116 protein-coding genes, 1 tRNA gene and 5 CRISPR repeat arrays (2 of these 122 cut by a window edge) are annotated in these 115,343 nt (G+C 36.0%); of the genes, 64 read left to right on the forward strand and 53 right to left on the reverse strand.

The annotated features are described in order from the left end of the window. The 4 genes in view from SMAR_RS01360 to SMAR_RS01375 are tightly spaced (at most 5 nt apart) and all read right to left on the reverse strand, a layout consistent with a single transcriptional unit that may run on beyond the window. Positions 1 to 522, reverse strand: partial view of an ABC transporter ATP-binding protein gene (locus SMAR_RS01360; protein ID WP_011838575.1) — the 5' portion only. The gene continues 450 nt to the left of window position 1, outside the view; 522 of the gene's 972 nt are visible here — the first part of the coding sequence; the start codon lies at positions 520 to 522; its stop codon lies off the left edge, out of view. Next, on the reverse strand, positions 513 to 1,421 hold the full coding sequence (locus tag SMAR_RS01365; protein WP_011838576.1) for an ABC transporter permease: 909 nt from the start codon (positions 1,419 to 1,421) through the stop codon (positions 513 to 515). Before SMAR_RS01365 ends, SMAR_RS01360 begins: the two co-directional genes overlap by 10 nt. Beyond that, complete coding sequence (locus SMAR_RS01370) at positions 1,418 to 2,446, reverse strand: ABC transporter permease (protein ID WP_011838577.1); 1,029 nt, start codon at positions 2,444 to 2,446, stop codon at positions 1,418 to 1,420. The genes SMAR_RS01365 and SMAR_RS01370 overlap by 4 nt, the downstream gene beginning before the upstream one ends. Positions 2,447 to 2,451: 5 nt before the next feature. Next, positions 2,452 to 4,089: an ABC transporter substrate-binding protein gene (locus tag SMAR_RS01375; protein ID WP_011838578.1), complete on the reverse strand. Its 1,638-nt coding sequence runs from the start codon at positions 4,087 to 4,089 to the stop codon at positions 2,452 to 2,454. 143 nt (positions 4,090 to 4,232) lie between these two features. Here SMAR_RS01375 and SMAR_RS01380 point away from each other — a divergent pair, with 143 nt between their 5' ends. Beyond that, positions 4,233 to 5,129 carry a damage-control phosphatase ARMT1 family protein gene (locus tag SMAR_RS01380; RefSeq protein ID WP_011838579.1) on the forward strand — a complete coding sequence of 299 codons (897 nt, stop codon included), beginning with the start codon at positions 4,233 to 4,235 and terminating at the stop codon, positions 5,127 to 5,129. A gap of 79 nt (positions 5,130 to 5,208) precedes the next feature. Here the strand turns inward: SMAR_RS01380 and SMAR_RS01385 are convergent, their stop codons facing one another. Next, positions 5,209 to 6,438 carry a pyridoxal phosphate-dependent aminotransferase gene (locus SMAR_RS01385; protein WP_011838580.1) on the reverse strand — a complete coding sequence of 410 codons (1,230 nt, stop codon included), beginning with the start codon at positions 6,436 to 6,438 and terminating at the stop codon, positions 5,209 to 5,211. A 295-nt stretch (positions 6,439 to 6,733) separates the two neighbouring features. On the opposite strand from SMAR_RS01385, the gene SMAR_RS01390 reads away from it, so the two are divergent. From SMAR_RS01390 to SMAR_RS01415, 6 genes are all read left to right on the forward strand, one after another. Further along, the gene (locus SMAR_RS01390; RefSeq protein ID WP_011838581.1) at positions 6,734 to 6,937 is read left to right on the forward strand and encodes a hypothetical protein; all 204 of its coding nucleotides are present in this window, start codon (positions 6,734 to 6,736) and stop codon (positions 6,935 to 6,937) included. A 217-nt stretch (positions 6,938 to 7,154) separates the two neighbouring features. Beyond that, a complete protein-coding gene (locus tag SMAR_RS01395; protein WP_052833777.1) occupies positions 7,155 to 8,216 on the forward strand; it encodes an ornithine carbamoyltransferase in 1,062 nt (353 codons plus the stop codon). Positions 8,217 to 8,368: 152 nt separating this feature from the next. Then, on the forward strand, positions 8,369 to 9,427 hold the full coding sequence (locus tag SMAR_RS01400) for a substrate-binding domain-containing protein (protein WP_011838583.1): 1,059 nt from the start codon (positions 8,369 to 8,371) through the stop codon (positions 9,425 to 9,427). Between the two features lie 71 nt (positions 9,428 to 9,498). Then, positions 9,499 to 10,545, forward strand: coding sequence for a tungstate ABC transporter substrate-binding protein WtpA (wtpA, locus tag SMAR_RS01405; protein WP_244372453.1), 1,047 nt, complete (start codon positions 9,499 to 9,501; stop codon positions 10,543 to 10,545). Next, positions 10,526 to 11,326, forward strand: a complete 801-nt coding sequence (locus SMAR_RS01410) for an ABC transporter permease (protein ID WP_011838585.1) — start codon at positions 10,526 to 10,528, stop codon at positions 11,324 to 11,326. The genes wtpA and SMAR_RS01410 overlap by 20 nt, the downstream gene beginning before the upstream one ends. Beyond that, a complete protein-coding gene (locus tag SMAR_RS01415; protein ID WP_011838586.1) occupies positions 11,323 to 12,039 on the forward strand; it encodes an ATP-binding cassette domain-containing protein in 717 nt (238 codons plus the stop codon). Before SMAR_RS01410 ends, SMAR_RS01415 begins: the two co-directional genes overlap by 4 nt. A 14-nt stretch (positions 12,040 to 12,053) precedes the next feature. Here the strand turns inward: SMAR_RS01415 and SMAR_RS01420 are convergent, their stop codons facing one another. The 5 genes from SMAR_RS01420 to SMAR_RS01440 all read right to left on the reverse strand — a co-directional run bounded on the left by SMAR_RS01420 (position 12,054) and on the right by SMAR_RS01440 (position 16,543). Then, complete coding sequence (locus SMAR_RS01420) at positions 12,054 to 12,704, reverse strand: hypothetical protein (RefSeq protein ID WP_011838587.1); 651 nt, start codon at positions 12,702 to 12,704, stop codon at positions 12,054 to 12,056. 41 nt (positions 12,705 to 12,745) lie between these two features. Continuing rightward, the gene (locus tag SMAR_RS01425) at positions 12,746 to 13,465 is read right to left on the reverse strand and encodes a hypothetical protein (RefSeq protein ID WP_011838588.1); all 720 of its coding nucleotides are present in this window, start codon (positions 13,463 to 13,465) and stop codon (positions 12,746 to 12,748) included. Between the two features lie 113 nt (positions 13,466 to 13,578). After that, on the reverse strand, positions 13,579 to 15,162 hold the full coding sequence (locus SMAR_RS01430) for a sodium-dependent transporter (RefSeq protein ID WP_011838589.1): 1,584 nt from the start codon (positions 15,160 to 15,162) through the stop codon (positions 13,579 to 13,581). A 284-nt stretch (positions 15,163 to 15,446) separates the two neighbouring features. Next, positions 15,447 to 15,818 carry a hypothetical protein gene (locus tag SMAR_RS01435; RefSeq protein WP_011838590.1) on the reverse strand — a complete coding sequence of 124 codons (372 nt, stop codon included), beginning with the start codon at positions 15,816 to 15,818 and terminating at the stop codon, positions 15,447 to 15,449. A gap of 134 nt (positions 15,819 to 15,952) precedes the next feature. Then, on the reverse strand, positions 15,953 to 16,543 hold the full coding sequence (locus tag SMAR_RS01440; protein ID WP_011838591.1) for a MarC family protein: 591 nt from the start codon (positions 16,541 to 16,543) through the stop codon (positions 15,953 to 15,955). Positions 16,544 to 16,700: 157 nt separating this feature from the next. On the opposite strand from SMAR_RS01440, the gene SMAR_RS01445 reads away from it, so the two are divergent. From SMAR_RS01445 to SMAR_RS01455, 4 genes are all read left to right on the forward strand, one after another. Then, complete coding sequence (locus SMAR_RS01445; RefSeq protein WP_052833778.1) at positions 16,701 to 16,937, forward strand: NifB/NifX family molybdenum-iron cluster-binding protein; 237 nt, start codon at positions 16,701 to 16,703, stop codon at positions 16,935 to 16,937. A gap of 92 nt (positions 16,938 to 17,029) precedes the next feature. After that, positions 17,030 to 17,158, forward strand: coding sequence for a NifB/NifX family molybdenum-iron cluster-binding protein (locus SMAR_RS08710; RefSeq protein ID WP_148676827.1), 129 nt, complete (start codon positions 17,030 to 17,032; stop codon positions 17,156 to 17,158). A gap of 77 nt (positions 17,159 to 17,235) precedes the next feature. Continuing rightward, complete coding sequence (locus SMAR_RS01450) at positions 17,236 to 17,514, forward strand: hypothetical protein (protein WP_011838592.1); 279 nt, start codon at positions 17,236 to 17,238, stop codon at positions 17,512 to 17,514. A 130-nt stretch (positions 17,515 to 17,644) separates the two neighbouring features. Further along, positions 17,645 to 18,013: a DUF5320 domain-containing protein gene (locus SMAR_RS01455; protein ID WP_011838593.1), complete on the forward strand. Its 369-nt coding sequence runs from the start codon at positions 17,645 to 17,647 to the stop codon at positions 18,011 to 18,013. A 137-nt stretch (positions 18,014 to 18,150) separates the two neighbouring features. Here SMAR_RS01455 and SMAR_RS01460 read toward each other — a convergent pair whose 3' ends face one another. The 3 genes from SMAR_RS01460 to iorA form a co-directional block, all read right to left on the reverse strand. Further along, on the reverse strand, positions 18,151 to 19,113 hold the full coding sequence (locus SMAR_RS01460; protein WP_011838594.1) for an NAD-dependent epimerase/dehydratase family protein: 963 nt from the start codon (positions 19,111 to 19,113) through the stop codon (positions 18,151 to 18,153). A 95-nt stretch (positions 19,114 to 19,208) separates the two neighbouring features. Then, positions 19,209 to 19,811 carry an indolepyruvate oxidoreductase subunit beta gene (locus SMAR_RS01465; RefSeq protein ID WP_011838595.1) on the reverse strand — a complete coding sequence of 201 codons (603 nt, stop codon included), beginning with the start codon at positions 19,809 to 19,811 and terminating at the stop codon, positions 19,209 to 19,211. Positions 19,812 to 19,828: 17 nt separating this feature from the next. Further along, complete coding sequence (iorA, locus tag SMAR_RS01470) at positions 19,829 to 21,703, reverse strand: indolepyruvate ferredoxin oxidoreductase subunit alpha (protein ID WP_011838596.1); 1,875 nt, start codon at positions 21,701 to 21,703, stop codon at positions 19,829 to 19,831. 264 nt (positions 21,704 to 21,967) lie between these two features. On the opposite strand from iorA, the gene SMAR_RS01475 reads away from it, so the two are divergent. Then, a complete protein-coding gene (locus SMAR_RS01475) occupies positions 21,968 to 22,324 on the forward strand; it encodes a hypothetical protein (RefSeq protein ID WP_011838597.1) in 357 nt (118 codons plus the stop codon). A gap of 57 nt (positions 22,325 to 22,381) precedes the next feature. Here SMAR_RS01475 and SMAR_RS01480 read toward each other — a convergent pair whose 3' ends face one another. Both SMAR_RS01480 and SMAR_RS01485 read right to left on the reverse strand, forming a co-directional pair. Further along, the gene (locus SMAR_RS01480; RefSeq protein ID WP_011838598.1) at positions 22,382 to 23,203 is read right to left on the reverse strand and encodes a hypothetical protein; all 822 of its coding nucleotides are present in this window, start codon (positions 23,201 to 23,203) and stop codon (positions 22,382 to 22,384) included. Between the two features lie 108 nt (positions 23,204 to 23,311). After that, positions 23,312 to 23,584, reverse strand: a complete 273-nt coding sequence (locus SMAR_RS01485) for a 50S ribosomal protein L35ae (RefSeq protein WP_011838599.1) — start codon at positions 23,582 to 23,584, stop codon at positions 23,312 to 23,314. A 487-nt stretch (positions 23,585 to 24,071) separates the two neighbouring features. Here SMAR_RS01485 and aspS point away from each other — a divergent pair, with 487 nt between their 5' ends. The 8 genes from aspS (at position 24,072) to SMAR_RS01525 (ending at position 32,686) form a co-directional block, all read left to right on the forward strand. Further along, complete coding sequence (aspS, locus tag SMAR_RS01490) at positions 24,072 to 25,328, forward strand: aspartate--tRNA(Asn) ligase (RefSeq protein ID WP_011838600.1); 1,257 nt, start codon at positions 24,072 to 24,074, stop codon at positions 25,326 to 25,328. 69 nt (positions 25,329 to 25,397) lie between these two features. After that, positions 25,398 to 25,769 (forward strand): PadR family transcriptional regulator, encoded by a 372-nt coding sequence (locus tag SMAR_RS01495; protein ID WP_011838601.1) that lies wholly within the window; start codon positions 25,398 to 25,400, stop codon positions 25,767 to 25,769. Between the two features lie 54 nt (positions 25,770 to 25,823). After that, positions 25,824 to 26,960, forward strand: a complete 1,137-nt coding sequence (locus SMAR_RS01500; protein WP_011838602.1) for an inositol-3-phosphate synthase — start codon at positions 25,824 to 25,826, stop codon at positions 26,958 to 26,960. A gap of 256 nt (positions 26,961 to 27,216) precedes the next feature. Beyond that, a complete protein-coding gene (locus SMAR_RS01505; RefSeq protein WP_011838603.1) occupies positions 27,217 to 28,548 on the forward strand; it encodes an ABC transporter substrate-binding protein in 1,332 nt (443 codons plus the stop codon). 142 nt (positions 28,549 to 28,690) lie between these two features. Continuing rightward, a complete protein-coding gene (locus SMAR_RS01510) occupies positions 28,691 to 29,569 on the forward strand; it encodes a carbohydrate ABC transporter permease (protein ID WP_011838604.1) in 879 nt (292 codons plus the stop codon). Positions 29,570 to 29,574: 5 nt separating this feature from the next. After that, positions 29,575 to 30,417, forward strand: coding sequence for a carbohydrate ABC transporter permease (locus SMAR_RS01515; RefSeq protein ID WP_011838605.1), 843 nt, complete (start codon positions 29,575 to 29,577; stop codon positions 30,415 to 30,417). A 14-nt stretch (positions 30,418 to 30,431) separates the two neighbouring features. Next, positions 30,432 to 31,532, forward strand: coding sequence for an ABC transporter ATP-binding protein (locus SMAR_RS01520; RefSeq protein WP_011838606.1), 1,101 nt, complete (start codon positions 30,432 to 30,434; stop codon positions 31,530 to 31,532). 668 nt (positions 31,533 to 32,200) lie between these two features. Continuing rightward, on the forward strand, positions 32,201 to 32,686 hold the full coding sequence (locus SMAR_RS01525) for a MogA/MoaB family molybdenum cofactor biosynthesis protein (protein WP_011838607.1): 486 nt from the start codon (positions 32,201 to 32,203) through the stop codon (positions 32,684 to 32,686). A 3-nt stretch (positions 32,687 to 32,689) separates the two neighbouring features. Here SMAR_RS01525 and SMAR_RS01530 read toward each other — a convergent pair whose 3' ends face one another. Further along, complete coding sequence (locus tag SMAR_RS01530) at positions 32,690 to 33,226, reverse strand: hypothetical protein (RefSeq protein ID WP_011838608.1); 537 nt, start codon at positions 33,224 to 33,226, stop codon at positions 32,690 to 32,692. 125 nt (positions 33,227 to 33,351) lie between these two features. On the opposite strand from SMAR_RS01530, the gene SMAR_RS01535 reads away from it, so the two are divergent. After that, a complete protein-coding gene (locus SMAR_RS01535) occupies positions 33,352 to 33,684 on the forward strand; it encodes a hypothetical protein (protein WP_011838609.1) in 333 nt (110 codons plus the stop codon). Positions 33,685 to 33,804: 120 nt separating this feature from the next. On the opposite strand, the gene SMAR_RS01540 is transcribed toward SMAR_RS01535, so the two are convergent. Further along, positions 33,805 to 34,449 carry a hypothetical protein gene (locus SMAR_RS01540; RefSeq protein ID WP_011838610.1) on the reverse strand — a complete coding sequence of 215 codons (645 nt, stop codon included), beginning with the start codon at positions 34,447 to 34,449 and terminating at the stop codon, positions 33,805 to 33,807. A gap of 216 nt (positions 34,450 to 34,665) precedes the next feature. Here SMAR_RS01540 and SMAR_RS01545 point away from each other — a divergent pair, with 216 nt between their 5' ends. The 7 genes from SMAR_RS01545 to SMAR_RS08715 all read left to right on the forward strand — a co-directional run bounded on the left by SMAR_RS01545 (position 34,666) and on the right by SMAR_RS08715 (position 41,915). After that, the gene (locus SMAR_RS01545) at positions 34,666 to 35,088 is read left to right on the forward strand and encodes a hypothetical protein (protein ID WP_011838611.1); all 423 of its coding nucleotides are present in this window, start codon (positions 34,666 to 34,668) and stop codon (positions 35,086 to 35,088) included. Between the two features lie 18 nt (positions 35,089 to 35,106). Then, positions 35,107 to 36,057 (forward strand): type III-A CRISPR-associated RAMP protein Csm3, encoded by a 951-nt coding sequence (csm3, locus tag SMAR_RS01550; protein ID WP_011838612.1) that lies wholly within the window; start codon positions 35,107 to 35,109, stop codon positions 36,055 to 36,057. Positions 36,058 to 36,079: 22 nt separating this feature from the next. After that, the gene (csm4, locus tag SMAR_RS01555; protein ID WP_425277383.1) at positions 36,080 to 37,132 is read left to right on the forward strand and encodes a type III-A CRISPR-associated RAMP protein Csm4; all 1,053 of its coding nucleotides are present in this window, start codon (positions 36,080 to 36,082) and stop codon (positions 37,130 to 37,132) included. 17 nt (positions 37,133 to 37,149) lie between these two features. Continuing rightward, positions 37,150 to 38,340: a type III-A CRISPR-associated RAMP protein Csm5 gene (gene csm5, locus SMAR_RS01560; RefSeq protein WP_011838614.1), complete on the forward strand. Its 1,191-nt coding sequence runs from the start codon at positions 37,150 to 37,152 to the stop codon at positions 38,338 to 38,340. A 17-nt stretch (positions 38,341 to 38,357) separates the two neighbouring features. Further along, the gene (cas10, locus tag SMAR_RS01565; RefSeq protein WP_011838615.1) at positions 38,358 to 41,180 is read left to right on the forward strand and encodes a type III-A CRISPR-associated protein Cas10/Csm1; all 2,823 of its coding nucleotides are present in this window, start codon (positions 38,358 to 38,360) and stop codon (positions 41,178 to 41,180) included. Between the two features lie 263 nt (positions 41,181 to 41,443). Continuing rightward, the gene (locus SMAR_RS01570; protein ID WP_052833780.1) at positions 41,444 to 41,686 is read left to right on the forward strand and encodes a hypothetical protein; all 243 of its coding nucleotides are present in this window, start codon (positions 41,444 to 41,446) and stop codon (positions 41,684 to 41,686) included. A 109-nt stretch (positions 41,687 to 41,795) separates the two neighbouring features. Continuing rightward, entirely contained in the window at positions 41,796 to 41,915 is a 120-nt protein-coding gene (locus tag SMAR_RS08715) for a hypothetical protein (protein WP_425277390.1), read from the forward strand. A gap of 276 nt (positions 41,916 to 42,191) precedes the next feature. Next, positions 42,192 to 42,807: a CRISPR direct-repeat array (repeat unit 25 nt; unit sequence CTTTCAATTCTTTCTATGTTGTTAC). 173 nt (positions 42,808 to 42,980) lie between these two features. Here the strand turns inward: SMAR_RS08715 and SMAR_RS01575 are convergent. Then, positions 42,981 to 43,943, reverse strand: coding sequence for a DUF2797 domain-containing protein (locus SMAR_RS01575; RefSeq protein WP_011838617.1), 963 nt, complete (start codon positions 43,941 to 43,943; stop codon positions 42,981 to 42,983). Positions 43,944 to 44,189: 246 nt separating this feature from the next. After that, positions 44,190 to 45,127: direct repeats of the CRISPR family, unit length 25 nt; unit sequence CTTTCAATTCTTTCTATGTTGTTAC. Between the two features lie 231 nt (positions 45,128 to 45,358). Between SMAR_RS01575 and cas1 the strand changes: the two genes are divergently transcribed. The 4 genes from cas1 to cas4 are packed head-to-tail and all read left to right on the forward strand — an operon-like array spanning position 45,359 to position 48,145. Then, positions 45,359 to 46,381 (forward strand): CRISPR-associated endonuclease Cas1, encoded by a 1,023-nt coding sequence (gene cas1 / locus SMAR_RS01580; protein ID WP_244372492.1) that lies wholly within the window; start codon positions 45,359 to 45,361, stop codon positions 46,379 to 46,381. 8 nt (positions 46,382 to 46,389) lie between these two features. Then, positions 46,390 to 47,322: a type I-A CRISPR-associated protein Cas4/Csa1 gene (gene cas4a, locus SMAR_RS01585; RefSeq protein ID WP_011838619.1), complete on the forward strand. Its 933-nt coding sequence runs from the start codon at positions 46,390 to 46,392 to the stop codon at positions 47,320 to 47,322. 6 nt (positions 47,323 to 47,328) lie between these two features. Next, on the forward strand, positions 47,329 to 47,595 hold the full coding sequence (gene cas2, locus SMAR_RS01590; protein ID WP_011838620.1) for a CRISPR-associated endonuclease Cas2: 267 nt from the start codon (positions 47,329 to 47,331) through the stop codon (positions 47,593 to 47,595). Beyond that, on the forward strand, positions 47,582 to 48,145 hold the full coding sequence (gene cas4, locus SMAR_RS01595; protein ID WP_011838621.1) for a CRISPR-associated protein Cas4: 564 nt from the start codon (positions 47,582 to 47,584) through the stop codon (positions 48,143 to 48,145). The genes cas2 and cas4 overlap by 14 nt, the downstream gene beginning before the upstream one ends. Before the next feature lie 165 nt (positions 48,146 to 48,310). Further along, a CRISPR array of direct repeats spans positions 48,311 to 49,241; the repeat unit is 25 nt; unit sequence GTAGCAACATAGAAAGAATTGAAAG. 15 nt (positions 49,242 to 49,256) lie between these two features. Here cas4 and SMAR_RS01600 read toward each other — a convergent pair. After that, entirely contained in the window at positions 49,257 to 50,147 is an 891-nt protein-coding gene (locus SMAR_RS01600; RefSeq protein WP_011838622.1) for a CRISPR system precrRNA processing endoribonuclease RAMP protein Cas6, read from the reverse strand. Positions 50,148 to 50,175: 28 nt separating this feature from the next. After that, positions 50,176 to 50,841 (reverse strand): CRISPR-associated CARF protein Csa3, encoded by a 666-nt coding sequence (csa3, locus tag SMAR_RS01605; protein WP_011838623.1) that lies wholly within the window; start codon positions 50,839 to 50,841, stop codon positions 50,176 to 50,178. A 169-nt stretch (positions 50,842 to 51,010) separates the two neighbouring features. Here csa3 and SMAR_RS01610 point away from each other — a divergent pair, with 169 nt between their 5' ends. From SMAR_RS01610 to SMAR_RS01650, 9 genes are all read left to right on the forward strand, one after another. Continuing rightward, positions 51,011 to 51,391, forward strand: coding sequence for a CRISPR-associated RAMP Csa5 family protein (locus tag SMAR_RS01610; protein ID WP_011838624.1), 381 nt, complete (start codon positions 51,011 to 51,013; stop codon positions 51,389 to 51,391). After that, a complete protein-coding gene (gene cas7a / locus SMAR_RS01615; RefSeq protein WP_011838625.1) occupies positions 51,391 to 52,386 on the forward strand; it encodes a type I-A CRISPR-associated protein Cas7/Csa2 in 996 nt (331 codons plus the stop codon). Before SMAR_RS01610 ends, cas7a begins: the two co-directional genes overlap by 1 nt. 20 nt (positions 52,387 to 52,406) lie before the next feature. Next, positions 52,407 to 53,285, forward strand: a complete 879-nt coding sequence (locus tag SMAR_RS01620; RefSeq protein ID WP_011838626.1) for a type I-E CRISPR-associated protein Cas5/CasD — start codon at positions 52,407 to 52,409, stop codon at positions 53,283 to 53,285. Then, positions 53,273 to 54,526, forward strand: coding sequence for a hypothetical protein (locus SMAR_RS01625; protein ID WP_011838627.1), 1,254 nt, complete (start codon positions 53,273 to 53,275; stop codon positions 54,524 to 54,526). The genes SMAR_RS01620 and SMAR_RS01625 overlap by 13 nt, the downstream gene beginning before the upstream one ends. Positions 54,527 to 54,552: 26 nt before the next feature. Then, complete coding sequence (gene cas3 / locus SMAR_RS01630; RefSeq protein ID WP_011838628.1) at positions 54,553 to 56,286, forward strand: CRISPR-associated helicase Cas3'; 1,734 nt, start codon at positions 54,553 to 54,555, stop codon at positions 56,284 to 56,286. A gap of 6 nt (positions 56,287 to 56,292) precedes the next feature. Then, complete coding sequence (locus tag SMAR_RS01635; RefSeq protein ID WP_011838629.1) at positions 56,293 to 57,153, forward strand: HD domain-containing protein; 861 nt, start codon at positions 56,293 to 56,295, stop codon at positions 57,151 to 57,153. A 585-nt stretch (positions 57,154 to 57,738) separates the two neighbouring features. Continuing rightward, positions 57,739 to 57,990: an AbrB/MazE/SpoVT family DNA-binding domain-containing protein gene (locus tag SMAR_RS01640; protein ID WP_011838630.1), complete on the forward strand. Its 252-nt coding sequence runs from the start codon at positions 57,739 to 57,741 to the stop codon at positions 57,988 to 57,990. Then, positions 57,959 to 58,261, forward strand: a complete 303-nt coding sequence (locus SMAR_RS01645) for a PIN domain-containing protein (RefSeq protein ID WP_212576999.1) — start codon at positions 57,959 to 57,961, stop codon at positions 58,259 to 58,261. The genes SMAR_RS01640 and SMAR_RS01645 overlap by 32 nt, the downstream gene beginning before the upstream one ends. 173 nt (positions 58,262 to 58,434) lie before the next feature. Further along, positions 58,435 to 58,644, forward strand: a complete 210-nt coding sequence (locus SMAR_RS01650) for a PIN domain-containing protein (RefSeq protein WP_011838631.1) — start codon at positions 58,435 to 58,437, stop codon at positions 58,642 to 58,644. 323 nt (positions 58,645 to 58,967) lie between these two features. Here SMAR_RS01650 and SMAR_RS01655 read toward each other — a convergent pair whose 3' ends face one another. The 5 genes from SMAR_RS01655 to apgM form a co-directional block, all read right to left on the reverse strand. Beyond that, entirely contained in the window at positions 58,968 to 59,165 is a 198-nt protein-coding gene (locus SMAR_RS01655; protein WP_052833781.1) for a hypothetical protein, read from the reverse strand. Further along, positions 59,158 to 60,057, reverse strand: coding sequence for a CRISPR system precrRNA processing endoribonuclease RAMP protein Cas6 (gene cas6 / locus SMAR_RS01660; RefSeq protein WP_011838632.1), 900 nt, complete (start codon positions 60,055 to 60,057; stop codon positions 59,158 to 59,160). Before cas6 ends, SMAR_RS01655 begins: the two co-directional genes overlap by 8 nt. Before the next feature lie 94 nt (positions 60,058 to 60,151). Further along, complete coding sequence (locus tag SMAR_RS01665) at positions 60,152 to 61,279, reverse strand: hypothetical protein (RefSeq protein WP_011838633.1); 1,128 nt, start codon at positions 61,277 to 61,279, stop codon at positions 60,152 to 60,154. A 238-nt stretch (positions 61,280 to 61,517) separates the two neighbouring features. Then, complete coding sequence (gene deoC, locus SMAR_RS01670; RefSeq protein ID WP_011838634.1) at positions 61,518 to 62,225, reverse strand: deoxyribose-phosphate aldolase; 708 nt, start codon at positions 62,223 to 62,225, stop codon at positions 61,518 to 61,520. Between the two features lie 258 nt (positions 62,226 to 62,483). Next, positions 62,484 to 62,823: a CRISPR direct-repeat array (repeat unit 25 nt; unit sequence GTAACAACATAGAAAGAATTGAAAG). Between the two features lie 158 nt (positions 62,824 to 62,981). Further along, a complete protein-coding gene (gene apgM, locus SMAR_RS01675; RefSeq protein WP_011838635.1) occupies positions 62,982 to 64,265 on the reverse strand; it encodes a 2,3-bisphosphoglycerate-independent phosphoglycerate mutase in 1,284 nt (427 codons plus the stop codon). 364 nt (positions 64,266 to 64,629) lie between these two features. On the opposite strand from apgM, the gene SMAR_RS01680 reads away from it, so the two are divergent. Further along, positions 64,630 to 65,883, forward strand: a complete 1,254-nt coding sequence (locus tag SMAR_RS01680; protein ID WP_011838636.1) for an asparagine synthetase A — start codon at positions 64,630 to 64,632, stop codon at positions 65,881 to 65,883. An 8-nt stretch (positions 65,884 to 65,891) separates the two neighbouring features. Here SMAR_RS01680 and SMAR_RS01685 read toward each other — a convergent pair whose 3' ends face one another. After that, positions 65,892 to 66,638: a metallophosphoesterase family protein gene (locus SMAR_RS01685; protein WP_011838637.1), complete on the reverse strand. Its 747-nt coding sequence runs from the start codon at positions 66,636 to 66,638 to the stop codon at positions 65,892 to 65,894. Positions 66,639 to 66,838: 200 nt separating this feature from the next. On the opposite strand from SMAR_RS01685, the gene SMAR_RS01690 reads away from it, so the two are divergent. Continuing rightward, a complete protein-coding gene (locus SMAR_RS01690) occupies positions 66,839 to 67,933 on the forward strand; it encodes an SLC13 family permease (protein ID WP_011838638.1) in 1,095 nt (364 codons plus the stop codon). On the opposite strand, the gene SMAR_RS01695 is transcribed toward SMAR_RS01690, so the two are convergent. Genes SMAR_RS01695 through SMAR_RS01705 form a run of 3 tightly spaced genes read right to left on the reverse strand, consistent with a single transcriptional unit; the run spans position 67,930 to position 69,611 of the window. Beyond that, the gene (locus SMAR_RS01695; protein ID WP_011838639.1) at positions 67,930 to 68,151 is read right to left on the reverse strand and encodes a CopG family transcriptional regulator; all 222 of its coding nucleotides are present in this window, start codon (positions 68,149 to 68,151) and stop codon (positions 67,930 to 67,932) included. The genes SMAR_RS01690 and SMAR_RS01695 overlap by 4 nt on opposite strands. Positions 68,152 to 68,208: 57 nt before the next feature. After that, the gene (gene sat, locus SMAR_RS01700; protein ID WP_011838640.1) at positions 68,209 to 69,357 is read right to left on the reverse strand and encodes a sulfate adenylyltransferase; all 1,149 of its coding nucleotides are present in this window, start codon (positions 69,355 to 69,357) and stop codon (positions 68,209 to 68,211) included. 23 nt (positions 69,358 to 69,380) lie between these two features. Next, entirely contained in the window at positions 69,381 to 69,611 is a 231-nt protein-coding gene (locus tag SMAR_RS01705; protein ID WP_011838641.1) for a ribbon-helix-helix domain-containing protein, read from the reverse strand. A 227-nt stretch (positions 69,612 to 69,838) separates the two neighbouring features. Here SMAR_RS01705 and cysC point away from each other — a divergent pair, with 227 nt between their 5' ends. From cysC to oadA, 3 genes are all read left to right on the forward strand, one after another. Then, entirely contained in the window at positions 69,839 to 70,384 is a 546-nt protein-coding gene (gene cysC / locus SMAR_RS01710) for an adenylyl-sulfate kinase (protein ID WP_011838642.1), read from the forward strand. A 124-nt stretch (positions 70,385 to 70,508) separates the two neighbouring features. Then, positions 70,509 to 71,867, forward strand: a complete 1,359-nt coding sequence (locus SMAR_RS01715) for an alkaline phosphatase family protein (protein WP_011838643.1) — start codon at positions 70,509 to 70,511, stop codon at positions 71,865 to 71,867. 24 nt (positions 71,868 to 71,891) lie between these two features. Further along, positions 71,892 to 73,661 carry a sodium-extruding oxaloacetate decarboxylase subunit alpha gene (gene oadA, locus SMAR_RS01720; RefSeq protein ID WP_011838644.1) on the forward strand — a complete coding sequence of 590 codons (1,770 nt, stop codon included), beginning with the start codon at positions 71,892 to 71,894 and terminating at the stop codon, positions 73,659 to 73,661. 2 nt (positions 73,662 to 73,663) lie between these two features. Here the strand turns inward: oadA and SMAR_RS01725 are convergent, their stop codons facing one another. The 5 genes from SMAR_RS01725 to SMAR_RS01745 form a co-directional block, all read right to left on the reverse strand. After that, complete coding sequence (locus SMAR_RS01725; protein ID WP_011838645.1) at positions 73,664 to 74,635, reverse strand: ABC transporter ATP-binding protein; 972 nt, start codon at positions 74,633 to 74,635, stop codon at positions 73,664 to 73,666. A 2-nt stretch (positions 74,636 to 74,637) separates the two neighbouring features. Beyond that, the gene (locus SMAR_RS01730; protein WP_011838646.1) at positions 74,638 to 75,657 is read right to left on the reverse strand and encodes an ABC transporter ATP-binding protein; all 1,020 of its coding nucleotides are present in this window, start codon (positions 75,655 to 75,657) and stop codon (positions 74,638 to 74,640) included. Then, a complete protein-coding gene (locus SMAR_RS01735) occupies positions 75,654 to 76,820 on the reverse strand; it encodes an ABC transporter permease (RefSeq protein WP_011838647.1) in 1,167 nt (388 codons plus the stop codon). The genes SMAR_RS01730 and SMAR_RS01735 overlap by 4 nt, the downstream gene beginning before the upstream one ends. A 17-nt stretch (positions 76,821 to 76,837) precedes the next feature. After that, entirely contained in the window at positions 76,838 to 77,836 is a 999-nt protein-coding gene (locus SMAR_RS01740) for an ABC transporter permease (RefSeq protein ID WP_011838648.1), read from the reverse strand. A 91-nt stretch (positions 77,837 to 77,927) separates the two neighbouring features. Beyond that, entirely contained in the window at positions 77,928 to 80,174 is a 2,247-nt protein-coding gene (locus SMAR_RS01745; protein WP_011838649.1) for an ABC transporter substrate-binding protein, read from the reverse strand. Positions 80,175 to 80,271: 97 nt separating this feature from the next. Here SMAR_RS01745 and SMAR_RS01750 point away from each other — a divergent pair, with 97 nt between their 5' ends. Then, on the forward strand, positions 80,272 to 80,811 hold the full coding sequence (locus SMAR_RS01750) for a hypothetical protein (protein ID WP_011838650.1): 540 nt from the start codon (positions 80,272 to 80,274) through the stop codon (positions 80,809 to 80,811). A 220-nt stretch (positions 80,812 to 81,031) separates the two neighbouring features. Here the strand turns inward: SMAR_RS01750 and SMAR_RS01755 are convergent, their stop codons facing one another. From SMAR_RS01755 to SMAR_RS01775, 5 genes are all read right to left on the reverse strand, one after another. Beyond that, a complete protein-coding gene (locus tag SMAR_RS01755; RefSeq protein WP_011838651.1) occupies positions 81,032 to 82,630 on the reverse strand; it encodes a hypothetical protein in 1,599 nt (532 codons plus the stop codon). 288 nt (positions 82,631 to 82,918) lie between these two features. Then, positions 82,919 to 83,743 carry an SPL family radical SAM protein gene (locus tag SMAR_RS01760; RefSeq protein ID WP_011838652.1) on the reverse strand — a complete coding sequence of 275 codons (825 nt, stop codon included), beginning with the start codon at positions 83,741 to 83,743 and terminating at the stop codon, positions 82,919 to 82,921. A gap of 4 nt (positions 83,744 to 83,747) precedes the next feature. Continuing rightward, positions 83,748 to 85,013, reverse strand: a complete 1,266-nt coding sequence (locus SMAR_RS01765) for an Nre family DNA repair protein (protein ID WP_011838653.1) — start codon at positions 85,011 to 85,013, stop codon at positions 83,748 to 83,750. 142 nt (positions 85,014 to 85,155) lie between these two features. Next, positions 85,156 to 86,457 (reverse strand): winged helix-turn-helix domain-containing protein, encoded by a 1,302-nt coding sequence (locus SMAR_RS01770; protein ID WP_011838654.1) that lies wholly within the window; start codon positions 86,455 to 86,457, stop codon positions 85,156 to 85,158. A 142-nt stretch (positions 86,458 to 86,599) separates the two neighbouring features. After that, a complete protein-coding gene (locus tag SMAR_RS01775; protein ID WP_011838655.1) occupies positions 86,600 to 86,845 on the reverse strand; it encodes a ferredoxin in 246 nt (81 codons plus the stop codon). Positions 86,846 to 87,036: 191 nt separating this feature from the next. Between SMAR_RS01775 and SMAR_RS01780 the strand changes: the two genes are divergently transcribed. Further along, entirely contained in the window at positions 87,037 to 87,528 is a 492-nt protein-coding gene (locus tag SMAR_RS01780; protein WP_011838656.1) for a hypothetical protein, read from the forward strand. 58 nt (positions 87,529 to 87,586) lie between these two features. Here the strand turns inward: SMAR_RS01780 and SMAR_RS01785 are convergent, their stop codons facing one another. After that, complete coding sequence (locus tag SMAR_RS01785; RefSeq protein ID WP_011838657.1) at positions 87,587 to 88,603, reverse strand: PLP-dependent cysteine synthase family protein; 1,017 nt, start codon at positions 88,601 to 88,603, stop codon at positions 87,587 to 87,589. A 287-nt stretch (positions 88,604 to 88,890) separates the two neighbouring features. Between SMAR_RS01785 and SMAR_RS01790 the strand changes: the two genes are divergently transcribed. From SMAR_RS01790 to SMAR_RS01800, 3 genes are read left to right on the forward strand one after another with little or no spacing between them, the layout of a single operon-like run. Further along, entirely contained in the window at positions 88,891 to 89,775 is an 885-nt protein-coding gene (locus SMAR_RS01790; RefSeq protein WP_244372494.1) for an FAD binding domain-containing protein, read from the forward strand. A 5-nt stretch (positions 89,776 to 89,780) separates the two neighbouring features. Further along, positions 89,781 to 90,323, forward strand: coding sequence for a (2Fe-2S)-binding protein (locus tag SMAR_RS01795; RefSeq protein WP_011838659.1), 543 nt, complete (start codon positions 89,781 to 89,783; stop codon positions 90,321 to 90,323). 7 nt (positions 90,324 to 90,330) lie between these two features. Then, a complete protein-coding gene (locus tag SMAR_RS01800) occupies positions 90,331 to 92,745 on the forward strand; it encodes a xanthine dehydrogenase family protein molybdopterin-binding subunit (RefSeq protein WP_011838660.1) in 2,415 nt (804 codons plus the stop codon). Between the two features lie 87 nt (positions 92,746 to 92,832). Here the strand turns inward: SMAR_RS01800 and SMAR_RS01805 are convergent, their stop codons facing one another. From SMAR_RS01805 to SMAR_RS01820, 4 genes are read right to left on the reverse strand one after another with little or no spacing between them, the layout of a single operon-like run. Continuing rightward, positions 92,833 to 93,624 carry a hypothetical protein gene (locus tag SMAR_RS01805; protein ID WP_244372455.1) on the reverse strand — a complete coding sequence of 264 codons (792 nt, stop codon included), beginning with the start codon at positions 93,622 to 93,624 and terminating at the stop codon, positions 92,833 to 92,835. 44 nt (positions 93,625 to 93,668) lie between these two features. After that, entirely contained in the window at positions 93,669 to 93,956 is a 288-nt protein-coding gene (locus tag SMAR_RS01810; protein ID WP_011838662.1) for a hypothetical protein, read from the reverse strand. Next, positions 93,935 to 95,128, reverse strand: a complete 1,194-nt coding sequence (locus SMAR_RS01815; RefSeq protein WP_011838663.1) for a hypothetical protein — start codon at positions 95,126 to 95,128, stop codon at positions 93,935 to 93,937. The genes SMAR_RS01810 and SMAR_RS01815 overlap by 22 nt, the downstream gene beginning before the upstream one ends. A gap of 12 nt (positions 95,129 to 95,140) precedes the next feature. After that, a complete protein-coding gene (locus SMAR_RS01820; RefSeq protein ID WP_011838664.1) occupies positions 95,141 to 95,677 on the reverse strand; it encodes a hypothetical protein in 537 nt (178 codons plus the stop codon). 143 nt (positions 95,678 to 95,820) lie between these two features. Here SMAR_RS01820 and SMAR_RS01825 point away from each other — a divergent pair, with 143 nt between their 5' ends. Beyond that, positions 95,821 to 96,903, forward strand: coding sequence for a DUF711 family protein (locus tag SMAR_RS01825; protein ID WP_011838665.1), 1,083 nt, complete (start codon positions 95,821 to 95,823; stop codon positions 96,901 to 96,903). A 3-nt stretch (positions 96,904 to 96,906) separates the two neighbouring features. Here SMAR_RS01825 and SMAR_RS01830 read toward each other — a convergent pair whose 3' ends face one another. After that, positions 96,907 to 97,674 (reverse strand): metal ABC transporter ATP-binding protein, encoded by a 768-nt coding sequence (locus SMAR_RS01830; RefSeq protein ID WP_244372496.1) that lies wholly within the window; start codon positions 97,672 to 97,674, stop codon positions 96,907 to 96,909. A gap of 85 nt (positions 97,675 to 97,759) precedes the next feature. On the opposite strand from SMAR_RS01830, the gene SMAR_RS01835 reads away from it, so the two are divergent. The 4 genes from SMAR_RS01835 to SMAR_RS01850 are packed head-to-tail and all read left to right on the forward strand — an operon-like array spanning position 97,760 to position 100,951. Continuing rightward, positions 97,760 to 98,800: a metal ABC transporter substrate-binding protein gene (locus SMAR_RS01835; protein WP_011838667.1), complete on the forward strand. Its 1,041-nt coding sequence runs from the start codon at positions 97,760 to 97,762 to the stop codon at positions 98,798 to 98,800. Beyond that, positions 98,797 to 99,663 carry a metal ABC transporter permease gene (locus SMAR_RS01840; RefSeq protein ID WP_011838668.1) on the forward strand — a complete coding sequence of 289 codons (867 nt, stop codon included), beginning with the start codon at positions 98,797 to 98,799 and terminating at the stop codon, positions 99,661 to 99,663. The genes SMAR_RS01835 and SMAR_RS01840 overlap by 4 nt, the downstream gene beginning before the upstream one ends. Further along, positions 99,660 to 100,070 carry a CopG family ribbon-helix-helix protein gene (locus SMAR_RS01845; RefSeq protein ID WP_011838669.1) on the forward strand — a complete coding sequence of 137 codons (411 nt, stop codon included), beginning with the start codon at positions 99,660 to 99,662 and terminating at the stop codon, positions 100,068 to 100,070. The genes SMAR_RS01840 and SMAR_RS01845 overlap by 4 nt, the downstream gene beginning before the upstream one ends. Positions 100,071 to 100,072: 2 nt before the next feature. Then, positions 100,073 to 100,951 (forward strand): class I SAM-dependent methyltransferase, encoded by an 879-nt coding sequence (locus SMAR_RS01850; RefSeq protein ID WP_011838670.1) that lies wholly within the window; start codon positions 100,073 to 100,075, stop codon positions 100,949 to 100,951. Here the strand turns inward: SMAR_RS01850 and SMAR_RS01855 are convergent. Further along, entirely contained in the window at positions 100,948 to 101,295 is a 348-nt protein-coding gene (locus SMAR_RS01855) for a PolB1-binding protein PBP2 family protein (protein ID WP_011838671.1), read from the reverse strand. The genes SMAR_RS01850 and SMAR_RS01855 overlap by 4 nt on opposite strands. 26 nt (positions 101,296 to 101,321) lie before the next feature. Next, positions 101,322 to 102,278: a hypothetical protein gene (locus SMAR_RS01860; protein WP_011838672.1), complete on the reverse strand. Its 957-nt coding sequence runs from the start codon at positions 102,276 to 102,278 to the stop codon at positions 101,322 to 101,324. A 120-nt stretch (positions 102,279 to 102,398) separates the two neighbouring features. Between SMAR_RS01860 and SMAR_RS01865 the strand changes: the two genes are divergently transcribed. After that, positions 102,399 to 102,908: a hypothetical protein gene (locus SMAR_RS01865; RefSeq protein WP_011838673.1), complete on the forward strand. Its 510-nt coding sequence runs from the start codon at positions 102,399 to 102,401 to the stop codon at positions 102,906 to 102,908. Positions 102,909 to 102,965: 57 nt separating this feature from the next. Here the strand turns inward: SMAR_RS01865 and SMAR_RS01870 are convergent, their stop codons facing one another. Further along, on the reverse strand, positions 102,966 to 103,757 hold the full coding sequence (locus tag SMAR_RS01870; protein ID WP_011838674.1) for an HD domain-containing protein: 792 nt from the start codon (positions 103,755 to 103,757) through the stop codon (positions 102,966 to 102,968). A gap of 149 nt (positions 103,758 to 103,906) precedes the next feature. Then, entirely contained in the window at positions 103,907 to 104,245 is a 339-nt protein-coding gene (locus SMAR_RS01875; RefSeq protein ID WP_011838675.1) for a hypothetical protein, read from the reverse strand. Between the two features lie 93 nt (positions 104,246 to 104,338). Between SMAR_RS01875 and SMAR_RS01880 the strand changes: the two genes are divergently transcribed. From SMAR_RS01880 to SMAR_RS01895, 4 genes are all read left to right on the forward strand, one after another. Continuing rightward, positions 104,339 to 105,064 (forward strand): PA14 domain-containing protein, encoded by a 726-nt coding sequence (locus SMAR_RS01880; RefSeq protein WP_011838676.1) that lies wholly within the window; start codon positions 104,339 to 104,341, stop codon positions 105,062 to 105,064. A gap of 22 nt (positions 105,065 to 105,086) precedes the next feature. Then, positions 105,087 to 105,983, forward strand: coding sequence for an AEC family transporter (locus tag SMAR_RS01885; protein ID WP_011838677.1), 897 nt, complete (start codon positions 105,087 to 105,089; stop codon positions 105,981 to 105,983). Positions 105,984 to 106,021: 38 nt separating this feature from the next. Beyond that, positions 106,022 to 106,096 (forward strand) — tRNA-Arg (locus SMAR_RS01890). Positions 106,097 to 106,216: 120 nt separating this feature from the next. Further along, positions 106,217 to 106,565: a CRISPR direct-repeat array (repeat unit 25 nt; unit sequence CTTTCAATTCTTTCTATGTTGTTAC). A 1,285-nt stretch (positions 106,566 to 107,850) separates the two neighbouring features. Next, positions 107,851 to 108,264, forward strand: coding sequence for an EamA family transporter (locus tag SMAR_RS01895; RefSeq protein ID WP_244372457.1), 414 nt, complete (start codon positions 107,851 to 107,853; stop codon positions 108,262 to 108,264). Positions 108,265 to 108,455: 191 nt separating this feature from the next. Here SMAR_RS01895 and SMAR_RS01900 read toward each other — a convergent pair whose 3' ends face one another. Continuing rightward, on the reverse strand, positions 108,456 to 109,805 hold the full coding sequence (locus SMAR_RS01900) for an RsmB/NOP family class I SAM-dependent RNA methyltransferase (protein ID WP_011838679.1): 1,350 nt from the start codon (positions 109,803 to 109,805) through the stop codon (positions 108,456 to 108,458). A gap of 187 nt (positions 109,806 to 109,992) precedes the next feature. Here SMAR_RS01900 and SMAR_RS01905 point away from each other — a divergent pair, with 187 nt between their 5' ends. Next, positions 109,993 to 110,802: a polysaccharide deacetylase family protein gene (locus SMAR_RS01905; protein ID WP_011838680.1), complete on the forward strand. Its 810-nt coding sequence runs from the start codon at positions 109,993 to 109,995 to the stop codon at positions 110,800 to 110,802. A gap of 7 nt (positions 110,803 to 110,809) precedes the next feature. On the opposite strand, the gene SMAR_RS01910 is transcribed toward SMAR_RS01905, so the two are convergent. After that, complete coding sequence (locus SMAR_RS01910; RefSeq protein ID WP_148676715.1) at positions 110,810 to 111,241, reverse strand: PPC domain-containing DNA-binding protein; 432 nt, start codon at positions 111,239 to 111,241, stop codon at positions 110,810 to 110,812. 119 nt (positions 111,242 to 111,360) lie between these two features. Here SMAR_RS01910 and SMAR_RS01915 point away from each other — a divergent pair, with 119 nt between their 5' ends. Beyond that, a complete protein-coding gene (locus tag SMAR_RS01915; RefSeq protein ID WP_011838682.1) occupies positions 111,361 to 112,629 on the forward strand; it encodes an aminotransferase class V-fold PLP-dependent enzyme in 1,269 nt (422 codons plus the stop codon). Between the two features lie 61 nt (positions 112,630 to 112,690). Here the strand turns inward: SMAR_RS01915 and SMAR_RS08500 are convergent, their stop codons facing one another. After that, a complete protein-coding gene (locus tag SMAR_RS08500; RefSeq protein ID WP_011838683.1) occupies positions 112,691 to 112,861 on the reverse strand; it encodes a hypothetical protein in 171 nt (56 codons plus the stop codon). Between the two features lie 337 nt (positions 112,862 to 113,198). Continuing rightward, positions 113,199 to 114,599 carry an amidohydrolase family protein gene (locus tag SMAR_RS01925; protein WP_011838684.1) on the reverse strand — a complete coding sequence of 467 codons (1,401 nt, stop codon included), beginning with the start codon at positions 114,597 to 114,599 and terminating at the stop codon, positions 113,199 to 113,201. A gap of 147 nt (positions 114,600 to 114,746) precedes the next feature. Between SMAR_RS01925 and ade the strand changes: the two genes are divergently transcribed. Beyond that, positions 114,747 to 115,343, forward strand: the start of a protein-coding gene (ade, locus tag SMAR_RS01930) for an adenine deaminase (protein WP_011838685.1). Its footprint extends 1,221 nt past the window's final position; only the first 597 of its 1,818 coding nucleotides appear in the window; it begins with the start codon at positions 114,747 to 114,749; its stop codon lies off the right edge, out of view.

Below are 115,343 nucleotides of genomic sequence, written 5' to 3' on the forward strand. Positions count from 1 at the left end.
TATTTTAGCACCAGTTGCCAGTGCTAAAGCAATAGCTGTTCTCTGCTGCATTCCACCACTTAGTTCGTGAGGATAACTGTCAAGTACTTGTTCAGGGTCTAATCCAACTATACCTAGTAGTTCTCTAGCTTTCTTCAACGAGTTCTCTTTATTTAATTCATATAGGCTGTTGAAAACATAGTAGAATTGCTCACTTATTGTTAGGTATGGATTCAAAGCTTTGCCTGGATTCTGAGGTATAAGTGTTACTAGTTTACCTCTTATTTCTTCATAGTGTTTCTCGTCTTCTACTATAACTTCTCTATTAAAGACTCTAAGCCTCCCCTTCGTAACCGAGTATGGTGGGAGTATTCCAACTATTGCGTTTCCAAGTGTTGACTTACCGCATCCACTCTCGCCTACGAGACAATATATTTCTCTCTCCAATACCTCGATGCTTATTCCTCGAACAGCCCATAAAATATTCTCTTCTTCATCCATATAGCCAATCCATAAATTCTCTGCTTTAACAGCTAAAACCATAATCTCCACCTACGCCTCATCCTAGGATCTAATTCTTCTCTAAGATTATCTCCTAACAAACTGAATCCTAAAGCTACCAATAATATGAAGAATCCTGGTATGAGGCTTATCCATGGATAACTATAGATATAATTGAAACCATTCTGTACAAGAACTCCCCAATCAGGATAGTCTGGTGGCAGTCCTAGTCCTAGGAAATTTATAGCTGCTGCCTCCAATAATACGCTTCCAGTATCAGTTATTGCTTGGACAATAACGGGGGTTAGAGTGTTTGGTAGGATGTGGCGGTAAATTATTTTATAACCTGGTAAACCAGCTAGTTCAGCTAATGTAACAAATTCCATCCCTCTTACTCCTCTAGCATGGACATATGCTATTCTAGCATACCACGACCACCATGTAATTATTAGACTGGTTATTACTACGAATAATCCTCTCCCGCCAAGCGTGTTGAGAGCTAAAGCAATTATTATTGCTGGAAAAGCCATAAATAATTCTGTGAAATAATTCAGTATCCTCTCTATTAAACCACGATAATAAGCTGCGAAAACACCGATGACTAATCCTATAGCTAGACTAACAACTACAACAATGGTTATTTGAAACAATGCGTATCCAGCGCCGATAAGTATACGGGACAACAGGTCTCTGCCAATGAGATCTGTTCCGAACAAGTGTTTCAAACTAGGAGGCTGAGGCCCCCTCATCTGTGTTTCAGGGCCTGCAATACCCCAGCCTTCCTCTGGATAAGGAGCTATGAAAGGTCCTAGAATAGCTATTAATACTGTGAAAACCACTATTACAACCCCAATCCTAAACCCTGCTCTACGTTTCCATGCTCTCTTAACAAGTGTTTTTAGCTCGGCAACTCTCTCCGATCGTTTTATTCTATTCATCATAGTTTCACCCTTGGATCAATTATTGCTTGTAATATGTCCGCTAACGTATTCATTATGATATAGAATATTGTTACAGTAACCATGAGCCCGGTGATCAATGTATAGTCGCTTTTACCGATCACACTATAAGCAATACTGCCTAAGCCTTCACGTCCAAAAACAACTTCAACAATCATCGCATCAACTAAGCTGTAAGCAAAAGCAAGACCCATTATTTGGGTAAGACTCGGTATAGCTCCTCTAAAAGCATATTTCCATATAATAATTCTTCTCTCAACCCCCCAAGCAACAGCCGCACGAACATATTCCTCATTAAGGTTCTCAGCTACTAATGCCCTGGATATTCTAAGCCCTAACCCTATAGGATATGTTGCAACCACTATTGCTGGAGGCAGTATTCTTAGAAAAACATCTATAAAGACAGGCAGGTTACCCTCAATTAAAGCATCTAATAAGTAAAAACCCGTTATTGGATGAAAACCTGTCTGAAACATGAGATATGTATCTATTCTACCATAGCCTGTAAACCCTATTGTCTCAGCCAGCAATATTATTAAGCCTATTCCCAACCAGAAACTAGGAGCGTTAGCAAGCAGTATTGCTAGAGACTGCATTATGCTATCAAATCTAGAGCCCCGGCGCAGAGCTGATTCTACACCTAGAAAAACACCTATACTTATACCTATAATATAAGATACTACTAGTAATTCAAGAGTGGCTGTTAATCCTCTCCAAATAACTTCTGCGACTGGAACTCTATATACTATGGATACACCCATGTTTCCGCTGAGAACTTGTAGAGTATACCTTAATACCTGTATGGGTAAGGGCTGATCTAGTCCTAGCTCCTCCCGTGCTTTCTGAATAGCTAACCCAGCTTTTTCGCCACGCGGATTTCCCGCCCATATCTTAGCGGGGTCTCCCGGCGCAGATATGATTATTATATATGATAACATTATAACTCCAATAATTATTAGTGCCGACCAAAAAACTCTTTTAACTAAATAGTTGAGGCTGACAGGCAATTCTGCTAACCTTTAACTTCAACATATTGGAAAAAGACCACAAACATATATAGCGGATTCAACGCCTTATCCTCTAATACAACCCTATCACTATATACGTATGGCTGTATTTCATCCCATAGATTAATAGCGGGGACATCACGGTAAATTATGTCTTGTGCTTGAACATATAGTTTCATAGCTTTATCATAATCTACACCTTCAAGTTTCCAAGCATTATCTATTAGTTCCTCGAATTCATTATTCTCATAACCCGCCCAGTTCCACTCCTTTACATCGCTGTGTAATAGATTATATAGGAAATCATAGGGTGAGGGAATCGTTGGCCACCAATCATTTATCATGAGATGAGGAACACTATTAGGATCCTCCCAGACCTTAGGCCCTGTCTCAGCCATAGTATCCCATGGCTTAGCAAGAATATCCACATCTATCCCTAGATCTTTTAGTTCGCCCTTCAAGATCTCTGCAAATGCTACTTCTTGTTCATAGCTTCCCTCAACCATTATCTCTATTTTAAGGTTCTTACCGAGAAGCCCTGCTTTTCTGAGGAGTTCTCGTGCTAGTGTCTTATTATATGTATATGTATAGTTGTCAAGATGGCCGGGGAAGTGGTGTGGTATTATTCCACTTCCTGGAACCCCGAAGCCTTTCAGAGCTCTCGTAACTATTCTATCCCATGGTATTGAGTGCGCTATAGCTAATCTAAATTCTGTAATGTTTGTTGGGTATCTTCTAGTATTGAACATTAATACATAGTTGTGATATGTTGTTTCATTTCTTACATGGTATCCTTGCTTCATAAGGTTATGGATCTCTCCTAGTGGAACTTGTGTGGCTATATCTATTGCACCACTCTTTAAACCATTTAGTTGAGCAGTACTATCCGTCACGATCTTTATTACTACAATGTCTGGAGCGTATGGATTATTAATTATTTTCCATCCCCACCAATCTTTGAACTTCTCCAATCTAACTTCAGATTCTGGATCATAATATGTGATCTTATATGGCCCGCTACCATCCTCATGCCCTTTATCAAACCATTCCCTGAGCGAGGGATCTAGCGGATCATTTACTCCAGCATATTCTAGGACCTTAGGACTATAAATGTATGCACCATAACTAGCAGCCGCTATTAAGTCCAGTCTCATTGGTCTATCGAGGATGAATTGTACAGTATAATTATCGACGACTTTGATCTCTTTCACACCCTCCCATATATACCCTGGTCCCTCCCCTTCTTCAACATATGCTTTGAGTGCCCGCTCAATACTAAACTTTACAGCTTGAGCAGTAACAGGTGTTCCATCGTGAAACTTAGCATCTCTTCTCAAATGAAAAGTCCAAATAGTATGGTTATCGTTTGCCTCCCAAGACTCAGCAAGCGCAGGCATGAACTCGTTTTTCTCGGGATCATAGTATAATAGAGGCTCATATACTGTTCCAAGCACAACTAATCCTGTATCAAATTCTAGGGAGGGATCGATCCCCGTTATGGAGTCTTCGTATGCATACACCACTACCCTTAGCTTCTGCGTGGGTTTCTCTGTCCAGAAATTATAATTATATAGATAATAAGCTGTTAGACCTACGGCAATAATCACTACTAATATAATCCCAATCAGTAATTTTCTATTCATGAAGCACTCACCCCTGATTTAATGGGGGGCTCAATGAGAATTTAAATATATTGTATAATAATATAGGACAGTGTCTATAAAAATTGGTCAAATTATTAAAACTATAAAGGTGCTAATAAAGGTGCTAATAAAGGTGCTAATACATGAAGCCACATACACCATGTATTCAATGCATAGTATCTGTTAGATTACGTGAAATAATAAATAGTGTGAGAAATCAAGAAAGATCGATTAAGCTACAAATACAACTATTAAAAATAGCATATGAAGAGTTTTCTAAAAATAATGAATTAACAATTATTGCTACAAATATATTTAATAGACTAATAAGGCTTGCACCAGAGATAATAGAGTATTATAGGGAGATTAAGAGAAAAGCAATAGATAAAGCATGGGAAAACATAGGAGAGTATAAATCTTTTCTCGAAAAATTTATGGGATACGAGAAATTCAGGTTTGCAACGAAGATATCCATAGCAGGTAACGCGTTAGATACTGGAGTGGCAGGATATGAGCCGCCGAATAAGATCTCAATTGATCGAATACTCTCTACACCGTTAATAATAGATCATACCCGTGAAATATATGATTATATACGGATAGGAGGTAAGAAGATCCTATGGTTATTTGACAATGCTGGGGAATCAGTTCTAGATACATTGCTTGTGGAAATACTGCAGAACTATGGGAATAAAGTGATAGGTGTTGCTAAGGAGGACCCTGGTTTCCAAAATGATCTAACAATAAGCGACACATATTATGCAAGACTAGATAAAGTATTCGATGAAATAATTTCAACTGGTTATAATGGTTCAAGCATACATTTAAATAAAGTATCAGAGCAATTCAAAAAATATCTTAAAGAAGCTGATCTAATAGTAGCTAAGGGTATGGCACACTATGAATACATAAGCAGTATAGAGTTAGCAAAACCAATAATTCATCTTCTTATTCCTAAATGCGAACCTGTAGCTAAAACGGTGGGTGCCATAAGGGGATTCTATGTCGCATATTTGAGAAAAACCGGTGATCATAATTAAAATCTAAACTAACAAGGAGGAGATCGGCGGACATATTAGCTTAAGGCTAATTTAGAAAAAAGTATTTATTATTGCCTGGTTACTTGGTTCTTTCAGATAATAAGTCTTCGACAGCTTTCCTGAACCTTTTAGCCCCTTCTAGTATTGCTTCTTTACTTGTTGCAAAGCTGAATCTAACATAGTCTTTTCCAGCGGTGTCCGGAAATGCTGTTCCTGGAAGTATTATTAAGTAATAATTATCTATTATATAGTCTACGAACTCGTCCACGCTCATATTTATCTTATCAAGTAAGTTCCTGATCCTAGGGAACAAGTAGAATGCTCCAAGGCTTTTCCAGACTTCTACTCCCTCTATTCCTTGCAGTTCATTATATAGTAGATCCCTCATCTCTGCATATCTCTTACTTAGTTTTTCAGCCCATTTCCATGACTCCGGATCTTTCAATGCTGTAACTGCTGCTTTTTGTGCAAAACTTATTGGGCATCCCCAAATATTTACTGCTAACTTACTCAGTATTTCAGCAACTTCTCTACGTACTACAATGTATCCTAGGCGCCAACCAGTCATGGAGAATGTTTTTGAGAAACCATTTGTGTATACTAAAAACTCCCTCCAGTCAGGATAGGAGATTAGGGATTTAAACTTTCCCTCATATATGAAGTTATCATATATCTCGTCTGCTAGAATCATTATTTTGTGTTTTCTAGCAATACTCACTAGTTCATCTATTTCTTTAGGTGTAAAAACTGCTCCGCTAGGGTTATGTGGATTATTAACAACGATCATTTTTGTTCTAGAAGTTATAGCTTCTTCTATGGCTTCTATGTCAAGTTTAAACCCCTTATCACGTCCCTCGAAGCGTAAAGACACGAACCTAGCTCTGGCATTAAGTATTTTCGCTCCTTCTGGGTAAGCAGGATATGTTGGTTCTGGAACAATTATTTCATCTCCAGGATCAAGATAAGCAGCTAAAGCTAAGAAAATCGCTCCTTTAGTTCCAGGAGTCACCACTACTTCTCTCCAATCAACATCACTACCATATCTCTCATTCAAATAATCCGCGATAGCTTGTCTAAGCTCAGGTATACCTGGAGTCTCGGTATAACCAGTGAATTTCTCATCTTTTAACCAGTGAACAGCTGATTCAATAACATTATCGGGTGTAGGAACATCTGGTTGTCCAATACTTAGATTTACTACGTGATATCCTTTAGAAGCTAGTTCTCTCCCTCTCGCAATAAATGCAAATCCTCCCTCTCCTCTCATATGGGGAATTATGCTTCTGAATTTTAGAGTTGGGGATACCATTTACGAACACCGAATCATTATAGGTAGCTGAGAAACCAATCATATCAAGCAAAGAATATAAATTACAATACTAGTATATTACTCTATCCCGGAAATTTCACGTATTATACTGTTTTGAAGATGAAACGCTATAATTGGTTATGAATTATCTAAGCTCCGCTACTCCTCTATATTAAAAACATTGCTATGTGTAGCTGTTGCTGGAGCATTATTTATAACAGCATTCTTCTACAATATAAAATAGTTATTTGTACTAACTGCATTCTTTGACTGGCTCCCTCTTCCAACAGAGTGGATGAAAATAGGTGGAATAAGAAGTAGTAGGGCTAGAAAAGCCGGGATACTGCATGGTGTGGTCACTATTGTTGCATATACTATTGGGATAACGTGGTTATTCGTTGATCGTATAGGTATAATTGATCTAGGCTATTTATTTATTCTAATATGGTTCCAAGCAGTCATATTGGGATCTTATACAACTGCTGTAAAGTTAACATAGAAAAACATATCTGAAAAATACCGTGTTAACGCATGAATTACAGCCTTACGCGCTAGAGCTTCCTATTCTATTTCTTGCAATGTTATGATAGGTATGCATTGTTATATTATTATTGTATATTTGTTCGATATGCTTATTTATATTCCCGATGCTACTCTTTTTATTCTTGAACAATCTATAAATCAATTATGTAACATATATTGTCTCCAGAGGTGACATGTGTTTGAGGCATCTTGTGAGAGATCTTAGTGGAAAAGATCTGATATCCACGCTAGATTGGAGTGATGAAGAATTAGAAATCGCATTAAAGCTCGCCGAGGAACTTAAATGGACAGCTCACTATTATGGCGTAGAAGCTATACCCAAGATCCTTGAGCGAAAAGTATTCTTCATGCTGTTCTTCGCTCCCTCGACAAGGACGAGAGCAGCGTTTGAAGCAGCAATGCATTATCTTGGAGGGCATGCAGCATATATTGAAGCTAAAACAACTCGTATGGCTTGGGGTAAAGAGGAGAAGGTTGGTGAAGCTGTGAAGGATGTTGCAGTAATGTATGAGAGATACGGCCATGGTATAGGAGTACGTATACTTGACAAAGCAATCGATTACATATATGGACGTGGAAACAGCTATATAAGAGAAATAGCAAAAGCAGCGAATGTCCCAGTAATAAATATGGCTGACGACATGTTTCATCCAACACAGGGATTAGCAGACCTATACACGTTCAGGGAGAGATTCGGAAAAGTTGAAGGCAAGAAATACGTTATAATGTGGGCTTATAGCCCAGAAATACGTGGATGGTGCAGTGTACAAGAAGACATGATTCTCTTCCCAAGATTCGGAGTAGACGTAGTAGTTGCACGCCCACCAGGCTTCGACCTAGATCCCAAACTAGTTGAGAAAGCAAAGCAACTAGCCAAAGAACACGGTGGATCACTAGAATTCACAGACAACTATAAGGAAGCCCTAGAGGGAGCACACGCAGTATTCCCGAGAAACTGGGCTTCACCAAAACTAGTACAGCTAGGATATAGTAAGTTCAAGGACGAAGAACTAAGAATATATGAGAAATACAAGGACTGGAAAGTAACACGTGAACTATTCGATAAAATGGATAAGCACGGCGTACTAATGCATGTATTACCAATAATGAGAAACTATGAAGCAGACGACGACGTCATAGATGATCCAAAGAGATCAATAATATATGAACAAGCAGAAAACGGATTATGGACAAAAGCAGCAGTTCTAGCATTAACAATGTTTGGAGTAAAGTAAAATATAGTTTAACAATTTTTAATTCCTACTACTTCTTTTTCATCTTATATTACTTCTTTACTATATTATGTAATAGATGATCATGAATGTTGAAAACATGAAAATACTAATTATCCATGTAAGATTTTTCATAAAACTAGTGGTGTATACTAATGGATTTGAGAGAATATTTGGAACTTAAACTCGTCCTAGATGGTAATGTGGTTTTGGATGAGTTATCGGCTAAGCTACTTTTTCTAATCAACCGCTACGGCTCAATATTATCTGCTAGTCGGGCATTAGGGTTATCATATAGTAGTGCTTGGGATATGTTGACGAGAATAGAGAATATATTGGGTAAGAGAATAGTTGAGAAGCATCGTGGTGCTAAGGGTGGTGCGAGGCTAACGAGTGTTGGCTTGAATTTATTGGAGAGATATATTTCTGCTTATAAAAAGTATTTTCATAAGGAATTCAGTGTGGAAATACCTCTTAAACCTGAGGCTTCTCAGAAAATATACGTGTATGCTGGAAGCCACGATATTGTCATAAGTTATTTAGCGAGCTTATTGAGGTATAAAGGATACATTGTTGAAGTACATTGGATCGGTTCATTAAAGGGTTTATCATCAATAATACTTGGTGAATCAGACTTCTCCGGAACACATCTATTAGACCCTAATACTGGTGAGTATAATGTATCATTTATAAAGAAATATGGTGGTTCAACCAGCCTAGCACTGGTGAGAGGATGGCTTAGAAGTATAGGGTTCATAACACGATCTAGGATTAGTTTTGAAGAGATCATTGAAAAACTCCTCAATGGATCATTTAGGCTTATAAATAGAAATGAGGGATCTGGTAGTAGGCAATTATTAGAATACATTCTAAGACTTGAAGCTAAGAAGAGGAATACTAGAATAGACATTATTAGGTCTAGGATTAGAGAATACAATAACACTGCATATACTCATTATGAGGTTGCAGAGCAAGTTTCTACTGGTAAAGCAGATGTGGGGATAGGTATTGAATGGGTTGCCAGAGCATACAATCTATACTTCAACCATATTAAGTGGGAGAATTTCGATATAATTGTTAGAAGGGAGAAGATAGAAGATAAATTCTATAAAGACTTAATCGAAACAATTAAGTCGAAAGAATTTATTGAAAATATAAAAAGCATGCCCGGCTATAATGTGCCTGAGAACATTGGTGAAGTACTGTTTTTCTGAGTAAGATTTTTATTATGTATTATTGTTGATTTAATTATCGGATATCCGATAATTAATAAATGGCGATCTACTTGGATAAGTTAAAGATGCCCATAATAATAGGCTTAATTGTTTTAATTATAGCATCTCTCACCGGATACTACTACTATACACATAATACTAAGACTTCTGAGATCATAATATTCGCTGCTGGCTCATTAAAGATACCATTAGATGAGATAGCTTCGAAATATAGTGAGAAATATGGAGTAAACATATATATTGAAGCCAGTGGCAGTGTTGAAGCTATTCGTAAAGTAACCGATCTTGGAAGAGAAGCTGATATTATCGCAGTAGCCGATTATAGACTTATTCCAACATTCCTTGTCCCAAACTATACTAGTTGGTATATAGGATTTGCAACAAATCAAGTAGTTCTTGTATATACTGATAAATCAAAATACCATGAAATACTGGAAAACAATCCTAGTGAATGGTATAAGATCTTGATGAGAAACGATGTAAAATGGGGCTTTTCTGATCCAAACAAGGATCCATGTGGTTATCGCTCGGTGGGCATTATTGGTTTGGCATCAATATACTATAATGATACAAGTATTCTAGAGAACTTACTGCTTAATAAAACGAATATTGCTGTAGAAAAAGTTAACGATACCTTGAACCTAATTGTACCCGCTGATCTTAAGGTGAGCGAGAACAGTAATTTAATTATTAGATCTAAAAGTGTTGACTTAATATCGCTGGTAGAAGCTGGAACAATTGATTACGCATTTGAATATCAAAGTGTTGCTGTACAACATCATTTAAAATACATTAAGCTACCGGATCAAATTAACCTAGGTAATCCGAAATATGCTTATTTCTATGGAAAAGTTATTGTAAAGATACTCGTCGGTACCGATAAAGAAAAATCCATAGCGATGTCTCCAATAATATATGGTATCACAGTTCTAGATAATGCCCCCCATAGAAGCGAAGCTTTAAAGTTCCTAAAATTTCTACTAGGTAATACTGGCAGAGAAATCTTCGAGGAAAAGGGCCAGCCATATCTCGACGAGTTTATAGTATATGGAAAGATCCCAGAGGAGTTAAGGAGCATTGCAGGTTCAGAGTCTTAGAAAAATTGAGGGATTCTTATTAGTCTTCGTAACCATTTCATCTCTAGGTATTTTATTTATTTTATCACCTATAATCGCTTTATTCATAAGTGCTGACCCAGAAACATTTTCTCAGGTATGGTTACAAGATAATGTGTTTTCTCGCCAAGCATATCCAGCGTTATTATTAACTATTCAAGCATCAATAACTTCTACACTAATACTTTTATTCATAGGTATTCCTACAGCTTATTTATTGGCCCGATATAGTTTTAAAGGAAAACAATTTATTGAGGGACTCATAGATGTTCCATTAATGATCCCGCATACAATTGTTGGAATAATGATTCTACTAGCTTATGGACGTAATGGATTATTTAGTGATCTACCACATATTTTAGGGTTATCTATAGAGAATAGTTTCTGGGGAATTGTCGCGGCAATGTTGTTTGTTTCTTTTCCAATAATGATTGATACATTAAAGCTAGGCTATGAGAAGATCAGTGTTTCTTTAGAGTTTGTTGCTAGAAGTTTGGGTGCGAGTAGATGGATTACATTTATAAAGATAACGTTGCCTCTACTATTACCTAATATAATCGTTGGATTTCTGTTATCATGGGCTAGAGCATTAAGCGAGGTCGGCTCTATACTTATCGTAGCATATTATCCGAAGACAATAAATGTATTGATCTATGAATGGTTTAATACTTACGGATTAAGGTATACAACATCATTATCATCAGTAGTTGTATTATTATCGCTTTTCGCATTCATAGGTATAAGGGTGTTATTTAAGAAATGATAGAAATACGTGATCTATACGTTGAAATAGGTGGTTTTAAACTAAGCATACCATATTTAAGCATTAACGATAATGAATACTTAATAGTCATGGGTCCAAGCGGTGTAGGGAAAACAGTATTTCTCCACACACTCGCAGGATTCATAAAACCTCTCCGAGGAGAAATACTTGTAAACAATAAAAACATAGTCAAGCTACCTCCCGAGAAGAGAGGATTTGTATTAATTCCCCAAGATTATGGTCTCTTCCCCCACATGACTGTTAGGGAAAACATAGGTTTCGGCCTCATAATTAGGGGTTATGATAATAATACTATTGAGAAAAGGATCTTAGAGATCAGTAGGATTCTAGGTATTGAACATCTTCTCGAGAGAAAACCTGATACACTCAGTGGCGGCGAGAAACAGAGGGTTGCATTGGCAAGAGCTCTCATAGTTGAGCCTGAAATTATTCTTTTAGACGAGCCGCTTGCAAGCATTGATCCTGGAAACAGGGTTAAAATAAGATCTTTCATTAAGGAGCTAAGAAAGAAAATAAAATTTACAGCTATACATGTTACACATGATATTGTTGAAGCAATAGATCTAGGTGACCACATAGCATATGTAGAGAGAGGAAAACTTATCGGGAAATTCTCTGTAGAAGAATTTTTAGACACAAAATATGCTAAACCCTACATCGAAGAGTTAAAGCCTATACTAAATCGCTTATAAAAATGAATAGTATTTTATGTTAAAATATGGATCCTTCTCGCTTTTATAGTTAGGATCAGGCTATACAATAAGAAAAAGAGAGCTATCAACGATAAAGATAATTCTACAAAAACCGTTTGAACCCAAATATTACTTAGTATGCTCACTATATCTAATACCGCGATATATGAATCAAACAATATCGCATATAATGGAAGTATTAATGCTAAGTAGAAATATGTTTTATTATATACTTTACCTATATGTCTTGTTATTAAAGCAGAGATAATTAATAATACTAATGAGAACGTAAACAAGGGGTTATATGGTAATGTAATGGGTAATGTAAATATGAAGCCTATTATTAAATGAAGTGTTGATCTATTAATTTTTGAAGCATCACTTGTTAAAAACGTAATATAAATTAATATGTCATCTATTAAATCATCGATTACTTGTTTGTTATCTTGTCCAGCAATGTTCTTAATTGTCTCCTTAATTTTAACTGTTTTCGAATATAGTTCTCTAAGCTTATTCTTATCATTTTCAACAAGAATACTAAATGATTTCTCGGCGTACTTTATAATCCTATCTATTCTCTCCGCATGTTTAATCAATTGTTTTTTCTTAGCTACTTTAGACGACTCCTCTAGTTTCTCTATCGCTTTATGAAGTATCTCTGACATTTCATTACAATACCTCGTAATATGTTCTTCGATAATATTAGTTAGATAAATGCATCTAGAGACTTGTATAGTGTAAGGAAGGATTTAAGACTGAGTATTAGGCCTATAGTTCCAAGCCCTCCTATGACTATTACTATAATATATGCTATTAGTGGTGATATGTTGAGTGCGTTTACTATTCTATATATTTCTCCGTTGTCCATGAAGGCGTATAGCATGTAAAGCATTGCTTGAAAACATATAAACAATGATATAGGTATTAAGGCGGATGAAATAATTAATCCCAGTTTTCTCCTCGCTCGGTAAGCATGTATTGATATAAGCAATGGGAATAAGAGGAAGCCGATAAATAATATGCTGAATCCAAAAAATATAGGTAGTAGAATCAATGTTATTGTGAAAGCTGTAATGAATTCTCTATAAGCCTTCCTCACCTTATCTATTTCCCCTGTGAAGTCATAGTATGATGCTGCTATATATTTTCTCAGTTTTTTAATTTCCTCTAATAAGAGGTGAGGATTTTTTCTAATATTAAAAATGTTTTTGTTAATCTCATCTGTCTTCTCATATATTTTAGAAGCTAGATCTGGATAGTCATATTTTTTCTTCCTAATAATATCATTGATAATATTAATCGACTCATCTATTAACGCATATGTTTTCTCGAGATTTGGAATTGGTGAAAAAATATTGTTTATTTTTGATTTCATCTTTTTAAGCATGTTTATTGTGTCTCTGAGGATTTCATCGGTTTTAGCCACTTTCTTTTCTCCTCTTCCTCGCAGAAGTCCACTTATATGCTACAAATATTAATAGTAGAAATACTATTCCCCAGCCAAAGGCTAGGAACCCAAGTGCTTCGGGAGCCATGTTTTCAGCCTCCTAGTTCTTGTGGGTATCTATTCTTTAATGCCTTATAGTTTATGATTAAGCCGACGATAAACATTATTATTATCATAGCTACACCTATCCAGCCAAATACATTATCGGGTCTTGCTGCAGCCACTACTTCACCTTTTAGAAATGCAGTATAAATGAACCATCCAAGCAGTATTAATAGGTAGAGCGGCGAAATTATTCCTGTTACATATTTCCAGTACCATTTAGGCACAGTCATGTATGCTCCACGATGTAGTTCTTCATAGCTATCATCCACTCCCCAAAGCCAAAGAGCAGCCACTACCTCGAATAATGCCACTACTAATAACAGCAGTGATCCTGCATAGAAGTCTGCTAAGTCTAGATAATCAGTTAGTTGCTGAGTCTTCATAGCTGCCTCAATGTTTACGAAAACACCTGTTATGAATATTATTATGAATGCTATTAATGCACCCCTTACACGATTCAGTTTAAAGTCTTCAACGAATATGGTAATTAATACGTTGATTAATGCTATTGCACTAGTCACTCCAGCGAACCATAGGAGCGAGAACCATAGGAAACCTCCTATTGCACCTACAGCTCCTAATCTACCGAACAATGGTGGCAAAGCAGATATAGCTACTCCAAACCCTGAAATCTTACCAGCTTCTACTAGTGCTATAAAGTCTGGTCCTCCAAAAGCATATGCTAGGGGTATAGCAATGCTTGCACCCATAACTACTTCTGCGAACTCGTTGAGAGAAGTTGTTGTTAAGGCGCTTAGCGGCAAGTCTTCTTCTCTTCTTAGATAGCTAGCATAGTTAGGTATTATACCTGCAATACCAATACTTAAAGTAAAGAATATTTGGCCAGCGCCTTCAATAAAAGTCGCTGGATTGCTTAATTTTTCAAGCTTAGGTGTCCATAACCATTCAAATCCTCGTAGGGAACTCCATTCAGGCTTTATGGGTGCACCAAGTGTTAGAGATAATACTACTAGAATTATTCCCTCAATGAATAGTGTGGGCATCATTATTTTAGCTGCTATCTCAATTCCTCTTCTAACACCTCTTGATACTATGCTAATCATTATAAATAATGATATAAGCCATGCTGTTAAGCTGAGAGCTGGATTGGTTAAGAAGTTCACGAAGAATGCTCCAGCATCATCAGCTGTTTTTAATCCACTGAATTGACCAGTTAAAGATGCTACTGAGTAATAGCCCATCCATCCAATAATATTAGTATAATAACCTGTAATCATTACTCCTGTAACAAAAGCTACAGCTCCACCGATAATTGCAAATGTCGCCGCGGATTTAGGAGATAGCTTTTTCTTGCTGACAATATACATCATTGGAGCTAAGTGTCCATGTCCATGTAACCCGCCATGCCTACCTAGCGTCCATTCAACAAACATGATAGGTATTCCTAGTAACACTAATGCTAGAAAATATGGGATCAGATATGCTCCTCCACCATATGCTGCAGCTTTAGCCGGGAATCTAATAAAGTTTCCTAAGCCTACTGCATTTCCAGCCATTGCCAATATTAGCCCTATCTTTGTTGCCCAGTGCTCTCTACGCACCTCACCCACGAGTATCCCACCCCACCATTTTCCTACATACACTTATATTTACAGATTATGTCATTTATATAAGAGTTATGGATTATGATATAATTTTCTCAATGAATTAAATTAAATTATAGAAGCTCGTCAAGCTATATAATTAGATTAACTATTCCTAATTGCTTTATATATTTTCATATTAGGAATAATTATGTTGAAAACACTAATCGATTTACTACTTGTAGGCGGGTTTAAAAGAGGATCCCATGGTTTTGCTGCAATGTAGATGTATTCAATGAGTAAATATTTAGTTATCCGAGATATTCTTTCATATCAACTTCTTTACCATGTTTAACAAATCTTATTCTTAGATCAGGTTTTACTGGAACACCCAATCTATGAAGCAGAAGCAGAGTTGTGTAACCATCGAATTCGTTTATTTTTCCTTGCTGAATTAAAGCATAAAAGACTTGGATTACTAGTGGGTATTTATCAGGATAGAGAACTTTCGCTTTAGACATTAATTCTCTGGCACGTTCATCGCTAAGTTTTTCCCAAACAATCTTCTCAGGATCAGTTTTTTCTTTCTCGATCTGTTTCTTTTCTTCACTAGATCTCATAACTTTGCTCATAATCTTTTTCATTAATTTCATTTTTAAATGGTCTGGAAGATCTTCTGCCAACAAGATCACCAGCTTGACTGTTTTCTTACTGTTTACAATAGTATTTAATACTGTACTTATAAGGATTTACAACTATATTATATACGTCCAACTTCCCATGTGGAATTGATATATAGTTTTTCACTAGTCACTGTTTATATGTTAATCAATGATATTATGCCTTCTCGTATCATTGCTACAGAATATGCCGCTAATAGAATTGCAAGTATTTTGCTTAAAACAGTACTTCCTTGTTTTCCGAGAAGCTGTAGAAGCTTTCCTCCATTTTCAAGCAATATCCATGCTATAATCATATTAATTGCTATACTTAGCATTGTTAGTAATAGTCCCATACTATATTTAAGATAAATAACCACCGTAATTGATCCTGGACCAGCTAATAATGGTGTAGCTAGTGGTACTACCGCTATTTCCTCACCGCTCACTTCTTCAGCTGTTGTATGTCCGAGTATTCCTAGTACAGCATATATGAATAATATTATTCCACCAGCTATTCTGAAATCATTAACTGTTATATCAAAATATAGTAATATATAGTCGCCGAACAAACCAAATAGTAATAGTATAAATGCCGCTACAATAATGCTTTTACGAATAGTATATATTCTCTTCCACGGCTCCATATCTTTTGTGAAGAAATAAAATAGCGGAGCATTACCTGGAGCATCAAGGACTACGAACAACATTAGTATTGCTGATACTAATTGGTAAACATCTATCTCCATATTTACCACCATTGTTTACTATTTGATCAATTCATTACTTGTATATGTTTGTTTAAACGCTATTATTGGATTATAATTGTTTAGTATTATGTGAAAATGCTAATATGGTTTAATCCATATTATTTATTCATAATTTACAAGTATTAGGTGATCTAGTATGTCTTGGCAAGGTTATGGATGGGGTAGAGGCAGAGGCAGATCTCCATGGACAGGTAGGGGCCCCAGTGGTTTTCAACCTTATCAACCTATCCAGTTGCAATTACCGCCTCCGCCACCTAATGGTATTAGAGTAGCCGTATGTGTCAATGACAATAATGGTTTAGAATCGCATGTTTCACCGGTCTTTGCACGTGCTCCATATGTATTGTTTATTGATATAATAAATGATAATTAGCTAATATATATCCAATACAGAACCCTTATGCCATGGGAGGTGGAGGAGCTGGTTTCTCCTTTACACAATTTATTGCATGAGCTGGTGCGAGAATTGTTATAGTATCCACCATAGGCCCTAATGCACAAGCTATGCTTCAACACTACGGTATTAGTGTCTACACAGTCCCTCCTAGTTCTAGAGCTATTGATGCTCTTAAAGGGGCGGTTCTTAATAGGTGATTTTGTGCATATGAACAATTTTTATTAACCTTCTTAACCATAGCTAATAATGAAACAATTCCGAGAGGTGTATATGTGTGGCTTGGTTCCCAGGCTTCGGAGGATGGGGTAGAGGTAGAGGAGGATGGCGTGGACCATGGCCAGGAAACGGTCCCTTCAGCTATTTACCACCATGGCAGAGACCAGGATGGATCTATGGAAGAGGAGCATGTGGATGGCTTTATCCGTGGCTCGGATACTACTGGTATCCATGGTACTATTACCCATACTATACAACTCCGTATATAACACCATATACTCCGACACATTATCCAGCACCATACTATTATTTTAGACCATGGTGGGGCTGGTGGTGAAGCCGTGAGCTGGTACCCGCCTCCACCTACATGGTATTATGCTTATCTACCACCGGAGACATTCATTAAGAGCCTTAAACAATATAAAACATATGCGAAGACAAGCGAGAGCTAACATGGTGTATTCCGAATGAGCTACTGGTGGTATAAAATAATGAGAAAATATAGGTACTTCCCCCCGCCACCATGGTATATTCCACCATACCCTTACCCCTACCAATACCCATATCAACAACAAACACAGCAAATACAACGGCCAGTTCAACAAGGGCAACCTCCACAACCACTACAACCAGTGTATCATCCTATCCCACCATATTTTCCGCCACCACCTTTCCCTATGAGCCCTGAAGAAGAACTTGCAATGCTTGAAGATTATAAGAAATCATTAGAAGAGGATCTCAAGGAGCTACAGGAAGAGCTTAAATCTGTAGAGGAGAGAATCAAGGAGCTGAAAGAATTACTGAAGAAACAAGGTGGAGAAACAACTTATAGATAAAACTATTATTTTTTACATTTCACTATAATTGCATATTTCTTCTGTATTTAAAATATGTTCCTTTTAGGATTGTTTAATTGAAACATCTAGAAGAAAGCTGTATTTAAGCAATATATATTATATTGTAATATAGTGTTTTATTGTCCAGCTATTATTTCTCTGACCAATGCATTGGCTGTGAGTTTTACTGCTTCACGACTACTATATTTTGGTTTCCACCCTAGTTTTTTCAGCTTATCTATGCTTAGCAACATGTATTTAACGTCTCCTGGCCATCCTCTACCATCCGGTGTTCCCCCACTATATATTATTCTTGGTGTAACACCCATTGCTTCAGCAACTATTTCAGCTATTTCACGGACTGTTATCCAATCCTCGTTGCCGATATTGTATACATCATATGTTTTGTTTATTCTTTCAAAGACATAAAGTGTTGCATCTACAGCGTCTTTAACATATAGGTAGCTTTTCTTTTGAGTACCATCACCGAGTACTTCTAGAATTTCCGGGTTCCTTTTCAGCTTCAATATGAAATCGTATATTACTCCATGATTCAATCTTGGACCAACAATATTAGCGTATCTCAGCGATAATGCTTTGAACCCGTATAGATGAGCATATGAGCATATTAACGATTCACAAGCAGCTTTAGAAGCCCCATATACACTGATCGGTCTTATCTCGTGTGTTTCCGGAGTAGGTATTATTTGCGGATCACCATATACTGTACTTGAACTAGCAAACACTAATACTTTAACACCACCATTTCTACGGATCGCCTCTAATAAGTTGAATGTAGCAACAATGTTTTCTCTAAAATGTATCTCGGGAGATGTCGTGCTCAATCTAACCTCGGGATTAGCGGCTAGATGAAAAACAGCATCAATATCTTTGAGAGAATTATTAATATCATCAATGTTTTTCAGGTCTCCCTTTACAAAATCAAAGTTTTTCTCTCCCATATGATGCTGTATATTTCTTAGTGAACCACTACTTAGATTATCAATAACTCTCACATAATAACCACGGCTGAGAAGCTCGTCTACTAGGTGGCTTCCAATAAAACCAGCTCCTCCAGTTACAAGTATTCTGCTAAGCACTATTCCACCTATCCCAATAAATTCATAATAAAAATATATATGTTTAATCACAAGTATTAAAGGATTAAAAATAATAATATTTTAATTTCGTCTCTTTATTTTTCTACTTGTTTTCTCCCGAGATCGTATGCTGTTGCTAAGACCTTCTTATTTAGCTCTAGTACTTTTCCACGAAATACTCTTTCAAGCCCTTTTACTAGGTGCTTATATTCTAGCCGCTCTTGTAAACCAGGATCTACTGCATAAGAGTATCCTAGGATAGCCATGTTTGCAGATATTATTGATCCCACTATTTCCTCAGAGATCTTGTTGGCATCTATTACATATAGTCTTAGTTTTCTCCCCTTGATCTTCTCAATTATCTGGTCTAAGTCTGGATATATTTCTAGTGGGGGAGGCCATATGAACTTGTTCATAACTATTCTCGTCTCTTTATTAGCGTATATGATCTGTCTAGCTGTTTCTAATGCTTCCAGCCCTATTAGTAGATCTGCTGCCCCTCGAGGAATCATTGGTGATTCTCCTTCACCAAGTCTTATCTGAACTATTAAGCTCCCGCCACGCTGTGATAATCCGTGTGTTTCAGCTATTGATACATCTATTCCAGCCTCTATAGCTGCGTTCCCTAATACTCTTCCAAGAGTCAGTAATCCTTGCCCGCCTACTCCAGCTACGACTATATTGTATCTTTTAGGCATACATTTCCACCTCCTATCTAGAACCATGCTTCTATCCAGTTAGGCGAGCCTTTCTCCTTCAAAACTATAGCGTTGAATGGACATACTTGAGCACATAGTCCGCATCCAGCACAGAGTTCAGACAATATTACTGGTTTCTTAGCTCCCTTAGGAACAATTATTGCTGGGCATCCCAATAGATTAACACATACCATACAACCTGTACATTTATCTTGAAGTATAGTATAGACAGGTAATTTGATACCCTTATGTCTAGCGTCTCGTATTGCTTGTAGAGCACATTTCATCCTAGAAACAATAGCTACTGGTTTACCCTCCTTGTATTTCTCAAATGCTTCAGCAACTTTGTTTATTGATTCCTTCACGTTCATCGGGTTTATCACATATGTTTCAAACCCTATTGTCTCCAATATTTTCTCTATTGGTACACGATATGTTTCCTCACCCATAGCAGTCTTCCCTGTTCCAGGATGTGGTTGGTGACCAGTCATTGCTGTATAGAAGTTGTCTAGGACTAAAACTATGCTTTTACCCTTGTTATAGATGATATTTATTGATCCAGGTATTCCTGCATGATAAAATGTTGAATCACCAATAACAGCTATTACTGGTTCATCAACAACTTTGCTTAGCCCATGAGCTACACCTATACTTCCACCCATCTCGAAACTAGTCATTTGTGTATAGAATGGTTTCTGATAACCCAGCGTATAGCATCCAATATCGCCTGTGAATATTGGATTCTTTGAACGAGCCTTGTTAGCAGCTACTTTCACAATATAGAAGGTGTTTCTATGTGGACAACCAGGACACATAACTGGTGGTCTAGGAGGTATCTTAGGTGTTAGATCTAATGGTTTCATAGGCTCCCATGGAGCAACTGGTTCTCTTCCCTCAAACAATGCTATGCTTCTATAAACTGTGTCCAGGTCTAGTTCTCCGTTCTCGGGAACAAAGTCTTTGCCGTGCAGGTCAGGTGCTAACCCGTTTTCATACATTACTTGTTTAACCTGCATTTCAACAACTGGGTCAAGTTCTTCAACTATTAATACATGTTTAGCATCTTGTAGTGTTTCAACTATGGGTTTATATGGTAGGGGAACTGGTAGATTTACTTTTACAACTGTGTATTCATTTGTTTTACCCATGAGTTCTAGTGCTTCCGCTACATGTGCATAAGCTATTCCATCCGCTATTATCACTTTTCTTCTTCCAGGATTAAATACTGTTATAAATGGTGGATGCCCCTCTTCCTCCCTTATTTGTTTCCATACATTCATCATTCTACGTTTTTGTTTCCTACCATGCGCTGGAACAAGCACCCATCTCTCAATAGTTCTCTCAAATTTTCCTCTGCATTTTTTCTCAGCTGGAACATCTTCTTCTAAGAGCACAGGCTGTCTTGTATGGCTTATTCTAGTTGTTGATCTAAAGATTATTGGTTGCTTATATTTCTCGCTTAGCCTATACGCTTCCTTTACCAGTTTATATGCGTCTCTAGGACTGCTTGGCTCAACTACTGGTATATGTGATAACATTCCATACCATCTATTATCTTGTTCATTCTGGCTACTATGTTGTCCAGGATCATCTGCTGATACAATTATGAATCCAGCGTTTGTTCCAGCATATCCGCTACTCATCAATATATCTGCGGCAACATTTACACCGACATGCTTCATTGCCACTAAGCTTCTAACATAACTAATAGCTGCAGCATATGCGGCTTCAAAAGCGACTTTCTCATTCGTGCTCCACTCAACATATATTCCAGCTTCCTTAGCAACACTTGCTAAGCTCTCAACTATCTCTGTAGATGGCGTGCCTGGATATGCTGATGCAAAACATATTCCAGCCTCTAATGCTCCACGTGCTATTGCTTCATTGCCCATCAATAATATTTTTGAGCCTTTAGAAGCTAGGAGATCTGTTTTTGGAATAATGAAGCCACCTCCTTAGAAGCACGTGTTCTAAGCTATTACAAATTGTTATATGAAAGGTTTAATAAATACGGCGATACATATTTATTGTTCCTTATAAATATGTGAAAATATATGATCGTTCCAATACATTTTAGTGGGATTGTTCCAACAAAGAATTTATATATAATCGTTCCCACTATATAACATAGAGAAATGTTTCCCAGGTGGTAGAATATGCCTCGCGTCAAGAAGGTTGTTTACGAAGACCAAGAAGTAGTAGTAGCATTAGCCCCTAGAGACGAAGAACTGCCGGAAATGGTGCTAGAAACTATTAAAGAGAAAGGACGGCCAATGTTCTTCGACGAACTAGTAAGAGAGTTTAGCGGTATAGCTGGTGAGGACAGGCTTAGGAAAGCAGTTAACCACTTATTAGCACTTGGAGCGATCATAGAGTTTCCCGATGGAAGCCTTGGAACACCAGATATGAAGTGGAAACCTAGAAAAACAAGGCGCAGAAGAAGGAGGAGAACACCTAGACTTATGAGCGATATAGCAATGCCAAAAACATATTATAGACCTCCAGAACAGTGAGGATCAAATATTTTTTACTATATTATTTTTATTATTCTCTTTCTTTTCTTCTTCCTATTATTTCCTACGCCTACGTCTAGAAGACTTTGTTCCCCATTCAACTATGGATTTATATCCTTTACACTTATCATAGTTTAACAACTTTATTCCATAGCGTAATTCGAGTTCGCATAGATAGTCTTCGGGTATTAATGCTACTGCTCCACGATTAGTTTTTAAACCATACGCTCTTGCAAGTATTGGTTTTACTACTCCTTCTTCAACTATCCAATCCATATATATGGGTAGCCTGGTAGTATTAATGTATCCTCTTTGTCTGAGAAAACCGTATTTATCAGTATATGTTTCCCCTACACTTATACCATCACTACACTTACCATTATTATAACATATGATATCATCTTTTCCAAGACCCTTCTCAAATATTTCCTCCAATATACTGCCGGTTGGTAGCTTAAGTTGTCTTAAGTCAACATCCATTATGCTTCCTTTAAATACAACATTTATGTTCTTGCCTAGGAGAGGTGTTGATGATTGTTTAAAACCTTCCAGTTCTCCTATTTGTTTACTAGTTTTCTTCTTACCTGTTTCCAGTATGTTGAGTAATTCTAATAATTCGTTTTTATTGTTCTTTATGAGTGGTGTGTTGTTTGTTATTGTTGGCTGTTTCTTTCGGGAACCCCCCGGTTCCACCCCTAGAGTCTTCTGAGAAACTTGTTTTTCCAAGGACTCTTCTGTCTTTTTTCCTCCAGATCTATTATTGGAACTACTTGTTTTTGATTCCACACTATTAACTGCTTGTTTCTTCGACTCTTTAAACTCTGAAAAATAGTCTAGTATTGATTTGTTTTTTCTGGGTCTAGTCTTCTTTCTCGGCAAAACAGCATTACACCAGGGAATACATTATTGATGGGTCTCCAATAAATAAATGCAGGGTTTTTAAAGAGGGGTATCGACAATTATTTCGATATTATTATTATGGATAAGTTATTTCTTAATCACAACTACTCTTGAATTAATTGCTTGCCCCGGTAATCCATGGTAAAATATTGCTCTGTATACATTATTCCATCCCTTCCCGTGAACCCTAACTATTCTACCAACATACCTATTCCCATGCTTATCGACATACTCTACTCTAGCACCCACAAGGCTCCTTCTAGGAATATTTTCATCCAAGATCTTGATGAGAACCTGTCTATTATATTGATACCTAGGTCCTCTACGGAAACTAATTATTAAACCTGGGGCACGGATCATTGGGAAACCCTCCCATACCCCAGTATTTAGACAAAACTGCTTACAAAGAATTTTTAGAAAATGTTTTAGCCCGCCCACGGAGCCGGCGGCCCAGGCAACTCCACCACCGGCTCCACCCCCTCCTCCTCGAGGGGGCGCCTCCAGGTGGAGTATCCCCGGGCTATCTACTTGACATTACTATTTAATGTCAAGCCTCATCTTTGCCCGGGGGGCCCGGGACCTGGAGGCGTAGGCGGTTGGCCATTATATATTTATTGTTTTATTCCTTATATTTTTTAAACTCATAACAATGTTAAATGCTTGATATATGTTATAAAAACAGGATAATTGTTCATATTATGGAACTCTTTTATATAAATCATTGTAGAATTTCTAGTTAAGGATCTCGCAGACGAAACTTCATAGTTTTATATAATTCATAGATAATGTTTTATTATCAAATAATTCAATCAACTATGTAGAGTCTATCAAATATGGTGATATTGATTTGCGGATTTGTGGATGGATAATTCGTTTGAAAATTGTTGGTAAAGTTGTGATTATTGAGGTTAGTGGCAACACTAGTGTGAAACCTTATGTATTAGTGTTGAAGAAGAATCGGGAGCCAGAACTATATGAGGAAGCGAAGAAGCTTAGTGTAGGGACAGCATTGTGCTTTGAAGGAGAAAAATCTCCTGTGCAGAAGAGTAAGCGTGGAGTAGAATATATTGTTAAAAAACTAAAGATATATAGTAAGCCATTAGAGCCTTTACCAGTAGATACAGTTGGGAAAGTGCCCGCTCTCCTAGATACAAGGATCAAGTATAGATATCTCCTAGTAAGAAATCCTGTTGAGAAAGCAATTTTTCGTATTAGAGCAGGAATTATTGAAGCAGCTAGACAATACTTTAACAATAATGGATTCATAGAGATACACACACCTAAAATAGTAGCTGCTGGTGCAGAAGGTGGAGCAACACTTTTCCCAGTTCAGTATTTCGAGAATAAAGCTTATCTTAGTCAGAGCCCACAATTATATAAACAAATGCTTATAGCCGGGTTTCCAAGAGTATTTGAGATAACACCTTATTTTAGGGCAGAAAAATTCAACACTACAAGACATTTGAATGAATCATGGGGTATTGATGCCGAGCAAGGATTCATAGATAGTGTTGAAGATGTACTAAATACTCTTGAGGACCTCATAGTATACATTAACAACTATATAAGGAAAAACTATGTTGAAGAACAAGAAACCTTAGGAATTGAGATTGAGAAGCTCGATAAACCATTTAAGAGGCTGAAATTTGAGGAAGCAATAGATCTACTGCGTTCAGAAGGATTAGAAGTATCGGAAGGAGAAGATCTTAGTGATGCAGCTGAGAAGAAACTTGGCGAGATCATGGAGGAGAAAGGATACAAGATATATTTCATAATAGGATTTCCATGGCAAGCAACAGGGTTCTATTATATGCGTGAAGAAGATGGTTATCATACTAGAAAATTTGATCTAGACTATAAAGGCTTAGAAATAGCTAGTGGTGGTCAGAGAGAGCATAGATATGATAAACTAGTATCTGCCTTAAAAGATAAAGGATTGAATCCCGAAGACTTCGCATTCTATCTAGAAGCTTTCAAATATGGCATGCCTCCGCATGGTGGTTTTGGATTGGGTATTGAGCGTTTAATGATGAAAATGCTTGGTCTAGAAAATATTCGTGAAGCAATACTTTTCGTAAGAGATAGGACGCGTCTTGTTCCCTAATATTTGTCTAGACAAATATTTTTAATTGCAAATATTCTATCTATTATTTGTTAGGAGGGGCTCTAAGATATGACTATTAAAGCAGTTGAGAGATTAAAGCGGAAAATAACTGTTGAAAACCTATGGATCTATATATTAAAGATAATAATGGACCATGGAGAAATAAGAGGATATGATGCAAGGAAGTATTTGAGAGAAGAATATGATATCAAGGTTCCAGCAATAACCACATATACAGTTATTTATCGGATGGAGCGTGAAGGATTAATTAAGAAAATAAGCAATGGCGAAAAATACTATAAGATTACTGAAAAAGGATATGAAGCTTTTAAGCAAGGAATAAATCTGATTAAGGAACTATTATCAAAACTCGTTCTAAACAACTCTGTCAGAGACAAGACTAATTCATCTAATCAATTTATAGATGAAAACAAAACATAGCCCCTCCACATCTCTCAACAATATTAACTAAATTCGTGAAGGTGCCGTATTAAGATGATCCGTGTAGTAATTATTGGGCAAGGCCTTGTTGGAACTCATTTTGCAGTTGGTATTGAAAGACTGAAACAAAACATTATTTTAGATTACGGTGTTCCATTGGGGAGAAAAATACCTATTCCATATAAAAACATAGAGATTGTTGGATCATATGATGTGGACAATGAAAAAGTAGGTAAAACAATATATGATATAGCATTAAGAGTTTTTCCGAAAGAAGAAGTCCCTGAAACCCTCAAAGACATAGTTGTTAAAAGAGGCATACACCTTGATAGTTTAAAGGGTCTACCTTTTAAGGCTGAAGGTATAGAAAAAGGGAGAAGTCTTAGAGAAGCTATTGATCAATTAGTTGATGAATGGAGATCTCTTAACGCGGATGTATTTATTAATGTTATAACTACCGAGCCAGCTGAAGTTATTGGTAGTGTTGAAAAAATAGAGAAGAGAATAGATGAGGGAAAAATAAGTGCTAGCCAAGCATACGCATATGCTGTTGCTGAGTATTCTAGAAGAGTAAAATCCGCAGTATTTATAAATGCAATCCCTTCCCCTATAGCAAATGATCCAGGGTTCGTAGATTTATTTAGAAGAAACAATGCTGTAGTGTTCGGAGATGATGGGGCAACTGGAGCAACTCCATTAACAGCTGATCTCCTAGAACATCTACATGAACGTAATAGGAGAGTACTAGATATAGCACAGTTCAATATTGGTGGAAATTCTGATTTTCTAGCATTGGATCAACCTGATAGAAACACTATGAAGAAGAAAACTAAGAGCAGTATTGTAGAGGATATACTAGGTTATAGTGTTCCAAACTATATTAGACCCACAGGATATTTAGAGCCGCTTGGTGATAGAAAATTTGTTGCAATGATTATAGAGTATTTAAGCTTCAACAACTTCAAGGATGAACTATACATTGTGGCGAGAATAAATGATAGCCCAGCACTCGCAGGGCTACTAATTGATCTCGTGAGGCTCGGTAAAATAGCGCTTGATAAAAAAGCTTATGGTACAATATATGAAATCAACGCGTTCTACATGAAAAATCCCGGACCATATAAAGCTAAATCAATAGCTAAGACTAAAGCATACGATAAACTATTATCATGGCTAAGGATAAATACTTAAAAATAAAAATAGTAGCATTACAGCATTTAAAATTTTTAAATAATTACACCTCCACATCTAGTAACTATCATGTCAGACTACTTAGTTGGGAAAAATATTTATAGGTTAGAGTTGTAGCTAATACGTTTGAATAATTATATAAATAAATAAATTTAGATTGTAGCAACTATTTTAGTTGTAATGGAGTAACACTTTTTATTCACCAATCTATATATTAATATATAGTCTATAATTGTAGTATTATAGGTGTATAAAAATGGGCTATGAAGCTATTTCTAAAACCATCGCGATCATAATAACTATCATTGTTATAGTAGCTATTGCTGGAGGAGCCTATTGGTGGTACACGTCTACACAGCAACAGCAACAAGTAACTATTACATGGGCATCAACCCAGCTTGTCCCTCCACAAGAGCAAGCGTTTGTTAAGGGAGAACTACTGCCACCATTTACTCAAGAAACAGGGATCAAAGTAGAATTTGTTGGTTTAAGCTATGATGAACTAAACACAAGGCTCCAGAGCGAAATGCAAAGCGGTAAGGTAACCATTGATCTCATCGGAGAACTTCACGGCGGAATAGATTATTTTGCTAGCCAGGGATGGATAGAAGACTTAAGCAAGTTCCCAGCATTAAGTGGGAGAACATTCCCAGATGTTCTCGAAAAATACAGCCATATACATGGTATTAAAGCCTATGTTCCATGGATGACAGCAACATATGTTATGGTAGTTAACAAGAAGGCATGGGATTATCTACCACCAGGGTTAACTAAGGAAGACGTTATGAAGGGAACAGATAAGTGGACATATGATGCATTATTAGCGTGGGCAAAGAACCTTTATGAGAAGACGGGCGGGCCAAAACTAGGATTCCCAGCAGGACCTAACGGGTTGTTCGTTAGATTCCTACACGGATACCTCTATCCATCATTTACAGGAGCACAAGTAAAGAACTTTAACAGCACCGACGCAGTTGCTATGTGGCAGTATCTCAAAGAATTATGGAAATATGTCGTACCAGAGAGCACAACATATGATGCAATGGCTGACCCACTACTAAGAGGAGATGTTTGGATTGCATGGGACCACACAGCCCGTATCAAGGATGCTATTGAGCAGAAACCTGACCAGTTCGATGTAGTTCCAGTGCCACGTGGGCCAAAGGGAAGAGGCTTCATCCTAGTAGTAGTTGGACTAGCTATACCAAAGGGTGCACCACACGAGGATGCAGCATGGAAGCTTATAGATTACCTAACAAGACCCGAAACACAGGTCAAGGTACTAGAAAAGGTTGGATTCTTCCCAACAGTTAAGGAAGCCTCCGCGAAAGTTCCAGCAGGCCCATTACAAGTACTAGCTAAAGGTGTTATAGCTCAGGAATCAACATCGGACGCATTAGTAGCACTCATACCCAGCCTAGGAGCTAAGGGTGGAGACTTCAAACAAATATATCTAACAGCATTTGAGAAAATAGTATTGAACAATGAAGATATCAAATCAACACTTGACAGCCTCTACCCACAACTAATAAATCTGTTCCAGAGCCAGAACCTGCCATTACCACCACCAGATCAGCCGGTTGGCTAAACAATAAATTCTAATAAAAACAATATTTTAGGGATAAAACCACATAAATATATACACCTTTTTTTCATATACCATATTGAAATCTGTGAGTTACCCTGATAGTCCATGTAGGATTTGAGAGGATTTAGGAGGGTTTTATGGATTGGATAGTGAAGAGATCCCATTTATGGTTAAGATCGAGAAATATATTCCCTATTTATTATTGATGCCTGCACTGCTCTACATGATTTTCTTTATTGGTTATCCCCTTGTACAAGCTGTTGGCTTAGCTTTCTTCGAGAATGGGCAGTTTACAACGGCTAATCTTGATTATTTACTTTATAGTCCATTATCAAAGTTCTGGGATGCATTAAAGTATACGTTGCTTCTTGCAGCAGTTATTATTCCGATACAAGTGAGTGTAGCGTTTGCCATAGCTTTATTAATGAATGTGCCTTTTAAAGGACATAATTTAGCTGTCTACTCAGTTATACTACCATTAACTATTAGTGATGTTGCAGCTGGTCTAATATGGTATGTTATGCTTAGCCCTAATGGTTTCTTCAATAAATTATTGGTTTCTGCGGGAATAATAAGTGAGCCTGTCAGGTTTTTTGGAGCTGCGAATAGGGATATGGAGTTTTTAGCAATAGTTATTACGGAGGTTTGGAGAGCTACAGCTATTGTCTTCGTAATATTGTTTGCAGGTTTACAAATGATTAGCAGAGAATACTATGAAGCAGCAGAAGTATTTGGCGCCACAACATGGCAGAGGTTTAGATACATTGTTTTCCCCATGTTGTTGCCGAGTCTCCAAGCAGCATTAATTATTAGAACACTGTTTGCTTTCCAAATATTCGGAGTAGTATGGACTCTTGCGGGAAGAGACATACCTGTTCTTGCTGGGGAAGCATATTATGAACAAACACAGCTTCACCATCCAGGTGTGGCTTCTCTATATGCGTTAATCATAGCATTGATTTCTGTATTGATCGGGTATATCTATACAAAACTCTTTAAAGCCAGGTATTTGGAGGCTTGAGCATTATGGGTGAGGAACAAATTATTTTAGAGAAGAAATCAGTGGTAAAATATTATTTGTTCAAGATATTATTTGCTGCTACAGTTATTATTGTTGTTACATGGGTTGTACTACCATTTATTATGACAATCATTTATGCTTTATCAGATCCTCTACAATACTATGATAGATACATTATTATTCCTACAAGATATACTTTCGAGCATGTAAAGAGCTTGCTTGACCTCGGAGCTGGACAGGCAATAATTAATAGTGTTATAGTCGCTTTACTAACGATTCTATTCAGCTTCATAATAGGTCTTCCAGCAGGATATGCTTTTGCAAGATACAAGTTCCGCGGAAAAGACTCTTTAAAACTATTTCTTGTAGGGCTTAGAATGTTCCCCATAATAGTTATTGCTGTACCCCTGGTAACTCTTTATTTACAGCTGGGGCTAAACGATACACTCCTAGGAGTTGCATTGGCACATACAGCTATGGCTACACCCTTTGTCGTATTAATTACTTCAAGCATATTTGCTGGAGTCCCCGTTGAGCTTGAGGAAGCTGGTTTAATCTTTGGTTTAAGCAGGATACAAGCATTTCTAAGAATAACAATGCCACTAGCACTACCGGGATTAACAGCTGCAGCAATATTTACATTTATTATGTCATGGAACGAAGTATTTATTGCAGCAGTCTTGACATTTAGAAATAGAACACTGCCTGCATTCGTTCTACAATCAGCATTAGCATCAACAGATTTCATCAAATTCGCCGCAGCATTCATAATGGTTGTTCCAGCACTTGTCTTCGTTTTCGTAGCTGGCAAATATTTGATTCAAATGTGGGGTATAACCCTTAAGTAGAGGGGGTGACACATATGGTGGATGTACATCTAAGAAATGTTGTAAAAAGATTTGGTAAAACAGTCGCTTTAAGAGGTATAGATTTAGATGTGAATAATGGAGAATTCATAGTCCTACTAGGTCCATCGGGTTGTGGTAAAACAACCACGTTAAGAATAATCGCTGGTCTTGAAAGACCGGATAAGGGAAGGGTTATTTTTGGTAATAAAGACGTAACATATCTGCCGCCTCGTGAGAGAAATGTCTCAATGGTTTTCCAAAGCTATGCTGTATGGCCTCATATGAAGGTTTTCGATAACATAGCTTTCCCACTAAAGATTAAAGGAATTCCTAAGGAGGAGATTAGGAAGAAGGTTAGATGGGCAGCTGAGCTTCTACAAATTGAAGAATTGCTTGATAGATATCCTCACCAACTATCCGGTGGGCAGAGGCAGAGGGTTGCTGTTGCTAGAGCTATTGTTGTTGAACCAGATGTATTATTAATGGATGAACCGTTAAGCAATCTAGATGCATTACTCAGGGTTAAAATGAGGAGTGAGTTGAAGAAGCTTCAGAGAAAAATCAAGGTTACCACAATATATGTTACACATGACCAAGTAGAAGCAATGACTATGGGGGATAGAATAGCGGTTATGAATAATGGTATGATCATGCAGATCGGAACACCTGATGAAGTATATAATAAGCCGACAAACAAGTTTGTAGCCGGATTCATTGGTACGCCGCAAATGAACTTCTTCGATGCAACAGTCACTGTCGAGAACGATAAAATAGTGCTTGACGCGGGAGACTTCAAGATTGAAGTACCAGAAGACATAGCTAAGATATTAAGAGAATACATTGGTAAAACAGTGATTGTAGGGATCAGGCCGGAACATGTATACCCTGAAGAATTCATACCGAGCAAAGCAGGGAGACTCGCGAAGATACAAGGTAAAATAGATTTCATAGAACCACTAGGTTCAGACACTATTATTCATTTAAATACAGGAAGTAATATAATAGTGATCAAACTGAGTGGAAGCCATAAATTCCTCGAAGAAACACTGAGAGCATATATTGATATAGATAAAATACATATATTCAAGAAAGAAGATGAAAAAGTAATTATATAATCTCGTATTCAACAACCATTATTATAAATAATTTTTAGTTTGAGCGATACAATTGCTAGATATACTTGTCTCTAGTCACTTATGTTTCTCGCCACATCAATGATTATCTCCTATATTTCATATATGGTAATGGTTTCAACTATCGTTCATCCCATGTCCGCCCATGTATTATTGTATGAATTCATATTTTCTGAACTATTCTTATCCATCCATGAAAATATAGGAGGCATCTAAGCGAATTATGTATGAGTCTTTTTGGTCCCGCCAAAATATATTATTACAATTTATAATACAATGATTTTAGAAGAGTATCACTGTATCTAACCCAACCATTTGTAGCAACGGTATTATCTCTTCCGATTATTGCAATGTTAAAATATATTGTAGATGAATATGTGAAAAGTGTTATTTCTCTATACCCAGGATTGATCAGTTCATACATGGATATGAATTCGGTACTTATCGATATCGTGATTTTTGACTTAATAATCTTCGTTTCAACAATAAAGATTGTTGATCTAGTCTGCGTAGACTAGAAATCGAATCAACGAGAAATAGTTCAATTATATTAAAAAGTTTATTGAAAGAACTATGTATTTTACTGAGAACATGTATATGTTTAATAGAATAATTACTCAATGAGTAAGCCTTGGTAGGGGGTAGGTGATTTGAGTATTAGTTTCTTGGTTATAGTTGTTAGTGATAATGTTTTTCAAGGGTTAAAGAAGGATATTAGCGGAGAGTTCGCTGTTGAAACATTAAAGGATAATGGATATGTTGTTGTAGATAAAGTTGTTGTTCCAAATAATCCCCGTGAGATTATTAGGGTGATCCGTGAGCGTCGAGGAGATGTATTATTATTTATAGGTGGGACTGGGCCTGGACCCCGTGATATAACTGTTGATACTGTAGAAAGTATTGCATGGCGAAAACTACCTGGTTTCGGCGAATTGTTTCGGCGTTTATCTTTTGAAGAAATAGGTTATCGTGGAATAATTAGCAGAGCCGAATTATTCATCTTATATGATGGAAGAATAGCTGTTGTATTGCCGGGTTCTACGGGTGCTGTAAAGCTTGGATTAAAAATACTATTGGAAACAATACCACACATATATGAAGAAGTATGGAGATTTGAGGGACCCCATAAAACATAGAGTTTATTGTTTCTTTTTGTTTCTCTTGATGAATTCATCTATTATCGATGCTAGTTTGTCCAGTGTTTTTGCACCCTCTATTTTTTCCTGATCCTTTACTTCTCCGTTCTCAACATATAATAGTAGAGTTGTCGGTGAAGCATGTATATTATAGTATTTGAAACTTTTTCTCGCAGCTTCCGAGTTGCATTCTTGAGCGAACCAATCACAATATACTATGTAGAAATATGTGTTCTCAAGTGTTGAACCGAATAATTTAACGTATGGGTACCAGGTGAGATCATATATTCTACATGCAGGGCATTTTGCATTATCAAAATATATTATATGAAACCCGTCTTTTTCGGGTTTAAACGGTCCATTCTCTTTTTTTATTAAAACCCATTTATCCTTGCCCTTATCATAAACATATATTCCATGCGGAGAATCTATGCTTAAAACACTTAACTCAACTTCACCAGTATATTCTTCTTTCTTTTTCTCAACAATTCTTGAGGTGATTTTCTCCAGTATTCTGAGAAGCTCCTCGTCTCCACTCATAATGTAACACCAATAATACCTTATATGTATTCAAAAAATAAAGTGAACTCAATAAAGCATTATAAATCATAGATTTCGGATAGGGTTCTTTCTTAAAATCAATTAAGTATATATCTTATCGATCATTGATCTCTTTATATCTTTTTATACGTGAATATAATATTGTTTTACTAGTTAGAGTAAAGCTAGGACTATTAAAGAACAACCTCAACAACAAACGAGACCAAGCCAAAACAGATCTAACATCACTAATCAACAATGTAAAACAAAGCCTATCAAGTGAACACCAAGAAATACTCAGCAAACTAGAAAACCTAACACACTCAACAAGTAAGCTAAGCACAGAAGTAAACAAGAACAAACAAGCAACAACAGCAACAAACATGGGAGTAGCAGGAACAAGCCTAGGAGCAGTAGCACTAGCAGCAGCACTATTCACATTATTCAAGAAGAAATAAAACAAACAACACCATTTTTTATAAATAAAACAAAACAATTTTTTATTCATTTCTATAATTTCTAAAAATCATCTTCGAATACACTGTTTCAGACAGAATAATAGGGAAAGTCGTCAGTTATTATTTATTCATGCAAATCTTCCATAACGGTTTAATTACACATTCTTGATCATACAGCTTAGCGCTAAAAATACTTATTAATATAATCTGTCTCAAAAGCTGCAATAGATCGTTTACACTATTACACTCAAATAATACATTAATTACGTATTTTCCATACCTAGTATTCCCACTAAGCTTATCTATAGTGCATTTCTTCGCTATAGAATCCATAGACATATATTCGCCTATATCATAACTCTTATAAATATTATCTAGAAACAGTTCATCCAATCTAATTTTCCGAGCTCTTGGGAAACCCTTATTACAAGCAATAATATAACCTACACCGGCAAATTTAGAAAAAAACGTAGAAAAACTAATGGATCTACCTTTAACACCATTAAATACATATAAGACAAGATCATTATGATCAAAAATATATATCCTAATATTTTTTAGATAAGTCGCAATTAATGAATAAAAAGTCAATGCTACATCCTTTAAACCATAAAAATTACTAACAACTCCAAAAAACAGCTCATTACGAAAAGAACCATTAAACCAAGAAATAAAAAGCTCATTAATAAGACCTAAAATACTATTAATTACTGAAGTATTAATATTTTGATCTGATCTTACAATAACTAAATACAAATTAACCATAAAATTTCCCCAAATACATTAACTAATGAATAAAAAATATAAATTAAAACTTATAAGCATGTAATAAAAGTCTAAGTCTAATTAATTTGAAAATAATTTTGTATATTAATGCAATTATTAATTCATTTTTAAAAAGAAAAAGGCTTATATTATTAATTCTTTCTAAATATATATAATAGGTATGAATGTCTCTATAACTATATGAGGTTTGATATATTGTCATATAAATATCACAGAGACATTCTTGTCAATACATATCTTGATATTGTGAAAAATAAAAATTATGACTTAATACTACAAAATATTGCAAAATACGGTAAAAATTATATTAAAGACACATCTAAAACCGCATATAGAAAAATACACTCAATACTAACATCAATACTAGATAAGCTTTTATCTAATCCTGGAGACCGGGAAAAATATATCGCTGATCTTGTCGAGTCCACAATATTAATAAGGTATCAAGCCGAAAGAAAACAGTTAAACTGGAACCTATCAAAAGAGCTAGTAGGGATCCTTGAAACCTTTCTAAAACAAATCAGAAATCTCGATGCTGAATCTCTAAGAGTTCATGTTAGAACAATTAAGATGATCATCGATTCTATACTTGCTTTTTATTATAATCAATTCAAGTAAATGTGGGAGGTCATTACTATGATGAGCCCCGAACTACATATTAAAAGAAAACTTATTGGAGTAATTGAGGTAAGATTTAAACTCGTTAATAGAACGGGATTACTAATACGTTCACCGCTTGCAAAAGCTACCATTGGAGGAGCTGATATTCAGCCAATGTTTATTGTTAAAAACTACGGTAAGATCATAAAGGATAAACAAGTATATGAAATTGGAGAAATAGAAGTACCATACATTCCTGGTTCAAGTTTGAAGGGTCGCATTAGAAGTCTATTAGAAATATATGAAGGAGCACCATTATATTCTAGCGATAACGAGATATTTATACATGTTAGGGACATAGCCAAGAACTGGTGCACCGATCTAGAGCATTCACTCGACAACTTGTTTGGTTCGCCATCAGTAGATCTATCCAAGATCATTAAGGAAAATAAGGAATTAACTAATGAAATCTTAGAGAAATATGCACCTACAAGACTTATAGTTGAAGACTTATACCCCTCAGAAGACTATGTAGTAAAGCTTGCAGATAAAGGAATGTTAACTAAGGAAGCCTTTATTGAAGAGAAAACAGAGAATACAATAGATAGGATTACTAGTGCAGCTAATCCACGAACAATTCTCAGAGTAAAGCCAGATGTAGAATTTAAAGGAAACTTCAAAATGCTATTATATGATGTCGACCAGAAACTTGGTAAGATCAAAGAATATATTGAGCTATTGCTTACAGGGATGAAGCTGTTAGAGGATACATATTTAGGTGGATCAGGCTCTCGAGGCTATGGTAGAGTGAAGTTTAAGAATATAAGCATTATTCTCAAGAAGCCTGAATACTATAAAACAGGCAGTGAAGAATATATTATAGATATACTGGAGAAATTAAAGATTGATAGAACTGATAGTATAGAACTCCTTCTATCCAGAAAAGACGAGATAGTCAATGAAATATTGAATGAGATCAAGGGCTGAGCTAAAAGCTTTCCGAAAATGAGTGATCAGCTTGATACAATGGTATAAATTACACTTCACAACACCAGTCCATGTGGGTGAGAGAGGAGTAGAGTCTGTAAATAAGTTTATACCATCCACAACAATTTGGTCAGCTCTACTAAATTCAATGCTTCAATTAGGAATAATTGATCCAAAAACTGATCCAAAAAACCTATTCCGAGTGAACACACCATCACCGATAATAAATGGTGAAGCTATGTTTTGGGTATATGGCTTAGACATTGTATTATATGATAAAGCAGTCTCACTACTACACAGTCCGAAGTTAAGCGATCCTTTAAGAGCCTTTGATAGAGTAAATAATATTTTAAAAAATACAGTACTTGCATCAACAAATCTATTAAAACATGATCTATCGAAGTGTAGCTTAGATGTTGAGGAATATGGGGGAGAAGCTAGTACAGAGCTAAAGCTTCAATGTAATGGAGAAGTATATTATTTTAATGAATTTGATGGAGTAGGATATGTTATAACTTCAAAAGAAGAATCTAAAAAGATCCATAAAAAGATCCTTGAAATCGATAAAAGACCTAAGAATGTAATTGATAGAATAACAGGTTCTGCCACACCATATCATTTACCAGCTACAATATATCATACTCCATTACTACTAGGTGTTGAAGTTCTTAATGAAAACTTATCTATTAGAGATGTAGAAGCATCTATGAATCTTTTAAGCGATCTTGGAATTGGCGGTGAGAGAACATATGGATTTGGTAAATTTAAGTATGAACGTGTTAAATTAGAGATACATGATAGTATTGATGGAAATTATATAGTAGTGCAAGGACTATATTATCCAGGCATTAATGCTCTACAAAAAATCCTCAGCAAAAACACACTCTACAATATAAGGATCCATGGATATAGGAGTGGTTTTACAGGTTTAATTAGAAGGCCCGTCTTCGTATTAACTGAAGGAAGTATTATCCCAATCAATTGTTATAATGATGGTATAGTAATAGTAGATCAAAGATATGGTGATCGAATAGTTAGATCATTCGATCCAATTACTTATAAAATAAAGATCTGAGGAGCGTGATCAATGTTATGAGAGAGAAAATTATTGAAAAGCATAGAATCCTCCTCAAGGTTGCTACTGAAACACATGTATGGAGTGGCGACATGTTTTTACAAAACGTGGATTTAGTAGTTAGTAGAGCTAGTTGGAGGGAATTTATAGCTTATATATTAGACATGAATAAATTGACTAGAATAATTATTGAGAAGGGTAAACACATGGATTTATTAAATGCATTGAAGTCCAGAAACATATTAGCACTTCTTAGCAAGTATAAGCTATACTTGAAAAATGTTTCATCAGCCACTTATATATCAAAGATCGAACCTAAAATACTTGGAACATTTATTAAAAAGAATTTTTCAATAAACAACATTCCTTTAATACCAGGCAGTGAACTGAAAGGGCTCATTAGAACTGCGATCCTAAATTATATGATAACATATAAATTAATAGATCCTAGAGCAGTTGATGAAGCACTTAATAATTTAAGCTTCTCAGAATCAACGAAAAATATTGATCAAATTATTCAAAAATTTATAAGAAAAATTATAACCGCTAGCAAGACTCCTCTAGATCTGTTAAAATTTGTTAGTATTAGTGATCCATTAAATTATAATGTAAAACCTATTATAGACAAATATGTAGCTTTGAAACTAGCTAGTTTAGAAGAAGTTGCATCTGAGGATGTTGTTGCTTTAGACAGGGATAGTTTTATCGAGTATGAAATCTCAATATATAAACCTGTATCTAAGGAATATGTTAGGGGCCAATACAATATTAAGTTATACCATGAATTCTTAAGCCTATATGGTAGGTTACTGAGAGATGATAAAGAACTGAAATTATTGAAAGTATTGAAGGACTTTTCACTAAAAATGATTAATTTCGAGATTAAACGTCTAGATAGTGTAAAGGCTAACATTGATAAATCATTTATTAAACAACTTGATAAATGGAGACTTGAGGTTTCGAATAAGAATAATGTATTTTACTTTAAAACGGGATACGGGACTGGAATGTATAGTAAAACAATATTTTTGAGTATGAACCCTGATCAGCAGAAGAGATTGATTAGGATCATGACTAATATTATGGCTAATAAAACAAAGGATAGGATTAGTGTTTGGGATTTGCAAACAATGAAAATAGTTGGATCAGATTTTCTCTATAATAAAAAGATAATACCTGTCGGATGGGTTAGATTAGAGATAATATAGTTTGGGTGTTATTATTCATGACGAGTTCAAAAACTAATAATAAGTACCATGAATTATTATTTGCTGCTCTACTACACGATATCGGCAAGGTTTTACAGAGAGGAAGAATAGGAGTTACTGAAAAATATAGTACTCACGATGATCTTGGTGCGAAGTTTATAGATGAAAATCATGATATATTTGAACATATTGGTATAGATCCAGAAACAATGAAGCTTCTAATAAAGTATCATCACCATACTCTAAGAGGGCTAAAGCCTCCCGAGAATATTAGTGTTCTTCTAGAAATACTTGAAAAAGCCGATCATGATTCAGCTTCAGAGAGAAGTATGGGGGATGAAATATATTCTAAACAGAGAAGTATTACAAACTACTTGGTCTCTCCTCTATGGATTATCAACTACTATAAACAAAGTAGAAAAGACTTAAGTGTTGCTGAGAAACTGCCTAAAAACTCATATATATGTTATAAACCGGTATCTGTAATAGCATTGCTTAGAGATAAGAGTTTCCCATATGATCTGGAATTAGTTGAAAATGTATTAAAAGCTGTAAAATGTTTCCCCGAGAATAAAGATGAGGAGAATGTATTTGAAGAAATTAGAAGATACTACTCCGAGATCTATAAGGACATGATTAAGGTACTGAGTGATCTAGAAAAAGCTACACTTACTGGAATAATGGGTGTTAACGAACTTTTAGAGACTCTCTCAAGCTATATAAGGTATTCTCTAATATTTATACCAGATGCTCTCTACGGCGTTGATATACCTTCAACAAACTTATCTGCCCATTCACTCCTCACCGCCGCTTTAGCATCATCATATATGTTATCTAGACACAGTGGAGTCTCCGGATACGAGATCAGGGTTGGATTACTTGATCTTAGTGGTATACAGAAATACATAGCCTCCTATGCGAGACGCAAGGGTGCTTTAAGACAGTTTAGGGGGCGTTCACTACTATTACAACTCGTCATGAAAGCTTCAGCTTATAAGTTGTTAAAAGAACTCAAACTAAACCATGCCCATCTAATCCTTGAACGAGGTGATTCTGCAGTATTCATACTGCCCAGTATTATTGATGAGAAAACATTTCATAATGCTGTTAAGAAGATTGAAGAAGCAATATATGAGCTCTTCCATGGAGACATATATATTGCTTATGGTTTATCTGAACCATTTAGACCATCATATATTCCACCATGGTCTAAAGATTTTGGAAAGAAAGGATTTTCTAAAGCACTACTAGAACTGGGTAAGAAGGTTTCTAAGTCGAAGAGAAGCAGATTTAAACTACTCGATCCTAGAATTCTAGCTAAGAATACTATTAGAGATGAGAGTGATAATAGAGATGCTGATATGTGCCCACTATGTAAAGCAACACTATTTAAAGAGTCCCTCATACCTATTAGTAAAGATGAAGCTCAGAAGCTAGGTTTAGAAGAAGATGTTGAAAAGATATGTCCATCATGTCTCCTAGCACATATAGCTGGATATGCTGCTGAGAACCTAGTATTTATAGTTGAGATTAGGAATAAGAACATTTCTGATAAATTATTCGAAGAACTTAGAAGCGGGAAATTCATTGTTGAAAAAGTAGATGCTATAAATGTAAAATACGGAGTTATCCCGGTTAAAGGATTAGATACAACATACATCATCATATCGGATCTTTCAGGGAGAAAAACAGGTCATTGTCCCCTCTTACAATCCTTTATAGAAACAGTGCTTAATAGAATTATTAAGGAATATAGTGTTGGGGAGAGAGTAGAGGTTATAATATATAAGAACAATGATCCAGGGGGCTTTATACCTCATGGAAAAGACATGGAAAAACTAGCAGGTGCTCTGATGAGGAATAAGAATGTACAAGTAGGTTTCTCAGTAATATTCACTAATGTATCGCTTCAACAAAATGAGCTCGACGACCTAGCTAGAGCCGATAATAAATATACTCTCTTATCATGGATGAAGATTGATGGGGATCGCATAGGGTTTACAGGATTACATCTTATAGGTTCTCTAGGTAGATATGCAACATTTAACGAGCTAGTTAACCTCTACACTAACTTAATCGGTTACTTAATACTTTACAAAAATGCTAAATTATTAAATAATAAATATCAGTTATTGAGAGATAAAGTTGTAATCGTATATAGTGGTGGAGATGACTCATTAATCGTCTCAAGATTTGTAGAAGGTCTATATTATCTTAAATATTATCATGAATGGCTTAACAGATTCTTTGGAAGAATAGGTGATATAGAAGCACTAACTATTTCAGCAAGCATGATTCTTAGGGAGTCAGATTACCCAGCATATCTATCATATAATGAAACAATAAATTATTTAGAAGAAGCTAAAGATGAAGGGAGGAATAGAGTATATGTGGACCCATTATCTATAGACATTGAAGGTGCGAAGTCTGTTTCTTGGAAACAATATGATCTACTACTAGATAATAGTTTAGATAAAGACCTAAAGGAGTGGGTGACAAAGTATAAGCAACAATCATATAGATTACTCTGGATTACTAGAAATATTATGAAGAACCATCATAGATATGTAAGAGAAAGCAGTACTAAGAGGAAGAGTGAGTATTATAGGAGAGTGCTCGAATATCTGATAGCATACATTTACATATATAATAGGTTATCTGAGACAAGAGAGTTCATAGAAAAATTAGCAAGCAAGAAAATATTAACAACACCTCTAGAGCCGAAGACCATTATTGAAAAATATAGTACGGATAAAATAAGTGAGCCACTAATACTAGAATTTGACAAACTATCTCGCTTCCTATCACTACTAATGCTACGTTTGAGAGAAAAACTATGATTAAACACTAAAACATTGTTTATTTTTTATAAAATAAAAATACTATAACATGTCCAGTAATGAGTCGCCTAGTAGAGTCCTTCTAGTCGCCGCTTGGGGCAATCCATATACCAATCCATATACATGGTATAAAGTCCACTATGATATAGAGTTGCTAGTTGGAAAATATAGGTATTGAAACCTTTCCAAATATAGTAGGGTAAATTACCACCCTTATACCGCTTATGAAGTGTTCGGATGGTAACGTTAATGTAAGTGCATATGTGTTAATCCTAGTTCTCGACACTATTGCTTTCAATAAAGTTATGCTTAACAATTTCACATATAATGTTCCAAAGATAAGTGAGTTGCTTCGAAAAGAGTATGAGAGATATCTCGGAGATAAGGAGAAGATCAAATACTCTGATCTTCTAGAGTTTTCGAGAAAACGTATAAAATACTATATTACTCATGTTCTAGGCGAAGGTATTGATGGGAGAATATCCACGAGATCCTGCCTGGAATAAGTGTTTTTTAGTGTAAGAGTGTTGAGGCTGATTATAGTGATAATCCTAGAAACTACCATATCCTATTAAACTTAAACCTGACACGGTAATACTAGATACTACTCATGGAATAAACTATGTGCCAACACTAACCTATAGAACACTAGTTTCCGTTATAAGAACATATATTCTACTCAGCAATGTTAAGGAGATCAAATTTTACATGGTCGATCCTGATCCTTATCCGTGACTATTCATTAAAAGGGAAAGAGCTGATCCTGATATCCCATGTTTAAGAATAAATCTTATTAGGAAAACACGTATCCACTACACGAAGCCTATCGGTATATTTTCGGAGAAGTTGGATGCTTATATGGTCAATATGTGGTGGATAAAGATGTTGAGAAGACAATACTAAAATATGGTAATATTTATAGAAGCGTTAAAGAACTTTTTATAGCTATAATTATGGATTAATACTTCTATTACTATATTTACAGAGGGAGATCAGCATTCAAGAATACAGCTTTCAATTCTTTTAATGGTGTTACGGAATCATATAAATCAACTGTTTGCTGGTCTAGACGTAGCTTTCAATTCTTTCTGTGTTGTTACCCAACTCTGCTACGTCCTAGCACTCTAACAGGTATCTTTGCTTTCAATTCTTTCTATGTTGTTACTCTCGGAATAAATCTTAAATATAGAACTTGGGGAACGAAACTTTCAATTCTTTCTATGTTGTTACATGGCTCTACTAATGCTATCAACATGGATAACGAAGAATATTACTTTCAATTCTTTCTATGTTGTTACCCCGCCTCGAGTAACGGGGGGCAGACACGGGGCTTAGAGCTTTCAATTCTTTCTATGTTGTTACGTATATTTGTTCCCGATTTAAGACCGTTTATTATACAGTTACCTTTCAATTCTTTCTATGTTGTTACCAATGATTACCCAGAAAGAGATCGTTGAATATGTTAGGAACTTTCAATTCTTTCTATGTTGTTACTTAAGACATGGGAAAACCCAAATTTTAAACTGTAAATGTTCTTTCAATTCTTTCTATGTTGTTACTTGTCCGTGATATTTCTAATGGGTTTTCCATATAGTATTCTGCTTTCAATTCTTTCTATGTTGTTACATTAGTTCGAATACGTGTTACATTTATCTTTTTTGTTCGAACCACTATATATTTCTTTCTATATTTAATTCCTAGATTGATCGTGTTCGACCAGTTTTCTATAGACTTAATAGTATCTTTAAGGTATTGACGGGTTTGTATAATGAAAAATATTCGAGTGATTTTCTTTTGGGTTTAGGTTGTTTTTATGCTTGGTTTGTGTAGTATTTGGTTTGTTTTTAGTAGGTATTTTGTGTTTGTGTTTGTTTCTTCTAGGAGTAGGTGTCCTGCGTAGTAGTCTTGTATTATTAGTTGTTTTCCTATTATTTGTTTTAGGTTTGTTTCTTTTGCTTTATGGTATTCTGTTATTTCTGTGTTTGGTTCTATTCGGAATATTGTTGGTTGTTTTGTTTGTTTTATTCCTAGGATTCGCTGTGTTTTTGTAAGTGTTTTTTCTAGTTTTAACAGTACTGGTGGTATTGGTGTTTTTATTGTTTCTTTTAGTTTTCTATGTGGTTTTTCTGTTAGTCTTTCTAGTTTTCCGGCTTTGATCTCTATGTTTCTTGTTTCTACTGCGCTGTTAGATGTGTATAGTGTTGTTGCTACTATGTGTGGTTGTTCAGCTATTCTATCTAGTAGTCTCCATGTTCTTGTTGTTCCTACTTTGAATTTGTCTTTGTTGTAGGCTAGTAGGTAGACTGTATAGTTTATTTTATCTTTGTATTTCTCATCTAGTATCCAGCAGTTTCTCAAGCTTTCTAGTCCCGCTGTTGAGAAGCATTTGGAATATATTGCTCTAATACTATTCCTATGCTTCGAGCAGTATCCAAGCTCTGAAACCGCTTCTCTAACACAGTATTCCCTCTCTAAAGGATTATCTTTCCTCTCCAATGGACCATTATGCCAGCGACAATACTCTACATAGTTCTCCACAAACATAATTTTCTCGCCGGGAACAATTAAGTGTAGTATATGCGAACCCTCCTCCTGAGCAATTAAACCATAAAATACAAGCTTATACCTAACAAGCTCCCTACCCATCTCCAAACCCATAAACATATCCAACCCAGAAACTCTAACATACTCCTTAGAATAAAACCTCGTATCAAAATAGAAAAGCCTAGGTATCAAAACATATCCCTCCCCCCATAAATCCATAAATTTCCTCACCTATATTAAGGAATAATAATTATACATTAAATATTTCAGAAAACACATCGCTTCACGAAGCTAATAATTCCATTAGAATCCGGGACACTATTTTCCAATACAAAGAAACCATTGATCCTTTTCTTAATAGTTCCATATAATTGACCAGCCATTTACAGGATAAATATTTACCTTTCATATTCATTATTCGAATACCAACAAACTAGAAGAATATGATACGTATAAGAACTATCGCTTTCAATTCTTTCTATGTTGTTACCTATCACTTCTATTTTGATCTATGGGAGGAGAACCCGTTACTTTCAATTCTTTCTATGTTGTTACGAGAAAATACTGCGTGAACTCTCTAAGCATGATTGTCGAGCTTTCAATTCTTTCTATGTTGTTACATTGACTCCTAATTTGTTTCTGCAAAAACGTGATATGCTCTTTCAATTCTTTCTATGTTGTTACTTAGAGTTACCTAGGGAACAGGTTTACGACTTAGTAACTCAATCTTTCAATTCTTTCTATGTTGTTACATACACCGATCGAAGTTATTGAAGAATACGAGAGGGAAATATCTTTCAATTCTTTCTATGTTGTTACAAATACACTTGTCCAATATGCGGTAAAGAGTTTAAGAGTGCTTTCAATTCTTTCTATGTTGTTACATGGATTGTAATAAAATACAGAGCCGATTGGAGCTGGAACTTTCAATTCTTTCTATGTTGTTACTAGGGGGCAAGATCAAGGTTAGCCTCAAGGCTATGGCTACCTTTCAATTCTTTCTATGTTGTTACTGTTGTGTTGTGGGTTGTTGTTGTGTTTTTTTGTGTGTCTCTTTCAATTCTTTCTATGTTGTTACTTAGAGTTACCTAGGGAACAGGTTTACGACTTAGTAACTCAATCTTTCAATTCTTTCTATGTTGTTACCATTTGAAGTATTTCGGCTAGACGTTTCCAGCCCATGTATCTTTCAATTCTTTCTATGTTGTTACTAATATAAATAAGAGTGAGGATAAGAAGCAAGAAAAAATACTTTCAATTCTTTCTATGTTGTTACACCATCTGGTGAACGGGCCATTGGTGCTGTATGGTATAGCTTTCAATTCTTTCTATGTTGTTACCAAGCCATTCAAGCCATTGAACTATTTTTTTATGCATACTTTCAATTCTTTCTATGTTGTTACTTTGGTTCGAATATGTTGTTACATTTATCTTTTTTGTTCGAACCACTATATATTTCTTTCTATATTTAATTCCTAGATTGATCGTGTTCGACCAGTTTTCTATAGACTTAATAGTATCTTTGAGGTATTGACGGGTTTGTATAATGAAAAACATTCGACTAGTTTCCATTAGTTTTATGGGTAAAGTTTCTATATTTTTCTATACTATTTTTTATTTGGTGGCTGGTTTTGGTGTTTTTGACTGATTGGGGTCACTTGGTTGTTGATGATTATGGTGTTTTTCTTCGTAAGAAGCATGGTAGGATTGTTGTTGTTTCTAGGGGTGGTAGGGAGGAGTTTCCTGTTAGGAGGGTTCGTGAGGTTATTATTTCTGGTAAGGCTGGTATTAGTACTGAGTTGTTGAAGCTTCTTGCTGATTCGGGCATTGATGTTTTGGTAACTTCTTATACTGGTAGGCCTGTTGCATTATTTGTTCATGCTAGGAGTGGTGGTAGTGTTAGGAATAGGATTGAGCAGTATAGGTCGTTGGAGGATGGAAGGGCTTGTAAAGCTGCAGCTATGATTATCTCTGGTAAGTTGAGTAACCAGGTTAGTAACTTGAAATACTATAGCAAGCCTAGGAAGAACATTTCTCAGGAATCTAAAATACTGTATGAGAAGGCTGAGGAGATTAAGAAACTTAGAGAAAAGCTTAGAGATATTGAGACAAGTGATCTCGGGAAGTGTAGGGAGAATATTATGAGTATTGAGGCTCAAGCAGCTAATACTTACTGGGATGGTATGAGAATTGTTCTGGGTAAATATGGGTTTAAGGAGAGAGTGAAGAGGGGGAGAGGAAAAGAGGTTGATCCCGTAAATCTATGTCTCAACATTATATATAATAAGCTCGCAGGTACTGTCTGGAAATACGTGTTGAGATTCAGCCTAGATCCTTTTCAAGGCTTCCTACATGCTAGGAGGCCTGGTAAATTATCTCTTGTGTATGATTTAATGGAGCCTTTCAGACCTATTGCTGATAGATTTATTGCTAGGTTCCTATATAGGCTTGATCAAGGATTTCTAAGGAGAGCTAGCGGAGCTGAATTAGCCAAGTTGTTGACTAAGAAATACTATGAGGAATTCACTAGGCAGAGAATAGAGTATAAAGCTAGGAAGATGACCATGGAAGCAGCTGTTTTCTGGTTTGTACAGGAAATAGTTAGATTCTTAAATAATAGAACATCATCTATACAACCACCATATATGCCTTGGTGACTTAGACAATGTATTATTTAGATGAAATAGAATATAAGCTGTTAATACATGATCTCCTCCCTCGTACTAGAGAGAACCCAATAGATGATCGTTTACGGGGGTGGAACTGGCACCAACCCCCTGTTAGACCATATAGTTTCGAGCTACAACTACCCATATGGGAAATCGCTGGATCAATTTGTCCAACATATAGAGATGTATGGATTAGGAGAAAAGTTCTCAGGAAGAAATTGTTTACAACTAGTAAGCAAGCTGAGGGAGTAATCATACATAAAATAGTATCACATGTATTCAAGGAGGCTAAGAAGCTGATTTATTCAGGTGACTATTCTGATCTAAAAAACGCGTTACTTCCCGGCGTTAAAGAGCTTGTTGATAACGAGGTAAAATACATTAGTGAACTAGTAGAGAATATTGATGCTAATAAGATAAAAGAGTTCGCATTACAAGTAGCTGATTGGGAAATGCTAAGGATCGAGGGCAGGATTAACACGGTTAAAGCTAAGTATCCATATATTGATGAAGAAGGACTTGTAAGTCTCGCGGTTCCTGTAAGTCTTGAAATGCCTGTTGATGGGAGGCTTCTAGGTTTAAGCAGTATGTTAAGAGTGGATGCTTCATGGCTACCCGGTGGTTTAATATATGAGATCAAAACAGGGTATAGGGAGAAATGGCATAAACTACAAGTCGCAGGATACGCGTTAGCATTGGAGAGTATATATGAGAGACCAGTCGATATAGGAGTGGTGGTTTATGTTAATAGAGCTGTTGAGGGTATACGTGTGAATAGAGATATTTTTGTGGTAAGCGATGATTTAAGATCAAGGTTTCTGGAGAAGAGAGACGAGATACAAATGCTCCTACTCAAAGGTGAGGAACCCAGAATACCTGATAAGTGCCCGCGTAAATGCTTGTTTAGAAATATATGTTTAGGAGAATGATCCGGGTTGAAAACTCTCATAGTATATGATATATCGAGTACGAAACTACGCAGTAAAGTCGCGGAGATACTGAAGGATTGGGGATTAACACGTATTCAATTAAGCGCGTTTATCGGCGAGTTAACGCCTCAGGAAAGAAATGATCTAGCAGAATATTTGAAGAGACTGCCCTTATCGGAACGTGATAAAATAGATATTTTCCCAATATGTATTAAGGATCTAAAGCTACACATGAGAATAGTTAAGGGAAGTATCAAGCATGGAGAACCCTGAAAACAAGTTCACAGTTAGAATGGTTGAAGAATATATTTTCTGCCCACTAGTATTCTACTATAAATACGTTCTAGGAATAAAAAAGCCTCCAAGCCTATGGAGCAATTTAGGGCGCCAAGTAGAGGAGGAGTTATCGAGGTATGTTGAAGAACACTATAATGTTATTGGTAAACAAGTCTTTCTAGAATCGAAAAAATATAGTCTAGCAGGAATAGTAGACTACATAGTAAAATATAGAGGAACATATACACCACTAGAAATAAAGTATAGTAGAAAACTAAAACCCTGGTGGAAATATACATTAACAACATATGCACTCCTAGTAGAAGAAACCTACTATAAACCTGTAAAAAACGCAATCCTAATAATGCCAGGACCAAAAACAACAATAATCAATATTACAAGCAACGATAGAAACTACATAATAAAAACACTAGAAAACATGAAGAAAACACTCGAAGAACAAACAACACCAAAACCAACACCTTCAAAATCATGCATCAACTGCGACTACAAAAACATATGCCCATACCAAACAAAAAACCAATAGAAATGTGGTCGAATGTTTTTCATTATACAAACCCATCAATACCTCAAAGATACTATTAAGTCTATAGAAAACCAGTCGAACACGATCAATTAGGGATCAAATATAGAAAAACATATATAACAATTCGAACAGATTAAATAAATGTAACAACGTATTCGAACCAAAGTAGCAACATAGAAAGAATTGAAAGCCTCATAAAAACAATGTCTTAAAAAACAATTATATTTAAGTAGCAACATAGAAAGAATTGAAAGCTCAGCAATCAGCTTATTATCTCTATAAACCCTGATATTGGTAGCAACATAGAAAGAATTGAAAGTTCTTTTCTTGAGGGCTTCTCTAAGGGTTTCGGCTACTATGTAGCAACATAGAAAGAATTGAAAGTAGGCGAGGACGACATGGTTAGGTGGAGAGCGAGAACCCGTTGTAGCAACATAGAAAGAATTGAAAGTCCCCCGCCACACCACGCACACAAAACATGCATGCAAAAGTAGCAACATAGAAAGAATTGAAAGTTGTAGAATAGCCTGGGCTACTGCCTCTACCTTCTCTTTAGTAGCAACATAGAAAGAATTGAAAGTTTATCCCCACAAACCTTAGCAGTATATCGTATAACTGGTAGCAACATAGAAAGAATTGAAAGCGGACTCGGTTTTGCCAGCGATATCGGGGTAGCGGATGTGTAGCAACATAGAAAGAATTGAAAGGTCCATAAATTTGTGGAGCATACTCTACTAGCATTTCATGTAGCAACATAGAAAGAATTGAAAGAAGATTAATGGAATTGCAACGCTTATTAATGCTATTATTAGGTAGCAACATAGAAAGAATTGAAAGCTGCCGTATCAAGCTTCGGCACAATTTTTGTCCTAAATATGTAGCAACATAGAAAGAATTGAAAGTTAGAGACCTATGCGTCCTAATAGAGGTATTGCTCTCCTAGGTAGCAACATAGAAAGAATTGAAAGATAGGAACCGCTCTGTGGCATGCGTTTATAGAAATTGGTAGCAACATAGAAAGAATTGAAAGAGAGATACAGCGAGATAGATTATACGCCGACAATTGACCAAGTAGCAACATAGAAAGAATTGAAAGATTATTTGGGGTTCCTTATGTTTGTTGGGTTTTTATTTCTATATGTCCTAGTCCTATTGCTCTGCTTGATCCTGCTCCCATTATTTGTGCGTGGCTTAGTATGTTTTCTATTAGTAGTTTTTCTTTTTTGCTAGTGTTTTCTTTGTTTATCCAGTATTTTACGTATCCTGTTAGTGCTGGTATTGTTTTTTGTTCGTATAGTACTTCTACTTGCTTAACCGTTTTCCAATATGTTTTGCTTTCTATGAGTACATAGTTTATTATGTCTAGTATTCTCCAGTATTCCGGTCCTCTTTTATACATCTTGGTTATTTCTCCAGCATTATAGCTGAAAAGTATTCCAGGTAATATGTTTAGTCTCTTATACTTTGATTTTCTATATGGATCTATTGGTTGTACAGGTGTTCTAAACATCACTTTTACTGAATCAGTATTGTCTAGTTTTATTGGGGGGTTATTGTTTGGCAACTTATATGTTTTAACATCTAGGTCTGTGAGTATCCATTCAGTGTTGAAAAATTTTATACTATTAATTCCTAGAACAGCTTCAAGAATCATTCCAGAAACCTCTTCACTACATGATACTGTGAAGAAATATTTTTTGTCAGGCTTAACAGTAGTGATTCCATTATTGACACCAGCTCTCTTCCATAAATAAACCACGCCGTTTCTACTATAGTATCCTATAGGTGTAACATGTATAGGTTTAGGCTGATCAGGAATGCTTTCCTCAAAAATCTTTTCAAGCAAAGGATTACTTTTAATAAGCAAAGACTTTACAACTTTACCAGTGAACGGTGGGAGAACAGCTGGATTAGTAACAGTTATCCCAACATGTACAACATAGTATCTCCTACTAGGAGCAGAAAATAAGACATGCTCAATATCAAGACCTATATCAATCAATACGTAGACTCCTCCAATTCATTTCTATTTATATAAGATCTTCTCTGCCAACAATTTCTAAAACAGCTCTTCCAGCAGGGGATAAATAATACTTGTTACCCTCCCTCCTAACAAAGCCTCGATCCAGTAATTTCTTAAGTATTCTATGAATAGATGAAGCAGGTTTAACGATTCTATCTGATATTCTAGACAAAGTTATACCTGGCTCCTCCAATATGATCCTTAAAACTTCTAACTCGTTCCGAGACAAACTAGTATTCGTGAATATCTCAGCTCCACTAATAATAATTGATCCAGCACCAGTCTCTAAATCAATTCTCACCCTAAAAACACTTCTAAGCTTAGGAGTTAATAGTATGAATGCAGTAAATGTTTCGAGAACAAGTGCTCTAAGACCCCCGCCAAGACATAGGATTATTTCATTATTATTTCTTGCATGGTCAAGGAATAATTCATGGATCATCCTAACAGATCCCCAGAAATCAGATACCTCAACCCTATAACTTATAACATCCTCATCTCTAAGACCACTAATAACAGCGATCTTCTTAATTTCTGAAACAGCTTTAACAGCTCTAGGATCATCGTTTGCCGGCCTAATCAAAATAATCTTATCAACATTTCCAAAACCAGCTTCGGATAACGCGTGGAGAACAGGTCTTTCATCAAAGCCGAGCGTAGCTATTAAAATCAAGTATTGCACCCCAAATACTTTCTTATCCTATACTATTATACTATAATAAATATAATAACAGGATACATAACTTGTTTTTCTAATAACCTGGAAAAACAATAATGATTTTCCAAAACCACTTTAAAAACACCTATATATATTCTAAGGAAAAATATTTGTTGGTGATAACGTGTCTGAATCGCTTACCGAAATAAATCTTGACCCTATATCGAAACTATTAGCTGTAATCATAGCGGAGAACGGAGACTACTCCCACGTAGATAAATTAGGATATGTTGTCTCACCGGATCTAGCAGTTTATTATTTGAGAGAAGCACTAAGAGACTATAGCTCCTTAATGAACAAAACGAAATGGACAAATCCTAAAGCATACAGTGTAGCAAAAGAGATCAAAATGAAGAGTGTTGAATACATAATTGATAAGATCTCTAGAATAAATGATCCTAGGGAAGTTAGGAGAATAGTAGCAACAATAGCTGCAAAAGCCCTAGCTAAAGCTAATTCTCTAAGAATAGAAACCCAAGAAAAAGAAGAAGGAGGTGAAAAGTAATGGGAGACATATATTTCAGCTTCAGAGGAAGAGTATATATTAACGCAGAAGCACTAAACATGGTTGAAAGCATAGGGAACTATGTAAAACATAGAAGAATACCGGTAGTAATACCTGAAACCTACGTAACATACATGGTCCCAGCAATAAGCGGAGAATCAATAGCTCACGGATACCAGTATATTCTAGCACAGAAAGCACTAGAAAACGGATTATCCGTATGTAATCTATGCAAACACGGAATATTCTTAAAAAGCACAAACGAAGAAGTATTCAAGGATTCCTTTAACCAAGAAACAATACCCGACAAACCCGAAGAACTCGAAAAAACAATAGTTAAGGGTTGTGTAGTAGAAGATGTAGGAGGATTCCTGTTTACAACAGAAAAGAAAGAAGGAAAGAAAAAGAAAGAGGAAAAAGTTAAGAATCTTAAGAGAACAAGCAACTTCTACGTAGGATACATGATACCCGTAGCTGAAGCACTAGTAAACACTGTGATCGAGCCACAGCTACATACAAGATACGCTTTAGGCACCAAACATGTTAAAGAAAGAGGACAAATGATATACTATGTAGAAATAGCCTCAGCACCATACGTTTTCAGCTTCGACTTAGACACAAGATATATTGGTAGATCAACATACTCAGTAGAAACAGCAGGAAAACCAATTGTTAGTGAAGAAGAGATTAAGAAGCGTAAAATAGTAGCATTAGAAGCATTCAGAGAATTCATTACAGAAATGATGTTTGGAGCTAAGAAAACAAGATTCCTACCAGTAATAGATTGGGAATCATTCGTGGCAGCAGTAAGCGATAAACCATGGACTGTTCCAAGCCCATTCACTAAGAAATATATCGAGAACGCTGAGAAGAAACTGAAAAAGATCAATAAGAACACTAAACTATACATATACAGGAGAGATGGAGAGAAATCATTCGAAGAAGTATTATTTGAAGCCATTGAAGACGCTGTCAAAAGGATCACAGAGAAATAAATCATTAGGGCACCATAGAAATGCACGCATATAAGTTAAGAATAGAATTTCTATGGGGTCACCAATCAAGAATAGTAGGCTTATCAAAAACAAACCCATCATACTATTATCCCCCACCAACAACAATACTCGGAGCAATAGCTGAACCAATAGCAAAAGAATATAAATTAGGAGAAAACTCTGCGTCTGTTAGAAAATTATTAGCATCATTATCAGCAAATCTTCTTGCTCTAGGATTAAAACCTGTTAATGTGCTCCCTATCAAATATATGGATATAAATAGAATCCTAGCTGTCAAGCTTACTGGTAAAACACTTGGAAAAAAGAACGTAGTTCTTCCCTATCCTAATCCAAAGGATCTCGATAGATCGTTCGATGCGCCAGCTAGGGGTAAGACAATATTTGCTCCACTTGATTTCGATCCTCCTAAAATTGATATATTAATAGTCTTTAAAGAAAATCAAATATACGTAGATCGTGTAAAAGTAGATCTAGATGTAGATCTTTTATGGGATATTCATAGAATTGGATCAAAGGAGAGTATAGTCAGTGTTATGGACGTTAAAGAATCAAGAAAAATTAACATTGAGAGGGGAATAAGTATAACTGATTACTCTTTTCCACTAGACAGAGGAATTAAGGTGTTAGACATTATTGATAAAGGATGGATATACGAGACATACATTAATCCCTATAAATTAAAGGAAGAAAATAAAAGCATACTTGATCATTATCTTTCTAGCAATCTCTTATTATATATGGTTCCAATAAAGTTGACTATATCTAGCGAACCATCTGTAAAAATTATTGTACAAGAACCATTTGCCATATATAATGTATTTTTTAATTCCAACGAGGAACGAGTTGTAGGGGTGTCTCCTAAATTATGGCCGAGCTGAAATTATTAATAAAGCCTGATAATACTTTTTTAACTCAAATAATTTATGAAGGCTTACTTTTACTGCTCCAACACAATCTAGATCAATCATCATTTCATTACAATAAAATAATACTGCCTAGCTATTCTTTAAGAAAACTATTCGAAAATGTTATTCGCGATAAATCACTACGCGATGAGTTTGTTTCAGTACGAACAGCTTTTGTGGGTAATGACAAGAAATATGATCTTCCCGGTCAGATACTTAAATCCGTGGGAGTGCCTCTCAAGGGAAAATCAGGAATAACTTACATTGGTCAATTACTAGAAGTGCTTATAAATAATTATACAAAACTCCCAGACCTAAGAGATTCGAGCTTAATCTATAAACGCACTAGTAATTCTTTAATTATAGGTTCTGCGTTACAAGATGTTGTTTCTGCCCCACAAATATTCAAAGTTGACCGATACACAGGATTTACTACAGCTGACTTAAATACAACTTATAATCGGTATGGTGTTAAAGGCGAACCTTTCTGGGTTCTCATCGGTTTATTAGGAATAGCATCATCCTATGTAGTCCAGTATAGAGAACCGAAGAGTGGTTCTAAGGTATCAAAGATATCATATTATTATCTATTTTTCTCACCTGATGAGATGCTAGAGATGTTGGCAAGTCGTAATCCTAAATATCTATATAATTTAATGACATTAAAGAGAATAGTTGTGACCAAACTTAGAGAGCTTATAAACTCTAATCTGCCCAGCGAGATCATTATATTGAGTCTCATGTTAGACACGAATATCATGGCGGAATTAGCGAAGAACGAAATAGATCATTTATTTCTTCAACTATATAGAGTTGTTAATGAAGGTAACACGTATAAGATCTATAACACAACTCTGCTAAACCTGTACTCGACACCTTACTATCTCGATGTTCTGGAGAAGATTACTGGATCCTCGGATAAATCAGAGAACCTATTGAGCATTCTTAACAAAATGGTGCAACCTAATAGCCCTCTGATATGGAGTATTAATTCTATGGATAAGAAGAATAAGGATCCAGACGCGGATCATGCGTTTAGAGCGTTAATGGAGCTCTATAGGTTTATAGTATATGGTGATCCCAGGGGATTTTATGGTTTCTTAAGAGAGCTTACTAATGCAAAGACTATTCTAGAGGGAGAGAAAAATGAGAAGTATAAGAATAGAGCAAGATACTATTCTCGAAGATTAACGGAAATATCCAAGACCCTATGAATGTTAAATGCGCGGAGAGAGCCTCTATGAGTAATCCTGAAACTATTATTGATAATGTATATAAGGTTTTTAATTATAGTGGAAGAGATTTTTTAAAACATGCTTGGCGAGAAGTTGTTGGAAGCAACATATCGATTGTTGAGGCTCCTACAGGTTATGGTAAGACAACTTTGTCACAAGCATTTACACTATATAATTTAATATTCGGGTTTAAATCAGTAATATCCTATCCTCTACGAACACTTCTAGAAGATCAGCTGAACAAGTTTAGGATGCTGGGAGAAAAACTTGGTCTTAAAGACTTTGTTGGTTCGAGATATATGGGGCATCATGAATCCTATTACTACGTTAAACCGGTAACGTTGACAACTATTGATACACTCTCAATGTGTATTTTTGGATTAGAACCCAGTGAGCTAGACAGGTATTTGAAGGCATTATATATAGGCGAATCAATCACTAGTACTCTAGGACACTATTTGTTTTCAAAAGCCACAGTATTATTATCCAATATTGTATTGGATGAAACACATTTATTAGCAGATTCTATTAAATCACTGAACTTCTTAGCCGCACTAGTTATAATAGCTCATAATAACGATTTAAAATTGCTACTTGAATCTGCAACGTTACCAGACGCATTTATTCATGAATTGAAGAGGGTGTATAGTGGAATAAACGTTGTAAAGTTTAGTGAAGACATGGATCCAGAATTTGTTGAGGAGAGGGAGAAAAAGGAAATAGACTATATGAAACCAGTCGAGGTAGGAGAGGATAAATATGAAAAAATTATGGAGTGGTTAATGGAGGCGGAAAAGAACTTATCGGATCAAGGCTTAAGAGCACTAGTTGTATTCAATACTGTTAGAGAAGCTGTTGAATTCTATAATTACCTGAAGAAATACTCTGGAAAAATAGGAGTTAGCAATGATAATGTAATACTTATCCACTCAAGATATAAGGAGAAGGATCGAGGTGACAGAGTTGACAAGATACGTGAGCTAAGCAATATGCTTAAAGAGGCTATCAAGAATAAACAGGACACTAAAAACATACAATACATTATAGTAGCTACACAAGTTATTGAAGCAGGAGTTGATGTTTCATCAAATGTTTTCATAACAGATATCGCTCCTGCAAACTCCCTCATACAGCGTATGGGGAGGTTTCTAAGATACCCTGGAGAAAAATACGGGTATTTAAGAATCTGGTATGAAGACTTGAAACAATTTAAAAACAAATATAAAGTCTATGATCACAGCCTTGTACAGAGAACCCTAGATCAATTAATAGTATTTAAAACCTTCAACCCCCATCTCCCATCCAAGTATAGAGAATTAATAAACAATGTTTACCGCATAGAAGACTTCGCCATTAATACTTCAGAAGTAAATGATTTAGCCACACTTTATCTAGGATTAGCCCATGTAAAGAGAGCAATTGAGAAATTCCTGGACATGGGTGGAAGCTTCATAAGAGACTCTATACAGATCCCGGTGATTGCAGAGAGTGATTTATCGTCTAAGAACATATATGAATCACTTATACCAATGAGTATAGAAGCATTAAAACCCCAGATTGTTGTAGGAGTGCTTGTTAAGAGAGGTAATGAGCTGGAACAAGAGGAACTTAATGCAGAAGGCTTATCCATTAAAGGACTTAGAACAATTCTTCGGAGACGATCAATGATGCCCGATTTTATCGGTGTAGTTGTTAGGGGAAAATATGATTATGAGAAAGGACTTGTTTTGGAGGTGTAGTATTTTATGGATACGGGTTTGATTAGTAATAGGGTTATAAGCTTCTATGATCCCAGTAATAAAGTGAAGCCTATTGAATACTTGGCTGAGCATACTGGTTTAATGATAGAGTTACTGGATAGGGGGTCTAGAGCTATAGTTTATGGTAATAAATTGTTTTCAGAAATAAATATTGGCTCAGCTATAAAGGTTAGAGATGTAGACTATTATGATATACTTGTTACTTCAATTATCTTCCACGATATTGGGAAAGCATTCTACTTAGAGAATGCACAGAAATTTATCGGGATGGGTAAGCCAGTATATTTCACAGGGCATGAGATATTATCTGCTCTTATCTTGGATAATCTGAACAATATTTTGAACAAGATATATCCTACTAGTTATAGTTCATGGCTTCTTAAACCAAGCATTTATGCTATAATGTTCCATCACCACGCTCTCTCAATTACGAGGAGAATTAATAAAATAAAGAATATAGCATCTAGAATGGATGAGAACTATGTAGCCCAAATAATTAATCATATAGTGGAGGAGCTCAGCTTATTAAAAACAAGTATAGACACAGATAGAATTGGTAAACTACCGATTATATTGCTTGAACTACTCAATAAATACTCACAGAAAATATATAATGTTATCAAAGACGCTAACGGAGGATATAAGAGATTAAAACAAGAATTCTTCAAAATATTCGCTGGTGGAGGAAAACTTGCAAAGTTAATGCATCTAACACTTACCTCGCTAATAGTACTAGACTATGAAGCAGCCCGTAGAACAAGAGCAGGCCCAATAACAAGATTTGGAAAAATGTGTTCACAATGGAGAAAATACTATTTGTCTGCAACAATAAAAGAATCAGCTTAAAGCATTTTCACTCAACTATTCAAAACATTTTTGAATCAATTGCTAAATTCTTGGAATCAATAGTGTATATTTTGTTCTTGTCTACTAGCTATTAATGTTAAGGAATTTAAAAGATTGTTAGAGAGGAAGTTAGGAAAGATGCGATTGATGTTTTATCGAGCTCCTACTCTATATTGACATAGAGGGGCAGAAAAAGAGTGGAGAAACTTATAGATAAGAGGTCAATTATAAAGATGAGGAGTTCGTTGATTGTTGTGGCAAATAAAAATGCATTGTAAAGCCTAATTGTTTTCTCTAAGAAATCCTGAGAGATAGGAAGATATTGGTTAAGGAAACTGGAAGCGCTTGTGGAAACACTTAAACACGTGATTCTTACGTCTACGTACCGGAACAATGTGGTATTAATATGTAGTATTCGCTATAAGATTCGTTATTTGTCGAGCATTGAAGTATTCTAACAATTTGTTAGAAATAGTAAGGCTATCTATTAAGAATGCTATGATGGAGATCTTTGGGTTGTCAGATATTATCGTGGAGGCTAAGCTTTATAGTATAGGTTAGTATATGGTTAAATGGTGAGAACTTATGAGTGTTGTTGTAGAGACCAAGGTTGGTAGGAAAAGGGTTATCGTTATACCTAAGGCTGTTGCTGAAGCAGTTAAGATACGTGAAGGTCAGAGGGTTAGAGTAATGGCTGTTGGAGACAAGATCGTGATTGAACCGATAAGAGACGCTGTATGGCTTGCAATACATGGTAAAAAGATAGGCAAAATAATGCCTGAGGAACTAGAGGAGGAGAGTATTCTTGAACAAGAAAAAATCTATGAGAAACAATAAGAGAATACTCCTCGATACCTCGTTCCTGCTCCCAATACTAGGCTTTGAAACATCTGAGAGGATAATGAATACATTCTATAAGCTAGGTTCTTATAAGCTCTACTATAATGAGATAAGTATACTTGAAGCCCTATGGAAAATAATAAAGGTAATTAGAGGCAGAGATGAAGAAGTTTCACGTATTAGGCAAGGGGTTAGATCAATTATTGAGACTATTTGCTTATTTGGATATTATGGTTGTTTTGATAGATTGGCGGGGTTCGTTTTATAAATCCTCACTAATATAATGGTTAATGATTTGGGAAATGCAGATGAAGGGCTCATGGTGGTCTTGGTGGAGCCCCGATAACCCCCTCCGTGAAGGGATGAAGCCCCAACCCAAGAGGGGGAAGCCCGTGCAAATAATATCCAAAACAACCAAAAGATAAAGCACGGGCAACCACAATGAATCATGTACCCATAGATGATGAATCTATAGGTAACGCCATATACATGTATAGGTTGGGCCACAGAGATATGATAGATAACCTGCTATACTCGATAACTCTATCAAGAAAGCTTAAACTCCTAACAGTTGATGAAGAGCTTATAGGTTTTATAGAAAAACACAACTTACCAAGAAATAATATTATAACTCCCGAACAACTAGACTGAACTAAATAAAATAATATGTACAAATGCCAATAGAATATTATGAAAAGCTTAACCCGGCTAGAATAAAACCTAAAGCATTAAAGGTTTTGGATAAATTAGTAAATGAACTAGAAAAGGATCAAACATAAAAATTTCTTAAGAACTTATTATCTTTAAACACAGCTTATTCCATTGAATCATTTTCTTTTTATTAGGAAGATATTTCTGAACAATTGTTCTGCTAAAACTATGCTAATTTATTATCTTTCCAAGACTATTAAGGGCTACGGCGAAAACACGTATTCTATAGTTTTGAATATAGTCTCCTAATGAACTCGCCTTCCTTAATGTTTATATCTTGTGGTTTTCATCCTGGCTTCCACTATTTTTTCTCTTAGGATGACTATGTTTTGGTATATTTGAAAAACTAGTCCTTGCTCGATTTTTTTGTTTGGTTTTATTCTTGTTAGGAAGGATTCTATTTTGTCTACTAGATCTATTGCTTCATCCAATATTTCTTCTATATCCTTGTCTTTACTCATTGGATTGAATCACCTTTATTGTTACGTGTCCAAAACCGTTTGCTCTACTTGTTCCTATACCCATTATTGATGCGTGCAATAATATGTTTTCTAATAAATGTTTAGCTTTAGTCTCAGCTAGGAGATCCCAGTCTATCATGTATTTTGCATAACCTATTATTCCTGGAAGAGACTTGTTTCCATAAACATATTTTACAGGCTTAACTGTTTCTAGCACAGTATATGTTTCATTAAGTAATGCATTCACTAGAATAACAACCTCAATATATTCCTTATCACGTGTAAGCCTTAATAAGTCGCCTATGTTGTATGAGAAAACATTTCCAGGTGTAGGAAGAAACCTCTTATATCTAGTCTTCTTATAGGGGTCTAGGAGGAGTGCGGGAGTTCTAAACTCCACCTTCACAGCTATAGCATCATCTAAACGATAATCCAGCGGGATCTCTTCAGGCTTTGCTGGGAGCTTATATGATTCAATATTATATTCAAGCAGTGACCACTTGGTATTGAAAAGTTTTAATCCATCAAGACTAGTTAGGGCTTCGATCATTTTAGATGCAATATCCTCTGTGAAACCAACCCAGAACTCAACAGTATCTCCAGGATCAACTTTTAAAACAATATCGCTACCGCTTTTCTTCCATAAATACAAATATTTATTATTAACCCGCTTAGCAAGTGTAGATATAGCTATTGGTTTAGGATTATAGTTTGATGAGAAAACATCTTCTAAACCAGGCTCTGCATTGATTAGAAGTGTTTTAACAACTTTACCAGTATATGGAGGGAGAACAGCTTCTCCCTTCACCTCTAATACAATATGTGCTTTATAATATGTTCTGGGAGAGGCGGAGTAAAGAAGTCTTGAACCAATTATATCTGTTATAAGCATATATAAACACCAATAATGAGGTAGTACTTGTTACAAACAATATAATATATATGAATAATAGATAAAAATTATCACATCTAGACAAACTTAACAATTACTGAGCAGGAATATTGGATGGCGGAACCTCTTCGTTACTCATGCTTTTAAGTTCCTTCAACTTATTAACCGATCTATGGAATACATAGATTACTCCACCAACAAGAACTGCTGTAATAGACAACAATATTATTATTCTCCAATCAATACTTGGACTAACTTGTTGAGTAGCAATATTAATGTCTTTATCAAGCATAAACCCTAAATCAATAGTTTTTGGTTCCCCTGGCTTAACAGCTAATATATTATAAGAGCTTTTCTGCTCAGCAGGTATTATTGATAAGCTTAATTCTTCACTCTTATAGAGTATGATAAGATAGCCGGGCCTATCACCATTATTAGTAACATTTATAGCTGTAGAACCTTTAAAGCCCTTAACAACTATGTTTGCTCCAGGCAGTCCTCCAGCAAGTATTTTAGCTTTACCTAGATCCTCTTCTAAACTAGTAGCTTTAGCGGGAAGATTTGTTTCGAGTGTTTCAAGCTTATATATTAATTCACCCGAAGACTCAGAACCTTTCACGTTCATGTCTAGATACATATATAGGGGTTGCAGGGTCCCCATGTGTAGATATGTTTCTCCTTCTGCTTCAAATATTCTACCTTGATCACTTATGTTCATTGAAACTTTATACTTGTACACGGGTAATCCATTATATGTATCCATGCCTAGATAAGATATATTGTAATACGTTGTTAACCCGCTTAAAGGTATATTAAAAGTTCTAGATACTGCTCCCATTGTTTCTCCACCACTAAACGAACCCTTATAGTATTCGTCTAAATCTATATCTACACTATACTCTAGCTTCTCAGTGTTTTCACTTGATCCACTAGGTGAGAACGTTGTTGTCGTTGTCGATGTGCCCGATGCTAGGGAGGCAGTAATCTTCTCAATACTAATCGTTACATGTACGGTGTCTTGTGAAGTCATTGTTGCATTATAGAGTATAACCACTTCGCTGTGCATAGAAAGATTAACATTAGTAGATATGTCTAGGGTGAACAAGTATTTAACATAATAACTTGAATCCTCATCACTAATAACAGGTGTTACCACACCAGTAGGTATTAGTGATAATATTATTCCCATAAATAATAATATAAGTATCTTATTCGACAACATATTATTTTCCACCACAAAAACAAAAACTATTCTTAATCCTATATAATCCTACTGGTCATCCGTACATTGTTTTATATAGGCTCTCCTCTAGTATTAGGTTTTCATCATCCATTAAAGATGCTATTAGACTCCATATCAGCTTTATGAAGCTTTAAAGGAAATATAGTATACGTTCTATTCAAAGTTTCTAAAATAATTCTAGCATAAATAAGAAAAAATCGTCAAAAAATATTAAGAACTATTTTCCCTCCTTTAACTTGATGAATTCCTCAATAATTTTGTCTCCAGTGCTTGTCCCTATGCGTGATGCTCCTGCATCAATCATTGCTAATGCGTCTAGAGCGTGTCTTATACCTCCTGCAGCTTTAACTTTTATTCTCCCCTTAGCAACTCTATATAGTAATGCTACATCATGTATTGTAGCACCACCTGCTAAGAACCCTGTGGAAGTCTTAACATAGTCCGCTCCACTCTCAACTACAAGCTCTGTAGCCTTAACTTTTTCTTCATCACTCAACAAACCAGTTTCAATAATGACTTTAACTACACCAATATTATTTTTCCTAGCCTCCAATACAACATGCTTCATATCATCCAATACACGATCATAGTCTCCGCTCTTAAAATAATTAATATTCATAACCATATCAACTTCGGAAGCACCAGCTTGAGCAGCTAAACGAGTCTCTAAAACCTTAGCTCCAGCAAAAGTATTCCCCAACGGGAAACCAATAACAGTAGCCAACCTAATCGTATTACCAGCAATCTCACGAGCCTTCAACAATAAACTAGGCGGAAGCATTAACACTGCAAAACCATACCTCCTAGTATCCTCAACATATTTCTCCAACAACTTATAATCAGCATAAGGCTTCAACAAAGTATGATCAATCATAGAAGCAAACTCCTTAACACTAAGCTTCTCAACAAGCGAACCAACACCCATAACACACCACCCCATAACTATAAAATATAGCATCAAAACATATAAAACCACACCAAACACAAAACCAAGAAAAAAACACATACAAAACCAATGGAAACTGGTCGAATATTTTTCATTATACAAACTCGTCAAGGGGTCAGAGATACTATTAAACCAATAGAAAATCACTCGAACATGATCAATCAAGGATCAAATATGGAAAAACATATATAACATTTCGAACAAAAAAGATAAATGTAGCAAAGTATTCGAACCAATGTAACAACATAGAAAGAATTGAAAGCGCTGGAGACTGGGTCTATGTGATACTGTGGAGATCTCCCGTAACAACATAGAAAGAATTGAAAGAGCTAGGGGGGATATAGCACCAGATACTCCTATATCCTCAGTAACAACATAGAAAGAATTGAAAGATTATATATATTGTTTGGTATACATTTACTATTTTTAATGTAACAACATAGAAAGAATTGAAAGTCGAACCATATAGACATTCTCCCATTCGCACTAACTGTAAAGTAACAACACAGAAAGAATTGAAAGCATTGCAGTTATCGCATTGAGCACTTACTGGTAACAACATTAAAAGAATTGAAAGAAATATTGACTAGAGGTATGATCATTATTGGGGAGAAAGATGAAGTAATGAAGTGTTTTGATCGGGTGCTTGGGGAAAGATGTGTAGTGTTTTTTGTATTGTGTGGGGTTTATTGTTTTATTGTTTAGGGTTTTGAGTTTGTTTGTTAGAATATTAGTTTATGTGTGTTGGTTTAGTAGTTTTATGATTTTTGGCAGCATTTCCCATCCATGAGGTATTATTCCTAGTTTTCCTTTTCTGCATTCTTTTTCTGTTAGTTTTGTTGTTTGGTCTGGCTGTATTGTTTCTGCCATTACTGCTACGGGGACTGGATCATCTGTGTGTGCTCCTATAGATGGGGGTGTTGCGTGGTCTGCTGTTACTAGTATTGCTGTGTTACTACTCATTTTTTCTAGGAATGGTTGGACAAAGTATTTATCTATATCTTCTATTCTCTTCTTTTTCAACTCTATGTTTCCATCGTGTCCTGGTTCATCTGGTCCTTTTAGGTGTACATAGACTATATCATATTTTTTAAGTGCTTCCAATGATTTCTCGAGTCTAACACTATATACCTCACTGGGATCTCCTATTGGTGGTTCTAACGCTATTGTGTCTGCTCCAAATATTCTACCAATCCCTATTTCTACAGGCATTTCAGCTAAGACCGCAAATTTTAAACCATATTTTATGGGTAATGGAGTTGTTTTGGGTAGTGTTCCCCCAGCGTCTCGGAGCAGGATAGCGTTTCCAGGCAATAAACCCTTTTCTTTCCTCTTAATGTTTACTGGGTGCTTATCTAGTATTTCAATTGTTTTCTCCGTGAAAATATTTGCTAGCTCAGCTGTTCTCTTAGCTTCTTCTGTGTTTTCGAGAGCTTCGACAGGTTTAATATATGGTTCGAACTCTTTAACTGCAATATTCAATAATCCTTTACGAATATATGCTGGATCACTGTTGCTAACATATGGGCTTAACCTATATTTATCACTGCTAATAACAACAACTGCTCTATGACCAATAGTGGCTTTAACTCTTGCATATCCATCATATTTTCCAAGATCAAGACCGTCAACAGCTTTAGCAAGCTCGTTGGCTTCTTCAGTGGATAAGCTTCTGCCAACCCTTCTATCAATTAATTTCTTAGTCTTGGGATCAACTGTTGCGAAATTAGCTCTAAAAGCTACCTCATAGCCCTCCCTAATACTTAGCCCAGCACCAACTGCTTCAATAACCCCCCTACCAGGATATACTTCGTGAGGATTATATCCAAGAATAGATATAACTGCTTCATCGCTTTCAGGAGCCACACCCTTCCCAACAGTATACATTAAACCGCAAACACCATTACGAGCAATATAGTCTAATCCAGGCTTCACAGCAAGTTCCAACGTAGTAGCTGGGTCATCTAGTCTATCAGCCATACCATCTAGGACAAGATATAATAATTTCTTAACCGACATCCCAATAAATCACCTCATTATTATGTATTAACACGTAAACAACATATTTTAAAAATTATTAGTGGCGATTAACCTATGATAAAGAATCTAATAGACTAATAGATATTCTGGAAAACAATATATAAATAGCTTGGTTAACCGAACAATTTTCCGGATGGATTATCTTTGATTAGTAAAAGACTCAGGATTTAACAAAAAATATTTGGATAAACAAGAGTTAAGCCTAAATAAGTGTTCGAAAAAATCTTGGTATAATTAAGGTGATAAGGGATGTGTTTTAACGAGTAAAACAAGACTCCAATTCTCCCAAACCTATTCTAAGACTCTATTCTCGAAATATAGGAGAACCATTCTATTAAAACATTTGAAACAATACAGAGATAGTAGTGTAGTAGAGATCATTGCTTGGATCGCTGATAAGATGGGAGATAAATTAATGCTCAGAGATCCTAGCGGGATAGAATCGTTCAGTATAAAAGGTATAGGTTCTGAAGAGATTAAGAGTCTTCCCCTAGAGACACTACTATGGATTAAAGGTATAGTTGTAGATGATACTATTATCGTTAGTGATTACAAGGTTATCCATAAACCCGTCAAGGAGAGAATAGTCGATTATACAAGAATAGATAATGTTGAATTATCAGATTACGCTAGGCATTACGCATGGTATTTTAGAAACTCAATAATATCTTCCACTATAAAATTACTATCATATGTTACAAGGTATAGTAGGGAGAACCTATATAGTAAAGGCTTCATAGAGCTATTACCGCCGATGATCAGCTTAGCCAGTGATCCAGGGCTTAGAGGTGCAAAGAAACTAAAAACAAAATATTATGGAGAAACATATGAGTTGACAAGCAGTGTTATAATGTTTAAACAAGCATCTGTAGCTGTCTATGAAAAAGTATTCTTTACAGCAAGAAACATTCGTGAAGAACCACCGGAAAACATATGGACAGGTAGGCACTTATCCGAATTTACTCAATTAGATATTGAATGGGCTATGAGCGATTTAGAAGATGTAATAAGGTTGGCTGAGGAACTACTATATACTGTATCTAAGATTATTGCTGATAAACACATTGATCTAATATACGATATTGGTGAGAGAAAAGAACCAATAATACTTAAACCACCATTTCCCAGGATAAGATATGATGAAGCATTAGAATTAGCCAGGAAACTTGGAGAACCCGTTGAGTGGGGTAAAGAATTAACACATAAAGCAGAAACAAAAATTGCAGAATACTATGATTCACCAGTATGGATTATAGGATATCCTGTTATAAGCCGTGGATTCTACTATTTACCAGACCCCGATGATCCAAGATATAACTTAGACTTCAACCTATTATTACCAGAGGGGTACGGTGAAGTAATAGATGGTGGAACCAGAGAATATAGATATCCGCAAATCATTGAGAGAATAAAGAAGCTGGGCGAACCCCTCGATAAATATGAGTGGTTCATAGAACTAGTTAAGGAGGGCGGGATACCTCCTAGCAGTGGTTGGGGATTAGGATTAGAGAGACTAACAAGGTACTTGGCAGGACATAAGCATGTAGGATATGCAACTATATTCCCCAAACTACCTGGAATAACTGGGACCCCGTAAAAAGTTATTCAGCGATGCGGTAATTTGCCGGTTAGAAGTAGCTGTTTCAGAAAGGAATAGTATGGATCAGGTATTTTTAGCTCCTCATATCTCCTAATAATTTTTTCAACAGGATACTTTTTTCTCTTTAAAATAACTGTGTCGTTCTCGACTACAGCATATCCAGCCCTTGGATCACCATCTCTTGGCTGACCAATGCTTCCCGGATTAATTACTTGTATGGAATCTATTGTTAACATGAACTGTACATGTGTGTGTCCAACATAGATCCTCTCATACCGGTGTTTGCCACTGGTTTTTCCAAAAACATATTTTCGGCCAATTACTGCTCGTAAGATTTTCTCTATTATTTCCTCGTATCCAATCCATGGATATAAATAGTCATATAAGGGATTAGATGGTGATCCATGCACATATAATGCATTGTCTTTTTCAATAAATAACGGTAGTTTCGCCAAGTATTCTTTATCATTACTACTCAACAATTTATTGGTTATATTTTCTCTAAACCATACACTAACCCAGTGTGTAGCTTCGCCGCATCTACAATCAACTCCGTATCCAACAGCGTGGTCATGGTTTCCACGAATAATTCTGGCTCCAATAGTTCTCAAAACATCTATTACTTCTCCCGGGTAAGGACCATAATCTACTAGGTCTCCGAGAACAATCACTTCATCATATACTTCATTATCTAATATTGTTTGGAGAGCTGGTAGGTTTCCGTGTATATCGCTTATTAGTAATTTCTTCATTCAATGCTCACCTTCTAGTATAAGTATTTTATGTCAATAATTAAATTGCTTAGAAAATATTATGCTTTATAGGTAAAATTTTCATATATGATATTACTTTATATATTTCTGGTAGTGCTATGGAGCTTGTTATTGGAGAGAAAGGACTAGATGTCCGTGTAGCTAGGCTTTTATCTGGAATAGCTCGATGACCCTATACATTGATTCTGGGAATAAGTTTTCTGAGAAGCTTCTTAAGCATGTGGATGAGTAATACTGTTGCAACATATGTTATGCTCCCATTAGCAGCTGCATTATTAGCTGGTGTTAGAGATAAGGCTCCCAGGATATCATCTATAGCAATGGTTTCACTAGCTATGGGGGCTAGTATAGGTGGGACAGCAACATTGATCGGGACTCCTCCAAACCTTATAGCTGCTGAGTTTCTCAATAAGTTTGCTTATGGACAATATGCTATAGGATTCTATGAATGGTTACTAATAGGATTGCCTGCTTGGATAATAGGGTTTAGTATAGGTGTGTTATTAGCGTTTCTATATGCTAGAATAACTGCTGGTGGAGAACTAGGAATTGTTGAGGATTATCTTAGAGGGATAAGGGAGAGAGGAGAAGCTAAGCCTTGGAGCAAGGTAGAGATTATAGCGTTGATAGAGCTGTTGATACTTGTAGGTTTATGGATTACAGAGCCTTTACACCGTATTAAAACAGGTATTGCTGCAGGCATAGGTATACTGTTGTTCTTCGCAACAGGCATATTGAATCCGAAGGAGCATTGGAAAAAACTTGCATGGGATCTCATGGTATTGTTCGGTGCCGGATTAACTCTTGGATCAGGGTTGATGAAGAGTGGATGGGCTAATTATTTATTATCACAGCTACACGGCATAGGATCGCTTGGATGGGTAGGATTCTACATCATAGGTTTTACAGCATACTTCATAGGAACATTTATATCAAGCCATACTTCGACATCAGCATTCATAGCACCATTAACGATTCCTTTGGGAATGACTATGGCAGCATCACTTGGATTAAGCCCTGCAACAGGTGCGGCACTAGCAACTATTGTAGCTGTTGTATCGCTAAATAACGCTATAGCATTACCAATATCTACTCCTCCATCAGCAATAGTATATGCTAGTGGTAAGGCAGATATAAAGGATCTAATGATCTATGGTTTCCTGTTCGGAATAGTTGCCAACGCAATAATAATAACTGCCTTTGCTACATTATTGGACAACTATTTTGTAAGCATAAATAAAAATAATTATTTTTCTAAAACATGTATGGATTAATCAATGTATCCGAGAGCTCTAAGCCTCTCCTTAACCTTTTCCTCGTCCTCCTTACTCATAGTTTCTCCTTCAACACTACTCGTCTCAACAAGTTGTTCCAGCACATATATTATGAATTCCTCAATATTATTGAATCCAGCATCTTCTGCTTCCCGAGTTATTTTCTCATACAATGTTTTAGGAATACTTATTTTGACAGTAACTTCTTCCTCCGCCAAGACATTTACACCATCTAAATTATATTGATTAGTAATGTATTAGCTTATTTTTATTTCTTAGTGTACGAAGGGGTCTTTAAAACTAAGTATTACTTTGGCAACCTCCGGCCTCATCATGTATTCTGGCGGTGTAATACCTTTCTTAATTATTTCTCTAAGCTTAGTACCGCTTATCCTGATCCTGTATTCTTCGCCGTGGGGACATATTTTCTCATTAACCATTCCACCGCATTTCTTACAATAGAATGCTTCTCGTATAAATAATGGTGTTATGCCCAGGTCTGGGAATTCATCGAATATCTCCCATGCTTCATATGGTTTATAATAATCTCCCACACCTGCATGGTCTCTTCCAACAATAAAGTGTGTTGCCCCGAAATTCTTCCTGACAATAGCGTGGTGAACAGCTTCTCGAGGACCAGCATAGTTCATATTCATCATTAAACCAGCTAGTACAACCACATTATCTGGATAATAATGTTTGATCAATGCTTCATATGCTGCAAAAATAACTTCGTCACGGTAATCACCAGGCTTTTTCCAACCTATTAGTGGGTGAATGAATAAGCCATCCGTGAATGTCAAGGCTGCTTTTTGAACATATTCATGTCCACGATGAGGAACATTACGTGTTTGGAAAGCCACTATTGTTCTCCACTTTTTCTCTCTGAAAAGAACACGTGTTTCTATAGGCCATAATATTCTGTGTTCAAGTGGGTGATGAGGTTGGTTCAGTAAATCAATTGTTCCTCCAAGTAATAGTTCTTTGCGTTGATAAGTTTTAGCTACGCCTGGATGGTTGGGATCAGTTGTTTTATATACTTGTCTAGCATATTCTTTTTTATCCCATCCATATATTTCCTCAACTCTCATAATAGCGTAGATTTCATCTTTATATTTGAGAGCAATATCATCCCCCTCCTTAACATTGCTAATCTCTTCTGGATCAACATCTAGGATTACCGGTATAGTCCATGGAAGATCATTTGATAGCCTCATATCATATAATACATGTAAATAATCCTCTTGAACCATGAATCCCTCCAATGGGCTAAAGGCTCCATTAGCGATATCGAGCAAATCAATTAATCTCTCATAGCTAATCTCTATGCTTGGAAGCTCATGTGTCTCCTTTAATAGCGCTGTTCTCCTCTTGGAAGAAACAATTCTATTAACTAGCTTTCCACCGTGAGGACGAGGTATCACTATATATCACCTTTCATCTCATCTTAAATATATCCTAGCCGGCGAAGCTTCTCAATAATCTTCTGCTTATCCTCCTCAGTAAATGGTTCCTCATACTTTTCCTCTTCATGTGCAGCAACAACTTCTCTTAAAACATATGTTACATACTGGGATACGCTAGTGAAACCAGTGTTTTCAATAAGTTTTTTAATTCTATTATATAATGTTATAGGTATTGAGACAGTTGTGTATTTTATTCTTTTTTCGTCCTCCATATTATCACCGAATACTATACTCTATGATTAATTAAATATAATTAAATAGGAAATAAAAATATTATGTAGTTGTGGAAAAATGATCTTTACAAACATATTATACATACTAATTTAATATATAAAAACACCTGATCGATTCAAGTAGAAAACAATATAATTCCTCGATTACGGATAATAATGAATTGTTCAAATAATAATTACTAGTATCTAGTGGAAGGGGTTGTGTTTTGAAGCATCTAAATAAAGGATTTGTTGTCTGGTTCACGGGTTTACCTGGGAGCGGTAAGACCACGTTGGCTAAAAATGTTGCTAAGATTCTTAGAGATAAAGGTTATCGTGTAGAAGTTATTGATGGTGATTGGGCTCGTAAAACAATTAGTTTAGGTGCTGGCTATACTAGGGAGGAGCGTAGAATACATTTACACCGTGTAGCATGGGTTGCGAGACTGCTTGCTAGGAATGGAGTAATTGTTCTCTGTAGCTTCGTGTCGCCGTACCGTGATGTACGCAAGATGATCCGTGAAATAATTGAGGAAGAAGCACCATTTATTGAAGTATATGTTTATTGTCCATTAGAGGAGTGTATAAGGAGGGATCCCAAGGGATTATATAAGAAGGCTTTGCGTGGAGAGATAAAACATTTCACAGGTATAAGCGATCCATACGAGCCCCCAGAAAACCCGGATATAGTTGTTGATACTGTTAAGTATTCAATAGAAGAAAATGTTGAAAAAATAATTAATTACTTGGCTAAAAGATTTGGCATTAATTAAATTTCTATTCTTCCACATAGTTTTTACATGGAGGAACTAATTAAACCTAGATTAAAGTGTCTTTATAAGTTGATAAACTAATAGTATGAATTAAACATATCATGCTTATATGGTGTGTTATGAGTTGAGGAGAGCTATTGTTATTGGATTAGATTGTGCTCCTCCAAGAATACTATATGATGAACTGAGAAACGAGCTAAACGTTCTCGGCAAACTAGTTGGTGAGGGCCAAAGATATATTATGCGATCCAGTCATCCACCGATAACTATTCCTGCATGGATGGTTATGGCAACAGGTAAGACCCCAGGAGAGCTTGGATTATATGGTTTTAGACATAGAGTTCTTGGTAGTTATGATAAAATGTATATAGCGGACTCAACTAGGATAAGAGAAGAACCTATATGGAATACTCTGGGAAAACACGGTGTAAACAGTATTGTTGTAGGTGTTCCACCATCATATCCGCCGAGACCAATAAAGGGGTATTTGATCAGTGACTTCATAACACCTGATCATACGAAAAGATATACTTGGCCACCATGGCTCAAAAAAGAAATAGAGAATAGATTCGGACCATACATATTCGATGTAGTATTCAGAATAGAGGATCGAGATAAAGTAGCTAAAGGATTATGGGAGATGACAGAGCAACACTTCAAAGTACTAGAATATTTATTAACAAATAAGAAATGGGGGTTTGCATGGTTTGTTGAGATAGGTGTTGATAGATTACATCATGCTTTCTGGAAATACTGGGACCGTAATCATCCAAAACACGTTTCAGGCAATAAATATGAGCAAATTATCCCTAGCTATTATAAGTTTCTCGACGAGAAAATAGGTTCGCTCCTAGAAAAAATACCTAAAGACACACTCGTATTCATAGTCTCTGATCACGGAGCTAAAGCTATGAAGGGAGCATTCGTTGTTAACCAGTGGCTTGAAGAAAAAGGATATTTAAAGCTTAAGAAGAAGCCTGAAAAACCCGGTGAAGACTTGAAACCTAACATGATAGACTGGGATCACACTAAGGTATGGGGTTGGGGCGGATATTATTCTAGGTTCTTCATAAACGTTAAGGGTAGAGAACCTAATGGAATAGTTGAGCCAAGCGATGTTCCTGAATTAATAGAGGAGCTAAAAGATGAGCTGAGAAAAATCAAGGGTCCAAATGGAGAGGTATGGAATACTAAAGCATATGCTCCTCGAGAACTATATCCAGTAGTTAAGGGAGATCCTCCTGATATGATGGTTTACTTCGATGATCTAAGCTGGAGAGCTGCGGGAACAATTGGTTGGAACACTTTGTATTTAGAGGAAAACGATAAGGGGCCTGATGATGCTGTTCACGACTGGTATGGTGTGTTCACAATATATGATCCTGAGGAAACTATTGAATCTGGAGATAAAGGCATTATAGATATTCATAGAATTAAGGATAAAATGATACAATATATTATGGAGGATAAAAAAATAGTGTGATAAGTATTTCTAGGTGAGGCATTTATGGTGAAAATAATAGATACAACGCTTCGAGACGCTCACCAATCACTATTAGCAACTCGTTTCCGCACAAGAGATATGCTGGAAATAGCTGATCTAATAGATAAGGCTGGATTCTATAGTTTAGAAGTGTGGGGAGGAGCAACATTTGATGCTGCTATTAGGTTTCTACGAGAAGATCCATGGGAGAGGCTTAGACTTATACGTGAAAATGTAAGGAATACAAAGCTTCAAATGCTTCTCCGAGGACAAAATCTTGTAGGCTACAGACATTACCCCGACGATGTTGTGGAGAAATTTGTTGAGTTAGCATATAAGAATGGAATAGATATTTTCAGAGTGTTTGATGCATTAAATGATCCGAGAAATATGAAGACTAGTATTAGGAAAGCTAAAGAGGTTGGAGCAATTGTTCAAGGAGCTATGTGCTATACTATAAGCCCTGTTCACACCATTGATTACTATCTCAAATTCGCAGAAGAACTACTCGCCATGGATGTAGATATGATCACGATTAAAGACATGGCTGGCATACTAGAACCTCACAAAGCATACGAGCTAGTATCAGCTTTAAAGAAAGAATTCAAAGTCCCAGTAAATGTCCACACACATGCCACAGCAGGATTAGCTGTTGCAACTTACCTAGAAAGCGTGAAGGCGGGTGCAGACTATATAGATACAGCTATATCCCCCCTAGCATTTGGAACTGCTCAGCCAGGAATTCAAACAGTATACTATGCATTGCCATCAGATAAAAGACCGAGTATTCGATTAGATATTATAGATAAGATATCGAAAAAACTCACAAAGTTTATCGAGGAAAAATACCAACACCTACTAAATTGGAGAATACTATTACCAAACCCCAACGTGATTATACATCAAATACCTGGCGGAATGTTCTCTAACTTAATAGCTCAGCTAAGAGAGCAAAATGCTCTAGACAAACTAGACGCTGTCCTAGAAGAAGTTCCCCGTGTAAGAGAAGAACTTGGATGGCCCCCACTAGTTACTCCATTATCACAAATAGTTGGTACACAAGCAGTCCTAAACGTATTATTTGGAAGATACAAGATCATACCTAAGGAGACTAAGAACTATGTTAAAGGCTTATATGGCAGACCCCCTGCACCTATTAAGGAGGAAATTAAAAAGCTTATTCTCGGAGACGAGAAACCAGTAACTGTTAGACCAGCAGATCTATTGGAGCCAATGCTTGATAAGTGTAGAAGCGTATTAGTTGAGAAAGGGTATTTGGAGAAAGAAGAAGATATACTTACCTACTGCTTGTTCCCTGAAACAGCTCTAGAATTCTTCGAGGCAAGGAGGAAAGGAGAGATCGAAAAACCAGTTGTTAAAGAGGAGAAGCCTAGGAAAGTTATTAAGTTATACATTGATGGACAAGAATATATTGTCGGAGTTGAGGGTGTAAACATAGATGTTATTAAATCCATAGCACCTATCCCCACTATAGCTCCTGTCCCCCTAGCTGGAGCCCAAGCATCATCAACTATAACATCCACATCCATAACTAGTAGCGAAACCAGTTATAGAGGCGAACCAGTAAAGGCTCCAATGGCTGGGAAAATATTGAAGATACTTGTCAAGCCCGGAGATAAAGTTGCTAAGGGTAGTAAAGTAGTCATATTGGAGTCTATGAAGATGTCAACAGATATATTAGCACCTATCAGTGGTGTTGTCGAGAAAATAATGGTTAAGGAGGGAGATGATGTTGAAGCAGGCGATATTCTATTAACTATATTGCCTAAGTAAAACTATTTCCTACTGTATAAATAACACTTGACAAAGTGATCTTTCTCATATTCTATAAGCTCTGGCTCTGTTTTTTCACATATGTCCATTTTGAATGGGCATCTTGGATGAAAACGACAACCAGGAGGCGGATTTATTGGGCTGGGTGGTTCTCCTGGAACTTTTAATTTTTCTCTCTTCCTAGTAATTTCTGGATCAGGTATTGGTATTGCAGAGAATAATGCCTTCGTATATGGGTGAAGTGGTTTCTCGAATACTTCTTCGGCTGGTCCATACTCGACTATTTGTCCTAGATACATTACTGCTATCCAGTCACTCATATATCTAACAACTCCTAGATCATGGCTTATAAATAAGTAGGTGAGATTATATTTTCTCTGAAGCTCTTTTAACAAGTTTAGAATCTGTGCTTGAACAGATACGTCTAGAGCTGATGTTGGTTCATCTAATACTATGAATTCAGGGTTTAATGCTAATATTCTAGCAATCGCTATTCTCTGCCTCTGCCCTCCACTGAACTCGTGGGGGTAGCGGTATAGGTGTGACTCGTTTAAGCCTACCTGGTATAATAGGTTTACAACAAATTTCTCTGGATCAGAAACTTTTAGCTTATAGACTTTAACTGGTTCATAAATTATATCGAATACTGTCATTCTAGGGTTCAAACTACTATATGGGTCTTGGAAAACCATTTGAGCTTTCTTACGGAACTCTCTTAGTTCTTTACCTTTGAGTTTAAAGATGTCTTTTCCTTCAAAGAATACTTTACCACTAGTAGGCTTCAATAATCTAAGAACTAGTCTACCAACAGTTGTTTTCCCACAACCACTCTCTCCCACAAGTCCCATTGTTTTCCCACGTTCAATCTCGAAAGAGACTCCATCAACTGCTTTCACGTAGCCTTTCGTGAAAAATATACCTTTCACTGGGAAATACTTTTTTAAATCAACAACTTTTAGTAATGGATCACCCATTTTCAAGCACCTTCGGAACTCTTTTTCTCACCATATAACCAACAAGCTATTCTATGACCAGGCCCTACCCATATATCTGGAGGCCTCTCCCTCTCACATATGTCCATTTTGAATGGGCATCTTGGATGAAAACGACAACCAGGAGGCGGATTTATTAGGTTTGGAACTGTTCCAGGTATTGATTCTAGCTTTTCCATCTTAGTTAATGGGTTTGGTACTGCTCTAAGTAGTGCCTTTGTATATGGGTGATACGGGTTCTTAAATAATTCATAAATATCTGCTTCCTCAACTATTCTACCAGCATACATTACAGCAACACGATCACACATATCCGCTACAAGCCCCATATTATGAGTGATAAGTAGAACAGTTAGGTTTTCTCTCTCCTTTAATTTCTTTAAGAGATCCATTATTTGGTCTTGAACCGTTGCATCTAGCGCTGTTGTAGGCTCATCTGCTATTACTAGTTTAGGGTTGTTGCTGAGAGATATTCCTATAACAGCTCTCTGCTTCATACCACCGCTTAATTCGTGTGGATAATTCTTTACTCTAGTTTCTGCATCAGGCATTAATACTTTCCTCAGTATCTCTACAGCTTTACGTATTCCCTCCTTTATCGATCTTATCCTATCATGTTCATACATTGTTTCTGATACTTGGTAGCCAATAGTATATAGCGGGTCAAGACTTGCTGAAGGATCTTGGAAAATATATGATATTTCCGAGCCACGAATCTTTCTTAGATCGTTTTCGCTGAGCTGTAACAAGTTTATAGGTTTTGCTCCTGGTTCTGGATAGTATAGGACTTCTCCTTTTTCTATTTTGCCAGGGGAGCGTATGAGTCCTGTGAGTGATTTAGCTGTTACTGATTTACCACATCCAGTTTCTCCTACTAGGCAGTATGTTTCTCCACGGCATATCTTAAAGCTTACACTATCAATTGCCTTAACTATTCCAGCATATGTGTAGAAGTTAACGTATAGGTCTCTAACCTCAATAATTGGGTCACATTTTATACTCATTTCTTCCCACCCTTCTTCTTTTTAAGTTTAAATTCTACGCTTCTACGAGTCTTGGGATCTAAGACGTCTCTTAAAGTATCACCTATAAGGTTGAATCCCAGGACAGTCAACAAAATCATTAGTCCCGGATAAAACACTAGCCACCAAGAGTTTGGGAAATACTGGGATCCATCATTTATTATGCGTCCCCAATCAGCTATTGGTGGAACAGCTCCAACACCCAAAAAGCTAAGTCCTGCCTCTGTCAATATTACTCCTCCAAAGTCTAGTGTAAGATAAACCAGTACAGGTCCAAGTATATTGGGGAAGATATGTCTCAACAATATCCATCTAGTAGGTACTCCAAGAGCTCTCGCAGCTTCAACATATACATTCTCCCTCGCAGACAATACTAATCCGCGGACAAGCCTTGCATATCCTGGCCACCAAACTATCCATAAAGCAATTATTACGCTTACCAAGTAAGCCATTGCGCCTGCATGCTGTGGTTTTAGAGCAAATAGTGATAGGAAGAAATCACGTATTGTAGGGTTAGCGTTTAGGAAATCCTGAATCCTCGGTGGAAGTACAGCTGAGAACGCTATTGCAAGTATTAAGCCTGGGAATGCTAGGAATATATCTGTAAGCCTCATTAATGCTTCATCTATTTTACCACCATAATAACCTGCTATAAGGCCAATTGCTATCCCGATCCATGGACCTACAAGCATCACGAGTATAGCTACTACTAAGCTTGTTCTAGCACCATACAGTATTCTACTTAACAAGTCTCTACCATAATCGTCTCCTCCAAGAAGCAATGTATAGTTTCCAGGCTTAACTCCGAAAAACTGTGATAAACTATTATTTGGTATTGTTATCACTGTGCCTGGGGGAGCAAGGTATGCTTTCTTATCAAATGATGAAAGAGGCAAGTCATAACTGAATGGAGCAATGAAGGGACCAATTATTGCAATGACTAGGAATATTATGACTAGGAAGAAACCTATTAGTCCCGGAGGCGATCTGTTAAATGCGTAAGCCATTAGTTTCCATTCATCTATTCTAGCCTTGTTTCTCCTATACCATCCAGGTCTTATCTTGTCCATTAGCTTAGCATATCCATCTATTATCTTATCCATTATTTTATCAAGTATTTTCTTCTCATATACTTCCTCACTCATAGTTTACCACCTAGATCCTAATATCTAACTCTTGGATCAATGAATGCATAGAGTATATCAACTATCAGGTTAGCTGTAAGATATATTAGTGCAACAAAGAATACAGCACCCATTAATGCAAGGTAGTCGTATTGATTAATAGCGTTCAACATATAGTTTCCAAGACCTGGTAGTCCAAAAACCCTCTCTGTAATGGGTGCACCTCCAAGTAATCCTCCAAACATTAATCCCAGAACAGTCACTACGGGTACAAGAGCATTTCTAAAGATGTGGCGGTAAATTCTTAGTTTTCTTAATCCCCTAGCTATAGCGTATTCTGTGTAATCAGCGTTCATAGCGTCTAGGAAACTATTCCTCACAATCCTAGCTGTAACACCTATACCCATGAAGCCCAATATGAAGCCTGGCAATGAATACCTCTTAAATATCTCGGCTAGCATTGGAAAATCTAAACGTATTAATGCATCAATTAATGGAACACCTGTATATGAGTATGAAGGCTTGGGTGTTCCTGCCAAAGTTATCCATCCTAGCTGGGTGAAGAACAAGAATATTAGTAGATAAGCTAGCCAGAATACTGGAGTAGATACCCCTATTAATGCTAGAATACGAACAGTTGTATCAACCCATGAATCCCTCTTTAAAGCAGCAAGTATGCCTAGAGGTATACCAATTATTATAATGTATATAAACGCAATAATTGTTAACTGGAACGTTACTGGAAACTTTTTAGCGAGATCATCCCATATATAATGATGAGTTACAGGGCTAACCATTTGATTAGTAAATAACTTATACATTACGAAATAATATCTTTCAAGTATATTCCCCTCCAAATGATACTCCTTCTTTAACTGCTCCACCACCTTAGGATTAGCTTTTTCACCTCCAGCCCACATTCTAGCAGGATCTGTTGGTATCACAGCCGCTATTACGAAAACAATGAAAGTAACACCTATCAATGTAGGTATAAACGTTAGTAAGCGGCGAACAAGGAAACGTTTTAGCTCCGCCATTTCAATACCACCAATACTCTTCTAGGAAAGAAAGAATGATTATTTGTGTTTAAAAAAATATTTTGAAATAAATTTATCTACCATCATCTTGTCAACCGCTAAACACTTGTTGAGCTTCACTAACAGAACTTACTACTTTAAACTCTAATATACTGAACTGAGTTCCACCATAGAATAATGGTCCAGCATAATCGTCTGGATCTAGGTAGTCCGGTGCCCAACCAATAATATATACGTCAAAGTCTCCTTTCTCAGTCTTAGTTAGCAAAGTTCCCCACTGCAATGCTCTAACTGTTACTTGGAATCCTAGTTGTCCCCAATAAGTTTGAAGTAGAGTAGCAATTTTCTCACGCTGGGTGTTTCCTGAGTTATACCATATTTCAAAGCTGTACTTTGTTGGATCAATTCCTGCCTGCTGTATTAATTGTTGAGCTTTTGCGAGGTCGAAGGTATACTTTGTCACTATGTCATCATTATGTCCTGGGAATCCTGCTGGGATAACACCGTACAGTCTCTCGAGGTAACCTGCATATACGTCTTCCTTGATCCTATCGAAGGGTATAGCATACATTAAGGCTTGTCTTACTAATTTGTTATTGAATGGTTCTTTATTAGCATTTAACACTATGTAAACTATTGTAGGCTCTAATGCGCCTTTTTCAACAATTATTTTATGGTTGGAATTGGGGAACTGGTATCCTTCAATGTCTTTGAGTCTATCTACAGGTATTGCGCCTACATCTGCTTGTCCAGCCTTTAATATTTCTATTCTGGAGACTGCGTCATCGTTTATCAAATATATTGTTCTCTCATGTATTGGCTTACCATTCTCACCGTATGGACTAGTGTTCCATAGTGTTTTGTTCCAGTAGTATGGATTATATTCTAGGACTATGTAGCTGTTCTCCTCGTATTCCTTAATATAGTATGGACCTGTTCCTACAGGGTATTGATGAATATATAAATGTGTAGGTTCTTGTTCGCCTACACCAATATAGTTTGCCCATGCAGATGGGTTCTTACCATTATTACTATCAGAAAGTGCTTGATCATACTTTCCTTTCAGCTCATCGACATTGTCAAAGAAGTATTTCATAGGAATAACTGATGCAAAGGGATCAGCTAATATGCTGAGTACTGCGCCATAGGGATAGTATAGTTTTAGCTTAACTACTCCCGCCGTGTCTCCAGAATATCCGAATAATTGTAATAACTCGTTCAGAGATTTTGGCTCGACTGTTTGTCCCTTGTATTCAGCAACTAATCCACCGTTCTGTAGTAGCTGGTTGAATTCATCCTCTGTTAATACACTACTAGAGTTTACATCGAAGAACTCCGTTATCATCCAGCTTGGATCAAGCTGTAATCTGGCAATCCTCCATATAGAGAATAATACGTCGACAGCTGATATATCATAGGTTACATTATGCCATGGATCAAAAGCTTTTACGCCACCTCTAATAACGAAGTACCATTCAGTACCGTTCTTATTGTGAGCCCATGCTACAGCTAGATCTGGTACAATATGCTCTGTATCGGTCTTCCAATAAGTTACCAGTGTATCACCTATGTTATGCCATATTTCCCATCCAAAAGTCTCATAATCAGCTGCAGGATCAAATGTGTCAGGCCATCCGAATGTGATTATGGAGTATGTGTGTTGATCATTGACATAGTTGCCGATACCTATCTGAACAGATGGTGCGTCTGGGTCTTCCCATAATAAATCATATCTCTCAGCAAGAGTGGGGTGATAGTATCTTCCATGTAGCCAGTCCCAATAGTTTCTTACCAACACATATTGTCCAAGCCACAATATTGGTACTTCTTCATTGCTTAGCTTATGGACAGCTTCATATATTTGATACCTTATAAATGGATCAGTTGCTTTCCTAGCAGCTATAATTAGAGCATCAACTGTATAGTTTCTATAAAATGCTGGATCAATGTCGACAAACCCTGTACTATTCTCTATAGGCTTAGTCTTTGCTTCATCAACCTCATATGAAACAACAATAATCTTCTTATCGCTGGGAAGTTGGGGAACAACGCTTCCCTTTGGACCAACAACTACATATGCTTGACTAGTCTCTATGACAAGTGCCTTGGGACCTGTTGGAGTAGTAGTTGTAGTTGTGGTCGATGAAGTGGTTGTGGTAGTAGTTGTGGTAGGCGGAGTAGTAGTTGTAGTAGTTAATGGGGGAGTAGTTGTGGTTGTGGTTTGTTGTCCTCCGCCTTGGAATGCGAAATATGCTGCTAGAATACCTATTACTACTATGACTACAATTATGATTGCTGTTGTTGTCCTAGTTAGGGCTTTGAGACGTTTCGTATACATACATCCCACCCATGTGTTATACCATGTCTTATAGAAGAAGTAAGCGATATATATAAGTCTTATGTTTTGATACATATATGTAATAGGGTGTATATAATTGGGTGTAAAAATAAGTATACCATACAATATATTTAGAGGCAAAAAAATGAATATTGGGCTAGATGCTTATTTTTGGAAACAAGTTTCTAAACCCTATAGGAGAACATTATTTGTTAGACCAATAAATAAGCTTAAAGGCTCGCCGGAACATTCAACAATAGTTTTACCTTCAAGAATTAATCATTCAGATCAAATGAATGATCTATGGGAAATAATTTCCATAGTTAAACATGAAAAAATAAAACTAGCTTCAAAACATCAGAGATGGAAACTTGCAAGGTTCTTTCTCATCCCATTACCCAGTAAAATGGGCGATACCTCAACTCTTACAGAACTAGTATACGCTGAACAAATAGCTAAAGATATCGTTTCATCAAATATTAAATTCCATAGCATAGGATGGCTAGTCATAGAATATGATGAAGTAAAATCCAAAATATTCTTAGGAAAAAAGGTTGATAAAATATATCAATGGTTACTGGAAAATGATGAAAGTTTCAGAAATGAATTTAATAAGATCATAGCAGGAAAACACTAAGCAATTGATCCTGTTAAACAATGCAAACAAACTCTCCCCGCTTATCTTAATTTTCAATTCTTAATTAGAACATTCACTAGGTATAATAACCATTAATATTTAATGCTTCGAATATTATATTTCAGCCTTGACTATAATGATTTTATGGCAGAGATGGTTTGAGCTTATTATTTTTAAAACAGGCATTCTAACAAAAAATAGTTTAATTATAAATATTTGATTATATGAATTCGAAGTATATTCCAGCTGGTACATCATAGTAGCATGGACCACACCAGAAGCACCACCATGGAGGATCTTGTTTATATTGATATTTACTAATCCTCATATAGACGTACTCATAAATATCATAGTCTCCAGGAATATTGGGGTCATCTCCATGATTATATATGCCTCCATAGATGAATACCTGGGGTCCTTGAGCTGATATTGATGTTTGGAATGTTGATGCAAAAGCTACGGCTACAGCGCATCCCATGCCTCCAGTAGGTAATCCTAAGGCACTACATATGCCTAGTGCTGCGATGGAGCCAGCAGATATGCCTATTTCAAAGTCGGAACCACACTCATCATAGTAATTAAATATTTGTGGAAAAGACACATACTCGCCTGGATCTAGTTTGCCATCGTCTAGGTATGTATCAGGTATTTGGAGCAGGGTTTCATTGGTTCCCTCATAGAACTTTTCCATCAAGTTTTCATCGGGTAAACCAAGGTCACTACCTCCCTCAATGTTTGAGCCATAGGTCAGGATGTCTGTGATAACGTTTTCAACGTCACCGCCGAAGTATTCACAGTAAAGGAAGTTGCTGTCGCATAAATATACATTGTATACTTTATATATTGGTCTAGCCCATATCCAAGCCCACCATTGCTGGTTGGGAGCAAGTTCTTTTTCTACATAATAATAGTATGTTTCACCACCCCATGTGAACCCTGATCCTTTCCACAAGTTAACATTCGGCGCTACTCCATTTGATATCTTAGATAATATTTCGCCTGTTGTAAATGTTGGATATACCCCTATCTCCCCCTTCTGCACACCAATATTTATTGAAACCCCAACTGACCCACTATAGCTTAGTTTATTCCATGCTATGAGCACTGGTGTTTTAACGTATAGTTTTCCACCCACATTTTTAAAGTAGTCGCTTGGAAGTTCTGAGGTTATATTCTCCGGTTTTATTTCGAATACAGGTATTCTAATAAAAACAGGAAAAGGCAATTGATCAAGCTTAACTTCTCTCGCTATTCTCTCAGCTGTCATAGCTGTAATATAGGAGGTATCAATTTTAAGGGCTGTAAGAGAATGCTTTGCTAAGTGTATGGTGTATTTCATGGTTTTTCTATTAATAATGTCTACTGGTTTATATGTTATTGAATCATATAGTTGGTATAGTATCTCACCAGTCTTCTTATTATATATAAATGCCCTTATGATCAATCCACTATATGTCTTGTCCTGATCACCCCTTCTAGCCTTATATGTCTCAACCCATCCCCTAGCAATTTTCAATAGTTTCTCTGCAGGTATGAATATAGTGTTTGAACCCTGGAATACTCCTTTATAAATAACTTTTAAATCACCATTATAGATTGGTGGAACTATTGCTGAAACTTCGACTTGTAAAACAACATTCCCATTGCTAAATAAACTCGTATCATCGATAACTGTGTTGTTCGCAAAGTTATATAGTTTGAACTTCAAGTACATTCCCGGATTAGCCACGTATACGTTGGAAACAATACTGATCGACCCACCCAATACAGCAGATACAATGATCAAAATCATCAAAACAGAACTGGATTGGAAACGCATCGTATCACCATGAATAATATTATTTACAATACCAAAAAAATTTCGCCATTTTATATATTGAAAACTATAATTAATTAGTGTTATATTTGCATCACAGTATTTGATTTATACGTTTAGTAGCATATATAGTGATAATGCTATCGCTAATTCTATATTTCGTATAAGAAATAAATAATAAACTCTTCTAAAATAACTTTAAAGGAAAATCTAGTAAAATGGTCTCTAGGGAATAATGAAAGCTTTAGGAAAGTATTAGAGAGTAGTTATAGATGAGGAATACTAATTTATTTACTGTATAAACGAGTCTAATGTTGTCTTGTTTTTAGATGGTTCTGCAAAGCCGGGTATGCAATCTACATTGTATTTTCTGCATAGCTTCATTGTTTCGTAAATGAATCTCTTCCATGGATAATTCCTAGCTATAAATAATATTTTATGAAGGGGGTGGCTTCTATTATACATGAATTTCTTAATATGAATACGGTCTATCAATATCTTGCTCCCTGTTTCCCTTGCTAACTCTATTATTTTAATCCTTGTATCTAGATCATCGTTATAGCCTGGTATTACTGGTCCATAAAATATCCATGTATCAATGCCTTTAGAAGATAATTGTTTTAAAGCATATGCCCGCATAGATGGTGGGGATGCTTTAGGCTCATATATTCTAGATTTTTTATCATTTAGAGAAGTAATTGTAAAACCAACATCAACACTATGCTTATGTTTCGTTAATAAATCAATGTCTCTTAGAATAAGAGTGTTTTTTGTCTGAATACTTATATGGAATCCATGACTTAGGAGAAGTTCTATTGACTTCCTTGTTAACCTATATATTGCTTCAACAGGCTGGTATGGATCAGTTATCGTTCCAACCCCTACAATACCTCTTCGAAGATATTTAATCTCCTTCTCGAGAACATTGATTAAGTTTTTCTTGACAGCAATTATTTCTCCCCAATTCTCCCTGATCTCCTTGATCCAAGTATATAGTCTAGCATAACAATATATGCATCCATGATAACAACCCATGTAAGGATTCAAAGCATAGTCTAGATCTGGTAAACCGCTTCTACTTAGGGCTTTCTTTACATTGATGAAAATTATCTTCATTGCTTCAATCACTTATTCTATGATACAAGTATTTATCTATTGTTTCAATGTAGAGTATTCTTTTCAAGAGCCTAGATGAATTTATCCATTTCTCAGCTCCTAGCTTTGTTTCTTTATCGATAAACTCTAATACTTCCTTTATATTGTTAGTTTTGAGAACTGGTTTGCTTCTCATCATTGCTCTAATGTTTTCTCTGACAAACCATACACCGATAGGTATATTGAATCCTGGATAAATTTCTCGTAGCACAATTGCTATTGCTTGTTTTCTCCTCTTATACAGGTGTTCTGCTATGGCTAGTCTTGTAGCATAATAGCATCCTCCTATTTCAGGATACGTTGTCCTACCCTTGAATCCTTCATAGTCTCCCTCAACTACTACTTCTCTCTCGCTAGGATTCCAAGTTGACCCAGGCCACCAAGCCTCCATCCATTCAAAGCTCCATTTTCCAGGATAAAGTATTGCTATGAATAAGTTATCATAGTATTTTCTCACATATACCTCGATCTCCGTGATCTCATCGTATTCTTTTATTTTCTCAATTAAATACTTAGATATAGTATCATCTACAGCAGTAATACTCCACCTTGTAGGTACAAGTCTTCTTTTACGCTGAACACCTAAAGCTCCAACACTAAATATTCTCTGAATAATAGTGACTGGTATATTATGCCTATAAAGCTCAATGATCGCATTTGTAGCTTTTAAGTCCTTGTCTTGATAAACCCTATCAATAATCCTTGGTATTTTTGGATTACTAACAACTCTAACATTTTTAACAGGTGCTCTAGGACCCTGTGGGGGCTCGTATTCGCTGAAAATAATTAATGGTTTCGGGGGCTTCTCTAAATAAACCTCTACATCTACTGGTTTAATAGATAATATTATCTCATGTATTTTCTCGATGAATGAATCTGATAAGTCATTTACTCTATGTTTTCTAGAACCAGTTATTAAGCTCCAGCGATAATCCAGTATCTTCTCTAGTTTTAATCCCAACCATTTCTCTGGTAAATCATAGATGCTTGTATCACCTGTTTCTGGAGGAATAGAGGGTCCAATATTTACATATGGATAACCATGCCTACCAACAAATACCGAGGGGGGACTGCTTCCAAATAATTCCCTTGATCCAACAACTCTCCTCAACTTATAAGTAGCCATACGCCTAGCTAGTAATGGACAATAACTTAGACCACACCATCCCCTACCACGACAAACAGCACAAAGCTTCGGATCTATTCTTAACCAAGGACTCCTCCCACTCATAACCATAAACCTGTACCATAAATTAGCTGGAAAACTATTTCTCAACATAGTTATTTCTAAATACCTACTAATAATAATAGACTATTTAAAACGTGAATTACATAATACGTTAGGTAATTATGGGTAGAGACTAAAAATATGTCTACTTTTCTCTATGAATGTTTATTTCGACAACACTTGAATCAGCTTCAACTACTATGTCTATTCTGGAATTTGATTTATCATAGTCCTCATCAATATATTCTCTAGTCTTCTCGCCTTCGATATTAATATATCCATAGCTTCCATGAATAACTGCCTTGATCCTAGTATTTTCAGGAACATATATGTTGAGGTTTAGTACTGATGAATCTGATTTAATTTTCAAATATGATGTTCCAATAAAGTTGCTGTATTTTAATTCTATGTTTGCATTTGAGGAATCGGTTGTGAAGGAGATGTTTGATTCTCTCAGATCATGTATTTTTATTGAAGCATTAGAGGAATCTATGAATGATTTAACGTTTTTAGTGATTCTTAGTGTTCCATTGATATTAGAGGAATCTATATTGATCACTGCTTCTTCGAAAGTTAATGGAAGATATAATTTACCTGAAGCAGTATCGCTTCGTACCTCTAATTTATCCATATTCTTATCTATTGATACGAAACCTTCAATGCTTCTCTTACCTTCAAAAACAGTTTTGTTGCCGCTATTGAATATTGATATGCTTGACGAATCTATAGTCATATCCAATGCTTTTAGACTACTAAAACTATTTACTTCTATATGTACAGGTATTTTCTCATGACCTTTATTCATTGTTTTAGACATAGTCTTCGACATGGTCTTAGATATACCTGATAATATACTTTTAACTAAACCATTTAATAAGCCAGCAACAAATCCCCCGCCTCTACCAATTAATCCAATATCTCCTGATCTTATCTCAATTAATGGTTTAAGATTTGATGGAGCATCAATAAATAATACATCATTAACTCCTTCTAAGACGCATTCGAGAACTTCTTCGGGCATATCCTCGATCTTGAACATTAATATGTCTGAAACATATATCTTCTTACCTTCATGGCATAGCTTCTCTGCTAATCCTCGTGTAAGTGTAAATTCTATTTTATCAGAAACTCTGATAATTCCTGCAGGCTTAGATGCTTTATTCCAAGTAATTTCCTCCTCTATTCTCTCATCGCTAAGCATTTTTAATGCTTCATAGAGTTTCCATCCCTTCTCTGTTAGACGGTATTCTCCCGTTTTAGGATCTTTCTCTACTATTCCACGCAACATTTTCAAGTGAAAAGCAAATGTTCCACTATCTTCCACACCAGTGATTCTCATTAGCTCAGTATAGCTTAGATGTTTCTTCTCAGCTAATGCTCTTATAATATCTCTTCTAACTCTATGTGCTAATGCTTTCAAATAATTCTCAATATTTTCGTTACTCATGAATTATTCACCATTAAATAAATATATGTGATTCCACAAGGATAACATTTTTGAGAAGAAAAATACACTGTTATTTGTTGATTTTACTCAACAAAAATTATAGGATAAAAAACGAGGTATTTTTCATAAGGGAACTTATGGATTATTTCTCGATTTCATAGCTGATTGCAGATACTGGACAGGCATCTACTGCTGATTTAACACATTCCAACAAATCCTCTGGAACTTTACCTATAGATATGTGATCGTCTATTTTCTCCGTATATTTTTCTACAACCCTGTTCTTACCATTATCTTCTCCTAGAACGAATACTTCGGGACATGTAGCTGGTGCTACTCCGCATCCTATACATGTGTCTCGATCAACTATTACTTTAACATAGCCCATTATAGAACACTCCTCCATTAGTGTTTCAGCTATAAATAGTTATTTCCGCCGTTCTATTATATAGATTATTGCTTCATGGATAAAATGTTCTAGATCTTCAAACATATCAATCTTCACCAATAATAGCTGATATTGATGGTGATGGGGAAAACGAGATCATATTTGGGCTCTATACAGGAGAATTTGTCATAGTGAATGTTACTAAGCCTAGTGGTTTATTCCGCGAGGTTGAATGGCTTTATAACACTGATGCTCCAATAATGGCTTCACCAGCTATAAGTGATGTAGATAATGATGGGTTGCTCGAGATACTTGTGGGTAGTAGAGACTATAACATGTATTGTTTTAAGGGATTATTAGCTGAGAACAAAGCAACCACAACAATCTCAACAACTGCCACGACTACAAATACATTCACAAGCCTATCTCAAACAACAACCTCATCATCCACAACGACTACAGTGAAAACAACGATTATTTCCCACACATCAACAACTACCACAACCCAGGCAACAACCATAATGAATACTGTGAAGCAACCTATAGAATCAACTACTACTAAGAAAATAGGATTACCTACTGCAACCGGTCATTATAAACCATTAATCAACTGGGGACTTGTAATCCCGGCATTAATAGTAGCTGTTATCATTGTTTTAATAGTATATTATAAGACTAAATAGTTTCATAGAAATTATAAAGATAAGAAGAGAAAGAGAAAAAGAATTATTTTGAATACTTTTATATGCTTAGTTCCTCAAGTATTTTCTTGCGATCAACTATTTCCCTCTTCTTCTTGAAGAGTCTTGTTGAGAAGTATCTTGCAGCATAGTCTGGCAATATAGTTACAACTTTCTTTCCTTTACCTAATCCATGGCTTCTTCCAAGCTTTATTGCTGATACAACGTTTGCACCACTACTTATTCCTACAGGTAATGCTTCAAGACGCGCTATTTTCCTAGCCATCATTATTGCTTCCTCACTTGTAGATGTTACAAAATCGTCTAGGAGGTGCTTATATCGTTTAACAATGTCTGGCACGAATCCGTCTCCAACACCTTCTATTTCGTGCCTACCCCATGGTCCCTCCTTGCCTGTCTTAAACCAATATGCTGCTACGGGGCATTCAGCTGGCTCAGCTCCTGCTACTATTACGTTTTTACATTCCTCCTTAAGCCTCTTAGCTACACCCATCAATGTCCCGCCTGTTCCTACTTGTGCAACGAAGGCGTCGGGGCATCCAATCTGGTCTAGGATTTCTTTACCGGTTGTCTCGTAGTGTGCTTGAACATTTGCTTCATCACTCCATTGATCGAAGAAATAGTATTTATCAGGATTTTCTTCTGCAAGTTTTTTAGCGGTCTCCAATGCTGTTCCAGCATCACTTTCGCCGCCAGGTGTGAATAAGAAGTCTGCACCAAATAGTCTCATCAACATGAATCTCTCAGCACTCATTTCCTCCGGGATAACAATTAATACTTTTAATCCAAAATAGCTGCCGAGAGCTGAGAAAGATATTCCTGTATTCCCAGTTGTTGGCACAACAATTGTCATTCCAGGTTTTAGTTCTCCCTTATCCATTGCTTTTTTGATCATATAGTAAGCCATACGATCCTTGACGCTTCCAGTTGGGTTCATGAACTCTGCTTTAGCCCATATTTCAAAGTCTACATTTTGATCCTTTTCTATCCTTTGTAGTCTGATAATAGGTGTTTTACCGATGCATTCAATTACATTATTGCATACTCGTAGACTCATTACATCCACATCCTCCAATCATTTATTGGTTATTCCTATATATCGTATTTACAAGAATAAATGTCTAACCACATATAAAGAATCTTTGTTACTTCTTGGACTCACTCCTACTTATTTTCTAGTTTTCATTTTATAATCCACATATTTATCGAATATTTTTGTATTGACAACACCATGGACATATATATGTTCTATACATGATCATATATAATTAAACGAGTACGAAGGCGTATATTATTTATTCCCTACCACCGATAAATTATTATTAAGCAGGTTAGAGGTGAGTAATCTTACCAAGATTCGACATATATAGGCCTAAGAGCCTCGAAGACGCACTAGAATTCCTAGATAAACACAGTGGTGAAGCAAAACCTCTTGCCGGCGGAACAGAACTCATAATATTGATCAGGGATAGAAGAATACCTATACCGAAATATTTAGTCGACCTCAACGCTATAAAGAAGGAGCTATCATTCGTTGAGAAAAAAGATGACGGGATCCATATAGGTGGTGGAACAACACTTTACGAGTTAAGCAAGACTTTTCTACACAAAGACAAGAGATTTGCAGGATTCGTAGATGTATATAAGAAATTCGGTACTCTAGCACTAAGATTCGAAGCCACAGTGGCTGGGAACCTAGTATCTGCTACACAATACAATGACTATATCACCCTCCTACTAGTATATGATGCGAAACTAAGACTAGTAAGTGTTAATGGAGAAAGAATAGTGAAGCTTGAAGATTTCCTAATAGATAAGAGAAAAGTTGATCTAAAACCTAACGAGCTAATATATGAAATAATATTTCCAGAGCCACCAATTAATAGTAGCAGTAGCTTCATAAAGTTTGATAGGAGAGAACTATTAATAGCTGGAGTAGTTACTGGTGCAACTTTCCTAGCACTCGAAGACAACAAAATCACTGATGTTAAGATAAGTTTTGACATGGTTAGAGAGAAGAGAATTCCTGGTAGAGCAAGGAAGACAGAAGAGTTCTTGAAAGGCAAGGAGTTCAGCAAGGAGATACTCGAGAAAGCCGCTGAAGAAGTTCTACCCACGGAAATGGAGAGAGTAACAGATTGGTGGACAACTGCTGAATACCGTATGGATATGTCTAAGGTGGTTTTGAAGAGAAACCTATTAAGAGCATATGAAAGGATTAAGGGGTGAGCATGATGGAAGAAAAACTTGTAAAGGTTAATTTAAAAGTTAATGGAAAAGAATACACATTAGAAGTCCCGCCATATGAGAGACTATTAGATACACTACGATATAGACTGGGATTAACCAGTGTTAAAGAAGGTTGTGGAAGAGGAGAATGTGGAACATGTATAGTCTTGGTAAACGGTAATCCTAGACACTCCTGCCTAACATTAACAGCTACACTCGACGGTGCAGAGATAACGACTCTTGAAGGACTAGCTCCTGAAGGAAAACTCCACGCTATACAAGTAGCTTTCCTAGAGACTCGTGGTGTACAGTGCGGATTCTGTACGGGCGGGTTTATGTTGATGGCTAAAGCATTATTGGATAGAAACCCTGATCCAAGCTATGAAGAAATAAAGGAATGGCTAAGTTCAACGCTTTGCCGCTGTGGAAGCTACCACTACTATTTCGCAGCTGTCAAGTTAGCGGCGAAGTACTTGAAGGAGGGGAAGATCTATTTTGATGAGAAAGAGATCCGTAACAAATACTATATGAAAGTTGTTGGGAGGTGAAAATTGTATGAGCAAGCCTGAATATGTAGATATAGTGGAGAAGGTCTTTGAGAAAACCAAAGAGAAAAAGACTAAGGAATTCAAGTATATTGGTAAACACATTATTAGATGGGATGCTATAGACAAGCTAAGCGGTAAAGCATGGTTTACAGCCGATCTAGTAAAACTATACCAAAACGTTGTATTCGTTTATAGTGTTAGAACAAAATATGCACATGCATTAATCAAGAAGATCGATGTAAGTGATGCAGAGAAATATCCTGGAGTAATAAAAGTAATAACAGCTAAGGATATACCTGGAATAAACGATGTAGGATACGTTATTCCCGACCAGCCATTATTGGCGGATAAAAAGGTTAGATACATTGGTGACACAGTAGCATTAATTGTTGCTGAAAACTATGAGAACGCTTTAGAAGCAGCTGATCTCGTGAGAGTAGAGTATGAGCCGTTAGAAGTAATTCTTGACCCATTAAAAGTTGTTGAATGGGGTGGATTACGAGAGAAAGAACATACATTAATACATGATGAACGCGGAAGCGATGTAGTATCAAGATATAAGATAAGGAGAGGAGACGTAAAGAAAGCATTTGAAGAAGCAGCTGTAGTTATAGAGAACGAATACCGGACACCAATGCAGGAACACGCATATTTAGAGCCGGAAGCTGCTCTTGCAATACCACAGCCAGATGGCGGAGTAACAATATATGCTAAGACACAGTGCCCATTCGATACACGTAAAGCAGTTGCTCAAGTTCTAGGATTACCATTTAACAAGGTTAGAGTAATAGCACCACCACTAGGCGGAGGATTTGGTGGCGCAGAGGATGTTGGAAACGAGATTGCTGCTAAAGTTGCATTAGCAGCAATACTAACAGGTAGACCCGCGTTTCTAGTACACACACGTGAAGAATCAATTATTGGTCACAGCAAGAGACACCCAATGATAGCTAGATATAAACATGCAGCAACACGTGATGGTAGATTACTAGCTGTTGAAGCAGAAATAGTTCTAGATACTGGAGCATATGCTAGTCTAGGACCATTCGTTGGATGGAGAGCTATTGTTCACAGTACAGGTCCATACAAAGTGCCTAACGCCAAAGTAGATCTGGCAGTAGTATATACTAATAAAGTATATGCTGGTGCATTCCGTGGATTCGGAAACCCGCAAGTCGCATTCGCACATGAGAGACAAATGGATCTATTAGCTGAAGAACTAGGACTTGACCCTGTAGAGTTTAGGTTAAAGAATATATTGAGAAATGGAGATCGGACAGTACATGGACAACTACTAAGCCATGGTGTTGGGTTAGAGGAGGCTATTCTCAAAGCAGTAGAAGCAGCTAACTGGTATGAGAAGAGAAAACTATATAGTCAACAGAAAGGTTTGTTAAGGAGAGGAATAGGAATAGCTGTATTCTATCATGGAAACAGTATAGGTGCTGAAGGAGCAGACTTCTCATCAGCCACGATAATAATACAGCGTGACGGAAGCATAGTTTTCAGAACAGGTCTCACAGACTTCGGACAAGGATCTATACAGGGAATTGTTAACATTATCGCTGAAACACTAGGTGTACCACCAAGCTATATAAAGGTTGAATGGCCAGATACAGCTTCAACACCCGATGCAGGACCAACAGTAGCATCAAGATCAACTGTTATGGGTGGTAATGCCGCGCTCGTAGCAGCATATAAGCTGAGACAGAGGCTAAACAAGCTAGCTGGAGAAATACTAGGCTGTGATCCAGACGATATAGTAATAGATGCTCCAGACGTATATTGTAAGAGTGATCCCAACTTGAAGATAACATGGCAGGAACTAGTAGAGCAGAGCTTCTGGAAAGGAGTACCTATACAAGAATTCGGATACTTCCGTGCACCACCAGCTGAATGGGACGAAGAAACTGGTCAGGGAGCACCATATATGCACTACACATTTGGAGCAATAATAAGCGATGTAGTAGTTGATCTAGAAACTGGTGTTGCAAGAGTTAAGGAAGCGGTAACAGCATATGATATCGGCAGAGTAATCAATAGGACAGGCGCCGAACACCATGCTGTAGGAGGCTATATACAAGGAATGGGATATGCATTAATGGAAGACATATACCATGCACCAGATGGCAGAGTATACAATACGAATCTATCAACATACCATATACCAACAGGACTAGATATACCTGAGAAAATAAAGGCCGTATGGGTTGAAGCAGGATTCCAAAGAGGACCATATGGAGCCAAAGGATTAGGAGAACCATCAATAGTAGGTATAGCTCCAAGCATAGCTAACGCAGTAGCACACGCCCTAGGAGGAGACATAAACGTTAACAAAGACATAAACAGAATACCGCTAACACCAGACTATGTATACAGTATTATAAAGAAGCATGGACTTATCAAAAAGTATAAAGCCTAAAAATTTTAACCATTTTTTTATTTTCTTTCTCTATATCTTCCTTCTTCTATAAATTATCATAGAATCTGAATGATTCACAAAGACGTTTCATAAATCTCTAACAAACCTTATGAAGCCATGATCTATGTTTAATACTTTATATTCATCTCTAACTTCTATCCATCCCTGAACATAGTATTTGCCTGGTCTAAGCTCTGAGAACAACTCCCTATATGTTTCGAGAACAAAGTATTTATCTCTAATTCTTACATGGAACCTTGCAGGTAAAATATATGGTTCAATACTATCTATTACTTCAATAATTCCAGTAAAATAATATCTATAACTAACAGGTTCTATGCATCCACTAAATCCTCTCGAATACTTTACTAGTTTTAAATTAATATGTCGGCGATTATATAGTAAGTGCAGAATAGTGTTTCTCTTAATATATAAATATGTATATATATCCATGGATGATCTGTGCTTACTAAAATATTCTTTTAAAAGAAAATATTCATTTATCCTATCAAACACATTCTCCTCAACAAGTTCATATAGTTTATCCACAACCCCCTGATCAGCACCCAGAATAACTATATCTATATCATTAGAATACTCGCCTATAAGAGAGGAACCCGTTAACAATAATTGATTCGGGCCAAGTCCTAGGTATCGAGCTAATACCTCTATAACTTCCTCGCCGGCAAAGTTGTTTAGACCATAATATGGTTTCGCATATTCTAAATCAATTACCGGTACACTGAGCTTGATACAGTCCCAATAGTAATAATGGGCATATTTTATTTTATGGTATCTGGCAAGCTTTACATTATTTACTAAATCATATCTTGGGTAAGCAATTACTTTGTTTAATGGATGTTGAAAACCCTTAACCAACCACAATATTCCATTATATACTAGTGCTTCACCCTCAACTAATCTTAGATCTCCATGTCCTGTTTTGTCTTCCTTTGGAGAATCTCGTCTAAAACTTTCTTCAGGATCTCGATTAAATATCCCTCCTCACCAGGAAGTCCCTCATACACGTCTATGCCTTCGACAGCTATAATCGGGTATTCATCATTTGTAGTTTCTTCTTGAACACTGATCTCAATATTATATTCTTCTTCCAATATATCTTTAATTTCATATATCCACTGTGTAAGCGTCCATTTATCATATGTGTTTTTACCCTTAACTATTATTGTTATTCTCCTATGTTCAGCCATGATAAAAACCTACTATCTCTATTTTCAAATACTCTACTCCTCAAACTCCTATAGGGTTCTAAATCTTGATCGAGCATTAGAATTATTTCATTTCTAACATGTTTTACTTTATCAGATATCATAATAGCGAGTTTTTCTAAGTATTCATATACATCGTATTCTTCTATTAAACCCTCCTTATACATTTTATCTAATAGACTCATTTCAACAAGGAATTCTGTTAACAAGTACTTATTTGATCGAATAAATGCTGTGGAATCTAGTTCTTTTCCAAGAACATATGTTATAGTATCATAGACATTGCTGAAACCTGCTCCTATTAATCCATTCATTAAAGTAATTATTCTCTCCAAGCTTTTCTCAGAATATGATCTAATAAAATCTATATATGTTCTAAGAACTTCTACCGCCATTCTAGCACTACTAATACTATAGAGATCTTTCTCAAAATTTTCAAGCCTATTAAGTCCTCGAGTAAGTGCTCGAATCGATTCTGAAAGCCCTTTTAATATTCTAAGATAACCTGTCAATATAAGCTTCTTCGTAGACTCCAAAACTTTAATCCCGGATTTCTCGATGAGGTCTATTATCCATTCATATTCGTATCCATTATATAATATAGGAATCGATCCTCGTGGATCAATTATTATTGATAAAAACAATAATGTGTCTCTGAAAATATATAGGTTTCTAGAATTAGGATTAGCTTCATACAATTCTATTTTATCCGCCATAGGCTTGATTACTGAATTTCTCAGAGAGCTGGGCTTGTTTAAAGCAATATATAGCATAACTAATGGATTATATAGGGAGACATAATGATGAGCTTCTATGAGAGAATATATTGCCTTACCAACTGATGGCATGGGCTTTGGGTTTAAACCATATTTTTTCAATGCAGAAATTATGTATGCCTTATATAGAACTGTACCAGCATTCTCGACTAATACATGATACTTAGATAATAACTCATAAAATCTATCTGGATCGCTAAGAACTATCTCGAGTAATCTATGGATAGAATCTCTTGACTCTAAGACTTTAAGAAACGTATTTCTCACGGTTAATGGTTGAAGCTTTAATTTAGCAATCGATTCCAATAGTATTTCTAAATCTTTTATTGAGAAATTGCCTGTACTAATTCTTTCAGATAATAAATTATTAATGGACACATGTATTCACCTTTAACAATGCGGATTATTATTGAATATACATAGTGTTTTTAATAATTCATATAATTCCTGATCATATCTTAGCCTGACAATTCTCCTATTATTTAGTATAGGGGATCTATAAAGGATCTCTATGATCTTGCCATCCGTAATCAATCTATAAATCTCCTTAAACGGGATCAACCATACATAGTTGTTTTTAACAAAATATTCGAGAAGCTCTCGTGGAAAAGCTCTAAACATGTATTCGATGCTGGGATATATTTTAATATTTGATAATAATTGTTTAGCTCTCTCCAGATCTACTCCTTCCTCCTTAATTCTCTCAAGCCTATCATAAAATTTATCTTTCAAAACATTTCTAACGTCTTCTTTAGAAGTAGGTGTTGATAATAAAACCTCTATTGCTCGTGTTCTCTTCTTTTTATCAACAATACTCATTGGTGCATAAAGGAAAGGTATTTCTTTGAGGAGAGAAGAAGAAACTATATTAATATATACATATGTATCATGAACAAATATGCTTCCCCTAAATGTTTTCAGTAACAATATCGACCCCCATATATATTTGACAATGAATAAACTATATTAAAATAGCTTAACGATCTTGTTACTAAAAATAGGATTTAATACCCTCTAAGATCATTCTTACATCTTGGCAATGCATTTTTAATATAAACATTCGGGGATAAATGTTGAAGCCCATAATTAGGTCAATAACAATTTTTGCTTATAAGCCCAGAGAGGAAGCATATGATGAGATATTAGAATCAATAAATACTGCTAAGGATATGCTTGGAATAGTTAAGAAGAGCTTTGAGGAAAACGGATACGAAGTATTTACTACAAGAATATCCCTGCCGAAGCTAAGCATTGATCTCCTAAGGAAGATACTAGATAGCATAGATATTAATGATACTCTCCTCTCAGTTGGAGCATTAGATATAGAAGATATTGATGAAGAATTAGCAATTGATATTACTAGTAGAGGATATTATTTCCCAATATATGGATTATATAGAAACCCCGTAGAATACTCGTATAAATTAGCGAAGCTAATTATTTCATTGGCTGACCAGAACCCATTATTAGCTACAAGAGTATCTATTGCTTACCATAAAGACCCATTGGAGACGCCTTATTTCCCTGATTCAACTAGTAGTGGAAAACTAGGATTAGGAATGGCTTTCCTATATCCACACATACTTAAGAGATTAATAGAGGAGACTCATTCAATAAGAGCTGTTGCGGAAAGAATTTCCCATAAAATATCTGAGATCATTAATATTTTGCGAAACATAGGTATCGGTAATTATAGATTCATTATTGACTATAGTATTTCTCCATGGATGGAGAAAAGCGTTGTTGACTTAATAGAGACTATGGGTTATAAACTGCTCACGCCAGGATTTAATTACGGTATATACTTACTTAATGATTTGATCAAAAATGTTTCGGGGAAAATAGGTTTTGCAAAAGGATATAATGAAGTAATGTTGCCTTATGCAGAGGATTCCTTATTAATAGATGCTGGTGGGAAAGGCTTGTTGAAAGCCCACCATTTATTATTATATACTACTACATGTGTAGCTGGTCCAGATATGTTGGTTGTACCGCGTGATCAGGAGAAACTGTGGAGATTCCTACTAGACATATATAGTATTTACATGGTTAAACAAAAACCGTTGTCGACGAGAATTATTCCGGTAAGCGGAAATCCTGGCGATAAAGTAAAGCTTGGAAAATTCGGTACTGCCTACATAATAGATTACTAATTGTTAACGATGAGAATCTATTATGTGGATATGTTCTCTAACCTCTAATATTGCTTTACCATATATTTTTTCAGCAATATCCCTCCTCAACACTTCTTCGGGTTTACCATAAACATAGATTTCCCTATTAACCAGTAATATTTTCGATGTATACTTTAATAGAAGCATTGGATCATGGCTTGTTACAATCACTAGTTTATTCCTACTTAGCCTCCCTATAAGCTCTGCTAAGTCTACTCTACCATTTGGATCTATGTTTGAGAATGGTTCATCCATTAACAGTATTGAAGGATCATGAACTAGTGCTCTAGCAATGTAGCTTCTCTGCTTCTGACCTCCCGAGAGATCCCAGAAATTCTTATTCCACAGTTCTCGAGACAATCCAACTATTTCAAGAATCTTCATAATATATTCTTTTTCTTTTCTCCTAACCAATATTCTTGGCCAAGGCTTTCTTAATACATAGCAACATTCTATGAGCTCCATAACTGTTAATGGATAATCTGGCTCCGATAACCCAGTTGTTTGAGGAACATATCCAATGTATTTTCCAGCTCTGCTGGGATTCCCTGTTACATCCTCATCATTTATAATGACTCGCCCCTCTATCGGCTTAATTAACCCCAGAATTGTTCTGAGTAGAGTTGTTTTTCCAGCACCATTTGGTCCGAGTACTTGTATTAATCCAGGTCCTTCATGTTTAAATGATAGATTTTTTAGCACGATATATTTGCTGTATCCTACTGTTAGGTTTTCTACAGCTATACTCACCAATTTTCTTCCCCATTTTATGCACAGTCATGAGAGATAAATATATATTTCTGTGCACAATTCAATAATAAGAGGGGACATTATAATGAGGATTCAACCACTACAAGCATACATTATCATGTTATTAACTATAACAGCTTTACTATTCAATACTATACCAGTTCATAGTATCAATAATGGAAACGGATTATTTATAGTGGTCTCATTTCCTAATCTCATCAGTGATATTAAACAATTAATTACCGATCATGATCGAGTAGTATCCGTAGCTCCTCAGGGAATAGACCCGCATGAATATAGTTTAACGCCTAAAAACGTAGAAGATCTCGAAAAAGCAGATATAATAATATCTCTAGCACATGCACCATTCGAGAAGAGAATACATGACCTATATGTTGAGGGGAAACTTAAAGGAGTCTTAATAGAGATACCATATATTCCAGGAATAATTATTCGTGAAAATCCAGCTACACATATGCCCGATTACCACATGATCATTTATGATCCATTCAATTATATTATATTCATAAAATATGTTGCACAAAAAATGAGCGAGCTAAATCCAGAGTATAAAACATATTATTTGGATAAGGCAAGGGAAGTTATTAGAAACGTATCAGATATTATTGCTAAAACCCCCCAGTTAAACATGGTTGGCGTAGCAGATACTCCTGTAACTGTTTACTCTGTTGAATGGCTCGGGATCGATATCAAGTATCTCTTGGTAAAAGAACATGGTGTGCAAATGACTCCTCAAGACCTCATAAACGTTGAAAACAGTATGAAGAACAAGACAATTCAAGTAGCTATAGTGACAGAACCAGCTGTATCGCAAGCATCAAAGAAACTACTTGAACTAGCGAATAAATACTCTATCCCCATAATACATGTTCCTTCACCTCTTTCACAACAATCTATTCCAGCTAAACTATCCGTTATAAGTAAAGAAGTAATTAGTTTATCTATAAATAAGTCATTTATTAATATAAACACTATTACTCCTTCCAGTAGTGTAGAAGAATCAAGTATTTTCTGGTCTAAATATTACAATGACTTAGTATTATTCATAATAGGCTCTATTATTGTTGCTCTAACTATTTATGAAATAATTAGGAGGAATCCATGATGAAGGATAAACTATACATTATACTTATAATATTGATTACATTATACAGTTTCCTTTTATCCTATATTTATAATCCAATATGGGTTATAGTAATGGTTTCTGCAGGAATAGCTTATGGCTTTATGAGTAATATAGTATCCGTTAGGAAACTATATTTCTTAGCGGGAGCATCTCCTCATGCAGCATTATTCGCTGTTGTCTTATCTATTCCTATCGCATACTACTTATTTAGTGGTGCACAGTTTATCTTGTCTATAATTATAGGTTTACTGCTCATATATCTTGTCGGCTATAGTATTTATAAAGGAATAAATACTGATATAGCGACAGCTGTTTTTGTGGGATTCACTGCTGCCGGCAGTGTTATTGTTGCTTATTATGTATTGATAAATTATCCTATAGAATTTGATCTTACAGCGCTTATCCTAGGCGATCCCTTGCTTACAAGTTTCTCTGACGCACTCATTGCTCTAACAATTGCGGCTATATCTGGATTACTTATCATATTAACATATAGAGAGCAATTATCTATTGGGATAAATCGTGAATCAGCATATTTAGCTGGTATAAATGTGAAGATCTACGATTTAGTTGTTTTTACATTACTAGGATTAACAGCTATTGGATTACTTAGAATGGTAGGTTATATTTTAGAGCATGTACTAATACTTTTACCAGCAAGTATTGCTTTATCATCTGCTAGAAGTGCTTACCAAGCTCTCAGGATAAGTGTATTAACAGCTTTAACAGCTTCTTTGATAGGTTTACATCTCGGCATAATATTTGATCTAGCACCGTCAGGTTTAACCGGGTTAATACTGCTAATATATTATTTGCTAGCCTTAATAGGCGGTAAGAGATGAGCGGTAAGAGAAGATTCGGCGTCTCAATACCATCAAATATAGCTGAAGCATTAGATAAGCTTGCAGAATTAACAGGCTCTGATCGATCAAGCATTGTCGCTGAAGCTCTAAGAACCTATCTACACGATCACCTCCACTATATGGTTCCACATAAATGTACTGGTTTCATAATAGTTGTTAATAAGGAGAAAAACATTTCCGCCAGTATAGTAATTGATAAGTTCAAAGACATCATTCAAAACTACAACCATACACATTACAGAGGTAAATGTATAGAAATATTCTTTGTCAGTGGTTATAGTGGTAGAATTGCTGAGCTAGATAAAAAACTTAGATCAATGGGTTGTAGTGTCAGATATATACCTTTACAGACTACTACTAATATAGAGGAGGAAAAGAAGGAGTAAATATGAAGCATATAGTGGAATATGTATTCAAACCTGTTAAAGCTTATTGGTTCACTAAGCCTCTCATAGACTTATTATGGCGTAGTCGAGGAGTGGTTGAAGCAACTTTTGATCTAGGACTTACATGGCGCGAGATCAGAGTCTATGACGGCTATTTAGTAATTGATGGATACAAGATCTATTTAGAAGAAGTAACTCCTTCAGAGCCAGATAGAGTAGTAGTATATAGGAGAGATACTGGAAAAATATACGAAGTTATTAGAAGAAGTAATGGAAACTATTATAAATTGAAAACTACCGGAATAGATAAAGCACCCACCGTTGAAATTAACGGTATACACATGCATAGAATAGTAGGGGTCGATCCATGGAGTGATTCAAGAATAAAAGCTAGAACCGCTAAGGTTAGGAAAGGAGATAGAGTATTAGATACTTGTATGGGTCTCGGATACACAGCTATACACTCATATCTTCGAGGGGCTCGAATTATCTATACAGTAGAGATCGATCCCAATATTATATGGATAGCAGAACATAATCCTTGGAGCCATGGATTATCCAATAATGGAATAACAATTATACAAGGCAACATAATTGATGTTATCCAGTATTTTGAGGAGAACTACTTTGATAAAATAATACATGACCCCCCAAGATTCTCTACGAGAACAGGAGACTTGTACGGGTTAGATCTCTACAAGGAATTTTATAGAGTACTTAAGCCGGGGGGAATACTTTATCACTATACAGGCGAGCCTCGGAGACATGGTAGTCCAAGCATTGTTAAGGGTATAGGTGAAAGACTCCGCTTAGCAGGTTTTCACCCAGTAGTATATAGGGTTAAAGCTCAAGGCTACATAGCTTATAAATCAATATACTAACTGATAAGCTCTTCAAGATTCTTTGAAAAACCAGGTCTTAGTTCTCCAAGCTTCTTCTTCAATTCCTCTCGTAGATGAGATGCTAAATTATAGCATCCACTCCTATACTCTAAGAAGTTATCGCGTAACAATCTATTAATAGCTCTTCCAATCTCGAGCTCTATAATTACATCATCAAATTCGGGAACAAGATCAGGATCTCTGAGTCTCTTAACTTCCTCTCTTAACTCAATAATAGCTATTATTTCTCCAACACTAATATGCTTCAGAAAATAATCCATTACAAGCCGCTCAAGCTTTGAGAGCTTCAATATATCTTTAAGGCTTGGTTTTTTCTCCTCCATTCTCTTCATCCTTCACCTATAATTCCTCAATAATACCATGTGTTATAATATATGTGTTCCTTTACCATGAAATTATTGTTTCTCCTAGCCATACATATTTGTTTAAATAAGCATTGATCACAGAGGGGAGGCTTATCTCTTAAACAAATTTTTCTCCCCATAATCCATAAATAATCATCTATTACCCCGGGATCTATTCCGGATTTCAAGGCTACAATACGGTAAGCTCTACGAATATTTAATCTCAACAGTATATCTTCTTCTCTATCAACTTCTACTCCTTTCTTGATCTTATTCCACAGGTTTCCAGAAACCATTACTAATCCTATCCTGTAAGCTATACGGGATAAGTGATTATCTATTATGGGATCAAGTCTATCTCTAGGATTAAATAATCCCCGTGCAATAATGAATTTCGCAAATAACAGAGGCTTCTTCTCAACAGGGTCCTCATATGCCCTAAACACTCTTAGATTATCCACTAAGCCTGGCTCATCTATTGTTCCACGAATCAAATTATTGCTTCTACTCAGCAATTCCTCTACACTACCATTGAATAGCTTCAACAATTTTACACCCAGATCTCTTAGAAGAAACGCTCTAATCTCTGGATCAGGAGGTTCAGCACCTCCTATACTTAGCCATTTCTTAACATCATCAATAGTTATTTTTGAAAGATTTTCTGGAGAGAAAAAGCTTGGGTCATTATCGTATTTTATTTTTCCAAGCCTATATAAGAGATCGGCTCCATGATAACAATCATCGTTTGGTAAGCATGCCTCATATGGTTTCCCAGGCCTACTAAGCCTGTGATCCATTGCAACCATTACAATAAAATATCTAAGAACATCTTCTCTATCATCCTTTTGAGACGGATAAAATCTTTCATCAAACAAATCCAAAATCTCCAATCTATCCTTCATCTTAGAAAGAATTCGAGCCATTCTCTCAGCAATCCTAGTATCGATACCTATAACCTCCAATAATACATACACCCTCAAGATTAGATTGATTATTCTGTTATGATGTTAATCTACATCATAGATTTATTCTCTCTATAACATTAATATCTTTAATAGATAGGGTTTTCATGGAGGAAGAATTTGACAATAAAATCCCTGATTGGTTTCATAGATAGGGATCATTTCGAAATCGATGAAGCACTCGTTATAGGGGGTATTAAAAGCGTCTATATAAATACGAAATACTTGACAGTTATAGGATTTGTTAATGTAAAGAATTTGTTAGTAACTAAGAATTTACTAGTTATAGGTGGTGGTAGGATAAAGAAGCTTGTGGGAGAAAACATTATATTGAAAACTGATGATGCCCCGCTCATTATAGATGAGCTGAAAGCTAAAGAAGCATATCTGCTAGGCGGAAAACACCCAGTAATCATTTATGATGCTTTATTATTTTCTACTTTTCTAAAACATGCATTGATCAATAAATTGAAAGCAAAGAAAATAATTTTCTCTAGCAGAGCGAGAGTTAAGGTTCTAGCTGATTGTGATGAACTATATTTTATTGATCCACATACGTATATTGAAGAATTTCAGTGCAAACCCAGCAAGTATGTTTTTAAATATGAAGTAGTCGAAGAATCTAAGTAAATATTTCTGATCACTGATCAACAAGGTATTCTATGAAAAATAATTATTTCTTACAATTCATTGCTTAGGTGTGTATGTTTTTAATGGTTCTCCGTTAATGATAGCGTATACTTCGACATAGTCTTTTAGAGGAGTTGTTTTTATCTTTGGCATTAATACTTCGTCTACTTGGAATATGCCTGCTCTTTCATTCATGTGTACCATGATCTTTATCGGTACTTTTTCGCCTGGTACTACTTCTACTTTCTTAATGCTCAGCGCTGATACACTATGTATTGATATTCCTCCTAAACGATAGGGGACCCTGGCTCTACCTTCAGCCATGTCTAAGCCATCGCCAACACCAACGCATCCTGCTTCAATTGTTAAGCAGACAGCATCGTATGCTGTGCAGAATATGCTGTGCATTATTTCTTGTCTCAACATTATCCTTGTTCTTTGATCATCTATTATCTTCTCTAATGCTCTATCAATTATTGGTTTAGCAAGTAGTGCCCCTATTTTTTCGTGTAGGTCTCTATGTATAGAATTACCTATGTCGTGTAGTAGGGCTCCATATAGTGGCACAATCCATGCATATTCAGGATCATCTACTACTTTATCCCTGATAAGCGTTGATTTAATCCCTGAGTTGAGTAGTAGTTGGTATAGATAAAGTGCTGCACCAGCAGCTATTTGTGCATGTACTGGTCCATGATCATTGTATTTCAGCCTCTTAACAGCCATAATATTAGACATTTCCCACAATGTTTGAACTTCTGGATCATTAACTAGTACCTCATATGCTTTCTTCAATAATGGTTTATCATTCACAATCTTCTTTACCAACCCAGCATTTATTACTACCATAAGAGTACCACCTCTTCACAAGTTTTTAGTGTAAACCTTCTTGACATATACAGAGTTCTCCATGTTGTATAAATGTTTATGGAAACCTCTATGATTACTTAGGAATTATGGGTTTAAACCAATTATTCCCATAATCGTTTCCTTCTTGTCTAAGCCTTGATGAGTTTTACAGGAATATATAGGTTTCCTCTCCGAGTAATCATTAAGTATACTTTATCCCTACATTTAACCCGGTAATCCTGAACACATAGTATTGCTTCATAGTTTATTTCTGGAACAATAATTGATACACAATTATTTCTATTTAAACATTTCAATGAGACACCTCTCTTCTTTGCCAACATATATAGTGTGTTGAGTATTTTGCATTCAGGACTAATATCTAAGTGATCATTTTTAGCCCGCATATATCCTCTGGGATGATACTCTGCTATACACTGCATGGAATCATTGTTTACGGTTATTTCGAGTTTTATTTTATGTTTCAACCTATATAGCTCCCTGGATTCGTTTGTACAATGACTGTTTAAATACTTTTATCCAATTATATATTGTATTTGAATAGATATATGGTGGTTTCTATGGGGAAATATGTATTGATTAAGACTAAGGAGGGATTGCTACGGGGGCTGAAGACTCTTTATTATCGTTGGAAAGGCTCTGATCCACCAAATGATCTATTATTGCTTAAGCCTATTAGAGAAGATGTTTCTCCATGGATAAACTATACTTGGTGGCGCAATCCAGCACCTGGTGTTCCAGCAGAATTCTTCGCTATAGCATGGCTTGGCTTCATATATGTTGATAAAGCAGGTGTTTATAGATTCTATGTTACAACTGATGATGGTAGTCGTGTATGGGTTGATGGAAAATTATTAATTGATGCTTGGAAAGATCAACCCCCTACAACATATGTTAGCGAACCAATTCCTCTAAGCGAGGGTTATCATAGATTGAAATATTATTTCTATAATAGATATGCTTTTGCCCAAGCAGTTCTTGGATGGATTCCTCAGGAGGGGGAGGCAGGAGTTATTCCCAAGGATAGGTTCTACCATGTAATAAGTGATAGAGTATTTTTTGAAGGTGTTCCAGAAGACTATACTGTAGAAGTATTGCCTAGCGGTGCTGAGAAGAAGATATGTATTTCTAGAGGGGGTGTATGTGGTATACGAGTATTATTTGATGAATTACCAATGGAGGCTATTGTAAGAGTTCTAGATACTAGTGGCGGAGTAGTATATGAAACGCCTGAAAAAATCACTTTGTGGGGAGGAGACGAGATAAAACTAGCAGAGATCAAGTAGTGTATTTAGAGGAGCGTCTGCTTTGGATCCGATCGTCACTGTATTTCTCTTATTTGGATTTATAGGTTTAGGAGTATTATCCCGTGTCTTAATGGGTAAGAATAAATTATTCAACCTGTTCATGAATGTTTTAAACAAGTTTATCTACTATATATTGTTACCGTTCGTTTTCCTAGACATATTTGCGAGTAGAGGTGTTGAATTAGCAGATATAAACATAGCGTTGACAGCGTTCATTTATGTAGTTATTAGTGTAATAGTTCTCCTAAGAATACCTTTAAACTATGACCGTGGACTTAGAAACTCTATAGTGATCACAAGTATTTTCCAGAACAATGTCTTCCTAGGATTTCCCGTATTATTGATAATGTTTAATGATATATCGGCAGCTGCAATGTATAGTTTAGTTATCTTTATTCTACACATACTTGTTGCAGGACTGCTTGCTGCTAGGAAAGAAAATATTTTGGTTTCTATTCTTAAAATACCTATAATATATGGTTTTATAGCTGGAACAATAATACATTATATAATATATGAACAATACCAAGCAATAACACATATCACAATTTATACGCATAGTCTTCTAAGCTACAGCGCAGTATATGTATTGGGATACACATTACCGCTCACACTATCACATATTAAACAATACATGAAAGCACTATATATTACAGGGACATGGAGATTCCTGGCAAGCCCACTAATACACTATACGATACTATCATTCCTCACAATCCGCCCCAATCTATACTGGAAAGAAATAATGATCCTCTCAATAATGCCCCCAGCAGTAATGAACACAGTAATAGCAAGAGTATATAATTGGAAACCCGAACTAGTAGCTAGCACAACACTAATACTAACACTAACATCCCTAATCATAATCACAGCAATAATACTAATACAAACAATATAAAACAACAAAACAAATAAAAACAAGAAATAGACAAAAACGGGCCCGTAGCCTAGCCAGGAAAGGGCGCCGGCCTCCGGAGCCGGAGATCCCGGGTTCAAATCCCGGCGGGCCCGCATCAACACCAATACCCACAACCAAAACAACCCATCCTTCACAACACCCACACAACCCTAACACTCAATCTATCCATATTGTCACTATATGACAAACATATAATTCCTACAGATCTTCATCTCTCAATTCTTTCTATGTTGTTACGTGGATGCTAGAAAGATGATGGTGGAGAGGATAAAAAACTTTCAATTCTTTCTATGTTGTTACACTACTAAATATTATGGTGTGAAAGATGGGGGTTCTCAGCTTTCAATTCTTTCTATGTTGTTACCCCGTAACAGTAACTGCAACTGCAACAGCACCCGTTATTAGCTTTCAATTCTTTCTATGTTGTTACATATTTATCTGGCATAAGCTATGTTGAACTGCGTGCATTACCTTTCAATTCTTTCTATGTTGTTACCTAAAATAATTGAAAGAGCCGAACATGTTGTCAGAACCATCTTTCAATTCTTTCTATGTTGTTACTTTGGTTCGAATTTTTTGCTACATTTGTATTTTTTGTTCGAACCAGTATATATTGCTTTCTATATTTAATTCCTAGACTGATCATATTCGATTGATTTTCTATTGGTTTAATAGTATCTTTGAGGTATTGATGGGTTTGTATAATGAAAAACATTCGACTATGTTTCTATTATCCATGTGTATTAATAGGCTTATTGATTGTAGTTTCTGATTTGTTCTGCTTTTGCTTTTGTTCTTAATTGTTTATATGGTTTAGGCAGAAGTTTACTATGTAATTATGCTTTCGCTAAATTCTAAACTGCCTCATAAATAATCATTATTTCCTAACTGTTGCGCCTCACTAATGAAAATTATACAAAAAATCCATAGACATACAATCGAATATTTTTCATTGTACAAACTTTTCAGGGGGTCGGAGATACTATTAAGTCTATAGAAAACTGGTCGAACATGATCAATTAGGGATCAAATATAGAAAAACATATATAACAATTCGAAAATAAAATATAAACGTAACAACGTATTCGAACCAAAGTAACAACATAGAAAGAATTGAAAGTCGACATCGATCCAGTATCTGTTCCCGACCCGATCGATGTAACAACATAGAAAGAATTGAAAGCCCTTTGTCTAGGCATACCCTAAAGTTTGCATATTGATGTAACAACATAGAAAGAATTGAAAGCCCTTTGTCTAGGCATACCCTAAAGTTTGCATATTGATGTAACAACATAGAAAGAATTGAAAGCCTTTTTTCCTCGTATTGCCTGAATACTTCGTTAGGCAGTGTAACAACATAGAAAGAATTGAAAGCCCTCAAGCGAGTCCAGTAGTTCTCCTATATAATTGCTAGTAACAACATAGAAAGAATTGAAAGTAAACATCCTGCTAAAGCAAATACGTATCTATTGGAGTATGTAACAACATAGAAAGAATTGAAAGCCATCTTTCGTTCTCACATATACCCAATCACCAGCTGGATGTAGCAACATAGAAAGAATTGAAAGTGAACAACCCGCCTTTACTCCTTTTGCTCTTCCTTTTTCTGTAGCAACATAGAAAGAATTGAAAGTGGTCGTCATCATAGTATACATGTAGTAGAAACATTGAAAGAATTGGGTGGAATATGGTTGTTTATTTGTTTATTTTTTGGGGTTTCTATAGTTTTTAAAAGTTTATTGATAGTTTGTTTTTGTGATGTTGTGGTGGTTTTTGTGTTTTTGGTTGTGTTTTTAAGTTGCTTTGTTTATTTTTTATTGTTAGGTGGTTGTGTGTGGTGGGGCGTGTGGAGGGTTGGTTGGTTTTTAGTGTTTTGTGTTTGTTGTTTTGGGGTTTGTGGGGTTTTATTCTTAAGTTGGCTTATTCTAATTTGTCTTGGGTTGAAACATATTTTTTGAGTAGTTTGTCTAGTTTTATTCTTGTGTTGTTTGTTGTTTCTTATTATGGGTTAAAGTTTCCTCCTCTAAATACTTATTCGGCATTGGCTTTTATTGCTGGATTTTTTGGTGGTGCTGGATATGTATTTTTTGTTAAAGCTTTGGAGCAGGGTAAGGCTAGTGTCGTGATCCCTTTGACAGCATTGTATCCAGCAATTACAGCTGTTATTGCATTGGTTGTTTTAAGGGAGAAGATAAGTGTTTATCAAGGAATAGGTATCATATTAGCTGTTCTGGCCAGTATACTATTATCTTTAAAATAGATTTATATTTAGAGAAATACTCATAAGAAACAATTTTTTCTTCTCAAAAAGAAAAAACATATGCTTAACACAGCCATGAGAGGATTGTGAAATAATCATTGCTAAAAAGCATGGTGTGAAAGTAAAAGTTTTAGAAAAGAAAGGATTTGGAGTAGTTGCTGAAATAGTTAAGAATTCAATTAGATAATTCTTCAACCTCTTCTCTTCATTAATAAAGCATAAAAGAAACCTATTGTTTCATGTCGATGTGGCCAAGCTCTCATTGTTCCGGGTAGAAAGCCTGGATCATATGGTTTGTTTAGCGGGATAAGTTCTGCATTGTAGTGTTGTTTAAGAAATTTTTCAATAATATACTCGTTCTCCTCCAGCAACATACTACATGTGCAGTAAAGTAATTTTCCACCTGGCTTCAACAGCTTCCAGCCAGCCTCAAGCATTTCGTACTGGAGTTTTTGGAGCTCAGATATCTTCTCCTCTCTAAGCCTCCACCTTAGATCAGGGTTTTTCATTATTGTTCCATCACTACTACATGGAGCATCTAAGAGGACTCGATCAGCTATTTCCTCACCAAGTATATCTGGTGCTTTCCTCGAGTCTTCCCTATATATTCTAGCATTCCTCACACCTGTTCTGCGCAGAATATCTCGCATCCTAGCAATTCTTTTCTCATCAATATCAAATGCATAAATAACCCCCTCATTATTCATTAATTCGGCCATATGCTGAGTTTTCCCTCCAGGAGCAGCAGCCATATCTACAACAGTCATACCAGGTTTTGGGTCTAGTATTAGGGATGCAACAGCAGCTGCTTCCTCCTGTATAACTATGTAGCCTTTCCTGAGCAAATGTGATTTATCAAAATTATATGGTCCGGGAAACTTGAGTATTGTAGGCACAATACTTGATCTCTTAACCCATTTAACCTCTCTTCTAAGCTCCTCCAATACTTCTTCAACACTTGTTTTTAAAGTATTAACTCTAACTGAGAGCGGTAATTGTTTATCCAATGCTTTAAATAGTTTCTCAGCTTCATTATTCCCCAATAATCCTATTATTTTCCTAACATACCATGGTGGAAGCATATATTTAACAAGTAATTCTTCATCTTCATTTTTAGGCTTGTATTCATAGTTTTCATTTATTATTTTATCATATATTCTCGTATAATACATGCCAACATATGGATGAGTCTTGGAGGATAACAACTTAGCTACAGAGCCACGCAGATACCTCAGTGTTCTACGTGAGGGATCACGGTAAACCTTGATCTCTAATAAAACCCTTAAAGCCGCTCTAAGCCATGGATCAATAATATATGGGTTTACACCAATAATATCACGAATATACAGGTCTAAGATGCCAAGCCTCTTCATAACACCATAGAATATAGCAGTAACCAATGGATCCCTCTTAGAACCTAAAATACCATATTTTCTAAAAGCTCTACGCTTAGCATCTTGGCTAGGCTTAATTCTCTCAGAAAGCCTAACAGCTTCAACTAGTGCCAACACCATTTCTTTCTCAAGATCGAGCCTTGCCAAGAATGATCACACCTATCCAAATATTCAATCAATGATCAATTATCAAGTGATTAATGCTACGAAACACGCTTATTAAACATATTCTACCAGTAAACATAGATGTTTTTCAGCAGTAATATTTCTAAAATATCTATGTTATATATTAATTGATAGATGAATCTGAGAATCTTTAGGAGATGTATAAGAGTTGAGTCAACAAGTAGAGTTTAAGCCTCCTAATGGATACGAATACGTGTTATTTCTAAGCTTCGACCTAGATGTTGACTCAGCGGAACAATATAGAGGAAGCGACCCAGTTGCTTTGAGTAGGGGGAGATTTAGTGTTAGGAGAGGAGTAGGTAAGGTCTTAAATGTTTTATACAAGTATGGTTTGAAAACAACGTTTTTCGTTCCTGGATGGGTTGCTTCAACATATCCTCAAATAGTAAAGGTTCTAGCTGATGATGGCCATGAAATAGCGGCTCATGGATATATTCATGAAAGATTCGATGAATTCAAAGATATTTACTATGAGGATCAATTGTTTAGGAGAATGATTGAATCAATAGAGACGTTTACAAACCATAAACCAATCGGGTTCAGAGCTCCATACTGGAGGTTCAGCAAGAACACATTATCTCTATTATTCAAGCATGGGTTTAAATATGATAGTAGCTTAATGGATGATGAGTATCCATATATTATTGAGAAAAACAACTACTTCCTCGTAGAGTTGCCGGTGGATTGGAGACTAGATGATTGGCCATATTTAGAATACTATAGAACCCTCACACCCAGAGAACTACTGGATATGTGGATCGATGAAATAGAGTATGCTCGCCAAAACCATGGATATGTATCAATAACTATGCATCCACAATGCATTGGTAGAGGAGCTAGAATAAATGTATTAGATAAAATATTAAGATATGCTGTTGAGACAAAAGCATGGATACCGCAAGGAAGAGTTTTAGCAGATTATGTATTAGAGAACCTATTGGGAAAACAATGTTGTTAATATAGGATTAAAAACTTAGTTCCCCAATAGTTCTCCATAACCAAAGATTTTCACTCACATGTTCTCGGACTAGTTTTTTATCGCCTTCAAACTCTAAGATAAATACTTCAGCTACAAATACAGTTGCTTTTACTAAATGACCTGCATACGCGTTATAGTTACGATCACCTATAACTACATGAATGTGAGACAATGGTTTACCTTCTTTCAAACTAATATTACCATTTCCTGACACTAGCTCATATGTTCCTGGAAAAGTCTTTGTTACATATTTGTTTAAGCCACGATCATAATATGCTAGCTCAATATTCTCAAGCGAACCAATAATACTCACTAATCCAGCTTCAATCCCATGTTTCTCAGCGTATTTATTAATATATGAAACTATTTCCTCTCCTTGAGGTATCCTGAAAATATGTGTATTTTTCAGTTTAAACATTAAATTATCACCAATATTCATAGTAGTGTTGCTATAAATATACATGTTTCCCTAATAAATTCGTATTTTTAAACCATAAACTCGTATTATTTATTTACGGGCACTTATTGGTGTCAGCCTTGATCGATGTAGAGAAGATTAGGAAGGATTTTCCAATACTAAATAGAACTATAAGGGGGAGGAGGATAGTATACTTTGATAATGCAGCGACTACTCAGAAGCCTATGCAGGTTATAAATGCTATAGTAGAATTTTATACGAAATATAATGCTAATATTCATCGTGGACTACACACGTTAAGCCAGGAAGCTAGTGAATTATATGAGAAAGCACATGAAGTCATTGCTAAGTTTATTAATGCTTATTCATGGGATGAAGTAGTATTCTGCTATAATACAACAGATGCTATGAATATGGTGGCTTATGCTTGGGGATTAAAGAATCTCCGTGAAGGAGACGAAATATTATTGACCATTATGGATCACCACAGCACTATGCTTCCGTGGAGAAACGTTGCAAAAATGAAGAATGCCAGGATCAAATATGTAGATATAACAAATGATGGATACCTAGATTATAGTGATTTAGAAAACAAGATCTCTAATAAAACACGTGTAATAGTTTTCCCGGTTATGAGCAATGTTCTCGGAACAATAAATGATGTGAGAAAGATCGTGAAACTAGCACACGAAGTAGACGCAATAGTTGTTGCAGATGGAGCACAAAGTGTCCCGCATACACCAACAAATGTTAGAGAGATGGGTATAGATTTCCTAGGATTCAGCGGTCACAAAATGCTTGGACCAACAGGTATTGGTGTATTATGGGGTAGAAGAGATCGTTTAGAAGAGATGATGCCGTTCAAAGTCGGCGGAGATACGATCAAAGATGTTACACTAGATAATGTTGTATGGCATGATCTACCGTGGAGATTTGAAGCTGGAACACCAAATATCGCTGGCGGAATAGGTTTAGCTGAAGCAGCAAAATACTTAATGAAAATAGGAATGGAGAATGTTAGGCAACATGAAAAAGAACTAGTTGAATACACTCTTAAACGCTTTGAGGAATTAGGTGAGGAAATCTTAGTGTATGGTCCCAGAAACCCCCTTGATCGCGGTGGAGTTATAGCATTCAATATAAGAAACCTGCACCACCACACAGTTGGGAAAGCACTAGATCTGTTCGGCATAGCTGTTAGAACAGGCATGCACTGTGCTCATCCTCTCCATTATAGACTAGGTCTTAAAGGAACAGTTAGAGCAAGTTACTACATATATAATACAAAGGAGGAAATAGACTATTTCATAGATTCTCTAAGCAAGATTATACAGTTGAAAGAAGCATTAAAGAATCAACCAGTAGAGGAAGTATGTACTGGAACATAGAAGAGATTTTAGTGATGTAAAAATCAAAAAATAAATTTATTCTTTAATATTTAATTCCTCTTTACTCCTTAACTGGTCCTAGTATTCTAGCGAATTTCTTGCCAGTGTAGGGGCTGACTGCGAATGCGATTTTTATTTTGCCTCTCTTTGTCTCCTTGATTACTACTTCATATTTGTCTGTTTCGAAGTACTTCTTTGCCTTTAGGTCGAAGAACTTTAATTTCTCAGCCATTTCATCTCACCCATTCATTCCTATTACATTTTCTTCTATTATATAGTTAAATAGTTTCCCAAATTAAAATTTATTGGTGTGGTGTTAATCAGTTATTTATACTCAATAAGCTTTTCAAAAATCTGAAAAATATATTTTATACACTAAATATGGTATTATATCAAAAAGGATTATATAATCATAGAAAAATCCTCTAATTGATCTATATTTATTTTAAAATTTTCGAAAAAATCAAATATCTTGTTCAGAGTCTAAAATTATTTAAAAACTTATGAGACCTTATGAAGAGTATAAATAAAAGTGAAAAATTAAAGTAAGAACAGAAAAAGTTACTTATTTATTCTATAGGCCATATTGTATCTGGCTCTACACATATACCCGCTCTCTCGTATAGGTTATGTGCTGCTTTATCTGCTTTTTCTAGAACCTCTTCAACATTGAATGTAAGTATTTTCCGGTCAAACATTACTAGTTTTCCATCGATAATACTGTGTTTTACATCGCTACCCATAGCACTATATACTAGATGAGATATTGGGTTATTTAATGGTTTAAGGTGTGGCTGCCAATAATCAACTATAATAATATCTGCTTTTTTACCTACTTCAATGCTTCCAACCATTTTATCGATCATCAATGCTTTTGCTCCATTAATTGTTGCAGCTTCTAATATTTGCTCAGCTCTCACTGCTTTAGCATCAAGTGTTCTGAGAGGCTGTAGTAGTGCTGCATGTTTCATTTCCCTTAATAGGTCATAATCATTATTGCTTGGACCACCATCTGTTCCTAACGCAACATTTACTCCCTCCCTTAACATATCGCTTATTCTAGCAGCACCGCTTGCAAGCTTCATGTTACTGCATGGGTTATGGCTTACAGATGTTTTTGTTTTTGCAAGAAGTTTTATTTCTTCATCATTAACCCAGACAACATGGACTAAAACAACATTGGGGCCTGTTAAGCCAACCCAGTGAGCAAACTCTACTGGTCTCTTCCCAAACTTTGTCATTGTGTATTCAACATCTGCTTTAACCTCTGCTAAATGCATTGTTATCCCTGTATTTAGTTCCCTGGCTTTCTCAGACATTTTCCTGTAAAGCTCAACGCTTACAGCGCCAGGTGTTCTTGGCCCAAACCATATCCATATACGATCATCCCATCCATGATATTTATGATATAGTCTTATAGTATCGTTGAAACTTATATCACCCAGCTCCACCAGCCCCTCATGAAGAATGTTTTCTTCCAAAGCATAACCAGTCATATCCATTACGTGGCGAGCTACAGCTGCTCTAATACCACTTTTATGTAGGAACTCGATAATATTGTCCGGACCATATCTTCCAACAAGCCCTGTTTCTAGAAATGCTGTTGTCCCTGTTCTCAGCATTTCAGCAACGACTAACTGTGCTGATACAAGAGCTTCTTCCGGCTTATAGTTTCCCTGAAGAGGCCATACACGATCCTTTAGCCAAGGAATTAGGGGGAGATAATCCGCACAGCCTCTCAGCAGTCCTTGAGCTAAGTGTACATGTGTATTTATTAGTCCAGGCAACACTATGTCTCTTTGAACATCAATAACTATGTCGCTATGGTATCGATAATCTTTATCGAGCAATTCACGTTTACCAACTGCTTTTATAAAGCCGTCTTCAACAGCAACTGCTCCATCACGTATTATTCTACGCTTAGAATCCATTGTTATAATCCAGCCGCCTCGAATATAGATGTCTGCCATATACTTCGCCTCAGAATAAGACCTTGTATATATTGGTATATATTATATCTACATATAAAATAGATGTTGTTTAACTAGTGTTTAATAGTATAGTTTATAAGATTCTATGCTTTAAGAATAATAAAAAGGAAATGGTGGATTAAAGAATTGGTTCTTCCAAAAATCTTCTCCTACGACATAGATGAGAGAATAAACCTTATACAAACAATTACTGGTAAAAAACCAGCAGACATAGTTATTAGCAATGTAAACCTAGTATTAACTCCTACAGGAGAAATACTAGATAATGCATCAATAATTATAAGCGGTAAAAGAATAGCTGGTGCAGGAAAATATAGTGAACTACACCGATTCATAGGCAAAAATACTCTCGTAATAGATGGTGAAAACAATTATGCAATGCCGGGATTCATAGATCCACATATACATATAGAGTCAAGCCTCCTAACACCCCATGGATTCGCTAAACTAGCACTAAGACATGGAACAACAACAGTTGTCGCGGATCCACATGAAATAGGAAATGTTCTTGGGAGTAGAGGCGTAGAAATATTTATGGATGCAGCGAGAAATCTACCATTGAAAATACTCATAGACATACCAAGCTGTGTACCAGCAACAGATCCAAAGTTTGGTCTTGAAACAACTGCTAATATCATAGGTGCTGACGAGGTAGAGAAGCTAGCAGCACTAGAAGGAACAATTGGTTTAGGAGAAGTTATGGATTTTGTCAGTGTACTAAAT

The organism is Staphylothermus marinus F1, assembly GCF_000015945.1.
Taxonomy (GTDB): Archaea; Thermoproteota; Thermoprotei_A; order Sulfolobales; family Desulfurococcaceae; genus Staphylothermus; species Staphylothermus marinus.

What these genes read in the sequence shown, in the direction of transcription:
- SMAR_RS01365 (WP_011838576.1), bottom strand. Translation starts at nt 1,421, where the DNA reads ATGATGAATAGAATAAAACGATCGGAGAGAGTTGCCGAGCTAAAAACA.
- SMAR_RS01375 (WP_011838578.1), bottom strand. Translation starts at nt 4,089, where the DNA reads ATGAATAGAAAATTACTGATTGGGATTATATTAGTAGTGATTATTGCC.
- SMAR_RS01380 (WP_011838579.1), top strand. Translation starts at nt 4,233, where the DNA reads ATGAAGCCACATACACCATGTATTCAATGCATAGTATCTGTTAGATTA.
- SMAR_RS01385 (WP_011838580.1), bottom strand. Translation starts at nt 6,438, where the DNA reads ATGGTATCCCCAACTCTAAAATTCAGAAGCATAATTCCCCATATGAGA.
- SMAR_RS01390 (WP_011838581.1), top strand. Translation starts at nt 6,734, where the DNA reads ATGAAAATAGGTGGAATAAGAAGTAGTAGGGCTAGAAAAGCCGGGATA.
- SMAR_RS01395 (WP_052833777.1), top strand. Translation starts at nt 7,155, where the DNA reads ATGTGTTTGAGGCATCTTGTGAGAGATCTTAGTGGAAAAGATCTGATA.
- SMAR_RS01400 (WP_011838583.1), top strand. Translation starts at nt 8,369, where the DNA reads ATGGATTTGAGAGAATATTTGGAACTTAAACTCGTCCTAGATGGTAAT.
- SMAR_RS01415 (WP_011838586.1), top strand. Translation starts at nt 11,323, where the DNA reads ATGATAGAAATACGTGATCTATACGTTGAAATAGGTGGTTTTAAACTA.
- SMAR_RS01420 (WP_011838587.1), bottom strand. Translation starts at nt 12,704, where the DNA reads ATGTCAGAGATACTTCATAAAGCGATAGAGAAACTAGAGGAGTCGTCT.
- SMAR_RS01440 (WP_011838591.1), bottom strand. Translation starts at nt 16,543, where the DNA reads ATGGAGATAGATGTTTACCAATTAGTATCAGCAATACTAATGTTGTTC.
- SMAR_RS01445 (WP_052833778.1), top strand. Translation starts at nt 16,701, where the DNA reads ATGTCTTGGCAAGGTTATGGATGGGGTAGAGGCAGAGGCAGATCTCCA.
- SMAR_RS01455 (WP_011838593.1), top strand. Translation starts at nt 17,645, where the DNA reads ATGAGCTACTGGTGGTATAAAATAATGAGAAAATATAGGTACTTCCCC.
- SMAR_RS01465 (WP_011838595.1), bottom strand. Translation starts at nt 19,811, where the DNA reads ATGCCTAAAAGATACAATATAGTCGTAGCTGGAGTAGGCGGGCAAGGA.
- iorA (WP_011838596.1), bottom strand. Translation starts at nt 21,703, where the DNA reads ATGGGCAATGAAGCAATAGCACGTGGAGCATTAGAGGCTGGAATATGT.
- SMAR_RS01475 (WP_011838597.1), top strand. Translation starts at nt 21,968, where the DNA reads ATGCCTCGCGTCAAGAAGGTTGTTTACGAAGACCAAGAAGTAGTAGTA.
- SMAR_RS01485 (WP_011838599.1), bottom strand. Translation starts at nt 23,584, where the DNA reads ATGATCCGTGCCCCAGGTTTAATAATTAGTTTCCGTAGAGGACCTAGG.
- SMAR_RS01495 (WP_011838601.1), top strand. Translation starts at nt 25,398, where the DNA reads ATGACTATTAAAGCAGTTGAGAGATTAAAGCGGAAAATAACTGTTGAA.
- SMAR_RS01500 (WP_011838602.1), top strand. Translation starts at nt 25,824, where the DNA reads ATGATCCGTGTAGTAATTATTGGGCAAGGCCTTGTTGGAACTCATTTT.
- SMAR_RS01505 (WP_011838603.1), top strand. Translation starts at nt 27,217, where the DNA reads ATGGGCTATGAAGCTATTTCTAAAACCATCGCGATCATAATAACTATC.
- SMAR_RS01515 (WP_011838605.1), top strand. Translation starts at nt 29,575, where the DNA reads ATGGGTGAGGAACAAATTATTTTAGAGAAGAAATCAGTGGTAAAATAT.
- SMAR_RS01520 (WP_011838606.1), top strand. Translation starts at nt 30,432, where the DNA reads ATGGTGGATGTACATCTAAGAAATGTTGTAAAAAGATTTGGTAAAACA.
- SMAR_RS01530 (WP_011838608.1), bottom strand. Translation starts at nt 33,226, where the DNA reads ATGAGTGGAGACGAGGAGCTTCTCAGAATACTGGAGAAAATCACCTCA.
- SMAR_RS01540 (WP_011838610.1), bottom strand. Translation starts at nt 34,449, where the DNA reads ATGGTTAATTTGTATTTAGTTATTGTAAGATCAGATCAAAATATTAAT.
- csm3 (WP_011838612.1), top strand. Translation starts at nt 35,107, where the DNA reads ATGATGAGCCCCGAACTACATATTAAAAGAAAACTTATTGGAGTAATT.
- csm5 (WP_011838614.1), top strand. Translation starts at nt 37,150, where the DNA reads ATGAGAGAGAAAATTATTGAAAAGCATAGAATCCTCCTCAAGGTTGCT.
- cas10 (WP_011838615.1), top strand. Translation starts at nt 38,358, where the DNA reads ATGACGAGTTCAAAAACTAATAATAAGTACCATGAATTATTATTTGCT.
- SMAR_RS01575 (WP_011838617.1), bottom strand. Translation starts at nt 43,943, where the DNA reads ATGGATTTATGGGGGGAGGGATATGTTTTGATACCTAGGCTTTTCTAT.
- cas4a (WP_011838619.1), top strand. Translation starts at nt 46,390, where the DNA reads ATGTATTATTTAGATGAAATAGAATATAAGCTGTTAATACATGATCTC.
- cas4 (WP_011838621.1), top strand. Translation starts at nt 47,582, where the DNA reads ATGGAGAACCCTGAAAACAAGTTCACAGTTAGAATGGTTGAAGAATAT.
- cas7a (WP_011838625.1), top strand. Translation starts at nt 51,391, where the DNA reads ATGGGAGACATATATTTCAGCTTCAGAGGAAGAGTATATATTAACGCA.
- SMAR_RS01620 (WP_011838626.1), top strand. Translation starts at nt 52,407, where the DNA reads ATGCACGCATATAAGTTAAGAATAGAATTTCTATGGGGTCACCAATCA.
- SMAR_RS01625 (WP_011838627.1), top strand. Translation starts at nt 53,273, where the DNA reads ATGGCCGAGCTGAAATTATTAATAAAGCCTGATAATACTTTTTTAACT.
- cas3 (WP_011838628.1), top strand. Translation starts at nt 54,553, where the DNA reads ATGAGTAATCCTGAAACTATTATTGATAATGTATATAAGGTTTTTAAT.
- SMAR_RS01635 (WP_011838629.1), top strand. Translation starts at nt 56,293, where the DNA reads ATGGATACGGGTTTGATTAGTAATAGGGTTATAAGCTTCTATGATCCC.
- SMAR_RS01640 (WP_011838630.1), top strand. Translation starts at nt 57,739, where the DNA reads ATGAGTGTTGTTGTAGAGACCAAGGTTGGTAGGAAAAGGGTTATCGTT.
- SMAR_RS01650 (WP_011838631.1), top strand. Translation starts at nt 58,435, where the DNA reads ATGAATCATGTACCCATAGATGATGAATCTATAGGTAACGCCATATAC.
- SMAR_RS01655 (WP_052833781.1), bottom strand. Translation starts at nt 59,165, where the DNA reads ATGAGTAAAGACAAGGATATAGAAGAAATATTGGATGAAGCAATAGAT.
- cas6 (WP_011838632.1), bottom strand. Translation starts at nt 60,057, where the DNA reads ATGCTTATAACAGATATAATTGGTTCAAGACTTCTTTACTCCGCCTCT.
- SMAR_RS01665 (WP_011838633.1), bottom strand. Translation starts at nt 61,279, where the DNA reads ATGTTGTCGAATAAGATACTTATATTATTATTTATGGGAATAATATTA.
- deoC (WP_011838634.1), bottom strand. Translation starts at nt 62,225, where the DNA reads ATGGGTGTTGGTTCGCTTGTTGAGAAGCTTAGTGTTAAGGAGTTTGCT.
- apgM (WP_011838635.1), bottom strand. Translation starts at nt 64,265, where the DNA reads ATGTCGGTTAAGAAATTATTATATCTTGTCCTAGATGGTATGGCTGAT.
- SMAR_RS01685 (WP_011838637.1), bottom strand. Translation starts at nt 66,638, where the DNA reads ATGAAGAAATTACTAATAAGCGATATACACGGAAACCTACCAGCTCTC.
- SMAR_RS01705 (WP_011838641.1), bottom strand. Translation starts at nt 69,611, where the DNA reads ATGGAGGACGAAAAAAGAATAAAATACACAACTGTCTCAATACCTATA.
- oadA (WP_011838644.1), top strand. Translation starts at nt 71,892, where the DNA reads ATGGTGAAAATAATAGATACAACGCTTCGAGACGCTCACCAATCACTA.
- SMAR_RS01725 (WP_011838645.1), bottom strand. Translation starts at nt 74,635, where the DNA reads ATGGGTGATCCATTACTAAAAGTTGTTGATTTAAAAAAGTATTTCCCA.
- SMAR_RS01730 (WP_011838646.1), bottom strand. Translation starts at nt 75,657, where the DNA reads ATGAGTATAAAATGTGACCCAATTATTGAGGTTAGAGACCTATACGTT.
- SMAR_RS01735 (WP_011838647.1), bottom strand. Translation starts at nt 76,820, where the DNA reads ATGAGTGAGGAAGTATATGAGAAGAAAATACTTGATAAAATAATGGAT.
- SMAR_RS01740 (WP_011838648.1), bottom strand. Translation starts at nt 77,836, where the DNA reads ATGGCGGAGCTAAAACGTTTCCTTGTTCGCCGCTTACTAACGTTTATA.
- SMAR_RS01745 (WP_011838649.1), bottom strand. Translation starts at nt 80,174, where the DNA reads ATGTATACGAAACGTCTCAAAGCCCTAACTAGGACAACAACAGCAATC.
- SMAR_RS01755 (WP_011838651.1), bottom strand. Translation starts at nt 82,630, where the DNA reads ATGCGTTTCCAATCCAGTTCTGTTTTGATGATTTTGATCATTGTATCT.
- SMAR_RS01760 (WP_011838652.1), bottom strand. Translation starts at nt 83,743, where the DNA reads ATGAAGATAATTTTCATCAATGTAAAGAAAGCCCTAAGTAGAAGCGGT.
- SMAR_RS01765 (WP_011838653.1), bottom strand. Translation starts at nt 85,013, where the DNA reads ATGAGTGGGAGGAGTCCTTGGTTAAGAATAGATCCGAAGCTTTGTGCT.
- SMAR_RS01770 (WP_011838654.1), bottom strand. Translation starts at nt 86,457, where the DNA reads ATGAGTAACGAAAATATTGAGAATTATTTGAAAGCATTAGCACATAGA.
- SMAR_RS01775 (WP_011838655.1), bottom strand. Translation starts at nt 86,845, where the DNA reads ATGGGCTATGTTAAAGTAATAGTTGATCGAGACACATGTATAGGATGC.
- SMAR_RS01785 (WP_011838657.1), bottom strand. Translation starts at nt 88,603, where the DNA reads ATGAGTCTACGAGTATGCAATAATGTAATTGAATGCATCGGTAAAACA.
- SMAR_RS01795 (WP_011838659.1), top strand. Translation starts at nt 89,781, where the DNA reads ATGGAAGAAAAACTTGTAAAGGTTAATTTAAAAGTTAATGGAAAAGAA.
- SMAR_RS01800 (WP_011838660.1), top strand. Translation starts at nt 90,331, where the DNA reads ATGAGCAAGCCTGAATATGTAGATATAGTGGAGAAGGTCTTTGAGAAA.
- SMAR_RS01810 (WP_011838662.1), bottom strand. Translation starts at nt 93,956, where the DNA reads ATGGCTGAACATAGGAGAATAACAATAATAGTTAAGGGTAAAAACACA.
- SMAR_RS01825 (WP_011838665.1), top strand. Translation starts at nt 95,821, where the DNA reads ATGTTGAAGCCCATAATTAGGTCAATAACAATTTTTGCTTATAAGCCC.
- SMAR_RS01835 (WP_011838667.1), top strand. Translation starts at nt 97,760, where the DNA reads ATGAGGATTCAACCACTACAAGCATACATTATCATGTTATTAACTATA.
- SMAR_RS01840 (WP_011838668.1), top strand. Translation starts at nt 98,797, where the DNA reads ATGATGAAGGATAAACTATACATTATACTTATAATATTGATTACATTA.
- SMAR_RS01845 (WP_011838669.1), top strand. Translation starts at nt 99,660, where the DNA reads ATGAGCGGTAAGAGAAGATTCGGCGTCTCAATACCATCAAATATAGCT.
- SMAR_RS01850 (WP_011838670.1), top strand. Translation starts at nt 100,073, where the DNA reads ATGAAGCATATAGTGGAATATGTATTCAAACCTGTTAAAGCTTATTGG.
- SMAR_RS01855 (WP_011838671.1), bottom strand. Translation starts at nt 101,295, where the DNA reads ATGGAGGAGAAAAAACCAAGCCTTAAAGATATATTGAAGCTCTCAAAG.
- SMAR_RS01870 (WP_011838674.1), bottom strand. Translation starts at nt 103,757, where the DNA reads ATGGTAGTAATAAATGCTGGGTTGGTAAAGAAGATTGTGAATGATAAA.
- SMAR_RS01880 (WP_011838676.1), top strand. Translation starts at nt 104,339, where the DNA reads ATGGGGAAATATGTATTGATTAAGACTAAGGAGGGATTGCTACGGGGG.
- SMAR_RS01910 (WP_148676715.1), bottom strand. Translation starts at nt 111,241, where the DNA reads ATGTTTAAACTGAAAAATACACATATTTTCAGGATACCTCAAGGAGAG.
- SMAR_RS08500 (WP_011838683.1), bottom strand. Translation starts at nt 112,861, where the DNA reads ATGGCTGAGAAATTAAAGTTCTTCGACCTAAAGGCAAAGAAGTACTTC.
- SMAR_RS01925 (WP_011838684.1), bottom strand. Translation starts at nt 114,599, where the DNA reads ATGGCAGACATCTATATTCGAGGCGGCTGGATTATAACAATGGATTCT.